103 protein-coding genes and 1 pseudogene (1 of these 104 cut by a window edge) are annotated in these 113,138 nt (G+C 66.1%); 53 read left to right on the top strand and 51 right to left on the bottom strand.

Annotated elements, in window-relative coordinates; all coding sequences use genetic code 11:
• Positions 1-151 precede the first annotated feature (151 nt).
• Positions 152-1,471: a serine hydroxymethyltransferase gene (gene glyA, locus ACXYMN_RS09105; protein WP_459013269.1), complete on the top strand. Its 1,320-nt coding sequence runs from the start codon at positions 152-154 to the stop codon at positions 1,469-1,471.
• A gap of 263 nt (positions 1,472-1,734) precedes the next feature.
• A complete protein-coding gene (locus tag ACXYMN_RS09110; protein ID WP_459013270.1) occupies positions 1,735-2,139 on the top strand; it encodes a (R)-mandelonitrile lyase in 405 nt (134 codons plus the stop codon).
• A 172-nt stretch (positions 2,140-2,311) separates the two neighbouring features.
• Here ACXYMN_RS09110 and ACXYMN_RS09115 read toward each other — a convergent pair whose 3' ends face one another.
• Positions 2,312-2,686 (bottom strand): hypothetical protein, encoded by a 375-nt coding sequence (locus ACXYMN_RS09115; RefSeq protein ID WP_459013271.1) that lies wholly within the window; start codon positions 2,684-2,686, stop codon positions 2,312-2,314.
• A gap of 76 nt (positions 2,687-2,762) precedes the next feature.
• Here ACXYMN_RS09115 and ACXYMN_RS09120 point away from each other — a divergent pair, with 76 nt between their 5' ends.
• Entirely contained in the window at positions 2,763-3,527 is a 765-nt protein-coding gene (locus tag ACXYMN_RS09120) for an alpha/beta fold hydrolase (RefSeq protein WP_459013398.1), read from the top strand.
• A 9-nt stretch (positions 3,528-3,536) separates the two neighbouring features.
• Here ACXYMN_RS09120 and ACXYMN_RS09125 read toward each other — a convergent pair whose 3' ends face one another.
• Positions 3,537-3,890: a hypothetical protein gene (locus ACXYMN_RS09125; RefSeq protein ID WP_459013272.1), complete on the bottom strand. Its 354-nt coding sequence runs from the start codon at positions 3,888-3,890 to the stop codon at positions 3,537-3,539.
• Between the two features lie 105 nt (positions 3,891-3,995).
• Positions 3,996-4,271, bottom strand: coding sequence for an acylphosphatase (locus ACXYMN_RS09130; protein WP_459013273.1), 276 nt, complete (start codon positions 4,269-4,271; stop codon positions 3,996-3,998).
• A 175-nt stretch (positions 4,272-4,446) separates the two neighbouring features.
• On the opposite strand from ACXYMN_RS09130, the gene lepA reads away from it, so the two are divergent.
• Both lepA and ACXYMN_RS09140 read left to right on the top strand, forming a co-directional pair.
• Entirely contained in the window at positions 4,447-6,249 is a 1,803-nt protein-coding gene (lepA, locus tag ACXYMN_RS09135; RefSeq protein WP_459013274.1) for a translation elongation factor 4, read from the top strand.
• Between the two features lie 151 nt (positions 6,250-6,400).
• Positions 6,401-6,730 (top strand): hypothetical protein, encoded by a 330-nt coding sequence (locus ACXYMN_RS09140; protein ID WP_459013275.1) that lies wholly within the window; start codon positions 6,401-6,403, stop codon positions 6,728-6,730.
• Between the two features lie 182 nt (positions 6,731-6,912).
• Here ACXYMN_RS09140 and ACXYMN_RS09145 read toward each other — a convergent pair whose 3' ends face one another.
• Positions 6,913-7,401: a low molecular weight protein-tyrosine-phosphatase gene (locus tag ACXYMN_RS09145; RefSeq protein ID WP_459013276.1), complete on the bottom strand. Its 489-nt coding sequence runs from the start codon at positions 7,399-7,401 to the stop codon at positions 6,913-6,915.
• A gap of 49 nt (positions 7,402-7,450) precedes the next feature.
• Between ACXYMN_RS09145 and ACXYMN_RS09150 the strand changes: the two genes are divergently transcribed.
• On the top strand, positions 7,451-8,149 hold the full coding sequence (locus ACXYMN_RS09150) for an NAD-dependent deacylase (protein ID WP_459013277.1): 699 nt from the start codon (positions 7,451-7,453) through the stop codon (positions 8,147-8,149).
• A 6-nt stretch (positions 8,150-8,155) separates the two neighbouring features.
• Here the strand turns inward: ACXYMN_RS09150 and ACXYMN_RS09155 are convergent, their stop codons facing one another.
• Both ACXYMN_RS09155 and ACXYMN_RS09160 read right to left on the bottom strand, forming a co-directional pair.
• The gene (locus ACXYMN_RS09155) at positions 8,156-8,668 is read right to left on the bottom strand and encodes a copper chaperone PCu(A)C (RefSeq protein ID WP_459013278.1); all 513 of its coding nucleotides are present in this window, start codon (positions 8,666-8,668) and stop codon (positions 8,156-8,158) included.
• Positions 8,669-8,707: 39 nt separating this feature from the next.
• Positions 8,708-9,046 carry a hypothetical protein gene (locus tag ACXYMN_RS09160; RefSeq protein WP_459013279.1) on the bottom strand — a complete coding sequence of 113 codons (339 nt, stop codon included), beginning with the start codon at positions 9,044-9,046 and terminating at the stop codon, positions 8,708-8,710.
• A 182-nt stretch (positions 9,047-9,228) separates the two neighbouring features.
• Here ACXYMN_RS09160 and ACXYMN_RS09165 point away from each other — a divergent pair, with 182 nt between their 5' ends.
• Positions 9,229-10,005: a DUF2189 domain-containing protein gene (locus ACXYMN_RS09165; protein ID WP_459013280.1), complete on the top strand. Its 777-nt coding sequence runs from the start codon at positions 9,229-9,231 to the stop codon at positions 10,003-10,005.
• Between the two features lie 111 nt (positions 10,006-10,116).
• Here ACXYMN_RS09165 and rpmB read toward each other — a convergent pair whose 3' ends face one another.
• From rpmB to ACXYMN_RS09200, 7 genes are all read right to left on the bottom strand, one after another.
• Positions 10,117-10,407, bottom strand: a complete 291-nt coding sequence (gene rpmB / locus ACXYMN_RS09170; RefSeq protein WP_459013281.1) for a 50S ribosomal protein L28 — start codon at positions 10,405-10,407, stop codon at positions 10,117-10,119.
• Positions 10,408-10,565: 158 nt separating this feature from the next.
• The gene (meaB, locus tag ACXYMN_RS09175) at positions 10,566-11,549 is read right to left on the bottom strand and encodes a methylmalonyl Co-A mutase-associated GTPase MeaB (protein WP_459013282.1); all 984 of its coding nucleotides are present in this window, start codon (positions 11,547-11,549) and stop codon (positions 10,566-10,568) included.
• 155 nt (positions 11,550-11,704) lie between these two features.
• A complete protein-coding gene (gene hrpB / locus ACXYMN_RS09180) occupies positions 11,705-14,140 on the bottom strand; it encodes an ATP-dependent helicase HrpB (RefSeq protein ID WP_459013283.1) in 2,436 nt (811 codons plus the stop codon).
• A 43-nt stretch (positions 14,141-14,183) separates the two neighbouring features.
• Entirely contained in the window at positions 14,184-15,110 is a 927-nt protein-coding gene (gene argF / locus ACXYMN_RS09185) for an ornithine carbamoyltransferase (protein ID WP_459013284.1), read from the bottom strand.
• 67 nt (positions 15,111-15,177) lie between these two features.
• A complete protein-coding gene (locus ACXYMN_RS09190; RefSeq protein ID WP_459013286.1) occupies positions 15,178-16,503 on the bottom strand; it encodes an acetylornithine transaminase in 1,326 nt (441 codons plus the stop codon).
• A 541-nt stretch (positions 16,504-17,044) separates the two neighbouring features.
• Positions 17,045-18,283, bottom strand: coding sequence for an L-rhamnose isomerase (locus ACXYMN_RS09195; protein WP_459013287.1), 1,239 nt, complete (start codon positions 18,281-18,283; stop codon positions 17,045-17,047).
• A 23-nt stretch (positions 18,284-18,306) separates the two neighbouring features.
• Entirely contained in the window at positions 18,307-20,409 is a 2,103-nt protein-coding gene (locus tag ACXYMN_RS09200) for a bifunctional rhamnulose-1-phosphate aldolase/short-chain dehydrogenase (protein ID WP_459013289.1), read from the bottom strand.
• A 189-nt stretch (positions 20,410-20,598) separates the two neighbouring features.
• Here ACXYMN_RS09200 and ACXYMN_RS09205 point away from each other — a divergent pair, with 189 nt between their 5' ends.
• The 7 genes from ACXYMN_RS09205 (at position 20,599) to ACXYMN_RS09235 (ending at position 27,716) form a co-directional block, all read left to right on the top strand.
• Positions 20,599-21,405: a DeoR/GlpR family DNA-binding transcription regulator gene (locus ACXYMN_RS09205; RefSeq protein WP_459013290.1), complete on the top strand. Its 807-nt coding sequence runs from the start codon at positions 20,599-20,601 to the stop codon at positions 21,403-21,405.
• A gap of 96 nt (positions 21,406-21,501) precedes the next feature.
• The gene (rhaS, locus tag ACXYMN_RS09210; RefSeq protein ID WP_459013400.1) at positions 21,502-22,446 is read left to right on the top strand and encodes a rhamnose ABC transporter substrate-binding protein; all 945 of its coding nucleotides are present in this window, start codon (positions 21,502-21,504) and stop codon (positions 22,444-22,446) included.
• Between the two features lie 91 nt (positions 22,447-22,537).
• Positions 22,538-24,064, top strand: a complete 1,527-nt coding sequence (locus ACXYMN_RS09215; RefSeq protein WP_459013291.1) for a sugar ABC transporter ATP-binding protein — start codon at positions 22,538-22,540, stop codon at positions 24,062-24,064.
• 7 nt (positions 24,065-24,071) lie between these two features.
• Positions 24,072-25,055: an ABC transporter permease gene (locus ACXYMN_RS09220; protein ID WP_459013401.1), complete on the top strand. Its 984-nt coding sequence runs from the start codon at positions 24,072-24,074 to the stop codon at positions 25,053-25,055.
• Positions 25,052-26,035 carry an ABC transporter permease gene (locus ACXYMN_RS09225; protein WP_459013292.1) on the top strand — a complete coding sequence of 328 codons (984 nt, stop codon included), beginning with the start codon at positions 25,052-25,054 and terminating at the stop codon, positions 26,033-26,035. The genes ACXYMN_RS09220 and ACXYMN_RS09225 overlap by 4 nt, the downstream gene beginning before the upstream one ends.
• Positions 26,035-26,349: an L-rhamnose mutarotase gene (gene rhaM, locus ACXYMN_RS09230; protein WP_459013402.1), complete on the top strand. Its 315-nt coding sequence runs from the start codon at positions 26,035-26,037 to the stop codon at positions 26,347-26,349. The genes ACXYMN_RS09225 and rhaM overlap by 1 nt, the downstream gene beginning before the upstream one ends.
• Positions 26,346-27,716 (top strand): FGGY-family carbohydrate kinase, encoded by a 1,371-nt coding sequence (locus ACXYMN_RS09235; protein ID WP_459013293.1) that lies wholly within the window; start codon positions 26,346-26,348, stop codon positions 27,714-27,716. Before rhaM ends, ACXYMN_RS09235 begins: the two co-directional genes overlap by 4 nt.
• Positions 27,717-27,725: 9 nt before the next feature.
• On the opposite strand, the gene ACXYMN_RS09240 is transcribed toward ACXYMN_RS09235, so the two are convergent.
• Positions 27,726-28,742 carry a LacI family DNA-binding transcriptional regulator gene (locus ACXYMN_RS09240; RefSeq protein ID WP_459013403.1) on the bottom strand — a complete coding sequence of 339 codons (1,017 nt, stop codon included), beginning with the start codon at positions 28,740-28,742 and terminating at the stop codon, positions 27,726-27,728.
• Positions 28,743-29,018: 276 nt separating this feature from the next.
• Here ACXYMN_RS09240 and ACXYMN_RS09245 point away from each other — a divergent pair, with 276 nt between their 5' ends.
• The 9 genes and pseudogenes from ACXYMN_RS09245 to fba all read left to right on the top strand — a co-directional run bounded on the left by ACXYMN_RS09245 (position 29,019) and on the right by fba (position 37,914).
• The gene (locus ACXYMN_RS09245; protein WP_459013294.1) at positions 29,019-30,050 is read left to right on the top strand and encodes a TRAP transporter substrate-binding protein; all 1,032 of its coding nucleotides are present in this window, start codon (positions 29,019-29,021) and stop codon (positions 30,048-30,050) included.
• Positions 30,051-30,154: 104 nt separating this feature from the next.
• Positions 30,155-30,697 (top strand): annotated as a pseudogene (locus ACXYMN_RS09250) (TRAP transporter small permease subunit); the annotation flags it as partial.
• 174 nt (positions 30,698-30,871) lie between these two features.
• Positions 30,872-32,149 (top strand): TRAP transporter large permease, encoded by a 1,278-nt coding sequence (locus ACXYMN_RS09255; RefSeq protein ID WP_459013404.1) that lies wholly within the window; start codon positions 30,872-30,874, stop codon positions 32,147-32,149.
• 2 nt (positions 32,150-32,151) lie between these two features.
• The gene (gene ltnD, locus ACXYMN_RS09260) at positions 32,152-33,060 is read left to right on the top strand and encodes an L-threonate dehydrogenase (RefSeq protein ID WP_459013295.1); all 909 of its coding nucleotides are present in this window, start codon (positions 32,152-32,154) and stop codon (positions 33,058-33,060) included.
• A complete protein-coding gene (gene otnK / locus ACXYMN_RS09265) occupies positions 33,057-34,325 on the top strand; it encodes a 3-oxo-tetronate kinase (RefSeq protein WP_459013296.1) in 1,269 nt (422 codons plus the stop codon). The genes ltnD and otnK overlap by 4 nt, the downstream gene beginning before the upstream one ends.
• A complete protein-coding gene (otnC, locus tag ACXYMN_RS09270; RefSeq protein ID WP_459013298.1) occupies positions 34,322-34,972 on the top strand; it encodes a 3-oxo-tetronate 4-phosphate decarboxylase in 651 nt (216 codons plus the stop codon). The genes otnK and otnC overlap by 4 nt, the downstream gene beginning before the upstream one ends.
• The gene (locus tag ACXYMN_RS09275) at positions 34,969-35,742 is read left to right on the top strand and encodes a hydroxypyruvate isomerase family protein (RefSeq protein ID WP_459013300.1); all 774 of its coding nucleotides are present in this window, start codon (positions 34,969-34,971) and stop codon (positions 35,740-35,742) included. Before otnC ends, ACXYMN_RS09275 begins: the two co-directional genes overlap by 4 nt.
• A 32-nt stretch (positions 35,743-35,774) precedes the next feature.
• Entirely contained in the window at positions 35,775-36,782 is a 1,008-nt protein-coding gene (locus tag ACXYMN_RS09280; RefSeq protein WP_459013301.1) for a class 1 fructose-bisphosphatase, read from the top strand.
• 64 nt (positions 36,783-36,846) lie between these two features.
• Positions 36,847-37,914, top strand: coding sequence for a class II fructose-bisphosphate aldolase (fba, locus tag ACXYMN_RS09285; protein ID WP_459013302.1), 1,068 nt, complete (start codon positions 36,847-36,849; stop codon positions 37,912-37,914).
• A gap of 289 nt (positions 37,915-38,203) precedes the next feature.
• On the opposite strand, the gene ACXYMN_RS09290 is transcribed toward fba, so the two are convergent.
• Positions 38,204-39,403 carry an ROK family transcriptional regulator gene (locus tag ACXYMN_RS09290; protein ID WP_459013303.1) on the bottom strand — a complete coding sequence of 400 codons (1,200 nt, stop codon included), beginning with the start codon at positions 39,401-39,403 and terminating at the stop codon, positions 38,204-38,206.
• A 185-nt stretch (positions 39,404-39,588) separates the two neighbouring features.
• On the opposite strand from ACXYMN_RS09290, the gene ACXYMN_RS09295 reads away from it, so the two are divergent.
• The 3 genes from ACXYMN_RS09295 to ACXYMN_RS09305 all read left to right on the top strand — a co-directional run bounded on the left by ACXYMN_RS09295 (position 39,589) and on the right by ACXYMN_RS09305 (position 42,543).
• On the top strand, positions 39,589-40,608 hold the full coding sequence (locus ACXYMN_RS09295) for a substrate-binding domain-containing protein (RefSeq protein ID WP_459013304.1): 1,020 nt from the start codon (positions 39,589-39,591) through the stop codon (positions 40,606-40,608).
• Positions 40,609-40,702: 94 nt separating this feature from the next.
• Positions 40,703-41,764, top strand: a complete 1,062-nt coding sequence (locus ACXYMN_RS09300; RefSeq protein ID WP_459013305.1) for an ABC transporter permease — start codon at positions 40,703-40,705, stop codon at positions 41,762-41,764.
• On the top strand, positions 41,764-42,543 hold the full coding sequence (locus tag ACXYMN_RS09305; RefSeq protein ID WP_459013306.1) for an ATP-binding cassette domain-containing protein: 780 nt from the start codon (positions 41,764-41,766) through the stop codon (positions 42,541-42,543). The genes ACXYMN_RS09300 and ACXYMN_RS09305 overlap by 1 nt, the downstream gene beginning before the upstream one ends.
• 470 nt (positions 42,544-43,013) lie before the next feature.
• Here the strand turns inward: ACXYMN_RS09305 and ACXYMN_RS09310 are convergent, their stop codons facing one another.
• The gene (locus ACXYMN_RS09310) at positions 43,014-44,174 is read right to left on the bottom strand and encodes an amidohydrolase (protein WP_459013307.1); all 1,161 of its coding nucleotides are present in this window, start codon (positions 44,172-44,174) and stop codon (positions 43,014-43,016) included.
• A 462-nt stretch (positions 44,175-44,636) separates the two neighbouring features.
• Between ACXYMN_RS09310 and ACXYMN_RS09315 the strand changes: the two genes are divergently transcribed.
• From ACXYMN_RS09315 to ACXYMN_RS09325, 3 genes are all read left to right on the top strand, one after another.
• Entirely contained in the window at positions 44,637-46,043 is a 1,407-nt protein-coding gene (locus ACXYMN_RS09315) for a Hint domain-containing protein (protein WP_459013308.1), read from the top strand.
• Between the two features lie 386 nt (positions 46,044-46,429).
• Positions 46,430-48,004 carry a 2-isopropylmalate synthase gene (locus ACXYMN_RS09320; protein WP_459013309.1) on the top strand — a complete coding sequence of 525 codons (1,575 nt, stop codon included), beginning with the start codon at positions 46,430-46,432 and terminating at the stop codon, positions 48,002-48,004.
• A gap of 108 nt (positions 48,005-48,112) precedes the next feature.
• A complete protein-coding gene (locus ACXYMN_RS09325; RefSeq protein ID WP_459013310.1) occupies positions 48,113-48,538 on the top strand; it encodes a c-type cytochrome in 426 nt (141 codons plus the stop codon).
• Positions 48,539-48,803: 265 nt separating this feature from the next.
• On the opposite strand, the gene ACXYMN_RS09330 is transcribed toward ACXYMN_RS09325, so the two are convergent.
• The 4 genes from ACXYMN_RS09330 to ACXYMN_RS09345 form a co-directional block, all read right to left on the bottom strand.
• Positions 48,804-49,220, bottom strand: a complete 417-nt coding sequence (locus tag ACXYMN_RS09330; RefSeq protein ID WP_459013311.1) for a VOC family protein — start codon at positions 49,218-49,220, stop codon at positions 48,804-48,806.
• 40 nt (positions 49,221-49,260) lie between these two features.
• Entirely contained in the window at positions 49,261-51,051 is a 1,791-nt protein-coding gene (gene ggt, locus ACXYMN_RS09335; protein ID WP_459013312.1) for a gamma-glutamyltransferase, read from the bottom strand.
• Positions 51,052-51,216: 165 nt separating this feature from the next.
• Positions 51,217-52,038, bottom strand: coding sequence for a hypothetical protein (locus tag ACXYMN_RS09340; protein WP_459013313.1), 822 nt, complete (start codon positions 52,036-52,038; stop codon positions 51,217-51,219).
• Positions 52,035-53,021 carry a 2-hydroxyacid dehydrogenase gene (locus ACXYMN_RS09345; protein WP_459013314.1) on the bottom strand — a complete coding sequence of 329 codons (987 nt, stop codon included), beginning with the start codon at positions 53,019-53,021 and terminating at the stop codon, positions 52,035-52,037. Before ACXYMN_RS09345 ends, ACXYMN_RS09340 begins: the two co-directional genes overlap by 4 nt.
• Before the next feature lie 101 nt (positions 53,022-53,122).
• Between ACXYMN_RS09345 and ACXYMN_RS09350 the strand changes: the two genes are divergently transcribed.
• Complete coding sequence (locus tag ACXYMN_RS09350) at positions 53,123-53,626, top strand: SH3 domain-containing protein (protein ID WP_459013315.1); 504 nt, start codon at positions 53,123-53,125, stop codon at positions 53,624-53,626.
• A 58-nt stretch (positions 53,627-53,684) separates the two neighbouring features.
• Here the strand turns inward: ACXYMN_RS09350 and ACXYMN_RS09355 are convergent, their stop codons facing one another.
• The 8 genes from ACXYMN_RS09355 to ACXYMN_RS09390 form a co-directional block, all read right to left on the bottom strand.
• Positions 53,685-54,749, bottom strand: coding sequence for a Hint domain-containing protein (locus ACXYMN_RS09355; protein ID WP_459013316.1), 1,065 nt, complete (start codon positions 54,747-54,749; stop codon positions 53,685-53,687).
• A 163-nt stretch (positions 54,750-54,912) separates the two neighbouring features.
• Complete coding sequence (locus tag ACXYMN_RS09360; RefSeq protein WP_459013318.1) at positions 54,913-55,857, bottom strand: lipid A-modifier LpxR family protein; 945 nt, start codon at positions 55,855-55,857, stop codon at positions 54,913-54,915.
• A 129-nt stretch (positions 55,858-55,986) separates the two neighbouring features.
• Complete coding sequence (locus ACXYMN_RS09365; RefSeq protein ID WP_459013319.1) at positions 55,987-56,349, bottom strand: Na+/H+ antiporter subunit G; 363 nt, start codon at positions 56,347-56,349, stop codon at positions 55,987-55,989.
• Entirely contained in the window at positions 56,346-56,633 is a 288-nt protein-coding gene (locus ACXYMN_RS09370) for a K+/H+ antiporter subunit F (protein WP_459013320.1), read from the bottom strand. Before ACXYMN_RS09370 ends, ACXYMN_RS09365 begins: the two co-directional genes overlap by 4 nt.
• Positions 56,630-57,154, bottom strand: a complete 525-nt coding sequence (locus ACXYMN_RS09375; RefSeq protein ID WP_459013321.1) for a Na+/H+ antiporter subunit E — start codon at positions 57,152-57,154, stop codon at positions 56,630-56,632. Before ACXYMN_RS09375 ends, ACXYMN_RS09370 begins: the two co-directional genes overlap by 4 nt.
• A 2-nt stretch (positions 57,155-57,156) precedes the next feature.
• The gene (locus tag ACXYMN_RS09380) at positions 57,157-58,860 is read right to left on the bottom strand and encodes a monovalent cation/H+ antiporter subunit D (protein WP_459013322.1); all 1,704 of its coding nucleotides are present in this window, start codon (positions 58,858-58,860) and stop codon (positions 57,157-57,159) included.
• Positions 58,857-59,228: a Na+/H+ antiporter subunit C gene (locus tag ACXYMN_RS09385; protein ID WP_459013323.1), complete on the bottom strand. Its 372-nt coding sequence runs from the start codon at positions 59,226-59,228 to the stop codon at positions 58,857-58,859. The genes ACXYMN_RS09380 and ACXYMN_RS09385 overlap by 4 nt, the downstream gene beginning before the upstream one ends.
• Before the next feature lies 1 nt (position 59,229).
• Entirely contained in the window at positions 59,230-62,094 is a 2,865-nt protein-coding gene (locus ACXYMN_RS09390; protein WP_459013324.1) for a monovalent cation/H+ antiporter subunit A, read from the bottom strand.
• 352 nt (positions 62,095-62,446) lie between these two features.
• Between ACXYMN_RS09390 and ACXYMN_RS09395 the strand changes: the two genes are divergently transcribed.
• Genes ACXYMN_RS09395 through ACXYMN_RS09405 form a run of 3 tightly spaced genes read left to right on the top strand, consistent with a single transcriptional unit; the run spans position 62,447 to position 64,698 of the window.
• Positions 62,447-63,379, top strand: coding sequence for a sulfurtransferase (locus ACXYMN_RS09395; RefSeq protein ID WP_459013325.1), 933 nt, complete (start codon positions 62,447-62,449; stop codon positions 63,377-63,379).
• A 3-nt stretch (positions 63,380-63,382) separates the two neighbouring features.
• Positions 63,383-64,516, top strand: coding sequence for a YeeE/YedE family protein (locus tag ACXYMN_RS09400; RefSeq protein WP_459013326.1), 1,134 nt, complete (start codon positions 63,383-63,385; stop codon positions 64,514-64,516).
• A complete protein-coding gene (locus tag ACXYMN_RS09405) occupies positions 64,513-64,698 on the top strand; it encodes a hypothetical protein (RefSeq protein WP_459013327.1) in 186 nt (61 codons plus the stop codon). Before ACXYMN_RS09400 ends, ACXYMN_RS09405 begins: the two co-directional genes overlap by 4 nt.
• Before the next feature lie 90 nt (positions 64,699-64,788).
• On the opposite strand, the gene ACXYMN_RS09410 is transcribed toward ACXYMN_RS09405, so the two are convergent.
• The 5 genes from ACXYMN_RS09410 to aroQ form a co-directional block, all read right to left on the bottom strand.
• Positions 64,789-65,214: a PaaI family thioesterase gene (locus ACXYMN_RS09410; RefSeq protein WP_459013328.1), complete on the bottom strand. Its 426-nt coding sequence runs from the start codon at positions 65,212-65,214 to the stop codon at positions 64,789-64,791.
• 3 nt (positions 65,215-65,217) lie between these two features.
• Entirely contained in the window at positions 65,218-66,348 is a 1,131-nt protein-coding gene (locus tag ACXYMN_RS09415) for an acyl-CoA dehydrogenase family protein (RefSeq protein ID WP_459013329.1), read from the bottom strand.
• A 75-nt stretch (positions 66,349-66,423) separates the two neighbouring features.
• Positions 66,424-67,620, bottom strand: coding sequence for an acyl-CoA dehydrogenase family protein (locus tag ACXYMN_RS09420; protein WP_459013330.1), 1,197 nt, complete (start codon positions 67,618-67,620; stop codon positions 66,424-66,426).
• A 134-nt stretch (positions 67,621-67,754) separates the two neighbouring features.
• Positions 67,755-69,851: an FAD-dependent oxidoreductase gene (locus ACXYMN_RS09425; protein ID WP_459013331.1), complete on the bottom strand. Its 2,097-nt coding sequence runs from the start codon at positions 69,849-69,851 to the stop codon at positions 67,755-67,757.
• Positions 69,852-70,101: 250 nt separating this feature from the next.
• Positions 70,102-70,542, bottom strand: a complete 441-nt coding sequence (gene aroQ / locus ACXYMN_RS09430; protein WP_459013333.1) for a type II 3-dehydroquinate dehydratase — start codon at positions 70,540-70,542, stop codon at positions 70,102-70,104.
• Positions 70,543-70,772: 230 nt separating this feature from the next.
• On the opposite strand from aroQ, the gene rpe reads away from it, so the two are divergent.
• The 3 genes from rpe to gph are packed head-to-tail and all read left to right on the top strand — an operon-like array spanning position 70,773 to position 72,640.
• Complete coding sequence (gene rpe, locus ACXYMN_RS09435; RefSeq protein ID WP_459013334.1) at positions 70,773-71,456, top strand: ribulose-phosphate 3-epimerase; 684 nt, start codon at positions 70,773-70,775, stop codon at positions 71,454-71,456.
• Positions 71,457-71,459: 3 nt separating this feature from the next.
• Positions 71,460-71,987 carry a thioredoxin family protein gene (locus ACXYMN_RS09440; protein WP_459013335.1) on the top strand — a complete coding sequence of 176 codons (528 nt, stop codon included), beginning with the start codon at positions 71,460-71,462 and terminating at the stop codon, positions 71,985-71,987.
• Complete coding sequence (gene gph / locus ACXYMN_RS09445) at positions 71,984-72,640, top strand: phosphoglycolate phosphatase (RefSeq protein WP_459013336.1); 657 nt, start codon at positions 71,984-71,986, stop codon at positions 72,638-72,640. The genes ACXYMN_RS09440 and gph overlap by 4 nt, the downstream gene beginning before the upstream one ends.
• 201 nt (positions 72,641-72,841) lie before the next feature.
• Here the strand turns inward: gph and ACXYMN_RS09450 are convergent, their stop codons facing one another.
• Entirely contained in the window at positions 72,842-74,062 is a 1,221-nt protein-coding gene (locus ACXYMN_RS09450; protein ID WP_459013337.1) for an acetyl-CoA C-acyltransferase, read from the bottom strand.
• A 265-nt stretch (positions 74,063-74,327) separates the two neighbouring features.
• Here ACXYMN_RS09450 and ACXYMN_RS09455 point away from each other — a divergent pair, with 265 nt between their 5' ends.
• Positions 74,328-76,478 (top strand): S8 family serine peptidase, encoded by a 2,151-nt coding sequence (locus ACXYMN_RS09455; RefSeq protein WP_459013338.1) that lies wholly within the window; start codon positions 74,328-74,330, stop codon positions 76,476-76,478.
• Here the strand turns inward: ACXYMN_RS09455 and ACXYMN_RS09460 are convergent.
• Positions 76,454-77,584, bottom strand: a complete 1,131-nt coding sequence (locus ACXYMN_RS09460) for a phosphatase PAP2 family protein (protein ID WP_459013339.1) — start codon at positions 77,582-77,584, stop codon at positions 76,454-76,456. The two genes, ACXYMN_RS09455 and ACXYMN_RS09460, sit on opposite strands and share 25 nt — an antisense overlap.
• Positions 77,585-77,734: 150 nt before the next feature.
• Between ACXYMN_RS09460 and ACXYMN_RS09465 the strand changes: the two genes are divergently transcribed.
• From ACXYMN_RS09465 to ACXYMN_RS09510, 10 genes are all read left to right on the top strand, one after another.
• Positions 77,735-79,411, top strand: coding sequence for a hypothetical protein (locus tag ACXYMN_RS09465; protein ID WP_459013340.1), 1,677 nt, complete (start codon positions 77,735-77,737; stop codon positions 79,409-79,411).
• 173 nt (positions 79,412-79,584) lie between these two features.
• Positions 79,585-80,448 (top strand): bifunctional allantoicase/(S)-ureidoglycine aminohydrolase, encoded by an 864-nt coding sequence (locus ACXYMN_RS09470; RefSeq protein ID WP_459013341.1) that lies wholly within the window; start codon positions 79,585-79,587, stop codon positions 80,446-80,448.
• A 332-nt stretch (positions 80,449-80,780) separates the two neighbouring features.
• Positions 80,781-81,971, top strand: coding sequence for an L-aspartate--glyoxylate aminotransferase BhcA (bhcA, locus tag ACXYMN_RS09475; protein ID WP_459013342.1), 1,191 nt, complete (start codon positions 80,781-80,783; stop codon positions 81,969-81,971).
• A gap of 14 nt (positions 81,972-81,985) precedes the next feature.
• Positions 81,986-82,939 carry a beta-hydroxyaspartate dehydratase BhcB gene (bhcB, locus tag ACXYMN_RS09480; protein WP_459013343.1) on the top strand — a complete coding sequence of 318 codons (954 nt, stop codon included), beginning with the start codon at positions 81,986-81,988 and terminating at the stop codon, positions 82,937-82,939.
• A gap of 16 nt (positions 82,940-82,955) precedes the next feature.
• Entirely contained in the window at positions 82,956-84,119 is a 1,164-nt protein-coding gene (bhcC, locus tag ACXYMN_RS09485) for a 3-hydroxy-D-aspartate aldolase BhcC (RefSeq protein WP_459013345.1), read from the top strand.
• A 157-nt stretch (positions 84,120-84,276) separates the two neighbouring features.
• A complete protein-coding gene (gene bhcD, locus ACXYMN_RS09490) occupies positions 84,277-85,242 on the top strand; it encodes an iminosuccinate reductase BhcD (RefSeq protein ID WP_459013346.1) in 966 nt (321 codons plus the stop codon).
• Positions 85,242-85,463 carry a hypothetical protein gene (locus tag ACXYMN_RS09495; protein WP_459013347.1) on the top strand — a complete coding sequence of 74 codons (222 nt, stop codon included), beginning with the start codon at positions 85,242-85,244 and terminating at the stop codon, positions 85,461-85,463. The genes bhcD and ACXYMN_RS09495 overlap by 1 nt, the downstream gene beginning before the upstream one ends.
• Positions 85,464-85,473: 10 nt before the next feature.
• Positions 85,474-85,986 (top strand): AmiS/UreI family transporter, encoded by a 513-nt coding sequence (locus ACXYMN_RS09500; RefSeq protein WP_459013348.1) that lies wholly within the window; start codon positions 85,474-85,476, stop codon positions 85,984-85,986.
• Positions 85,983-86,996, top strand: coding sequence for a type I glyceraldehyde-3-phosphate dehydrogenase (locus ACXYMN_RS09505; protein ID WP_459013349.1), 1,014 nt, complete (start codon positions 85,983-85,985; stop codon positions 86,994-86,996). The genes ACXYMN_RS09500 and ACXYMN_RS09505 overlap by 4 nt, the downstream gene beginning before the upstream one ends.
• Positions 86,996-89,275 carry an NADP-dependent malic enzyme gene (locus tag ACXYMN_RS09510; RefSeq protein WP_459013350.1) on the top strand — a complete coding sequence of 760 codons (2,280 nt, stop codon included), beginning with the start codon at positions 86,996-86,998 and terminating at the stop codon, positions 89,273-89,275. Before ACXYMN_RS09505 ends, ACXYMN_RS09510 begins: the two co-directional genes overlap by 1 nt.
• Positions 89,276-89,668: 393 nt before the next feature.
• Here ACXYMN_RS09510 and ACXYMN_RS09515 read toward each other — a convergent pair whose 3' ends face one another.
• From ACXYMN_RS09515 to puuE, 3 genes are read right to left on the bottom strand one after another with little or no spacing between them, the layout of a single operon-like run.
• The gene (locus ACXYMN_RS09515) at positions 89,669-91,105 is read right to left on the bottom strand and encodes a uracil-xanthine permease family protein (RefSeq protein WP_459013351.1); all 1,437 of its coding nucleotides are present in this window, start codon (positions 91,103-91,105) and stop codon (positions 89,669-89,671) included.
• Positions 91,106-91,158: 53 nt separating this feature from the next.
• Positions 91,159-91,644, bottom strand: a complete 486-nt coding sequence (locus ACXYMN_RS09520; protein WP_459013352.1) for an ureidoglycolate lyase — start codon at positions 91,642-91,644, stop codon at positions 91,159-91,161.
• The gene (gene puuE, locus ACXYMN_RS09525) at positions 91,641-93,053 is read right to left on the bottom strand and encodes an allantoinase PuuE (protein WP_459013353.1); all 1,413 of its coding nucleotides are present in this window, start codon (positions 93,051-93,053) and stop codon (positions 91,641-91,643) included. Before puuE ends, ACXYMN_RS09520 begins: the two co-directional genes overlap by 4 nt.
• Before the next feature lie 155 nt (positions 93,054-93,208).
• Between puuE and uraH the strand changes: the two genes are divergently transcribed.
• Positions 93,209-93,562, top strand: coding sequence for a hydroxyisourate hydrolase (uraH, locus tag ACXYMN_RS09530; protein ID WP_459013354.1), 354 nt, complete (start codon positions 93,209-93,211; stop codon positions 93,560-93,562).
• On the opposite strand, the gene ACXYMN_RS09535 is transcribed toward uraH, so the two are convergent.
• Entirely contained in the window at positions 93,559-94,479 is a 921-nt protein-coding gene (locus ACXYMN_RS09535; RefSeq protein ID WP_459013355.1) for a LysR family transcriptional regulator, read from the bottom strand. The two genes, uraH and ACXYMN_RS09535, sit on opposite strands and share 4 nt — an antisense overlap.
• Positions 94,480-94,577: 98 nt before the next feature.
• Here ACXYMN_RS09535 and ACXYMN_RS09540 point away from each other — a divergent pair, with 98 nt between their 5' ends.
• The 3 genes from ACXYMN_RS09540 (at position 94,578) to ACXYMN_RS09550 (ending at position 97,816) form a co-directional block, all read left to right on the top strand.
• Positions 94,578-95,813 carry a urate hydroxylase PuuD gene (locus ACXYMN_RS09540; protein WP_459013356.1) on the top strand — a complete coding sequence of 412 codons (1,236 nt, stop codon included), beginning with the start codon at positions 94,578-94,580 and terminating at the stop codon, positions 95,811-95,813.
• A gap of 24 nt (positions 95,814-95,837) precedes the next feature.
• On the top strand, positions 95,838-96,659 hold the full coding sequence (locus tag ACXYMN_RS09545; RefSeq protein ID WP_459013357.1) for an aspartate dehydrogenase: 822 nt from the start codon (positions 95,838-95,840) through the stop codon (positions 96,657-96,659).
• A gap of 98 nt (positions 96,660-96,757) precedes the next feature.
• Complete coding sequence (locus ACXYMN_RS09550) at positions 96,758-97,816, top strand: GlxA family transcriptional regulator (RefSeq protein ID WP_459013358.1); 1,059 nt, start codon at positions 96,758-96,760, stop codon at positions 97,814-97,816.
• Positions 97,817-97,901: 85 nt separating this feature from the next.
• Here ACXYMN_RS09550 and ACXYMN_RS09555 read toward each other — a convergent pair whose 3' ends face one another.
• The 12 genes from ACXYMN_RS09555 to ACXYMN_RS09610 form a co-directional block, all read right to left on the bottom strand.
• On the bottom strand, positions 97,902-99,104 hold the full coding sequence (locus tag ACXYMN_RS09555) for a M24 family metallopeptidase (RefSeq protein WP_459013359.1): 1,203 nt from the start codon (positions 99,102-99,104) through the stop codon (positions 97,902-97,904).
• A 280-nt stretch (positions 99,105-99,384) separates the two neighbouring features.
• Positions 99,385-101,055 carry a Na/Pi cotransporter family protein gene (locus tag ACXYMN_RS09560; RefSeq protein WP_459013360.1) on the bottom strand — a complete coding sequence of 557 codons (1,671 nt, stop codon included), beginning with the start codon at positions 101,053-101,055 and terminating at the stop codon, positions 99,385-99,387.
• A gap of 273 nt (positions 101,056-101,328) precedes the next feature.
• Positions 101,329-102,237: an FAD:protein FMN transferase gene (locus ACXYMN_RS09565; RefSeq protein WP_459013361.1), complete on the bottom strand. Its 909-nt coding sequence runs from the start codon at positions 102,235-102,237 to the stop codon at positions 101,329-101,331.
• Between the two features lie 4 nt (positions 102,238-102,241).
• Positions 102,242-102,820: a nitrous oxide reductase accessory protein NosL gene (locus tag ACXYMN_RS09570; RefSeq protein ID WP_459013362.1), complete on the bottom strand. Its 579-nt coding sequence runs from the start codon at positions 102,818-102,820 to the stop codon at positions 102,242-102,244.
• Positions 102,817-103,641, bottom strand: a complete 825-nt coding sequence (locus tag ACXYMN_RS09575; protein ID WP_459013363.1) for an ABC transporter permease — start codon at positions 103,639-103,641, stop codon at positions 102,817-102,819. The genes ACXYMN_RS09570 and ACXYMN_RS09575 overlap by 4 nt, the downstream gene beginning before the upstream one ends.
• Complete coding sequence (locus tag ACXYMN_RS09580) at positions 103,638-104,534, bottom strand: ABC transporter ATP-binding protein (RefSeq protein ID WP_459013364.1); 897 nt, start codon at positions 104,532-104,534, stop codon at positions 103,638-103,640. Before ACXYMN_RS09580 ends, ACXYMN_RS09575 begins: the two co-directional genes overlap by 4 nt.
• Positions 104,500-105,831 (bottom strand): nitrous oxide reductase family maturation protein NosD, encoded by a 1,332-nt coding sequence (locus ACXYMN_RS09585; protein ID WP_459013365.1) that lies wholly within the window; start codon positions 105,829-105,831, stop codon positions 104,500-104,502. Before ACXYMN_RS09585 ends, ACXYMN_RS09580 begins: the two co-directional genes overlap by 35 nt.
• Positions 105,832-105,834: 3 nt before the next feature.
• Positions 105,835-107,775 carry a TAT-dependent nitrous-oxide reductase gene (nosZ, locus tag ACXYMN_RS09590; protein ID WP_459013366.1) on the bottom strand — a complete coding sequence of 647 codons (1,941 nt, stop codon included), beginning with the start codon at positions 107,773-107,775 and terminating at the stop codon, positions 105,835-105,837.
• Between the two features lie 12 nt (positions 107,776-107,787).
• Complete coding sequence (locus tag ACXYMN_RS09595; RefSeq protein ID WP_459013367.1) at positions 107,788-109,992, bottom strand: 4Fe-4S binding protein; 2,205 nt, start codon at positions 109,990-109,992, stop codon at positions 107,788-107,790.
• The gene (locus ACXYMN_RS09600) at positions 109,989-110,465 is read right to left on the bottom strand and encodes a hypothetical protein (protein WP_459013368.1); all 477 of its coding nucleotides are present in this window, start codon (positions 110,463-110,465) and stop codon (positions 109,989-109,991) included. The genes ACXYMN_RS09595 and ACXYMN_RS09600 overlap by 4 nt, the downstream gene beginning before the upstream one ends.
• A gap of 258 nt (positions 110,466-110,723) precedes the next feature.
• Entirely contained in the window at positions 110,724-110,939 is a 216-nt protein-coding gene (locus ACXYMN_RS09605; protein WP_459013370.1) for a helix-turn-helix transcriptional regulator, read from the bottom strand.
• Positions 110,940-111,359, bottom strand: a complete 420-nt coding sequence (locus tag ACXYMN_RS09610) for a hypothetical protein (protein ID WP_459013371.1) — start codon at positions 111,357-111,359, stop codon at positions 110,940-110,942. It lies immediately after the preceding gene.
• Positions 111,360-111,410: 51 nt separating this feature from the next.
• On the opposite strand from ACXYMN_RS09610, the gene ACXYMN_RS09615 reads away from it, so the two are divergent.
• Together ACXYMN_RS09615 and ACXYMN_RS09620 are read left to right on the top strand one after the other, a co-directional pair.
• Positions 111,411-111,680, top strand: coding sequence for a hypothetical protein (locus ACXYMN_RS09615; RefSeq protein WP_459013372.1), 270 nt, complete (start codon positions 111,411-111,413; stop codon positions 111,678-111,680).
• A 434-nt stretch (positions 111,681-112,114) separates the two neighbouring features.
• Positions 112,115-113,138 carry the 5' portion of an SLC13 family permease gene (locus ACXYMN_RS09620; RefSeq protein WP_459013373.1) on the top strand. The gene runs 752 nt beyond the window's last position, so only the first 1,024 of its 1,776 coding nucleotides appear in the window; the start codon lies at positions 112,115-112,117; its stop codon lies off the right edge, out of view.

Consider the following 113,138-nt stretch of genomic DNA (forward strand, 5'->3'; position numbering starts at 1 on the left):
TCCGACGGCATATTGTCTCAAACAGCCGAATCCGGGCTTTGAGACGGCGAAAATCTTCTGTACATCGCAGCCCAGACGCAGACCTGCCGTGCGACCGCGGCATCCTGCCCGCCGCGCCCCCGCGGCCACATGACGTGAAAGGACCTGACCCATGAACGCGCCGCATCGTGACGACAAGACCGCGTCCCGGCCCGCCGCCGGCTTCTTCAGCGAAAGCCTCGCTGCCCGCGACCCCGACATCGCCGCCGCCATCACCGGCGAACTTGGCCGCCAGCGCAACGAGATCGAACTGATCGCCTCCGAAAACATCGTCTCGCGCGCCGTGATGGAAGCGCAGGGCTCGGTCATGACCAACAAATACGCCGAAGGCTACCCCGGACGGCGCTACTACGGCGGCTGCGACTGGGTCGACGTGGCCGAAAACCTGGCCATCGCGCGCGCCTGCGAACTCTTCGACTGCGGCTTCGCCAACGTCCAGCCGAACTCGGGCTCCCAGGCCAACCAGGGGGTCTTTACCGCCCTGCTGCAACCGGGCGACACCATCCTCGGCATGAGCCTCGACGCAGGCGGCCACCTGACCCATGGCGCGCGGCCCAACCAGTCGGGCAAATGGTTCAACGCGGTGCAATACGGCGTGCGTCAGCAGGACAACCTGCTGAATTACGACCAGGTCGACGCGCTGGCGAAAGAACACAAGCCCAGGCTGATCATCGCCGGCGGCTCGGCAATCCCGCGCCAGATCGACTTCGCCCGCATGCGCCGGATCGCCGACAGCGTCGGGGCCTGGCTGCTGGTCGACATGGCCCATTTCGCGGGCCTCGTGGCGGCGGGCGAACACCCCTCGCCCTTCCCGCATGCCCATGTCGCCACCACCACCACGCACAAGACCCTGCGCGGCCCGCGCGGCGGCATGATCCTGACCAATGACGAGGCACTGGCCAAAAAGATCAACTCCGCGATCTTCCCGGGCATCCAGGGTGGCCCGCTGATGCATGTGATCGCCGCCAAGGCGGTGGCCTTCGGCGAGGCGCTGCAGCCCGGCTTCAAGACCTACCAGCAGCAGGTCATCAAGAACGCCCAGGCGCTGTCGGACCAGCTCATCAAGGGCGGGCTCGACACCGTGACCCACGGCACCGACACCCATGTGGTGCTGGTCGACCTGCGCCCCAAGGGCGTAAAGGGCAACGCCACCGAAAAGGCCCTGGGCCGCGCCCATATCACCTGCAACAAGAACGGCGTGCCCTTCGACCCCGAAAAGCCCACGATCACCTCGGGCATCCGCCTCGGCAGCCCGGCGGGCACCACCCGCGGCTTCGGCGAGGCCGAGTTCCGCCAGATTGCCGACTGGATCATCGAGGTGGTCGACGGGCTCGCCGCCAATGGCGAGGACGGCAATGCCGAGGTCGAGACCCGCGTCAAGGCCGAGGTCGAAGCGCTCTGCGCCCGCTTCCCGATCTACCCCGACCTCTGACTGCCCCACAGTCGAAGGGCCACGGCCCACAGACACAGAGCCCACAGACACACAGACAGGCGGCGCTCGGGTGCCGCCTGCACCCCGCCGCCCCAAGGCATGCCGCCCGGCAACGCGCCGCCCCCGGCCCTTTCCATTTTCCAAATACGCAAATTCCCCAACCGCCACGCGGCGCGCCGGTCAGACGCGGCTCCGAACACCCGGCTTTACCCCGCGCCCCGATCTGCCATCCTTTACGTCCAGACGGATCAGGAGACACCAGGATGGATATCACCCGCGTCGGCACCCGCCCCTCGACGACACCCTCACCCGACTATTTCACCGGCGCCGTGCGCATGGATGTGATCGCCGCGCCACCCGAACCGGCCCGGCACCGCGCCCTGATGGTCACCTTCGAGCCCGGCGCGCGTACCAACTGGCACACCCACCCCTATGGCCAATCGCTGCTGATCATGCAGGGACTGTGCCTGGCCCAGTCGGATGGCGGCGCGGTGCAGGAACTGCGCCCCGGCGACACGGTCTTCTTCGCCCCCGGCGAACGCCACTGGCACGGCGCGGCCCCCGAGATCGGCATGATCCATCTCGCGCTCGGCGAAGCCCGCGACGGCCAGACCGCCGATTGGGCCGAACCGGTCTCGGACGCGGAGTACAACGGTCCGCGCGCCTGACCGGGTGCGGGCGGCACAGCGATCGGATCGGGGCCGCCCCCGGCGTCGCCCTCGTCCTGAAAATGGATCAGCCGGGCCATGCCGGACGGCACCGCCGCCGCCTCGGGCAACCGCGCCGCACCGCGACCTCCGCGCGCCCGCGTCAAGACGACCCGGGCGTCCCGCTAGTGGGTCAGATGAAGCCGCGCCAGCGCAGCACCACCAGTGCCAGCACGAACAGAACAATCAGGTTGAAGGCCAGCGCGCCCAGCCCCCCCAAAACCGCACCCCGGCGCCGATCGGCCACGTCCACCGAAGCCAGCCAGTCCTCGGCCCGGCGCGCCGCTGCGCGGATCGCGGGGGCGTCAAGCTGGCGCGCCAGCTTCGGGTTGCCCGCCATCGCCTGCGCCCGCGCCACCCGATCAAGGTCGCGGCGCACGCCCTTCGGCACCAGCCGACCGGCCTTGATCACGCGCCGATCCAGACGGCCGCGGCTGGCGCCGAACTTGTCGGACATCAGCGTCTCGAGCCGCGCGATCTGCTGGCCAAGTTTTGCATCCTGCATCATGCGGCGCACCCTAGCGGTCTCCGCGACCGGAGAAAAGACGCTGGCGATGGCCACGCGCGGACGGTATTCATCGGCCATGCTGAACACGATCCGCCACGGCGATCCCGCCCTGCCCCCGCTTGTCATCGTGCACGGCCTTTACGGCCAGGCCCGCAACTGGTCCCGAATCGCCCGCGATCTGTCCGACATCCGGCAGGTGATCGCCGTCGATCAGCGCAATCACGGCGCATCGCCCTGGGCCGACAGCCACGGCTACGACGACATGGCCGCCGATCTGGCGCATGTGATCGAGGACCTGGGCGGCCCCGCCGACGTGATCGGGCACTCGATGGGCGGCAAGGCCGCGATGATGCTGTCGCTGACCCGGCCCGACCTGGTGCGTCGCCTGGTGTCGGCCGACATGGCCCCCGTGGCCTACGATCACGATCACCAGTCCAGCTTCATCGATGCGATGCGACGGGTCGACCTGTCGGCGGTGGCCCGGCGCTCGGATGCCGCGGCGCAGCTTGCCGATCACGTCTCGGACCCGGTATTGCAGGGGTTTTTCACCCAGTCGCTCGACGTCGGGGAAAAGCGCTGGCTGCTCAATCTTGACGTGCTGAGCCGCGAGATGCCCAAGATCCTGGGCTGGCCCGGGCCGGACGGCACCTTCGAAGGCCCGACGCTGTTCCTGTCCGGTGCCGACAGCGACTACGTCACGCCCGACATGCGCAAGCCGATCCGCGGCATGTTTCCGCGTGCCCGCTTTGCCCGTATCGCCAATGCCGGCCATTGGCTGCACGCCGAGAAACCGGCCGAATTCGAAGCGACCGTGCGCGCCTTTCTGACCGCCGAAGCCTGAGCGCCGCCGTCACAGACCGCGACAGGACCGTTCGGCCCGGTCGACGAAAACCTCGTACCGGTCCCAGAACGCGTCATCGCGCGGTGTCTTGGAATACTTCACGTCATGCGCCTCTTGCGGATCGCGGAAGAAGCTGGCCGCGCGCCGCTGGTCGCCGCCCGACAGTGTGCCATCGGCGCTTGCCTGCACGCAGCCGCACAGCGTGCGACTTCGGGCCTTCCGGTCCGATGCCATGCACGCCGAATAGATCGGCCCCGTGGCGAAGCGGGTAACGTTGGATGAGGAAGACGACCCGCCGCCGCAACCGGCGAGGATCAGGCTGGCCACCAGGGCGCAGCCGAGTTTTCGTGTGCTGCCCGTCATGTCTCTGCTCGTTCTGCCGCCGGATTGAACCGACCTGTTGATTGCCGACATTAATGCCCGAAGGAGCCGCGCGTGTCCATTCACCGATCCGCGCCGCGCGGAATTTCAGCGGCGGATTTCGAACTCGCCCGGCAGCACCTCCTCCGCTGAGCGGATGTCGACGCCCGTCACCCGCGCCATCGGTGGGCCCCGGCGCAGCCGCGCGCACATCCGCCCGACCGCGTCCTCGGCGCCGCCCAGGACCGCCTCGACGGTTCCGTCAGGCCGGTTCCGGACCCAGCCGCGCAACTGCAACTCGGAAGCTGCGCGCTGCGTCCATGCCCGGAACCCCACGCCCTGCACGCGGCCCGTGACAATCGCGCGCACCCTGTGATCCGGCATGACCTGTCCTCCGTTTCTCGCCCCTGGCGGCATGCCATCGGGCGCGCCTTGATGCGACCCGGCGCATTCACGCGGGTCCGGACGCGACCGGGGCGCGGTCGGGGGCGCGGTCGGGGCGCATCAGCCACGCAACCCACCTTGACCGGACCGGCCCGCCGCGTCATATGCCACTCTCATGACACCCCTTTCACGCATCCGCAATTTTTCCATCGTCGCCCATATCGACCACGGGAAATCCACCCTGGCCGACAGGCTCATTCAGCTTACCGGAACGGTGGCCGAACGGGACATGAAAGAGCAGATGCTCGACGCCATGGATATCGAGCGCGAGCGCGGCATCACCATCAAGGCCAATACCGTCCGCATCGAGTACCCGGCCAAGGACGGCCAGACCTACGTCCTGAACCTGATCGACACCCCCGGGCATGTCGATTTTGCCTACGAGGTGTCGCGGTCCATGCAGGCGGTCGAAGGATCGCTGCTGGTGGTCGACGCCACGCAAGGCGTCGAGGCGCAGACCCTGGCCAACGTCTATACCGCGCTCGAGGCCGATCACGAGGTGGTGCCGGTCCTCAACAAGGTCGACCTGCCTGCCGCCGAACCGGACCGCGTGCGCGAACAGATCGAGGACGTGATCGGCATCGATGCTTCCGAGGCCTGCCTGATTTCCGCCAAGACCGGTGTCGGCATCCCCGATGTGCTCGAGGCCATCGTGACCCGCCTTCCGCCGCCGCGCGAGGGCGATGCCGACAGGCCGTTGAAGGCGATGCTGGTCGATTCGAAATACGATCCCTACCTTGGCGTCGTGGTCATCGTCCGCATCATCGACGGGGTGCTGAAAAAGGGTCAGCGCATCCGCATGATGAAGACCGGCGGCACCTATGACATCGATCGCCTCGGTGTCTACCGTCCCGCGATGACCGAAGTGAAAGAGCTTGGCCCCGGCGAAATCGGCTACTTCACTGCGCAGATCAAGCTGGTTCGCGACACCCGCGTGGGCGACACGATCACAACCGAAAAGAACGGCTGCGAAAAGGCCCTGCCCGGCTTCAAGCCGTCGGTGCCGGTGGTCTTCTGCGGCCTCTTCCCGGTCGATGCGAACGACTTCGAGGATATGCGGGACGCCATCGAGAAACTGGCGCTGAACGATGCCTCCTTTACCTATGAGATGGAAACCTCTGCCGCGTTGGGCTTCGGCTTCCGCTGTGGTTTTCTAGGTCTTCTGCACCTCGAGGTGATCCGCGACCGGCTGGAACGCGAATACAACATCGAGTTGATTACCACCGCGCCTTCGGTGATCTACCATTTGTTCCGCAAGGACGGCGAGCGGATCGAGTTGCACAATCCCGCCGATATGCCCGACATGACCTATGTCGATCACATCGAGGAGCCGCGGATCAAGGCGACGGTGATGGTGCCTGACGAATATCTCGGCGATGTGCTGAAGCTTTGCCAGGAACGGCGCGGCATCCAGCTTGACCTGACCTATGTCGGTGGGCGCGCGATGACGGTTTATGACCTCCCGCTGAATGAAGTGGTGTTCGACTTCTACGATCGCCTGAAATCGGTAACAAAAGGTTACGCCAGCTTCGATTACGAGATGCTCGGTTACCGCGAGGACAGCCTCGTGAAGATGTCGATTCTGGTGAACGACGAGCCGGTCGACGCGCTTGCCATGATGGTTCACCGCGACCGCGCCGAGATGCGGGGCCGCGCCATGTGCGAAAAGCTGAAAGAGCTGATCCCGCGCCACATGTTCAAGATCCCGATCCAGGCGGCCATCGGCGGCAAGGTCATCGCCCGCGAGACGCTGTCGGCCATGCGCAAGGACGTGACCGCGAAGTGCTACGGTGGCGACGCGACGCGGAAGAAAAAGCTGCTCGAAAAGCAGAAGGCCGGCAAGAAGAAGATGCGCCAATTCGGCAAGGTCGAGATCCCGCAAGAGGCGTTCATCTCGGCCCTGAAGATGGACAACTGAGCCCCATCGGCGGCACCCGGCCACCCGGACCTGCCAAGCCGGGGGGCAAGCCTGGCCCTGCACCGGGGCCTTTTTTTGCGCCCGGAGTGCGCGCATTGATCCGGGCGCAATCGCCAGACCGCTGTCACTCCTGTCGCGAAGGGCCGTGCCGATGCGCGCACTGATCCCGGTCCTTCTCCTCGCGGGCTGCGCGAACGAAGCGAACCATCTTGGCAATCCCCTGCTGTTGCCGGTCTCTGGCCTGTCCACCCTGGTCGAGAACGCGGCCTACGGGGCGCGGCGGGCGGATGTGAAGGCGGAGGTGGCAAGGCATGGCCCGGCGCTCTTGACCGACCCGGTAGCGCAGGCCGCGCTTTGGCGCGTGGCACCCGTCGCCCCGTCGGACCGTGCAAACGTCCTGCGGGATATCAACGATCTGCCCGACCCCGGCAGCGCGGCCTGGATCGAGGCTGCGACCGTTGCGATCATGGTCCGGCTGTAAGCGCGGTCCCGCCGGCAAGACACCAACACGGCCCGCCCGCAAGGCACTCACACGGCCCGCCTGCAAGGCGCAATCTGCCCGGGGCCGCTGCTTGCGTCACGCCCGGGCGGCCCTTGGCCAACCGCCGCAGGGGGCCAGACGGCGGGCCGCGTCCCCGCGCGCTGCGCCGGGCAAGGCTGGCCTCAGGGGGCGGATCCCGCCCCGCGGGCCGCGGCACCCGCATCGATCTGGTCCAGCAGCGCCTCGGCACAGCGTTCCACCAAATCGAGCGTGCCTTCGAAATCCCGCGTGTAATAGGGATCAGGCACAAAACCGTCATGATCATCGACCAAAGCATCGGTGAACAGCATCAGACGCGCCTTGCCATCCGGTAAACGCATGGCATCCAGTTGCGCGACATTGTCTGCATCCATCGCAACGATCAGGTCGAAGTCCCTGAAATCCTTAGGTGAAACCTGTCTCGCCCGCAGTGCGGACAAATCATAGCCACGCGCCTTCGCGGCGGATTGCATCGGCAGGTACGGCGGCTTGCCGATGTGCCACCCGGCCGTGCCCGCCGAATCGAGCACGAGGTCCAGACCCCGCTTTTCCGCTTTTGCGCGCACCACCCCTTCCGCCGACGGCGAACGGCAGATATTCCCGAGACAGACAAACAGTATGGAACGGATCATGACGCCCCCTAGTCTGCGTCCCAGAGTAGCCGAGAGGCCAGACGACACAATGACGAACCCCGACAAGATCGTGATCCTGACCGGCGCGGGCATCTCTGCCGAAAGCGGCCTGGGCACATTCCGCGACAAGGGCGGCATCTGGGAGAAACACCGGATCGAGGACGTCGCCGCCCCCGAAGCCTTCGCGCGCGATCCCGCCCGGGTGCACGATTTCTACAATCAGCGGCGCGTTCAGGCCGCCGGGGCCAGGCCGAACCCGGCCCATGACGCGCTGGCCCGGCTACAGGCGGACCATGACGGCGAGGTCATCATCGTGACGCAGAATGTCGACGATCTGCATGAAAAGGCCGGGGCCCGGGTGATCCACATGCATGGCACCTTGGCGGGGGCGCTTTGTGCCGCTTGCGGTCATCGCTGGCCGTCCCCGCCAAGGATGGCCGTGGGCGAACGGTGCCCGGCCTGCGATGCGCCCGCGGCCCGCCCCGACATCGTCTGGTTCGGTGAAATGCCCTACCGGATGGACGAGATCTTCGGCCATCTCGAAACCGCCGACATGTTCGTCGCCATCGGCACCTCGGGCCTAGTCTACCCCGCCGCGGGCTTCGTCGACGGGGCGCGCATGTCCGGCATCCGGACGCTCGAGATCAACCTCGACACGACCGGTGCCTCCGCGCTGTTCGACCAGACCCTGACCGGCCCGGCAAGCAAGGCCGTCCCCGCCTGGGTGGACGGCCTGCTGGCGCGGTAGTTGGGGTCAGTTCGACATCTTCATGGTGCCGTGACCGGACATCTGGCCACCCTTGCCCTGCATCCGCATGCCGCCATGCTCGGGCATGCGGATGCGGTCCACCGGCACCTCGAGCGCGACCGAGGTGCCATCCTCGAAGCCCAGCGTCACGGCAACCGTCTCGCCCTGCTCCAGCGTCTCGGTAAGCCCCAGGAACATGACGTGGTCGCCACCGCGTTGCAGCATGTGCGTCTCGCCCGGCGCGATCTCGATGCCGCCCTCGATCTCGCGCATCATCATCATGCCGTTCTCGTCCTCGATATGGGTGTGCAGCTCGATCCTCTCGGCAATCCCCGATTGCGCCGAGATCAGGCGCATCGGTGCGTCGCCGGTATTCTCGATCGCCATGAAGGCGGCACCGGTGACCGCCGTGGGGGCGGCGCTGCGGATATAGGCATCGCTGACCACGATCTCGGCGGTGGCGACAGATGCGGACAGGCTCAGCGCAAGCGCGCTGCCAAGCGTAAGTGTTCGAAACATCTGGGATCCTTTCCCGTTGATCTGACTTGCAAAAATGGATCAGATCAGGGTCGGGGGCCCCCGTGCCCGGGGCGTGCCGCGCCGCTGCCCGGCAAGGCGCCTGGTCTCGTCGGCATGCCGGACCCGCGCGTGGCGCAGCGCCACCACCATTTCCGACAGGTCCACCGCGGTATCGGCGAAGAACGCCACCACCGCATCGGGGCAAAGCTGGCTCTGCCGCACCGGCTTGCCATTGACGTCGAGCGTGATGGTCTGCCGCTCGAACCCGCCGCACAGCACGACCGTGCCCGCGACCGCCGGTGCCCCGCGCGCGATCGCCAGCTCCACGCTTGTCAGCGCGAGCAGGATGGCAAGAACGGGGGCTAGAACGGCACGCATTGTCATGGCTCGCTTGGTATCCGATGCACCGGTGAGGGCAAGGCGACAAAATGCGCCACCGGGCATCGCGCCAAATCCATCAAATCACGCATCCGCCGACCGGTTTTTGATACACCGCAAGGCAGGCGGGTGTTTTGTCGGTCAGTCTGATCCGGTCTTTTTCATGTGACGAGGTGCCCTGCATGACGAGTAAGACTGCCCGGATGTCCGCGCCGGTGCCCCGAAACGACGCGCTGCGCGTCAGTGAACTGATCGACATCCTGCGCCTGGGTTGGCGCGATTTCCGGCGCGCTCCGGTCTACGGGCTGTTCTTTTCCGGTGTTTACGTGCTGATCGGCCTTGCCCTGATGCAGATCGGCGCGGGCCTGTTCACATGGACCCTGACCCTGTCGCTCGGCTTTCCGCTGATCGCGCCGTTCCTGGCGGTCGGCCTCTACGAGGTCAGCCGCCGCCTCGAACGCGATGAGCCGCTGACCTTTCCCGCCATTCTCGGGGTGATCTGGCGCGAACGCACGCGGCAAATCCCCTGGGCAGGTGCGGTGATCGTGATCTATTTCCTGTTCTGGTCGTTCTTCGCCCACATGCTGTTCGCGCTGTTCATGGGGCCCTCGGCGATGACCGGGCCGCCGGACGACCTTGCCACCTATCTGTCGGGGCCGGGCCTGTCGCTGCTGCTGGTCGGGATGGGGTTCGGCGCGCTCTTCGCCTTCCTGTTGTTCAGCCTGACGGTGGTCAGCCTGCCGCTGCTGCTTGACCTTGAGGTCGATTTCGTCACCGGGATGCGGCTCAGCCTGAACCTCGTGCGCACCAATCTTTCGGTGATGCTGGTCTGGGCCATGACGATCTCGGGCCTGACCTTCCTGGCGCTGCTGCCCTACTTTCTCGGGCTTTTCATCGTGTTGCCGGTTCTGGGCCATGCCACCTGGCACCTCTACCGCCGCACCATCACCACAGCCTGACCGACATATGAAAACAGCCCCGGCCAATGGCTCGGGGCTGTCACGGTCTTCAGGTTTTCGACGGTTCGGTCACACCAACCCGGTCACGCCAACCCGGCAACGCCGTGTCGCTCACGCCTCGGCGGTCTGCGCCTTGGCGATCTCTTTCTTGACCTTGCGCGCGTTGGCGGACAGCTCGACGTCCTTCGCCTTGGCCAGGAACTTGTCCAGACCACCGCGGTGATCGACAGTGCGCAGCGCCGCCGCCGAGATGCGCATCTTGATGCCGCGCCCGAGGGTCTCGGACTGCAGCGTCACGTTGTTCAGGTTCGGCAGGTAACGGCGCCGGCTTCTGTTGTTTGCGTGGCTGACATTGTTGCCAACCATCGGGCCCTTACCGGTCAGTTCGCACACGCGCGACATGGGTTCATCCTCGTCAATGTCAGGGCGAAAGCACCGGATCCCCGATCGTTTCCGCCATATGTGAAAAGGGCGCCGCTATGGGCCGCGCCCGGAATCTCGTCGCGCTTCTCTAGGCAAGCGCGCCGATGGCGTCAAGTCCCGCCTGCACGCCCGACGCCCTAGCGCTGCAGATAGGTGGTCAGCAGCTCGTCCGCCGCCGCCGCCGCCGTCAGCGCGCCCGCCTCGACCTGACCGGCAAGCCGCGCCATCGCCCCCTTGACCGGCTCGCGCTTGAGCGTCGACAAGAGCGCCTCGCGCACCTCCGCCTCGAACCAGTAGCGCGCCTGATGCGCCCTCCGTCCAGCCCAGTGCCCGGTCTCGCGACGCCAGTCCGCCAGCGCGGTCATCTCGTCCCAGGCCGTCGCCAGCCCCTGCTCCTCGACCGCCGAAACCGTCAGCGCCTTGGGAAAGCCCTCGGGGTCCTGAGGCCGCTTGCGCAACAGCCGCAGCGCGCCCGCGTAATCCGCGCAGGTCCGCGTCGCCGTCGCCTTCAGCGCGCCATCCGCCTTGTTGACCAGGATGATATCGGCCATCTCCATGATGCCGCGCTTGACCCCCTGCAACTCGTCGCCGCCCGCGGGCGCCAGCAGCAGCACGAACAGATCCGAAAGCTCCGACACCACGGTCTCGGATTGTCCGACCCCGACCGTCTCGATCAGGATCACGTCGAACCCCGCCGCCTCGCAAAGCGCGATCGCCTCCCGGGTGCGCCGCGCCACACCGCCCAGATGCGACTGGCTGGGCGAGGGCCGGATGAAGGCGCCGGGGTCGCGCGCCAGACGTTCCATCCGCGTCTTGTCACCCAGAATCGACCCGCCCGACCGCGCCGAGGACGGATCGACCGCCAGCACCGCCACCCGCAACCCCTGCGCCGTCAGCATCATGCCGAACGCCTCGATGAAGGTGGATTTTCCCACCCCCGGAGTGCCCGACAGCCCGATCCGCATCGCCTCGCGCCCGTGGCCCGCATCCTTGAGCCGCTGCAACAGCGTCACCGCTTGCTTGCGATGATCCGCCCTGCCGCTCTCCACCAGCGTGATCGCCCGCGACAGGGCGCGCCGCTCGCCCGCCAGGACGCCTGTGCACAATGCCTCGATATCCATGCTGCCCCTCGCCTGTTCCGGCGTCAGGTCTGACGCCCGGCGGCCCGGTTGTCCAGCGCCCACTCCGGCGCAAGACCGCCGCCCACCGCGGCCCCCCAGGCCTCACGATCGGACCCGAAATACTCCGGGGAGCGCGAGGGGCAGGCCCCTCGCCCCTACCCCCTCCGCTTGGCCCGCAAGGTCGGATCGGCGGCGCGCGGGTCCTCCGGCCAGGGATGTTTCGGATAGCGCCCGCGCATGTCCTTGCGCACATCCGCGTAAGAGCTGTCCCAGAATCCCGGCAGGTCCATGGTGGTCTGCAACGGATGGCCGCCCGGCGACAACAGCGTCACCCGCAGCGGCTGGTTGCCGACCACCGGATGGCTGCGCTGTCCGAACATCTCCTGCAGGCGCAGCGCGATCTCCGGGGCGGCGCCGGAATAGTCGATCGGAATGCGGCGGCCCAGCGGCGTGGTGAAGACCCCCGGCACGCGGCGATCCAGCGCCTGGCGCTGCGCGTGATCCAGCCGCGCCTCGAGGGCGGGCAACAGATCGAAGCGCTTCCAGTCCTCGGCGCTGCGCACCCCCCCGAGATAGGGCAGCAGCCACGCCTCCAGCGTCCCGAGCAGCCCGGCCTCGTCCATCGCGGGCAGGTCCAGTCCGCTGGCCAGTCCGATCGCCCCCCGCGCCAGAAAGCGCGCCGCCCGGGCACTCGGCCGCAGGCCCAGCTCGCGCACCCCGTCCAGCATCGCCGCCGCCACCGCCGCCTCCGGCGCATCCGTCCAGACCCGGTCATCCAGCGCGATCTCGCCCAGCTGCTCCCGCCGCCGCGCCACCACGCGCCCGGTGCGCTTCGACCAGCTGCAGGTCTCGGTCCAGACGATGCGCCCGGCAAAGATCTCGCGCAGCTCGGCCTCCTCGATCCGCACCGCCTGGCGGATCCTTGCCTCGCGCGGATTGCCGTCAAGATCGGTGGCCACGATCAGCCGCGCCGCCGCCATCGGGTCGTCATCGGCCATGCAGGCACCCTTGCCGCCCGACAGCTGATAGCGCGCCGCATCGCCCTTGCGGCGCAGCCCGATCCGGTCGGGATAGGCCAGCGCCGCCATCTGCGCCGGGCCAAGATCGGTCTCGCCCTTCGCCGCGCGCGCCAGCCGACGCGCCTCCACGCGCACCCGCTCCAGCGTCGCGCGGTGCGGGGCAAGACCCCGCGCTTCGGCAAAACGCTTCGGGCTCTCCACCGCCTCCAGCCGCAGCATCAGATCGACCGGCGCGCCCCGCAGCGGGTCGCGCTCCGCGAGAAGCGCCGCCAGGGGCGCCGAGCCGCGCCCCGCCACAGCCAGCATATGCGCCAGCCTCGGATGCAACGGCATCGCCGCCATGGCGCGCCCATGTTCGGTCACCCGTCCCTTGCGATCCAGCGCACCCAGCGCCCGCAGCAGCTCCCGCGCTTCCGCATAGGCACCGGGATTGGGCCGGGTCAGAAACGGCAGATCCTCCGGCCCCGCCCCCCAGACCGCCAGTTCCAGCGCCAGACCCGCCAGGTCCGCCACCTCGATCTCGGCGGGGGCAAAGCCCGGCAAGGCCCCCTCCTCGCCCTTGGTCCAAAGCCGGTAGGACACCCCCGGGGCCACCCGCCCCGCGCGCCCCGCCCGCTGGGTCGCCTCCGCCTTCGACACCGGCTCCGTCACCAGCCGCGACATGCCAGAGCCGGGATCGAACCGCGCGCGCCGCGCCAGCCCCGCGTCGATTACGACGCGGATATCCTCGATGGTCAGCGACGTCTCGGCGATCGCGGTGGCCAGCACGATCTTGCGCCCCTCCGCCTCGGGCCGGATCGCCGCACGCTGCGCGGCAAAGTCCATCGCCCCGTAAAGCGGTCGCAGATGGCAGCCCTCGGGCAACCGGTCCCTCAACCCCGACTCCACGCGGCGGATCTCGCCCTCCCCGGGCAGAAACACCAGCACGCCGCCTTGGGTCTCGGACAGCGCCTGCAAGACGGTGTCGACCACCGCTGCCTCGCGCCGCCGGGCCCTGGGCAGGGGCGCATCCCGCCAGCGGGTCTCGACCGGAAAGCTGCGCCCCTCCGAGCTCACCACCGGCGCATCCATCAGCGCCGCCACCGGTTCCGCGTCCAGCGTCGCCGACATCGGCAACAGGATCAGGTCGTCGCGCAGCGCCTCCGCCACCTCGAGACACAGCGCCAGCCCCAGATCGGTGTTGAGCGAACGTTCGTGAAATTCGTCGAACAGCACCGCCCCGATGCCCGTCAGGCCCGGGTCCGATTGCAGGCGGCGGGTCAGGATGCCCTCGGTGACCACCTCGATCCGGGTGGCCGCGCTGACCTGCGCCTCGCCCCGGATCCGGTAGCCGACGGTGCGCCCCACCGGCTCGCCCAGGGTCGCGGCCATGCGCTCGGCGGCGGCGCGTGTCGCCAGGCGGCGCGGCTCGAGCACCAGGATGGTGCCGTCGGTCAGGCCCGCCTCGAGGATCGCCAGCGGCACGCGCGTGGTCTTGCCCGCCCCCGGCGGGGCCTGCAACACCGCGCGCCCGGCCTCGCGCAACGCCGCCAGCAACGCCGGGATTGCCGCGTCGATGGGCAGCCGCGTCATCGGTCCCGCAGCGGCAGGATTTTATCTAAAATCCTGCACCCGCTCACTGGCCCAGACACCAGCGCATGATGGCCTTCTGCGCGTGCAGCCGGTTCTCGGCCTCGTCCCAGATCACCGAATTCGGCCCGTCCATCACCTCCGAGGTCACTTCCTCCTCGCGATGCGCGGGCAGGCAATGCATGAACAGCGTGTCGGGTTTCGCGGCCTCCATCAGTCGCTGGTTGACCTGGTAGGGGCGCAGCATGTTGTGCCGCCGCTCGCGCGCGGATTGCGCGTCATGCATCGACACCCAGGTATCGGTGACGATCAGATCGGCCCCCTCGACCGCCCGCATCGGGTCGCGCTCGATGGTGATCTCCGCGCCCTTGTTGCGCGCCAGCCCGACGAACTCCATTTCCGGGTCCAGTTGCACCGGCCCGGTGAAGGTCAGGTTGAAGCCCAGCTGCCCCGCCGCGTGCAGCCAGGACGAACAGACGTTGTTGCCGTCACCGGACCAGACGACCTTCTTGCCCGCGATCGGGCCGCGATGCTCCTCGAAGGTCAGCACATCCGCCATGATCTGGCAGGGATGGGTACGGTCCGTCAGCCCGTTGATCACCGGCACGCTGGCGAATTCCGCCATCTCGGTCAGCACGCTTTCGTCGAAGGTGCGGATCATGATCAGATCGACAAAGCGCGACAGCACGCGGGCGGTGTCGGCGATGGTCTCGCCATGCCCGAGCTGCAGGTCGCCCCCCGACAGCACCATCGTCTCTCCGCCCATCTGGCGCACGCCGAGGTCGAAGGACACGCGTGTCCGGGTCGAGGGCTTCTCGAAGATCAGCGCCACCATGTGCCCGGCCAGCGGCTGCTCCGCGTCGGGCGTGGCCTTGGGGGCCCCTCCGCGCGCGGTCTTGATGCGCAGGGCGGCATCGAGCATCGACCGCAGATCGGCGGGGTCGGTGGTGTGGATATCGAGGAAATGCTTCATGGCGTCTTCTTTTCTCTGGCGGTGACGCGGGCGCAATCGGCCCTTCACCGAAATTCATGCGGACCGGTCAGGCCCCGACCGGTTCAAGCGATGCCGCCGCGCGATCGAGCCGGGCAATGGCCTCGCCGATCTCGTCCTCGGACAGCGTCAGCGGCGGCAGCAGGCGGACCACGTTATCCGCCGCGGGCACGGTCAGCACGCCCTCGGCGATCCCGGCCTTGACCAGATCGGCATTGGTCACCCGGCATTTCAGGCCCAGCATGAAGCCCGATCCGCGCACCTCCTCGAACACCTGCGGATGCGCCGCGACCAGCCCTTCCAGACGTTGCCGCAATAGCGCCGCGCGCCGGTTCACCCCGTCAAGAAAGGCCGGCTCCGACACGATCTCCATGACCTTGCAGCCCACCGCGCAGGCCAGCGGGTTGCCGCCATAGGTCGAGCCATGCGTGCCCGCCACCATGCCCGACGCCGCCGCTTCGGTGGCCAGCACCGCGCCCAGCGGGAAGCCGCCGCCGATGCCCTTGGCGATCATCATGATGTCGGGGGTCGCCCCGGACCACTCATGCGCGAACAGCTTGCCGGTGCGGCCCATGCCGCATTGCACCTCGTCATAGATCAACAGCGCGCCGGTCTCGTCGCAAAGCGCGCGCAGCCCCTTGAGGCAGTGATCGGGCACCGGACGGATGCCGCCCTCGCCCTGCACCGGCTCGATCAGCACCGCCGCGGTCCGGTCGGTCACCGCCGCTTTCAGCGCGTCGTGATCGCCGAACTCCAGATGCGTGAAGCCCGGCAGCAGCGGCCCGAACCCCTTGGTCATCTTCTCCGAACCCGCCGCCGCGATGCCGGCGGACGACCGCCCGTGGAACGACCCCGAAAAGGTGACGATTTCCGTGCGCTCGGGCCGGGCGTTGTCCGGCGTCCCCGCTGGGCTGCCCGCAGGCGAATCCTCTTGCGCTCCCGCTTCGCTGCTTGAGCGCGCATCCTTTTGCGCTACCGCTTCGCTGCTTGAGCGCGCATCCTCTTGCGCTACCGCTTCGCTGCTTGAGCGCGCCCGATCATACCAGTATTTCCGCGCCATCTTCACCGCCAGCTCGCAGCTTTCCGTGCCCGAATTGGTGAAGAACACCGTGTCCGCGAACGTCGCCGCCACCAGCGCATCGGCCAGCGCCTGCTGCTGCGGGATCTGGTAAAGGTTCGAGACGTGCCACAGGGTGTGCGCCTGCTCGGTCAGCGCCTCGACCAGCGCCGGATGCGCGTGCCCCAGCGCATTGACCGCGATCCCGGCGCCCAGGTCCAGAAACCGTCGGCCATCCGCCTCGATCAGCCAGCTGCCTTCGCCCTTCACGAACGAGAGCGGCGTGCGGTTATACGTCGGAAGGACGGACGGGATCATGGACGTCTCCTGGATACGAAAGGCACAGAGGTGCCAAGGGCACCGGGCCAAGTCAAGTTTTTGAACGGGAAATGATGGCTGGACAGACAGATAACCCGCAGCGCTGTCGCCGCGGTCGGTGCGGGGCCTAGAGGCCGCGTCGGAAGATGCCTGTCCCTGTCATGCGCAATCCAATAGCGCGCACCGCGAAAGTCGGCAAGAGGCAGACTGGGTGGATTCCGGTCGTCCGCCGCGCCAGCGATGAAACTGGGTCGTTTGAGGGGAAGCTTACGTTGCGATGGCATTGAACCCGGTTTTTTCTCAAAATCACCGGTTGACCGTGCCTATCGCGAAAGAGAAGTGCCGATTTCGCGTTCCGGGCGCTGGCAGATAATCTACCGCTGCAACACCCCGTCAAGGCGTAGCGAAAAAAGACGCCGTTCAGGCAGGCCGCAGCTGAGTTACTCGAACGAATGAGGCTGCAGTGGAGCCGATCCAAACGGACAAGGCTTGCCTATTAAATGGTGCCGCCGCCCCTCTTTTCGCAGGCGGCGGCTTTGTGTCAGCGCTCGGACACCGACGATTGATAAGCCTCAAGATCCGAGATCAGCGCCGTCCCGGTCGGGGCATCGTTGCGCATACAGAACTCGGCCCAGACCGCGCCGAAGGGCAGGTCCTTGAATTCTTCTGTCAGCATGAAACGCGTGGTGAAATCGAGTCCCTCTTCCGCCTTGCGCAATTCGTCGAGCGGCAGAAGCAAAGCGCGCAAAAGTGCCTTTTGCATGTTGCGGGTGCCGATCACCCAGGCGGCGGTACGCGAGATCGTGGCGTCGAAGAAATCCAGCCCGATATGGGTGCGCCCCAGCAGATCGGCCGTGACCAACTCGTTCGCCATTGCCTGGATGTCGTCGTTCAGCAGGATCACGTGATCGCTGTCCCAGCGCATCGGGCGGCTTACGTGCAAAAGAATTTCGTCGACCGACAACGCCACGGAGGACAGCTTGTCCGCGACGTTCTCGGTCGGGTGGAAATGGCCCATGTCGAGGCACAGGACCGTCCCCTTGCGGATCGCATATCCCATATAGAATTCGTGGCTGCCGATGGTGCAGGCCTCGACGCCGATGCCGAAGAGCTTGCTTTCCACCGCGTCGAGCATCTTCGACTTGTCCTGCTCCGGCGCGAGCATCTCGTCCAGCGAGGCCTCGAGCCTGCGCCGCGCCGCCATCCGGTCGATGGGGACGTCCTTGTAGCCGTCCGGCACCCAGATGTTGTTGACCGTCGGGCTGCCCAGTTCCGCACCCACCTGCGCGGCGATGTCGCGCGAGCGCTGCCCGTGCTCGATCCAGAAGTCCCGGATACCTTTGTCAGGATGAGACAGGGTCAGGTTGTCGTCGGCCTTTTCATGGGCAAAGAAGGTCGGATTGAAGTCCAGCCCGATGCCCTGCGCCTTCGCCCAGTCCACCCAGGGCGCAAAATGCTTGTATTCGATTTCGTCCCTGTCCGGCGTCTCGTCGGTATCCAGATACATCGCATGCAGGTTCAGCCGGTGCGATCCGGGGATCATCGAATAGGCAAACTCCAGATCGGCGCGCAATTCGTCCGGGGTGCGGGCGCGGCCCGGGTAATTGCCCGTCGCCTGGATGCCGCCGCCGGATGTTCCGGTCTTCCTCTCAAAACCCACCACGTCATCACCTTGCCAGCAGTGCGTGGAAATCGGGATGTCCTGCAGCCGGTCGATTGCGGCTTCGGTGTCGATCCCCCAACCGGCGAACTGCGCCTTGGCGCTGTCATAAGTGCTCATTGTCTGTCCTCCCGTGGCGCGGTTCAGCGCGTGAACGCCTGAACGTTGCCGGCATCCACATTGAGGATGTTGCCGGTGGATTTCGCCGAGAGGTCAGAGGCCAGGAAATAGGCGGCTTCCGCGATATCCTCGGGCAGCACCGAACGCTTCAGCATCGAGCGCTGGCGATACATCTCCTCGAGCCCCTCCTTGTCGGTGCCATATGTCCCGGCGCGCTGTTCCAGCCAGTCACCTTCCCAGATCTTCGATCCGCGCAGCACCGCGTCGGGGTTGACCACGTTGACCCGGATGCCGGCCTCCGCCCCTTCGAGCGCGAGGCAGCGGGCGAGGTGAATCTCGCTTGCCTTTGCGGTGCAGTAGGCGGCGGCATTGGGGCTGGCGGCGAGGCCGTTTTTTGACGCGACAAAGACCACCGCGCCGCCCATGTTCTGCACCCGCATCAGCTTGAAGGCTTCGCGCGAGACGAGGAAATAGCCGGTGGACAAGATGTCCATGTTCTTGTTCCAGAGCGCCAGCGAGGTCTCCTCGATCGGCGCCGAGGAAGCGATTCCGGCATTGGACACCAGGATGTCGACCCCGCCGAATTCCACAGCCACCTCGTCATAGGCCCGCGCCACGGCACTCTCGTCGGTAACATTCATGTTGACCGTGCGCACCACGTCGCGGCCATAGCGCCCCGTCAGGTTCTCCGAGGTCGCCGCCAGCGCCTCGTCGTTGATGTCGGCCAGCATGACGCAGGCGCCTTCGCGCAGATAGCGCTCCGCCGTGGCCGCGCCGATACCGCCTGCCCCGCCGGTCACCAGGGCCACCCGTCCGGCCAGCGATTTCGGCTTGGGCATGCGTTGCAGCTTGGCCTCTTCCAGAAGCCAGTATTCGATATCGAAGGCCTCCTGCTCGGGCAGGCCGGTGTATTCGCTGACCGAGGACGCCCCGCGCATCACGTTGATCGCATTGACGTAGAATTCACCGGATATCCGGGCCGTCGCCTTGTCCTTGGCAAAGGTGATCAGCCCGACGCCAGGAACAAGATAAACCACCGCATTGGGGTCGCGCAGCGCGGGGCTATCATCGTGCTTGCAGCGGTCGTAATAGGCTTTGTAATCCTCGCGGTAGGCTTCGATCTGCTTTGGCAGCCCTGTCAGCACCTCATCAAGATTGCCCTTGGCCGGGTCGAAGTTCACCACCAGCGGGCGGATTTTCGTGCGCAGAAAGTGGTCTGGGCAGGAAGTGCCCAGCGCCGCCAGTGGCTCCATGTTCTTTGCATTGACGAATTCAAGCACCGCATCGCTGTCGTTGAAATGGCCGACCATGTGCTGGTTGCCGGAAACGAACCCACGGATCGCGGGCATCAGGCGGGCCGCCACGGCGCGGCGCTCTGCCTCGGACAGGCTCTGGTATTTCGCGCCGCCAAATGGGGCGACGCCTTCGGTCCGCTCTGCAAGCCATTTCGTGGCAACGTTGATCACCTCGATCGTCTTGTCATAGCAAGCCTTGGCCGTGTCGCCCCAGGTGAAAAGCCCGTGGCTTTCCAGCACGACGCCATCGGCCTCGGGGTTTTCCTCGCAGAACTTGCCCAGCCACAGCCCCAATTCGTAACCCGGCTTTTTCCATGGCAGCCAGCCGATCTTGTCGCCAAAGATCTCTTGCGTCAGGTCTTTGGAATTCTTCGATGCGGCAATGGCGATGATCGCATCGGCGTGGACGTGATCAACGTGCTTGCGCGGCACATAGGCATGCAGAGGCGTGTCGATCGAGGCGGCGCGCGGGTTCAGCTTGTAGGTGCAATGCGGCAGGTAGCCCACCATCTCGTCTTCGAAGTCCACCCCGCGATAAAGCCCCTTCAACGCCTCCAACTTGTCCATGTAGAGCGTGGCGAAACCGTCCATGGTGATCGAGCCGATATCACCGCCCGAGCCCTTGACCCAAAGCACCTCGACCTCTTGGCCTGTGAGCGGGTCGACCTCCATGACCTTGGCCGACGTATTGCCACCGCCATAATTGGTCACCCGCTTGTCGGCACCCAGGATATTGGAGCGATAAAGCAGCAGCTCCGATTCGCTTTTCCCGGCGGCCTCAGCCTCGTTCCAGCGGTTCTCAAGAAGCTGCGTTTCAACGGTTTTCAGCATGGTGTCCTCCCATATGGCGCCGCGCGCCCTGCATGATGGCTTGGGTCAAACACTGCTGCCTTGCATCGCTCAAGTCAATCATTTTCGATCATCACCAATCATTCTGCGGCGCGGAATGATTGTTTGTGATTATTTATGATTGACAGAATGGGGGGATTCGCGGAATGTGAGCGACCAAGGGAGGACGACATGCACGAAACAGAACGCCACAGGATCATTCTTTCCGCCGTTCAGGATCGCCCGATGGTGACGGTGGCCGACATGTGCAACCTGACCGAAGCGTCCGAGGCCACGATCCGACGCGACATCGCCGCGCTGCATGTACAAAAGAAACTGCGCCGTGTCCGTGGCGGCGCCGAAGCGATCACCCCGCCGCAGTTCGTGGGCCTGGCCGGACGACCGTTTTCCGTGAACCAGACGATGCAAAGTCGCCAGAAACAGGCAATTGCCCGGGCGGCGGTCGATCTGTGCGAAGACGGAGACTCGATCATCATCAACGGTGGCACCACGACGTTCCAGATGGTGCATCCGCTGGCCTCGCGCCGCTGCCAGGTCTTCACCAACAGCTTTCCGATCGCCGAGCACCTGCTGAAGCATTCCAAGAACACCATCATGTTGTCCGGTGGCGCGATCTACCGCGAACAGAACATTATTCTGTCGCCCTTCGACAATGATGTGACGCGGAATTTCTATGCCAAGCGGATGTTCATGGGCGCTCAGGGGCTTGGACCCATCGGGCTGATGGAGGCAGACCCGCTGCTGATCCAGGCGGAACAGAAGCTGATCGGCCAGGCCGACGAGCTGGTGGTCCTGGTCGACAGCACGAAGTTCGACAACCGTTCCAGCCTGGTGCTTTGCCCGCTGGCCCGGATCGACACGGTGATCACCGACGAAGGCATCACCGATAAGGCCGCCGCCATGTTGGAGGCCGCCGACGTCAAGCTGATCGTCGCGCAATCGGGCGCGGCGCAGGAAGAGGATGAAGCGGCCTCGTAGACCCGCCTCAACATTCATGTTTTTTGGGAGGAGACCATCATGAAACGTCGTAATTTCACCAAACTCGCACTGGGCCTTGGCCTTGGCGCATCGCTCATGGGCACATCGGCCATGGCGCAGGACAACATGCGCATCGCGCTGGTGGTCAAGGCGCTTGGCATCGGCTTTTTTGAAGCCGCAAACAAGGGCGCGGAAGAGGCCGCTGCCGAGCTTGGGAATGTGGAGATCATCTACACCGGCCCGACCGATACCACCGCCGAAGGCCAGATCGAAGTGATCAACTCGCTGATCGCGCAGAACGTCGATGCGATTGCCGTGTCGTCCAATGACACCGACGCGCTGGTGCCGACGCTGAAGAAGGCCATGCAGCGAGGAATTACCGTGATCTCCTGGGATAGCGGCGTCGCCGAGGAAGGCCGTCAGGTCCACCTGAACCCTTCGTCGAACGCGCTGATCGGCAACATGATCATCAAGCTGGCGGCTGATCACCTGCCCGACGGCGGCCAGGTCGCGCTGCTCTCGGCCACCACAACCTCGACCAACCAGAACATCTGGATCGAGGAGATGACCAAGGTGATGGGCAACTATCCCGGCATCGAGGTGGTCTCGACCGTCTATGGCGACGATCTGGCCGACAAGTCCTATCGCGAGGCGCAGGGCCTCATGCAGTCCTACCCTGATCTGGATGCGATCATCGCGCCAACCTCGGTGGGCATCGTGGCTGCGGCGCAGGCGGTGGAAGACGCTGGCAAGATCGGTGAGGTCAACGTGACCGGACTCGGGCTGCCGTCCGAGATGGCGGGCGCCATCGAGAGCGGCGCATCCAAGAGCTTTGCCATCTGGAATCCGATCGACCTGGGCTATTCGGCGGCGATGATCGCGCATGCGCTGGCCTCGGGTGAGGCGACCGCCGAGCCGGGCGCCGAGATCTCCATCGGGCGCATGGGGACGATCACGCTGGACGAGACGAACTCCGCCGCGATGGCCGATCCCTTTGTCTACGACAGCTCGAACATCGACGAGTTCAAGTCGATTTTCTGATCATCGGACCGCTTTGTGCGGTCCGGCCAACTGGGGGGCTTTGCCCCCCGGACCCCCCAGGGGTATTCAAAAAAGAAGAAGGGCTGATCGCATGTTGATGCAGACCAAGGCCAAGACGCCCGATGCGGTGACGGAAACGCCGGTGCTGGCCCTTGACGGGATCACCAAGACCTTTCCGGGCGTCAAGGCGCTGGATGGCGTGTCGCTGCGGCTTTATCCCGGACAGGTTACCGCGCTGATCGGGGAAAACGGTGCGGGCAAGTCCACTGTGGTGAAGACCCTGACGGGGATTTATCAGCCAGACGGCGGGGATATCCTTGTCGATGGGGAACCGACGCGCTTTCCCACTGCGCAGGACGCGGCCAAGGCCGGGATCACCGCAATCCATCAGGAAACGGTGCTGTTTGATGAGCTTTCGGTCGCCGAGAACATCTTTCTGGGGCACGCGCCGCGCGGGCGGTTCGGGCTGATCGACTGGGCCGCGATGGAGTCCAAAGCGTCCGAGATTTTGCGCGGTATCGGGGCGGAGATCGATCCCTCCCACAAGCTGCGCGATCTCGGGATCGCCAACAAGCACCTCGTGGCGATTGCCCGGGCGCTCTCGATCGACGCGCGTGTGGTGATCATGGACGAGCCCACGGCGGCGCTGTCGCACAAGGAAATCCAGGAGCTTTACGAGCTGGTCGAGACGCTGAAGGCGCAAGGCAAGGCGATCCTCTTCATCAGCCACAAGTTCGACGAGATTTTCCGCATCGCCGACCGCTACACGGTGTTCCGCGACGGCCAGTTCATCGGCGATGGCAACATCGCCGATGTGACCGAGTCCGATCTGGTCAAGATGATGGTCGGGCGCGATGTCAGCCAGATCTTTCCGACCCGGACCAACCCCCCCGGCGACGAGGTTCTGCGTGTCGAGGGCATGAGCCATCCGACCGAGTTTGCCGATATCGGTTTTTCCCTGAAACGTGGTGAGATCCTCGGGTTCTACGGCCTGGTTGGCGCGGGCCGTTCGGAATTCATGCAGGCGCTGTTCGGCATCACCACGCCATCCGCCGGAAAGGTGACGATCGACGGCGCACAGGCCGAGATCCAATCGCCCGCAGATGCGGTGGACGCGGGCATCGTTTACGTGCCCGAGGACCGCGGCAAGCAGGGCGCGATCACCGCCCTGCCGATTTTCCAGAACGTCACGCTGCCGTCGCTGGGCCGCACCTCGCACAAGGGGTTTTTGCGGATGGCCGAGGAATTCCAGCTGGCGCGGGAGTATACGCAACGGCTCGATCTGCGGGCAGCCTCGCTGGATACCGCCGTCGGCAACCTGTCGGGCGGCAACCAGCAGAAGGTCGTCATTGCCAAGTGGCTGGCGACGCAGCCCAAGGTCATCATCCTCGACGAGCCGACCAAGGGCATCGACATCGGCTCCAAGGCCGCGGTGCATGAATTCATGGCGGAACTGGCCGCCGAGGGTCTGGCTGTCATCATGGTCAGTTCCGAGATTCCCGAGATCCTCGGCATGTCGGACCGCGTCATCGTGATGCGCGAAGGCCGCATGGTCGCGGAACTGGCCGGTGACGCTCTGACCCCCGAAACGCTTGTCCGCCACGCGGCGGGGATATGAGGACATGATGCTGCAACGATTGATAACCTCGCGCGAGGCGCTTTTGCTGGGCGCCATAGGCGTGCTTCTGGCGCTGATCGCCACCCGGTTTCCGGGCTTCGTGACACCCGCGAACCTGGCTGACGTGTTCAACGACACCTCGCCGCTGATCCTGTTGGCCATCGGCCAGATGATCGTGATCCTGACCAAGTGCATCGACCTCAGCGTCGCCGCCAACCTGGCGCTGACCGGCATGGCGGTGTCGATGATCAACCTCGCCTTTCCGGGACTGCCGGTAGCTCTGATCCTCGTGATCGCCATCGCGCTCGGCGCTTTGATGGGCATGTTCAACGGCATCCTCGTGTGGAAGCTCGACATCCCGCCGATTGTCGTGACGCTGGGCACGATGACCATCTTCCGCGGCATCATCTTCCTGATTTCCGACGGCAAATGGGTCAACAGCCATGAGATGAGCCCGGCCTTCAAGGCCTTCCCACGCTTCGAGTTTCTTGGCCTGCCGATGCTGAGCTGGACCGCGATTGTGGCGGTGATCGTCTTTTCCGTGGTCATGTCGCGGACCACGCTGGGCCGGGCGGCCTATGCGGTGGGCGGTAATCCCCATGCCGCTACCTATACCGGGATCGACGTGGGGCGGACGCAGTTCTGGGCCTTCACCATCTCGGGCGCTTTGGCGGGACTGACGGGCTACCTCTGGGTGTCGCGTTATGCGGTGGCCTATGTCGACATCGCCGGCGGGTTCGAGTTGGACGTCGTGGCGGCCTGCGTGATCGGCGGCATCTCCATCGCGGGCGGCATCGGCTCGGTTGGCGGGGCGCTTCTGGGCGCGCTGTTCCTCGGGGTCATCAAGAACGCCCTGCCGGTGATCAATGTCTCGCCCTTCTGGCAACTGGCGATCTCGGGCGGTGCGATCATCATCGCGGTGGCGGTCAATGCGCGGGCTTCGCGCACCAAGGGCCGGATCATCCTCAAATCAGCGGAGCACGCGGCATGACCGATACAACCCGTTTCATCCCCGACCGGCTGCAATCGCCGTTCCAGAAACGCCTGAAGAGCTGGGAGGCGCTGCTGCTGCTGGTGGCCATCGGTATATTCGTCGCCAACAGCTTTGCCTCGCCCTATTTCCTGAACGCCTGGAACCTCTCCGACGCGACTTTCAATTTTACCGAAAAAGCGATGATCGCCTTTGCCATGGCGCTGCTGATCATCTCGGGCGAGATTGACCTCAGCGTCGCCTCGATCATCGCACTTGCCTCGACCGCGATGGGTGCTGCGGTTCAGATGGGGGCGGGGACGCCGGTGCTGATCCTTGTGGGTCTCGGCACGGGCCTGCTCTGCGGTGCCTTCAACGGCGTGCTGGTGACGCGGCTGGGGCTGCCCTCTATCGTCGTGACCATCGGCACCATGAGCCTGTTTCGCGGCATTTCCTACATCGTGCTCGGAGATCAGGCCTTCCGCGGCTATCCCACCGATTTCGCGTTCTTCGGACAGGGCTATGTCTTCTGGGTGATCACCTTCGAGCTGGTGCTCTTTGCCATCATCGCAGTGATCTATGGCGTGATCCTGCACATGACCAACTTCGGCCGCGCGGTCTATGCCATCGGCAACAACCCCACGGGCGCGCTGTTCTCGGGCATTCGGGTGGCGCGGGTGAAATTCATCCTGTTTCTGCTGACCGGGTTGATGTCCGGGGTGGCGGCGATCTGCCTGACCTCGCGGTTGGGCTCGACCCGTCCCTCCATCGCAACGGGCTGGGAGCTGGAAGTGGTGACCATGGTGGTCCTCGGAGGGGTCAACATTCTTGGCGGCTCGGGTACCATTCCGGGCGTGGTGATCGCGGCCTTCGTGATGGGGCTTGTCACCTTCGGCCTGGGCCTTCTCAATGTACCAGGCATCGTGATGTCGATCGTGATCGGCGCGCTCCTGATCGGGGTGATCGCCCTGCCCCGGCTCTGGAAGATGTGGCGGGCATGATGGAAAAATACGCCTTCCGGATGCGGCTCAACCCGGGCTGCGAAGAGGAATACCGCAAGCGGCATGACGCGATCTGGCCGGAGCTGGTGGCGCTGCTGCAAGAGGCCGGGGTGTCGGATTACTCGATCCACCTCGACCGCGAAACGGGTCTTCTCTTCGCTGTGCTCTGGCGCACGGAGGATCACGGGATGGAGGCGCTGCCGGAACACCCGGTGATGCGCAGATGGTGGGCGCACATGGCCGACATCATGGAGACGCATCCCGACAATGAACCGGTGGCCGTGCCGCTGGAATGCGTCTTTCACATGCCATGAGCCACGTCGCCGTCATCGACATCGGCAAGACCAATGCCAAGCTTGCACTGGTCGACCTGTCCGACTTGTCGGAAATCGCCGTTATCACCCGCCCCAACCGGGTGCTCGACGGCCCGCCTTATCCGCATTTTGACGTCGAGGGGCATTGGGCCTTCCTGCTGGACGGGCTCGCCCGATTTCACGCCGACCACGGCATCGACGCGATCTCGATCACCACGCATGGCGCCTGTGCCGCGCTGCTGAAGGCGGATGGCGGTTTGGCCGCGCCGATACTGGATTACGAGTGCGACGGCCCGGACGAGACGTCCGCCGCCTATGAAGCCCTGCGCCCGCCGTTCGACGAAACCGGCTCGCCCCGCCTCGCGGGCGGGCTGAACATCGGCGCGCAGCTTTTCTGGCAGTTTGCCGCCGACCCCGGGCTGCGTGAGCGCACGAAAACCATCGTGACCTACCCGCAATACTGGGGGCACCGCCTGACCGGCGTCGCCGCGACGGACATGACCTCTCTGGGCTGTCACACTGACCTGTGGAACCCGTACGAAGGGCGGTTCTCGACCCTGGTCGACCGGCTGGAGATTGCCGACAAGATCGCCCCCGCCCGCCGCTCGGCCGACATCCTCGGACCGATCCTGCCCGAGATCGCGACACGCACCGGGTTGCTCCCTGACACGCCGGTTCACTGCGGTATCCATGACAGCAACGCCTCGCTGCTGCCGCACATCCTGTCGCAGACCGCGCCGTTCTCGGTGGTGTCCAGCGGCACCTGGACCATTGCAATGTCTATCGGCGGGCAATCCGTGCCCCTCGACCCGGACAAGGACGTCCTGATCAACGTCAACGCTCAAGGCGCGGCGGTCCCCTCCGCCCGCTTCATGGGGGGGCGCGAACACGATCTTGCCACGGGCGGCCCTTACCCAGAGGCAACGCAGACCGCCTTGGCCGAGGTGCTCGACAAAGGCATCATGCTGACCCCCGCTGTGGTGCCCGAGACCGGCCCCTACCGCGGCTGCACCTCTCGCTGGGTCGGCCCGGAACCCCGGACAGGGAGCGGGGAACGCGGGGTTGCGGTCGCCTTCTATCTTGCATTGGTGACCAGACGTTGCCTCGAACTCGTCGGACATCGCGGCTCGATCATCGTCGAGGGACCATTTGCAAGGAACCGCGTCTACCTGCAGATGCTCTCCGTCGCGACAGGCTGCGACGTAGCCCCGATGGTCAGCGCAACCGGCACGAGCCAGGGCGCAGCGCTGCTGGTCAGCGGCTCCGTGATCTCTCAGAACGCGGCTGGATCTTCATCAGTCCCCCAGAAGCCGGAAACCGATCGGTGGGCGGAGTATGCAAGCCAATGGGCCGAGATTTGTTGCTGACAAATCCGTTCATTCCGCAGTCACGGCCAAATCTCCGAGCGAGATGGTTGGGGTGAGAATGTGGATTTTGTCACTCTCGGTTTTGGTGCCCTCGACTGTCTCCAGAATGACCCTGGCGGCAGTCTCGCCGATCTCGCGGCGGGCGGTGCGGGACGTGGCGATCTTCCCGGGGAACCCATCAAGAAGGCCCAGCCCGTTGAACCCTGCCAGAGCGACCGTGCCCGGAACGTCGATGTCCGCGGCGATACAATGGCACAACCCGCCAAAGGCGAGGTCGTCGTTGGAGAAATGGATGCAATCGAGGTCCGGTTGACGGGCCAACAGGTCGGCCGTCATGCGGCGCCCGCAGGCGATGGCCGATAGCGTGGCCTCATCGCCCTCCAGCTGGGACCCGTCGATTGTGTCGATGAAATCGAGGCCCTGGTCGCGCAACGCGTCTTGGAAGCCTTGTTTCCGCTTGGCGGCCCTGAGGTCCTTGTCGAGGTTACGCCCGGCGTATCCGAACCGCCGTCGGCCCGTCGCAAGAAGGGCGGCCGCCATGTCGCGCCCGGCCCCGGTCTGCGAGAACCCGACACAGGCATCCACCGGGTCGCCATCGCAATCCATGATCTGGACGATGGGAATTCCGGCGTCGGCCAGCAAGCTCCGCGTATCGTCCGGCTGGTCCAGCCCGGCGACGATCAGCCCGGCGGGACGCCATGACAGCATGTTGCGGATGATGTCGTATTCGGCCTCGGGATCGTAGTCGGTCACTCCGAAAACCGGTTGCAGCGTAGACCCCTTCAGGGCGTCGGTCACGCCGGACATGACCTGCGGAAAGACAATGTTGGACAGGCTGGGAACGACCACTCCGATCAGGTCGGTGCGCTTGCTGGACAGCGACGCGGCGAGGTGATTCCCGTAGTAGCCGATCTCGCGTGCGGCACGCTTCACCTTCTCGATATTGGCATCTGACACGTCCTTGTCGCCCCGAAGCGCGCGAGAGGCCGTCATTTTGCTGACACCTGCAGCAGCCGCGACATCCACCAAAGTCTTTCTTGTTTTCATGCGCTTGCTGCCCCTTCGCGGGTCGTTCCAACCCCTGATCCGGGTCTCAATCCCCGATTTCTCGATCCCGAGATGCACAACTCGGCGTTGACACAGCATTGCAGGATGTGGCACTGGTATCAATACCGGTACCGATACCGGTATCCATACCGGTACTGATATCAGTTCTACCGAAACCGGTCGAAACCGCGAATTGGAAAGAATTCGCACCGGCCATCACCAGCACCTGATCCGGGTGTCCAAAGGGGGGAAACCATGAAGACCCAATTCCTGAAAACCACCGTTGCCGGCGTTGCGATTGCCGCGTCGCTTTTTGCCACCGGCGCCTTGGCGCAAGAGTACCAGTGGACGTTCCAGACCTCGGCGCAGGCTGGCGACAACTTCTTCCCGATCGAGGAAGCCTGGGCCGATCGCGTCAACGAGCTTTCCGACGGTCGCATCGAAATCACGGTCGTGCCGGTCGGCACCGTGGTTGCGCATAACGAAACGCTTGACGCGGTGGGCGCCGGTATCCTGCAGGGCCACATCACCGACCCGTCGTATTTTTCGGGCAAGGACCCGGCCTTTGCCATGCTGGGCAACCTTGTCGGCGCATGGTCGGCACCCGAGCAGATGTTCGACTACATGGAGAACGGCGGCGGCAAGGAGCTTTTCAACGAGCTGGTGAACCCCTACGGGCTGCAGTTCCTCGGTGCATCGGCGACCGGTGTCGAGGCATTCCTGTCGACCAAGCCGCTTCATGGCGTCGATGACCTCAAGGGCATCAAGATGCGCGCACCCGAAGGCATGGTGCAGGAGGTCTTTGCCGCCGCAGGTGCGTCGCCGGTGAACCTGCCTGGCTCCGAGGTCTATACCGCGCTTGAAAAGGGCGTGATCGACGCGGCCGACTATACCGTGTTCTCGACCAACCACGCCCAGGGCATGCATGAATTCGCCAAGTACCCGCTCTATCCCGGGTTCCACTCGATGCCGGTCATCGAGGTATCCCTGAACAAGGCGATCTACGACGAGCTTCCGGAAGACCTTCAGACCATCCTGAACGAGTCGGTCTCGGTTTTTGCTCGGGACATGATCACGCAGCTCGAAGCTCAGAACGAGGTCGCTGTGGCCGAAGCCCAAGCCGATCCGGATATCACCGTGATCGATTGGTCCGACGAGGAGCGCGCCAAGTTCCGCGGCATTGCCAAGTCGCAATGGGCCAACTGGGCAGAACGCTCTGAGATGGCAGGCAAGGCCTATGAGAGCGTCACCGCCTACCTGACCGAAAAGGGCCTTCTGATCGAGTGATTGCCGCCTGACGGCAAGACCGGAAGGGGCCGGCCTCGGCCCCTTCGTTTTACACCATCCAGCTCACGTTCCGGGAGGGGACCATGGCACAACATGACGCGGCGATGACCGAAGCCGAAATCGAAGCGCAGCTTGAGGCGCTCAAAAGGGCCCATGAGGAAGACAGCGCCGGTCCTCAGAACGCGCTGGATCGCGGCATTATCACGGTTGGCACCGCATTCAGTTTCCTGTTTGCCATCGCGACGGTGATCTCGCTTTACGAGATCGTCATGCGATATTTCTTCAACGCCCCGACGATCTGGGCGCACGAAACGGTGATCGCGCTGATTGCGGCCTGTTACCTCTACGGTGGCATGCAGTGTCTTGCTGCCGATAAGCATATTCGCATCGGGTTGATCTATTTCAACACCAGCGGCGGCACGCGAAGGCTGCTGGATGTCGTGAACGGTCTGCTTGCGCTCTTCTTTGCCGTGGCGATTGCCTATGCGGCATACACGATGGTCGAAAAATCCTGGTGGACCCCGCAGGGTGACATCCGGCTTGAGCGGTCCGGGTCGGCGTGGAACCCGATCACGCCTGCCATTATCAAGATGATGCTCCTGATTACCTCGATTGTGCTGGCGATCCAGTCCGTCGGCCATATCTGGACCGCCTGGAAAGGCACCGGCTTCCGTCAAAGCGCCGGAGAGGCGCCGAGCAAGTTTGCCCTTGCCGCTATCGGGATCGTCTTTGGCATCCTGGTCATCGGCGGCTACCTGCTGTTTTCCCAAGGACGGGACCTGGGTATTCAGTCAGGCTCGTTCCTGCTGGTGGGCTCGATCATGATCCTGATCCTGACCGGGATCCCGCTGGCCTTCGTGACCGGGCTGATTGCAATCCTGTTCACCATCGCCTGGTTCGGGCCGATGGGCGTTCCGCTGGTTTCCAGCCGGATCTATTCGTTCGTCAACGAATACGTGCTTGTCGCCATTCCGATGTTCGTGCTGATGGCTTCGCTGCTGGACCGGTCGGGCATGGCGCGCGATCTCTATGATGCGATGCGTCTGATCGCGGGCCGGATCAAGGGCGGTGTCGCGGTTCAGACGCTTGTCGCCGCGGTCTTCCTTGCGGCCATCTCCGGCATCATCGGCGGCGAAATCGTCCTGTTGGGCCTGATCGCGCTGCCGCAGATGCTGCGGCTTGGATACAACCGGGCACTGGCCATCGGCACGGTCTGCGCCGGCGGCTCGCTTGGGACGATGATCCCGCCGTCGATCGTGCTGATCGTCTACGGGCTGACCGCCAGTGTCTCGATTGGCGATTTGTTTCTCGCCACCGTGACACCCGGGCTCATGCTGGCGTCGTTCTACATCATCTATATCCTCGTGCGCTGCTACGCGAACCCCGAGATGGGGCCGCCGATCTCGGATGAGGAGCTGGACATTCCGATGTCCGAGAAACTGCGCAAGATGCGGGGCGTGATCCTGCCGGTCGGCGTGGCGGTAACGGTTCTCGGTTCGATTTACGGCGGCATCGCCTCGGTCACCGAAGCGGCGGCGATGGGCGTGGTCGGTGTGTTCCTGTCGGCAGCGATCCGGCGCGAAGTGACATGGGAGCTGATCCGCGACAGCCTGAAACAGACGCTCGAGACCTGTGGCATGATCATCTGGATCGGTCTTGGGGCGGCGGCTCTGGTGGGTGTCTACAACCTGATGGGCGGCAACCGTTTCATCGAAAGCACCATCCTCGACAGCGGTGCCTCGCCTATGGTCATCGTGCTGATCATGATGGGCATCCTCGTGGTGCTGGGCCTCTTCATGGACTGGATCGGGATCGCGCTTCTGACCATGCCGATCTTCGTGCCGATCATCATCAAGCTGGGCATGGACCCGGTCTGGTTCGGCATCCTCTTCGCCATGAACATGCAGGTCAGCTATCTCTCGCCGCCCTTCGGCCCGGCCGCCTTCTACCTGAAGTCGGTGGCACCCAAGGACATGAGCCTGTCCGAGATCTTCCGCGCGCTGATCCCCTTCATCTGCATCCAGGTCGTGGCACTGGCCATTGTCCTGATGTTCCCCGACGTTGCCCTGTGGTTGCCCGAATGGGTCAAAGGAGACTGAACATGACTATTGCAAGCAAGAACGTCGCCGTCATCGGCCTGGGCTCGATGGGATATGGAATGGCCGCATCGGCGCTGCGTGGCGGGCACAAGGTCTGGGGCGGAGACATCAACCCCGACCAGGTGGCACGGTTCCAGGCAGAGGGGGGGCAGAGCAGCGCTCTGACCGAAGCCGCCGGAGAGCTGGACGCGGTCGCCGTGGTCGTGCTGAACGCCGCCCAGACCGAAAGCGTTCTGTTCGGTGAGGATGGCGTCGTGGCGAAGCTGAAGCCCGGATCGGTCGTTCTGGCCTGTGCCACCGTGCCGCCGGCCTTTGCCCGTGACATGGCGGCGCGCTGCCTTGAGACCGGGGTTTACTATCTTGATGCGCCGATCTCTGGCGGGTCGGCCAAGGCCGCCAGCGGACAGCTGTCGATCATGGCTTCGGGCACGCCCGATGCCTTTGCCGCCGCCCGGCCGCTCTTGGACAGCATCGCCCAAACGGTGTTCGAGCTTGGCGACGAAGCCGGTGCCGGCAGCGCCATGAAGGCGGTCAACCAGCTCTTGGCCGGGGTGCATATCGCCACCATGGCCGAGGCGCTGACCTTCGGCATGACCCAGGGCGTCGCTCCGGATAAATTCGTCGAGGTGATCAGCAAGTGCGCAGGCACCAGCTGGATGCTGGAAAACCGCGCGCCGCATATCGTGGCTGGCGACTACACGCCGCTCAGCTCGGTCAATATCTGGCCGAAGGACCTCGGGATCGTGCTCGACATCGCCAAATCGGCGCAATTCAGTGCCCCGATCACCGCCGCGGCGATGCAGCAATTCCTCGCCGCCGCCGGGATGGGCCACGGCTGGGAAGACGATGCCGCCGTGGCCAAGGTTTATGCCCGCAACGCGGGCCTGACATTGCCGGGGGAAGAGAAATGACAACCGTTCTCGGCTGCATTGCCGATGATTTCACCGGCGCGACGGACCTTGCGGGTCTTTTGGCCCGCAGCGGCGTCCGCGTCTCTTTGCGCATCGGAGTGCCCTCCGAGTTCCCCGCCGATCCGGCCGCCTTCGAGGTGATTGCGCTGAAATCGCGCACCGCACCAGTGGCTGAGGCCGTGGCCGAGACCCGCGCCGCGCTGAAATGGTTGCAGGCGGCGGGGGCGCGGAGGTTCTTCTGGAAATACTGCTCCACCTTCGACTCGACGCCCGAAGGCAATATCGGCCCCGTCGCCGAGGCGCTGATGGCAGACCTCGGCACCGACCAGACGATCTATTGCCCGGCCTTCCCGGAAAATGGCCGCTCGATCTTCATGGGCAACCTTTTCGTCGGCCGCCAGCCGCTGGCGGAAAGCCCGATGAAGGACCACCCGCTGACCCCGATGCGCGACAGCAACCTGATGCGCCTGCTGGAGCCGCAGGTGACCCGGCCCGTGGGTCTGGCGGACCGGCTGACAGTGGCGCGGGGGCCGCAGGCGCTGCGGGCGGAACTGGACGCGCTGAGTGGGCAGGGCGTGGCGCATGTGGTGGTCGATGCCGTTGCCAACGAGGACCTCGAAGTGATCGCCAAGGCCTGCCGCGACATGCCCCTGATGACCGGCGGCAGTGCCGTCGCCATGCCGCTCCCGGCACTTTACCTGGCCGATGGCACGCTGTCGGCGGATGCGCCCAAGGCCAAGTCGCCGACGCTTGGCTCAGGCACCATCGTGTTGTCGGGCAGCTGCTCGGCCATGACCAACAAGCAGGTTGCAGACTACACCAGCCGTGGAGTCCCCGCCTTCCAACTCGACCCGCTGTCCCTGGCCGAGAACGGCCCGCAGAAGGCGCTCGACTGGCTGGCGCAGCAAGACCTGGAAAAGGCCCCGCTGATCTACGCGACGGCCAATCCCGACAGCGTGCGCGCCGCGCAGGAGAAGCTGGGCGTTGAGGGCGCGGGCGAGATCGTCGAGGCAACACTCTCGGCCTGCGCGGTCGCGGCGCGCGACAGGGGCGCACGGCGGGTAATCGTCGCGGGCGGCGAGACATCGGGGGCCGTCACCAAGGCACTTGGCGTCACCCAGCTCGACATCGGAGCCGAGATCGCGCCGGGCGTGCCCTGGACCTATTGCCACTCCGGCGGGCACCAGATCGCGCTCACCCTGAAATCCGGCAACTTCGGCACCGCGACCTTCTTTTCCGACGCCCAGGAAAGGCTGGCGTCATGAGCACCGAGGCCCGCCTGCGCGAGCAGATCTGCCTCCTGGCCCGGTCGATGTTCGACCGCGGCCTGACCGGCGGCAGCACAGGTAACATCTCGGCACGGACCGAGGATGGTGGCCTGCTGGTCAGCCCCTCCGGCACCAGCTTCGGGCGACTCGATCCCGCCCGGCTCAGCCGCTTCGATGCGGCAGGCAAACATGTCGCAGGTGATAGGCCGACCAAGGAAATGCCGTTGCATGCCGCCTTCTACGAAACCCGCAGCACGGCGGGCGCGGTGGTGCACCTGCATTCCTGCCACTCGGTCGCGCTGTCGATGATGCCGGACGTGGACGAGGACAACTTCCTCCCGCCGCTCACGCCCTATGGGATCATGAAGCTTGGCCGCGTCAAGCTCCTGCCTTTCTTCCTGCCGGGCGACCCGGCGATGGGCGACGCAGTGCGCGGTCTGGCGGGCAAACGCACAGCGGTGATGCTGGCCAATCATGGCCCCGTGGTCGCCGGCAAGGACATCGAGGCCGCCTGCAACGCCATCGAGGAACTCGAAGACACCGCGCGGCTGGCGATGCTGACGCGCGGAATGAACCCCCGCGCCCTGACGGAGACGCAAGTCCGGGCGCTGATCACCAAATTCGATGTGGAGTGGGACGCATGAAGTTTTCCGCAAACCTGGGTTTCTTGTGGAACGACAGGCCCTTGCCCGAGGCGATCCGCGCTGCCAAGGCCGCTGGTTTCGACGCTGTGGAATGCCACTGGCCTTACGACACCCCCGCCGAGGAGGTGCAGGCCGCCCTGAGCGAGACGGGCCTGCCGATGCTGGGCCTAAACACCCGGCGCGGCGACGTCGGCGCTGGTGACAATGGACTGTCGGCCGTTACCGGACGCGATGCCGAGGCGCGGGCCGCGATCGACGAGGCCATCGCCTATGCCGCTGCGATCGGTACACCCAACATTCACGTCATGGCGGGTTTCGCCACAGGGGACGAGGCCCGCCGGACCTTTGTCGCCAATCTGAAATACGCCTGCGAAGCCAGCGCCCCCCATGGGATTACCATCCTGATCGAGCCGCTGAACAAATACGACGCGCCGGGCTATTTCCTGACGACGACCGACCAGGCGCTGGCCATCATCGAGACGGTCGGCGCGCCGAACCTCAAGCTGATGTTCGACTACTACCATGTGCAACTGATGGAGGGCGATCTGACCCACAGGATCGAGGCGCTCCTGCCGCAGATCGGTCATATCCAGTTCGCCTCCGTGCCGGATCGCGGCCCTCCCGATCATGGCGAGATCAACTATGACCATGTGTTCGAGGTCGTCCGCAGCCTGGGCTACGACGCCCCGCTCGGCGCGGAATACAAACCCGGCGGCAATACCGACGCCACGCTCGGCTGGCTGAACTACCGGGCGGCCGAAAACCGGTAGCCCGCACACACCTTCGAGACAGGATATCTGCCATGAGCGCCCAACAGATCACCTTCCGCGAATTTCTGCTGTCGGAACGAAGCCAGCATCGGCTGGACAAGGACCTGATCTTCCTGTTGGAGGATATCGCGACCTCCTGCCGCGTCATCTCGCACCAGATCCGCGGCGGCGCCTTTGCCGGCCGGCTTGGCGCCACCGACGCAACGAACGTGCAGGGCGAGACCCAGAAGCAGCTCGACGTAATCGCCAACGAGGTCTTCGTCCGGCATTGTTCGAACTGCCACCGGGTCGCAGCCCTGGTCTCCGAAGAGGTCGACGAGGTCTACTGGCTGAAGGACAAGCCGCAGGCCGGCGACTACCTGGTCTATTTCGATCCGCTTGACGGCTCGTCGAACCTCGACGTCAATCTCTCGGTGGGCTCGATCTTCTCGATATCGCAGCTGCCCACGGCGATCGACGCCACTGATGACCGCTCGGTGCTGCGCGCCGGCTCCGAGCAGATCAGCGCCGGCTATTCCGTCTACGGCCCCTCGACCGCTCTGGTCGTGACCACGGGCAATGGTGTCAACGGGTTCACCCACCAGCAGGGCACCGGCGAATTCCGCCTGACCTACCCCGATATGGTGATCCCCGAAAGCACGGGTGAATTCGCAATCAATGCATCGCGCTACAGACACTGGGAGGCGCCGGTTCGGCGCTACTACGACGAATGCATCGCAGGCACCGAGGGCCCGCGTAGCAAGGCGTTCAACATGCGCTGGACGGCCTCGATGGTGGCCGAGGTGCACCGGATTCTGACCCGCGGCGGCGTTTTCCTCTATCCACGAGACGCCGGAAACGCCGATGCTGGCGGCAAGCTGCGGCTGATGTACGAGGCCAATCCGATGGCGCTGATCGTCGAACAGGCCGGCGGCGCCGCTTCGACCGGTATGGACCGCATCCTGGACCTGCAGCCCACATCGCACCATCAACGGGTGCCCGTGATCCTCGGCTCGCGGGAAGAAGTCGCTGTGCTGGACCTGTACCACCGCAACGCCTGACCGGCGCTCTTTCCAAAGCCAAATACCGTCGCTGGCGCGCGGCGCCACAATGGAGCCCCATGCAATGCCCCTGATATCCCTTCGCCAACTGCTCGATCACGCCGCCGAGAGCGGATACGGCCTGCCGGCCTTCAACGTCAACAATATGGAACAGATGCTGGCCATCATGAAGGCGGCAGACAAGGCAGACAGCCCGGTCATCATGCAGGCCAGCCGCGGCGCCCGGGAATTTGCCAACGACATCGTTCTCGGCCACCTCATCCGCGCGGCGATAGAGATGTACCCGCATCTGCCGATCTGCATGCACCAGGACCATGGCAATTCACCGCAAACCTGCCTGTCGGCCCTGATGAACGGGTTCTCTTCGGTGATGATGGACGGGTCCCTGAGCGAGGACGGCACAACACCGTCGGACTTCGAGTACAACGCCTCCGTCACGGCCAAGGTCAGCGAGATGGCCCACCTGGTCGGCGCGTCGATCGAGGGCGAGATCGGGCATCTTGGCTCTCTGGAAACCGGCAAAGGCGAGGCGGAAGATGGTCACGGGTTCGAGGGGGAACTGAGCCGGGACCAGCTGGTCACGGATGCCGATGAAGCCGCGGAATTCGTGCGACGCACCGAAGTCGACGCTCTGGCTGTGGCCATCGGAACCAGCCACGGCGCCTACAAGTTCACCCGCAAACCGGATGGCGATATCCTTGCCATGGACGCGCTCAAGAAGATCCATGCCAAACTGCCGGATACGCACCTGGTAATGCACGGGTCATCCTCTGTTCCGCAGGAGCTTCAGGATATCATCAACCAGTATGGCGGTGAAATCGCGCCGACCTGGGGCGTGCCCCTGGAAGAGATCGAACTGGGCATCAAGCACGGGGTGCGCAAGGTCAACATCGACACAGACCTGCGAATGGCTTTGACTGGCGCGATCCGAAAGGTGCTGGCAGAGGACAAGGGTCAGTTCGATCCGCGCAAATACCTGGCACCGGGCGTGGAGGCCATGTCGGCGGTCTGTTTCGACCGGTTTGAACGGTTCGGCTGCGCTGGAATGGCGTCAAAGATCTCGGCCATTCCGCTTTCGGACATGGCCAAACGATACCAATCCGGAAGCTTGAGGCCGTCTTTAGGTTGCTAAGGCCTGACGCTTCCGTCTTGGTAGCCATCGCATGCTTCTGGCGCGCGGCTGATGCAGCTCGCGCTGAGACCATTTAGAGCCTCCATTTTTGTATCAGTACATCAACTCCATCGGCTTACGCTGAATTGGGTTTTGCTTAAATCGAAGAGGATGCCGAACCGGTTCATCTTCCGGTCAAGCTGGGTTAGACGATGATCGCAGACCCCCCGCGGCATTCTGGAATCCCTATTCAGCGAGGCAGTTTCGGTGGCTGAGGCTATGCGCAAAATCGCCGTGTCGGCGAGGTCCCTTACATCGCCGACAGCCCGGCATTGGCGTCCAACAGAAACTGGGAAAATATCGGGCTGCTGGCGGCGCCGATTTCCCGGGCGCTGACGCCGATGCTGCCTGCTTCGATCTGCGGGACGATCAGGCCGCGGGTGTCCTGATTGACCAGATATCGCCGCACGCGTTTGACCAGTTCTTCGCGGACCTCGGGCGGAAAGGCGCCGTCGATCAGGATCGCTTCGAAATCGAAAACCGAACAAACCGACAGGGACGCCTTGGCCAGTTCCTGTGCCGTCTGGCCAATCCACGGATCGACGTAGCGGGCGAGCGTGCTCCAGTCCTGGGGTAGCCGCCAGAGAACATCGGGGTTCAGGCCGACTTCCATCAGCCGGGCCTCCAGCAGGTGCAGGGACGCCACATCTATCAATTGCTGGCTTTCCCCCAGCGGACCGGTCGCGCGCATCGACCCAAGCGCCCCGGCATTGCCCTGATTGCCGCCGAACACGGTGTGGTTCAACACGATGCCGCCGCCGATGAAGGAGCCGATAAAGAAATAGGCGTAGTCGCGGAACTCTTTGCCCCGGCCATAGAGGTGTTCGGCCTGGCAGGCGGCGGTGGCGTCGTTCAGCATGAAGACCGGCAGATCAGTAAACTGCGCGACCTGGTCTGCAAAATCGACGTCTTTCCAGGATTGGAATCTTTCGGCCGCGATGCCGGTCAGGATGTTCCATTTCCAAAGCTCGAACGGTGCGGCGATGCCGATACCACACACCCGGCTTCGCGCATCGGCGTCAAGCGTTTGCATGATATCGGAAAGGCCCCTTTCGAGGAAACCGAAGATGGTGTCCGGCAACGGGTAATCATAGGTCGTGTGGAATTGCGCGCGCACCGTTCCGCCAAGATCCAGCAACAACAGATCGGCGCTGCGACGTCCGACCTTGAGGCCGAGGGAAAGCACGCCGTCGGGGTTCAACTCCATCGGGACCGACGGCTTGCCAACCTTGCCGCGCGTGGGTTCGCCGCGCCGAAGGATGCCCTCTTTTTCCAGATTGCGCAGGATGGTCGAAATCGCCGGGGGCGACAGTCCCATGAGCCGTGCGAGGTCGACACCCGGCAGCCCGCCACGTCGTTGCAGAATGGACAGCAGCAGGCGCTCGTTGTGGTTGCGCACCCGGCTCTGGTTCACGCCGCCGCTCAGGCTTCTGATCGCTCTGGCATCCATGCCGTCGACAATATCCGCCCTGCCACCAGGCGCAATATTTTTATTAATAAAGTTAATTTATTTATTGACGTGGTGACAAGAATCGATGATTTACGAAGCAACCCGAGGCAACTACGCTGTCCGGGCCAGGATCGGCAGAGGAGGTCGATCCGGTTAAAACTCTGAGATTCCCTGGGAGGAACACCATGAAATATCTTCTGACCACGTCCGCGCTTGCCCTGACTGTCGTCGCCGGTGCCGCATCCGCCGCATCGCACAGTGCGTCCGCCTGCCTGATCACCAAGACCGACACCAACCCGTTCTTCGTGAAGATGCGTGAAGGCGCCGCTGCCAAGGCCGAAGAGCTTGGCATCGAGCTGAACACTTATGCCGGCAAGGTAGACGGCGACCACGAAACCCAAGTTGCAGCCATCGAGACCTGCATCGCCAATGGTGCCAAGGGCATCCTTCTGACCGCATCCGACACCAGTTCGATCGTTCCCGCAGTCCAACAGGCGCGTGACGCAGGCATCCTTGTCATCGCTCTGGATACGCCGCTGGACCCGGTCGACGCGGCAGACATGACCTTCGCCACCGACAACTTCCTGGCCGGTGAGCTGATCGGCCAGTGGGCTGCCGCAGCCCTTGGCGATGAGGCTGCAAATGCCAAGATTGCCATGCTCGACCTTGCGGTCAGCCAGCCGACCGTCGGCGTGTTGCGCGATCAGGGCTTTCTTCAGGGTTTTGGCATCGATCTCGGCGATCCGAACAAATGGGGTGACGAGACCGATCCGCGCATCGTCGGCCACGACGTGACCGCCGGCAACGAGGAAGGTGGCCGCCGGGCGATGGAAAACCTGCTCGCCTCCGATCCGATGATCAACGTGGTCTACACCATCAACGAACCTGCCGCCGCCGGTGCTTATGAAGCGCTCAAGGGCATCGGGCGCGAAAACGACGTTCTGATTGTGTCTGTCGATGGCGGCTGCCCCGGTGTGGCGAATGTCGCGGACGGCGTGATCGGCGCGACTTCGCAGCAATACCCGCTGCTGATGGCGTCGAAGGGGATCGAGGCGATCGCCGCATATGCCGCGGATGGCACCAAACCCCAGGCGACCGAAGGCAAGGACTTCTTTGATACCGGCGTGACCCTGATCACCGACAAGCCGGTCGATGGCGTCGAGAGCATCGATTCCGCCGAAGGCGCCAAGCTCTGCTGGGGGTGACACTCGACTGAAGCTTTGTTGACGCTTTGGGAAAGGCGGGCTCTGCCCCGCCTTTTCTCCAAGGGCTGCCTGCAACCGTAACTGGGAGGAAACAATGTCACAGCCAGACAACTACGAGACTGCCGCCACAGGGGCGAAGTCCGATGTCGCGTCTTTTGGCGACCAAAACAGGGGGCTTGTCGGAAAGTTTCATCACGCCCTGCACACGACCCCGGCGCTGGTGCCGCTGATCGTTCTGCTTGCCGCCATCGTGATCTTCGGCCTGCTTCTGGGCAGCAAGTTCTTTTCGCCCTTCGCGCTGACCCTGATCCTGCAGCAGGTCCAGATCGTGGGCATCGTCGCGGCAGCGCAGAGCCTTGTGATCCTGACCGCGGGCATTGACCTGAGCGTCGGCGCGATTGCGGTGATATCCTCGGTCATCATGGGCCAGTTCACCTTCCGCTACGGCATGCCGCCGTTTATCGCCGTGCTCTTTGGACTGGCTTTCGGCACCGCCATCGGCGCCTTCAACGGCTGGCTGATCGCCCGCATGAAACTGCCGCCGTTCATTGTCACCTTGGGCATGTGGCAGATCGTTCTGGCCGCCAACTTCCTCTATTCGGCCAATGAGACCATTCGCAGTCAGGACATCGCCGAAAACGCGCCGCTGCTGCAATTGATGGGCGCGAAGTTCCAGATCGGCGGCGCTGTATTTACCTTTGGCGTGGTGTTCATGCTGCTTCTCGTTCTGGTGCTGGCCTATGTGCTGCGCCACACCGCCTGGGGCCGTCACGTCTATGCGGTGGGTGATGATGCCGAAGCGGCTGAGCTCTCTGGTGTCGACGTCAAGAAGATGCTGATTTCGGTTTACGCTCTTGCTGGCCTGATCTGCGCCTTCGCGGGCTGGGCGCTGATTGGCCGGATCGGATCGGTCTCGCCCACGTCGGGCCAGTTGCTGAATATCGAAAGCATCACGGCTGTTGTGATCGGGGGCATCTCGCTCTTTGGTGGCCGCGGTTCGATCATGGGCACCTTCTTTGGCGCACTGATCGTCGGCGTGTTTACTCTGGGCCTGCGCCTTCTGGGTGCCGACGCGCAATGGACCTTCCTGTTGATTGGCGCACTCATCATCGCGGCTGTCGCCGTTGACCAGTGGATCAGAAAGGTAGCAGCATAATGTCGGACAATACTCCTGTCGTACAGGGACGCGGAATTGTGAAGCGTTATGGCCACGTGACCGCAATCGACCATTCGGACTTCGAATTGCGCCAGGGCGAAATCCTGGCCGTTATCGGCGACAACGGGGCAGGCAAATCCTCGATCGTCAAGGCGATCTGCGGTGCCACCATCCCAGACGAGGGCGAGATCCTGATCGAAGGCAAGCCGGTGCACTTCACCTCGCCCATCGACGCGCGCAACATGGGGATCGAGATCGTCTACCAGCAGCTCGCCATGTCCCCGGCGCTGTCGATTGCCGACAACATGTTCATGGGGCGCGAGATCCGCAAACCGGGCTTCATGGGCAAATACATGCGCCAGCTGGACCGACCGGCGATGGAAAAGTTCGCCCGCGACAAGCTGACCGAACTGGGCCTGATGACCGTGCAGTCGATCAACCAGGCGGTCGAGACCCTGTCGGGCGGTCAGCGTCAGGGCGTCGCGGTGGCCCGCGCTGCGGCCTTTGCCACGAAGTTTATCATCATGGATGAGCCGACAGCGGCGCTTGGGGTAAAGGAAAGCCGTCGAGTGCTCGAACTGATCCAGGATGTGCGCGCGCGCGGGATTCCGATCATCCTGATCAGCCACAACATGCCGCATGTGTTCGAGGTCGCCGACCGCATCCATATCCACCGTCTGGGCAAGCGGCTCTGCACCATCAATCCCAAGGACTACACCATGTCCGACGCGGTGGCCTTCATGACGGGTGCAAAAGAAGCGCCTGCCGAAGCGGCATGACCAGCGTTTAGCGACCACCCCGGTTCCTCCTGGATGCCATATCGGCGTCTCCCCGGGGTGGTCGCCGCCGCATAGTTGCGCTGGCCGGTTCACCGGCCAGTGGCAATTCCAACCTCACCGATTTCAATGACCGCATCGGCGACATGCGCTGCGTCGCGACAAGCGCTTTGGCGCACGCGCAAAATAGTGCTGCACCAGCAAAGGTGAAAATCCCATGGTCAGTGTTTTCCGCACACCGACGATCAATCTGTCGAAATGCTGCGCGAAGCACACGCGACCGGTTTGGTGAAGCCGCGCTGCGGCTTAGACATAAACCGCAGAGGTCCGCTCAGGGCCGGGAGCGCCTTGTTGCTTCGCCAAGTCGGTCACGCGACCTGCCGCAGCGCCGCATGACCGGTTTGAGGCGAATATGCATCCCATCTGCATCGCTGCGAATAGTTGTTCTTGGGAAGGCATTGCTTGCGATGCGCCTAACCGGTTCCCAACAAATCTCGGGCGATGCGTTCAAAGATCGCGCTTCCTATGGGGATCAAATCATCGGGGAAATCGTAGTCCGGATTGTGCAAGGCCGCATGATCTTCGCCGGTGCCCAAGCACAACATCGCGGATTTTGCGCCCCACCCGAATACGCCGAAATCCTCTGATGCACGCATCGGCACGCTCTCTTGCCCGTTAGGGACACCGATTGCTTCCATCGCCCTGGTCGCAACATGATAGGCGTCTGAGTCATTTACCGAAGCCGCGAAATGGTCGTGGACCTCGAACGCGACACCAAGCCCGCATATCTTTGCAACAGACCTGGCAAGGTTTCGCGCCGCGGCTTCAAGGCTTTCCATGCCTGCATCATCAGCCGTGCGCAGGGTGGCGAAAATCTCTGCTTCACCGGGGGCGATGCCAAAGGTTGGCTCCCCGATCTTTGCATGAGTGATTGTCACCAGACGAAATGCATCGTTGCGCGGACCGCCTTCGCCATGCCCCAGATCGTCCAGCGCAGGGATCAGTTTAGCGACTGCCAACGCGGGGGAGACACCGTCCTGCGGATCGGCGGCGTGGGCCGTTTTCCCGCAGAGCTTGATCTTCAGCCCCAGCGACGCACAGTTCATCAGCCCGACACGGGTCGAGACGAACCCGAACGGGCTTCCGGGCTTGTTGTGAATGGCAAAGGCCCAGTCCGGTTTAACCGCGTCAAACGCCGGATCAGCGACGACCGCCTTCGCACCGCTTCCGTCCTCTTCGGCGGGCTGAAACATCAGGATGACGCGCCCTTGTGCGACCGGCCTGCGCGAGATCAGACGGCCCAAGGCAAGCAGCATGGTCATGTGGCCATCATGACCGCAGACGTGGCTTTTGCCGGGGGTTTCCGAGGGCCACGCGATTGCGTCATTGCGTTCCTCGATAGGCAGGGCATCAAGTTCAGCGCGAAAGAGTACCGTCGGGCCGTCCTTTCCGCTGTCAAAGATCGCAGCTACGCCATGTCCGCCCAACCCTGTGAGGGTGTCCGTCGGAGACATTGGTTTCAACGCAGCCACAACAGTCTTTGCGGTTTCCGCTTCTTCGCCAGACACTTCCGGTCGCCGATGAAGAGCACGGCGAAATTCGGTCAATTCGATCAGGTCACTATTTGTCAGCATGTTTCGCACTGCTTTCGAATTTCTTGACCGATATCATGCCAAAACGAGTAATGGACCGATAGCCGCCCTCAGAAAACAACCTAATACGTAACCGATGGCTTTTGCAGCAATTGGCGCGGTCGCAGCGCGTGTTCACTTCGTCCGCGCTTCTGACCCTGTGCCGCCAAGCTATGTTGCTTGAGACCCCGGATGGCAGGTTCGGGGAAGCTGCACCGCAGAGAGGCGCAACCGTGCAAACGGCAGCTCAGGGCCGATCACCTGGCTTCGCCCGGCGCAGACGCCCCGCCACCCGCCGCCGGAAATGCCCCCCTTCCGGTCCGCACCGTTGACCGTGGCGATCCGCGCGCGGCTGATAAAACGCGCGTAAGATTTTCGACGCATCTTCAACGATCCCCGGGCGGCGTTAATCACCCGTTTGCCTCTGACCGATAGCGTCCCCGGCAAGCTTTTGGGGTGCGCATCATGGCGACGATGAATTCCGGAATGGGTGGGCCAGCGGGCTATGGCGAGAATGCGTTCTCGTCGACCCCCAAGTATTCCGGCGACAACGATGACGGCAATGTCGTCATCGACATCACCTCCGTTTTCAGCGACGGGATCAATTTCTTCGGCACCACCTACACCGAGATCTACATCGGTGTGAACGGCATCATCACGTTCGGCGGCTCGCATGACAACGACAACGATGACGGGTTTTCCGTCATCAACCTGCCTGCGCTTGTACCTTTCTACTCCGATCTCGATGTCGGTCAGGGCGGTGAGGTCTACTGGGATTTCGACACCGTAAACGGCAAGATCACCATCACCTGGGACGCGGTCGAACCCTATAACTACAGCGACGGCTCCATCAACGATGACGACGACGACGGTGCCGCGAACTCCTTTCAGGTGGTGCTCACCGATCTGGGCGGCGGCGATTTCCATGTCGAGTATATCTATGACGATATCCAGGATGCCTACGTTGGCGGCGATCATGCGATTGCCGGGTTCACCGACGGGGCGGGAACGGTTTTCGAACTTGAAGGCTCGGGCAACGATGCCTTCATGGAAAGCAATTATCCCACCAACGATTTCGACCATAACGACCCGCCGGGCACCTTCTCGTTCAAGGTCGAAAACGGTACGCCGGATCCCATGGCGCCGCCGCCTTGCTATGCCCCCGGCACCTTGATCGACACGCCGGACGGGCCCCGCCCGATCGAGGCCTTGGCGGTCGGCGATCTGGTGAACACGCTGGATCACGGCCCGCAACCCATTCGCTGGATACGCAGCGGCATCCATCCGCTGGCACGGGCCAAGCCGGACGCAAAGCCCGTATTGATCGCCGCCGGGGCGCTTGGGCGCGGGCGGCCCAGGCAGGACCTGATCGTATCGCCGCAACACCGGCTGCTGGTCGGCGGCGGCGGGCAGCTGGACGGCTGGTTCAGGACCGAGGCATTCGCCCCGGCCAAAGCCCTGACGTCAATGCCCGGCATTCGCCACATGAACGGCAAGCGATCCATCACCTGGGTGCACTTCGCCTGCGCGCGACACGAGGTGGTCACCGCCAATGGCTGCCTGTCGGAATCGCTGTTGCTCGGGCGCATGGTGACCGACGGGCTGACCCGCTCGGAACGCCGCGCGTTGACCGCCATCTATGGGCCCGCCGAAACGCCTGAGGCCGCTCTCAACGGGCCCGCGGCGCGGCAATGTCTCAGGGTGGGTGCGGTCCGGCGTCATCTGGCACAATGCAAGAAGGACAGGCTGCGGCGCACCGCAAAAGAGATCGGGGCCTGGGATCTGGACCTCGCGATGAACCAGCGCGACTCGGACCAGTTGCACCGGGCATCCCGGAAAGGACGCCCCCCCAACCTCAGACTGGTGTCCTGACGCATCCGGCGGATCGATCGTCGCAGCCGCGCTGCAACAGGAACCACGCTGCAACAGGACCCTCGGAAGGCCGGTCCGACGGGCCGGATCGCCACGTCGCAACCGCGCCACGACCCGCGCCCGCCCCCGGGACCGCCCCCTTCCAGCCGCACCCCATCCGCCCTGCACTTTCCCCCTTTCCTTCCCGTCCGCACCGCGTATAGTCCGGCCCCATGACAACGTCCGGCCATATTCCGACCCTGACGCGCCCCACCGGGCTGCGTCCGCTTGGCCTGCTGCTGCTGCTTACCCGCCTCTGAGCGTGCCCTTCGGCGCGACCGCTCAGAGGAGACCGGGACCCGCGCCGACCTTCCCCCAAGCAGACCAGCCAAACGCAAGAGACAGCCATGACCACCAACCACAAAGACCGCGTGTGGATCTTCGACACCACGCTTCGCGACGGCGAACAAAGCCCCGGCGCGACCATGACCCATTCCGAAAAGCTCGAGATCGCCGAGCTGCTCGACGACATGGGCGTCGACATCATCGAGGCGGGTTTTCCCATCGCCTCCGAGGGCGATTTCCGCGCCGTTTCCGAAATCGCCGAGCGGTCGAAGCGGTCGGTGATCTGCGGCCTCGCCCGGGCGCAGCTGCCCGATATCGACCGCTGCTGGGAGGCGGTGAAAAAGGCCGAACGCCCGCGCATCCACACCTTCATCGGCACCTCGCCGCTGCACCGCGCCATCCCCAACCTGTCGATGGACGAGATGGCCGACCGCATCCACGAGACGGTAACCCATGCCCGCAACCTTTGCGACAACGTGCAATGGTCGCCGATGGATGCCACCCGCACCGAATGGGACTACCTCGCGCGGGTGGTGGAGATCGCCATCAAGGCGGGCGCCACGACGATCAACATTCCCGACACGGTGGGCTATACCGCGCCGCGTGAAAGCGCCGACCTGATCCGCCGGCTGATCGCCGAGGTGCCCGGCGCGGACGACGTGATCTTCGCCACCCATTGTCACAACGATCTGGGCATGGCGACGGCCAACGCGCTGGCCGCGGTCGAGGGCGGCGCGCGGCAGATCGAATGCACCATCAACGGGCTGGGCGAACGCGCCGGCAACACCGCGCTCGAGGAAGTGGTGATGGCGCTCAAGACCCGCTCCGACATCATGCCCTACGAGACCGGCATCGACACCCGCAAGATCATGCACATCTCGCGCCGCGTCGCGACGGTGTCGGGCTTTCCGGTGCAGTTCAACAAGGCCATTGTCGGCAAGAACGCCTTCGCGCACGAATCGGGCATCCACCAGGACGGCATGCTCAAGAACGCCGAAACCTTCGAGATCATGCGCCCCGAGGATGTGGGCCTTGCCGCCACCAGCCTCGTCATGGGCAAGCATTCGGGCCGCGCGGCGCTGCGCGACAAGCTGCGGCAGCTTGGCGTCGAGGTCGGGGACAACCAGCTCAAGGACGTGTTCGTGCGGTTCAAGGAACTCGCCGACCGCAAGAAAGAGGTCTATGACGAGGATATCCTCGCCCTGGTCACCGCCACCGCGACCGACGGCCACCAGGACCGGCTCGGCATCGTGAACCTGTCGGTGCATTGTGGCACCGGGGGGCCGGCGGAAGCCACGATCGAAATGGAGATCGACGGCAAGGAAGTCTCGGCCACCTGCGAAGGCGATGGCCCGGTCGATGCGACCTTCAAGGCGGTGCGCGCGCTGCACCCCAACACCGCGCGGCTGCAACTCTATCAGGTCCACGCCGTGACCGAAGGCACCGACGCGCAGGCGACGGTATCGGTGCGGCTTGAGGAGGACGGCATGATCGCCACCGGCCAGTCCGCCGATACCGACACCGTCGTGGCCTCGGCCAAGGCCTATGTGAACGCGCTCAACCGGCTCCTCGTGCGCCGCGACAAGGCCGGCCCCGGCGCGGATTCGCGCGAGATCAGCTACAAGGACGTGGGCTGATGATGCTGGGGTGGTGACGTTGCGGTCGCCATCCCGCCCACACGAAATCGTCATGTCCGGCATCCACGTCTTGCCTTCCCGTGCAGGAAGGCTGGCAAGGCGTCGGGCATGAAAAAACCTGTCCTTCTGATCGGCGCGGTCGCGGTACTCGGCATCATCGCCTATGTCGTCTTCCAGCCCGCGCGTACCGACGCAACCGGCGCCCTGCCCGACGACGCGCTGGTGGCCGTCACCGTTCCCGAAACCCTCTCCGAGGTTGAAACGCTGGGCCAGACCGCCTTCGAGGCCCGCTGCGCGGCCTGTCACGGCACCAACGCCAGGGGGCGCGATGGCAAGGGGCCGCCGCTCGTGCACAAGATCTACGAGCCCTCGCATCACGGCGACGCCACCTTTCTGGGCGCGGTTGAGCAAGGGGTGCGGGGCCACCACTGGCCGTTCGGCAACATGCCCGCGCAAGCCGGGCTGACCCGGGCGGATGTCGGTGCGATCATCGCCTATGTGCGCCGCCTGCAACGCGAAAACGGCATCTTCTAGGACCGCCGTTGCCGCACTCGACCCGAGGCACCGGATTTAATCCGGTGCCTCGCGTGGCATCCGCGCGGGCTGTCCCGGCGCGGGGCCTGCGTGACCGTCTTGGCGCGCGTTTCGCCGGTCGCCTGCCACGCGGGACATGGTGTCTGTCGCCGGAACACCGTCCCTTCCCGACGGGTGCGCGGGCCCCGGGTCTGCGGGGGCAAGGCCAACTGATCCGCCCGGCCTGGCAATCCCGCCATTCCGCGCGTCGCCCGCACCATGTCTGTTACCCGTCTCGTCCGAGCTCGGTCGGATCGCTGGAAAACACCGCGATCTTGTTGCCTTGCGGGTCGCGCAGGTAGCCGACGTAGAAATCTGCCCCGTAGGATTCGCGAAATCCCGGGCGGCCTGCGTCAGACCCGCCCGCCGCCAGTGCTGCGGCGTGCAGCGCGCGCACCTGTTCCTGATTGCGCGCCTCGAAGGCGATCATCACACCGTTCCCGACCGAGGCGGGCCGCCCATCGAAGGGGGGCTTGACGTAGAAATCCGGCGGCGCGGCCGACTGGCCCGGTTGGTTGCGCAGCGCATAGTTCAGACCCTCGGGCCCCTCCCGCAACCCGTAGCCCAGGGCGGGCAGGATGGCGCAATAGAAGCGCCGCGCACGACCGATATCGTCGGCACCGACGGTGACATAGGCGATCATGCGGCGTGGTCCCGTTCCGTGCCCTGACCCAACAGCCGCGTCATTTCCCCAGCGCGATGCCTTCGCGGCGCGGGTCGGCACCGCCGGACAACCCGTCCGGGCCGATGGAAATCGCGTGGATGCCCGAGGTCAGATCGCGCAGGTTGACCTCATAGCCCATCGCCTCGAGCGCGGGTTGCAGATCGGTCATGGTGGTGCCTTCCTCAAGATCGAAGGTGCCGAAGCGGTTGACGCCATGCGGCATGGCAACCGCCTGCTGCACATCCATCCCCCAGTCGAGATGCGCCAGGATGGTCTGCGCCACGTAGCCGATGATGCGGCTGCCCCCGGGCGAACCCACGACGAGGATCGGCGCGCCGTCGCGCCGCACGATGGTCGGGGCCATGGAGGACCGCGGACGCTTGCCCGGTTCGACGCGATTGGCGATCGGCACGCCGTCCGCATGGCTGCGGAATGAGAAATCCGTCAGCTCGTTGTTGAGCAGGAAACCGTTGGTCAACAGCCGTGAGCCGAAGCCGTTCTCGATGGTGGTGGTCATCGACAGCGCGTTGCCCGCCGCATCGACGATGGAGATATGCGAGGTCGAGGGGAACTCGATGCTCGCGTCATCGGCCCAGAGCTGCGCGTGGTCCCATTCGGGCGCGCCGGGGGCCACCTCGGGCAGCGCGTCGTCGCCTGCCAGAAGCGCCGCGCGCCGGGCGAGATAGGCCGGATCGACCAGACCGTCGGTGGGCATCGGCACATAGTCGCTGTCGGCCATGTAGCGGCCCCGGTCGGCGAAGGCGAGGCGCGATGCGTCGCCGATCTGCCGCCATGTCTCGGCATCGTCCGGCGCGCCCACCGGAAGGGTGTCCAGCATCCCGAGGATCTGCCCGACGGTCAGCGCGCCCGACGAGGGCGGGCCCATGCCGCAGACCTCGGTGCCCCGGAACGGCGCGCAGACGGCGGGGCGTTCCTTGACCCGGTAGAGCGCCAGATCGAGCGTCTCCATCACCCCGGCATTGCCTTCGACCGCCTGCACGGTGGTCACGATATCCGCGGCGATGGGGCCGGTGTAGAAGGCATCCGGACCCTCGGCGGCGAGACGGCGCAGCACGGCGGCGTAGTCGGGGTTCATCAGCGTGTCGCCCGCCGCGATGGCGGTGCCGCCGGGCAGGAAATAGGCCGCCGTCGCCTCGAACCGCGCGAGGCGCTCGGCATCGCCTTCGACCAGTTGCGCAAGGCGCGGGCTGACCGGGAAGCCGCCTTCGGCAAGCGCGATGGCGCGGTCGAAGAGCCCGGACCAATCGGCGGTGCCCCAGCGGTCATGCGCCGCGTGCAGCAGCGCCGGGGTGCCCGGAACGCCCACCGAACGCCCGCCGACAACCGCGTCGAAAAATCCCAGCGGTTCGCCCGCGTCGTCCTGGAACAGTTGCGGCGTGGCGGCCAGCGGCGCGGTCTCGCGCCCGTCGAGGGTCGTGATCATACCCGTGGCCGCGTCGTGCCAGACCAGAAACGCGCCGCCGCCGAGGCCCGAGCTTTGCGGCTCGACCAGACCCAGCACGACCTGCGCCGCCACCATCGCATCCGCCGCGGAGCCGCCCGAAGCCAGCACGTCCGCCCCGGCGGCGACCGCGTGCGGGTTGGCGGCGGCAATCATCCAGTTCTGCGCGGAGACCGGCGCGCCCTGGGCCTTGGCGTCGAGGGCGGCGGCCACATCCTCCGAGATCGCGGCAAAGCCCGCAGGGTCGGTCGTCGTTGCGGCCTCGGTGGTGACGGCATCGGCGGCCTGTTGCGACAGCGCCATGGCAGGCAGGCAGAGCGTGACGAGGCAAACGGAAGATCGAAGCATGGGAAAATGTCCTTTGAAGAATCGCGTGCAACCCACGGTAGCACGGAAAACCACACCCGAAAGCGCTGTGAAACCTTTCGCATGCGAAAGAATTTACCGGATTTTAATGATAAATAACAGGTGGTTAACGGATATCGGGACCATGTCGCGCGGCCCGCCGGGCGGTCAGGGCAGGCTGCGCCGCATGATCCACAGCGCGAGGCCGACAATCGCCAGAGGCAGGATCAGCGTCTCGAGCAGGAGCAGCCCGATCACGGTCAGCGACGCCCGCAGGATGTCGTCGGCGCGGGCGAGAAAGTAACCCACGTTGTCGCGATACAGGTTCAGCGTGTCGACCAGATCGAACATGCCCGCTGTCGCCGACGAGAACAGCGAGGGCGCAGCTTCGGGCGCTGTCCCCTCGGCGGGGTTTTGCGAAATGCCGCGCGCGCGGTCGGCGATTTGCGACAACTCGGCCCGGGCAGCGGTCATCCGGGTGTCGGTCAGCCGTTCGGCCAGCGTGGCCCCGGACCAGAACAGCACCGGCAGGACAAAGGCCAGCGCCGTCGCGCCGACCACCGCGCGGTCGAGAACCCTGACCGGTCGCCGCAACAATCCCGGCAGGACAAGCCACGGCACCAGCACCGCCAGCAAAAGCCCCGCCCCCAGAGACGAGAGCGGCCCGAAGGTTGCCGACAGGGTGGCGGCGATCACGGACACCGCGAAGACGCTGGCCGCGACCCGTTCGACCGTGTCGTCGATGGGTTCGAGCACCTTGAGCGGCCGGGCATTGGCCGAGACCCCGAGCGCGCCGCCGACCTCGATCTCCTGGGCGACAGACAGCGTGGCATTGATCGCCCGGAGCGAGACATAGATCGCGCCCGCGGTAAGGGCGGCGCGGGTGGCGGCGCGTTCCGCCCCCTCGGCGGCGGGGTTGGCCATGAACAGCGTGACGACCGAAACCGCCGCCAGACACAGCGCGAGGACGGCGCGGCCCGCCCTGCTCACAGCATCGCGGGGATGACCTGATCCGGGGGCCGGTGGCCATCCGAGAAGGTCTTGACGTTGATGATGATCTTCTCGCCCATCTCGATGCGGCCCTCGCGGGTCGCCGAGCCCATATGGGGCAGCAGCGCCACGTTGGGCAGGTCGCGCAGTTCGGGGTTCACCCCGGTGCCGTGTTCGTAGACATCAAGCCCGGCCCCGGCCAGTTCGCCGGCGCGCAGCATCCGCACCAGCGCGTTCTCGTCGATGACCTCGCCGCGCGAGGTGTTGACGATCACCGCGTCCGGCTTCATCAGCTTCAGCCGCCGCGCGTTCATCAGGTGGAAGGTCGACGGCGTGTGCGGGCAGTTGATCGACAGGATATCCATCCGCGAGACCATCTGGTCGAGGCTGTCCCAATAGGTCGCGCCAAGCTCTGTCTCGATCTCTTCGCGCAACCGCTGGCGGTTGTGGTAGTGCACCTGCATGCCGAAGGCCTGGGCCCGCCGCGCCACCGCCTGACCGATCCGGCCCATGCCGAGGATGCCAAGCCGCCTGCCGCCCAGCCGGCTGCCGAGGAACGCCGAAGGGGCCCATCCGGCCCAGGCGCCAGATTGCAGCGCCGCCAGCCCCTCGGGGATGCGCCGCGTCACCGCCAGCATCAGCGCCATGGTCATGTCGGCGGTGTCGTCATCGACCACGCCGGGGGTATTCGAGACCAGAATGCCGCGTGACCGCGCCGTGGCGACGTCGATATGGTCGATCCCGGCGCCGTAGTTCGCGATCAGCTTCAGGTCCGGCCCGGCCTGGCCGATCAGCCCCGCATCGATGCGATCCGTGATCGTCGGGACCAGCACGTCGGCCTCTTGCATCGCGGTCGAAAGCTCGGCCCGGGTCATGGGGGTATCATCGGTCCGCAGGCGGGTATCGAACAGCTCGGTCAGGCGCGCTTCGACCGCGTCCGGCAATCGTCGCGTCACGACAACACTCAGACGTTTTGACGGCATTGCTGGCCTCCTCGATCTTTCCCGAATGGCGGATTGCGGGCAGAGTGTCGTAACTCAGGACGGGGCACAAGAACCCCGCCGAAAAATCGCGGGCAATCACAATGATCAAATCGTTTCGGGCAATTATCTGCGCTGTGGTCATGGCATCGGCGCCGGTTCTGGCAGCCGCCGCCGAAGAGCGCGGGCCGGTCACCAACCTGCCGCTGCCGCGCTTCGTGTCGATGAAGGCCGCCGAGGGCAACGTGCGGCGCGGACCGTCGCTGTCGCACCGCATCGACTGGGTCTATGTGCGCCGCGACATGCCGCTTGAGATCACGGCGGAATACGGCCATTGGCGGCGCGTGCGCGACCGCGATGGCGCGGGCGGCTGGGTGCATTACGCGCTGTTGTCCGGGGTCCGCACGGTCATCGTCGAGCGCGAGAAGCTGATGATCCGCGCGCGGCCGCAGCAGGATGCCGCCATCATGGCCGAACTGGGCCTGGGCGTCATCGCCAAGCTGGGGGCCTGCGAGGCGCAATGGTGCGAGATCGAGGCCGGTGGCCATTCCGGCTGGGCGCAGAAATCCGCGCTCTGGGGTGTCGCACCCCAGGAAATCCGGGAATAGACGGCAGCGCGCGCGGAAGGATCACGGGCACCGACGACTCTGCGTGGGGTTGCGGCGGTCAGGCGGCGTCGTGCAGCAGGATCGCGGCTTCCGAGGCGGTCAGGTTGCGGCGCGCGGTTGCGCCATAGGCCATCGGGTTGTTTTCCACATAGGGCACGAAAGAGCCAAGCCGCGCCCGGTCGGCGGGATCGAGCGTGCTGAGCTGGGTCTCGGCGGGGTGGAAGCTTTCGGATTCGACGCCGTTGGCGAACAGCACCTCGTGGCGCGGCAGCATCAGGTGGATGTAGGTCACCTCGGTGACCTTGGTGTCGACCAGGACGGATGTGCCGTTGACCAGGTCGGATGCCGCGACAAGCACTTCGTCGGTGTTGAACAGCGCCTGCGCCGCGCCGCCGCGAAACAGGATGCGGTGCTGTGGCGAGACCAGCAATTCGTCGTCCGGCCGCTCGACCCCGAAGGCTCCGCCGCGAATGCGGATCGGGCGCAGCTTCGGCAATGCGAACAGGCGCGCGCCGGTCATGCGGCGGCTGCCGATCCAGCAGATCTCCTGCAGGCCGTTGTCCTTGGTCTGGACCCGGTCGCCTTCGTTCAGGTCCTCGACGGCGACGGTGCCGTCGGCGACCCGGATGCGGGTGCCCTTGGTAAAGCAGATCACGCCCGAGCCCAGATGCGACTGCGGGTCCGCAGCGGTCAGATCCAGGGTGTGATGCACGATCCAGAGGTCGGTGTTTCTGGGCGGGATGTCGTCGACGAACATCAACAGCGGCGGGCTGTCCGGGCCCACTTCGACGACGGTGATGGTGAAGCTCTTGACGCCGTCGGTGACCACGAAGCTTTGGTCGGTGAGGGGGTGATCGACCTCGACGGTCGATGGATCCTTCACGCCGGTCAATGCCGCGCCCACAAGGCGGCGCACCATGCGCGCCGCGCGTTTGCGTAGAAATGCGTCGTCGTCCGCCCGATCGAGCAACAGCAATGAATTGGGTCCATCGACCCGAACCGCTTCACCTTGCCAGAACCATGCGGCCCCGACAGTCAGCGACGCAACTGGCGCTGCGCCCAACCCATCTACACCCGTTTGCGACCAAGAGATGACGAACGTGCCACGATAGCCCGTTCCCATACCCGTCTGCCTGCCTCTGTCTTTTTTTATTACGTTAAGTGTTAGCAGAAACCGGTTGATCGGAAAAGAAATACTGCGGGTCCATAAAGGTTAACAAGTGATGAACACCCCCACAGGTTGCACATACGCAACATAAAGTCGCCGCACGCCCGGCGCGCGTAACCTAAAAGTTGTACTTGATCCGGGCCGCGCCCAGGAACTGCCCTTCGGGCTGGCCCTCGAATTCCTCGCTGAGGTAGGTGACGCCGTATTGCACCCCCCAGCTTTCGCCCTGCCAGTTCAGCCCCGCGCGCAATCGCGTGCGGCTTTGTTCCAGCTTGGGTCCGCGATCGTCCGGCAGGTAGGCGCTGCTGGCGACCTGCGCCACGTCGGCGCCGAGATAGAGGCTGGTGCCCACGGGGTCTTTCGAGACGATCTGGTAGCGCGTGCCCGTGACCGGATCGCGGGCCAGCAACTCGCCGACGCCGAAGGCCCCGAAGGTCACGTCGACCCCCACCCGCGCGAGCGTCTCGACGCCCCAGCGCAGTTCCGTGAAGGGCCGGACCCGGCCGTTTTGCCCGAAGGACAGCGACCGGCCGGCCTCGGCGACGAGAGTGGGGTGGAAACCGTCCTCGATCTGCACGTCGGTGATGTCGTCGCTGGGGCGCGGAACGTTCAGCAGGTCGTGCAAGGCGTTCTGGAAATCGTCGAGATGGGTCTGCGGCCCTGTCATCACGAGATCCGCGCCGATGGCGATTTCGGTGCCGTGCCGGTTGAAATGCGTATGCGCCCCAAGCGACAGAGAGCCCGCGTAAAGCCGATCGGCGACGTTGAAGTCGCGCAGGTTCGCAGGTGCGATGATCTGCCCGTTGAAGCGCAGTTCGATCAGCGCGCCCGGTCGGTCCGGGGCCTGGCCGTCCCATCCGTAACCCCAGACGCGGCTCGACATGAAAGAGCCCGTCTGCCAGCGGTCTTTCAGCTCGCCCGCGGAATCGTTCACGATCAGGCGGCCATAGCCGATGCGGGTCCTGTCTTGTGCGGCGGCTTCCGGAGCCAGCAGCACAGAGGCGATCAGAACGCAAAGACCGGCCACGCAGGATGCGGCCCGGGACGGCAATTGAAATGTCATCGAACCTGCTCGCTCGGTTTGGTGGTCTCGTTTTTTGATATTGTTAGGCGAGTGGCCGTCCCGCGCCAAGCGCGGAAAACCCGGCGACGTCCGGGGTTGGCCGAATAGCCACAAATCCGGTGCAGGTTTTCAGCCCGTCTCGGACTCGGTCTTGGACAGCGTGGCCCAGACCTGACCTTCGGGCAGGTCGGGCGGCGTGTCGCAGCGTGTCCGGTGGATGTTCACCTTCGAAAGGAAATGCGCCGAGATCGGTGCCGTCACGAACAGGAAGGCCACGATCAGGATCTCGTGGACCGAATTCTGCCCGGTCGTGAAGGAATGCAGGATCGACGCCACGATCAAGGCCCCCACCCCCAGCGTTCCGGCCTTGGTCGGCGCGTGCAGGCGCTTCATCGGGTCGTCGAGCTTCAGCAGCCCGAAGGACCCGACAAGGGTGAAGACCGCCCCGATGAGCAGCGAGGCCGCGATGAGTATGTCGAGTAGAGCGGTCATTCGATGATGTCCCCCCGCAGAATGAAACGCGCATAGGCCACGGTCGAGACGAAGCCCAGCATGGCAAAGATCAACGCGCCCTCGAAATAGACCTCGGACCCTTCGGCGATACCCAAAAGCACGATCAGGCCGATGGCGTTGATCACCATCGTATCGAGCGCAAGGATGCGGTCGCCGGTGCCCGGACCGATGACAAGCCGCACCATCGCCATCACCTGGCTCAGCGCCACCGCGGCGATGGCGATGACGAGGGTCCAGTCGACGAGGCCACTGAGCGGGGTCATTCGAAAATCTCCTTCAGGCGGCGTTCGTACCGGTCCTTGATGTCGTCGCGCACCGCATCGGCGTCGGCGGCATCGAGCGCGTGCACCAGCAGGTAATGCCCGTCCGCCGACAGGTCCGCCGACACGGTGCCCGGCGTCAGCGTGATGGTGCCCGCGAGGATGGTGATCGCCTCGGGGGTGCGCAGATCGAGCGGGATGGTGACCCAGACCGACCGCATGTCGGCGTTGCGCTTGCTGAGCACGATCCAGGCGACGACGACATTGGCCACGATGATGTCCCAGACCACCAGCCCCATGTAGGACACCATGCGCCCGGCCTTGAAGGCGTGCGGAACGTTGGGCCAGTAGGGGTAGGTGAAGAACGGGATGAGAATGCCCAGGATCAGCCCCAGCACCATCGAGTTGATGGTGAAGGAATTGGCGATGATCAGCCAGACGATGACCAGCAGCACCGTCAGCAACGGGTGCGGAAACAGCCGCCGCAAGAGGCCGGGGCGGTCGCTGTCGTGTGATGTTGCCATGCTCAGTGCCCCTCCTCGGTGGGTGCGTGGTCGTCGGCGGCGCCGGTGTCCTGCGCGTCGGTTGTGTCGGCTTCGTCGCCATGCCCGTCGCCGCCATCGTCCTTGTGCTTCTTGTAGCCAAGGGCGTTGCCGCCGTCCTTGATCGTCTTGCCCTCGGTGCCGAGAACCAGCGCGATATAGGGCCCGGGGTTGAACAGCTGCGCCGAGGTGGCCCGGAAATACGCGGTCGCGGGACCGGCGAAGACCGTGTGCGCCACGATCAGCGTCACGAGCCCGCCGATGGCCACCAGCGGCAGCAGCGGCAGGCGTGCGGGATGGTAGGGTGGCTTGCTGTCGACGTTGTCCATCTCGGTCACCGGGTCGTCAAGTTCGGCCTCGATCTGGCGCGACTTCCAGAACACGATGCTGCCGGCCCGGGAAAACCCGACCACCGCGATCAGCGAAGAGCCGAGGATCGTCGCCCAGGCCCAGACCACCAGCGGGCTGTCATAGGCGGCATCGAGGATCAGCAGCTTGCCGAGAAAGCCCGAGAGCGGCGGCAGGCCGGTCATCGCGATGGCGGCGAGAAAGAACATCGCCGCGAGGATCGCATTGCCCGGAATGGGGGTCGATGCATAGAGCCGCAGCCCCGCCCCGCCGCGCACCGACAGCACCAGATCGGCGATCAGGAACAGCGCCGCCGTCGCCAGCGTCGAATGCACGATGTAGTAAAGCCCGGCGGTGATGCCCGCCTCGGTGAAGACCGAAATGGCGATGGTCACCATCCCCATCGACCCGATCACCGCGAAGGCGATCAGCCGGTCCATCCGCCACGCGCCCAGCACGCCGACCATGCCGATCACCAGGCCGATCATGCCCACCGGCATCAGCCACCAGCCGTGCAGCCCCGCCGTCAGCTCGAGGTCGGGCGGGAAGACCAGCGTGTAGATGCGCAGGATCGAATAGGCCCCGACCTTGGTCATGATCGCAAACAGCGCGGCGACCGGGCCCGGGGCCTCGGCATAGGACGAGGGCAGCCAGAAGTGCACCGGAGCGATCGCCGCCTTGATCGCGAAGACAATGATCAGCAGCACCGCGGCGACGCGGATGCCCGCGCTGTCGGTGGGCGCGATCTGCGCCACCCGGCCCGCCAGATCGGCCATGTTGAGCGTGCCGGTCTGGGCATAGATCGCCCCCAGCGCGAACAGGAACAGGGTCGAGCCCAGAAGGTTGTAAAGCACGTATTGCGTGCCCGCCTTGAGCCGCTTCGCGCCGCCGCCGTGGATCATCAGCCCGTAGGAGGCGATCAGCAGCACCTCGAAGAACACGAACAGGTTGAAGATGTCGCCGGTCAGGAACGCGCCGTTGATCCCCATCAGCTGGAACTGGAACAGCGCATGGAAGTGCCGTCCGCGTTTGTCCCAGTCGGTGCCGATGGCATAGAGGATGACGGCGATCGACAGGATGGAGGTCAGCACCAGCATGGTCGTGGCCAGCCGGTCGGCGACCAGCACGATCCCGAAAGGCGCCGCCCAGTCGCCCAGCTGATAGAGCGTCAGCGTGCCGTCCGACGCCTGCCAGAACAGCCCCAGGGCGACCAGCAGACCGACCGACGCCCCCCCGAGCGACATCGCCCGCTGGATGCCGATGTGGTAGCGCGCTGCCAGCAGGATGATGGCCGCGAGCATGGCGGGAATGATGACCGGGGCGATGATCCAATGGGTCATTTGGGGGCCTCCCCGTTGGCGTGCCGGGCCGCGATGTCGGCATCCGGCGGGCCGTCGTTCACCCGGTCGTCATTGCCGCTAAGGTAGGCGCCGAGGGCGATCATCACCACCACGGCGGTCATGCCGAAGGAAATCACGATGGCCGTCAGCACCAGCGCCTGGGGCAGCGGATCGGTGTAGCTTTCGACCCCGTCGCTCAGGATCGGCGCGCCGCCGATGACCAGCCGCCCGCTGGCGAAGAGAAAGATGTTGACCCCGTAGGTCAGAAGCGCGGTCCCGAGGATCACCGGGAAGGTCCGCAGCCGCATCACGAGGAACAGACCGGCGGCGGTCAGGATGCCGATGGCGCTTGCGACGAGCATTTCCATGTCAGGATCCCCCCTCGGGTTCGGGTTCGGGTTCGCGCGACGGGTCGATATCCATCGGGTATTCCGGATCGCGCGTTTCGGCCCGGCGGGCCAGCCGCGAGAAGCTTTCAAGCGACAGCATCACCGCGCCCACCACCGCGAGGAAGACGCCCACGTCGAACATCGCCGCCGAGGCGACCTCGAACGCCTCGAGGCCCGGCAGCTTGATGTAACCGAAGCTCGAGGTGAGGAATTCGCGCCCGGTGAACCACGCACCGATGCCGGTCAGCCCCGCCGCCAGCACGCCCGAGCCGATGATGCCGTGATAGGGATAGCGCTGGCGGTCCGACGCCCAGGCAAATCCCGACGCCATGTATTGCATCACCACCGCGACCGCCACGACAAGTCCGGCGATAAAGCCGCCGCCCGGTTCGTTATGGCCGCGCAGGAAGATATAGACCCCGACCATCAGCGCGATGGGCATCATCACCCGGGTGAGGACCACCATCATCAAGGGATGCCGGTCGCCCGCCAGTGGCTTGTCCGGCGTCCGGTTCAGCAGCCGCGCCCGCACCGGGCCGGAAAGCAGCGTCTCGGTCAGTGCGTAGATCACCAGCGCCGCGATCCCGAGCACGATGATCTCGCCGAAGGTATCAAAGCCCCGGAAGTCCACAAGAATGACGTTGACCACATTGGTGCCGCCGCCGCCGTAGTAGGAATTGGCCAGGTGGTATTTTGAGATCGAGGGTGCCACGAACTGGCCCTGCAGCAGGTGATAGCTGAGCAGACCCGCGCCGAGCCCGCCCAGCACCGCCACCGCACCGTCGAAGACCCGCTGCATCGCGGTGCTTTCGCGCGGCGTGTAGTCGGGCAGGAAGTTCAGCGCCAGCAGCATCAGGATGATCGTCACCACCTCGACCGAGATCTGCGTCATGGCAAGGTCGGGCGCCGAGAAATAGGCAAAGCCCACCGACACCATGGTGCCGACGATGCCCATGAGGATCAGCGCCAGAAGGCGGTTGTGATGGGTCAGCACCAGCGCCACGGTGGCCGCCACCAGCATCAGCCAGCCGGCCGTCGCCGCGAGGTTCGGCCAGGCCCCCATGGTGACCGGCGCGGAGGTGCTGCCGGTCATCCAGGCATGGCCCGCCGCGGCGATGATGGTCAGCGACAGGATCGCCGCGTAGCGCGTGAAGGCGCCGTCGTGATAGGCCCCGGTGACGCCGCGCGACAGCGACAGGGACGCGGCGATGACGGCGTCGAAGATGGTCTTGGCCTCGGGCCGTGGCGCGGCGTTCCAGGCCTTTTGCAGCGGCGCGTGCAGCGCCAGCAGGATCAGGCCGCCGGTCACCGCCACCGCCGACATGTAGAGCGGCGTCTTGAAGCCATGCCAGATCGCCAGGTGATAGCTGGGCACCTCGGCCACATTGCCCAGAACCGCCGCGGTGACGAACTTGACGAAGGGTTCGACCGCGAAGGGGGCCACGCCGATGGCGATGACCAGCGCCACCAGGAAGGCGGGCGGCAGCCACATGCCGGGATTGGGATCGTGCGGATGCGACGGGTAGTCGTCACGGGCCTTGCCGAGGAAGGTGTGCCCGATGAAGCGGAACGAATAGGCCGCCGAAAAGAGCGCGCCGAAGGTCGCCAGCGCGGGCACCAGCCAGACCGGGCCGAAAAGCTGCGTGTTCAGCGTTTCTTCCAGCATCATCTCTTTCGAGATGAAGCCGTTCATCAACGGAATGCCCGCCATCGACAGCGCCGCCACGATGGCGATGGTGGCGGTCACCGGCATCAGGTGGCGCAACCCGCCCAGGCGGCGGATGTCGCGGGTATGGGCCTCGTGGTCGACGATGCCCGCCGACATGAAGAGCGCCGCCTTGAAGGTCGCGTGGTTGAGGATGTGGAACACCGCCGTCAGCGCCCCGAAGGCGGTGCCGGTGCCCAGAAGCATGGTGATCAGCCCCAGATGCGACACCGTCGAGAAGGCCAGCAGCGCCTTGAGGTCATGCTTGAAAAGCGCGATCACCGCCCCGAGGCACATGGTGATCAGCCCCGCCCCGGTGACCAGGTAGAACCATTCCGGCGTGCCCGAGAGCGCCGGCCAGAGCCGCGCCATCAGGAAGATGCCGGCCTTCACCATGGTGGCCGAGTGCAGGTAGGCCGACACCGGCGTCGGCGCGGCCATGGCATGCGGCAGCCAGAAGTGGAACGGGAACTGCGCCGACTTGGTGAAACAGCCCAGAAGGATCAGGATCAGCGCGGGCGTGTAAAGCGGGCTGGCCTGGATCGCGTCGCGCGCCTGCAGGATATCGGAGATGCGGTAGCTGCCCGCGATGTCGCCCAGAATGAGCGCGCCACCGATCATCGCCAGACCGCCGAGCCCGGTCACGGTCAGCGCCATCCGCGCGCCCTGGCGACCTTCGGGCAGGTGTTTCCAATAGCCGATGAGAAGGTAGGACGACAGCGAGGTCAGTTCCCAGAACACCAGCAAAAGCAGGATGTTGTCGGACAGGACGATGCCCACCATCGCGCCCTGGAAGAGCAAGAGGTAGGTGAAGAACTCGCCCATATGGTCGTCGCGCGACAGGTAGTAGCGACCGTAGATGATGATCAGCGCCCCGATCCCGAGGATCAGGAGCGCGAAGAAGAAGCCCAGCGGATCGAGCCACAGATCGACGTTGAGGCCCAGGGTCGGCAGCCACGGCACGCTGGCCATGATCGTCTCGCCGCGCCAGATCTCGGGCAGGCGCGACAAAAGGCCGATCAGGGCGGTCAGCGTGACCGCAAGGGTGACACTCGCGCAGGCCTTGCGGCCGGCACCATACATGAGCCCCGGAAGCAATGCCCCCAGGAACGGTAGCGCAACGATGACAAAGAGCGACACGAGTTCTCCCCACTGGTCCCCTGCGACGTGTTCGACATGTTTGCGCAGTTTTTACCCGGGCCTCAACCCGAAGTCCGACGCGAATGCACCGAACCGCCCGCAATGCGTCAAATTTCCTCTCGAAATGGTGCGGCGGGGGAAAAAAGGAAGCGTGATAGGATGGCAATGCGGTCGCACGTCCATGAAAGTTGCCCGCGACCCGAAGCGAGGGACAGCGTTCCGGGCACGGGCGTGATGGCGGAACGGCCGGCCCCGGGTACGCAAGGGCGCAGGCGCGCTTTCGCCTTGTCTTGCGCGCGGCACTGGCGCAGATGGCGGCAACCCTGCCTGCCATCGGATTCTGGAGACGGACATGAAGTTTTTTGCAACTGTCGCGGCGCTTTGCCTGACCGCGGCCCCCGCCCTTGCCGCCATTGACGGACCGCTGATCGCCGCGCGCGCGCTGCAGGCCGAGCTGACCGATCCGGCGCTGCAGATCCTCGACATTCGCGGCGCCGACGACAAGGGCTATGCCGGGGGCCATATCGAGGGTGCGGTGAACGCGCCTTACGGGCTGTTCCGCGGCCCGTCCGAGAACCCCGGCCAGATGGTACCCGAAGCCCAGCTGACCGAGACGTTCCGCAGCCTCGGCCTTGTCGCCGACCAGCCGGTGGTGGTGACCTACCAGGGGTCCAGCGTGACCGATTTCGGGGCGGCGGCCCGGGTTTATTGGACGCTGAAATCCGCAGGCTTCGAGGAGATCGCCATCCTCAACGGTGGGCTGAATGCCTGGACCGAGGCGGGTCTGGCGCTGTCGACCGACGCGGTGACGCCCGCACCGTCCGACATCACCGTCAGCTGGGACGACACCTGGACCGCCAGCGTCGACGACGTGCAGGCCGCCATTGCCGGTGACAGCGATACGCTGCTGCTGGATGCGCGCCCGGAAAGCTTCTGGAACGGCGAGCAGTCGCACGCCGCCGCCGCGCGCCCGGGCACCCTGCCGCAGTCGCGGTTCTTCGTGCATGAAAGCTGGTTCGGCAATGGCCCCGCGATCATCGACGCCGCCGCCGCGCGCCGTCTGGCCGAGGAAAACGGCCTGACCGGCAGCGAAAATCTGATTTCGTTCTGCAACACCGGGCATTGGGCCGCGACCAACTGGTTCGCCCTGTCCGAACTGGCGGGCAACGACAACACCAGGCTTTACCCCGAAAGCATGGTCGGCTGGTCCAATGCGGGCCACGAGATGGCCAACGTGCCGGGCCCGTTCCGCTATCTCTGGATCCAGGTCAAGAACATCTTCTGAGCCATGACAGTTGCAGCTGAGACCGGGGGCGCGGCAGCCCCCACCGCGTCGGTCCTGACCCGGGCGGGGCTTGTGGCGGGCGCGCTGGCGCTGGCGCTTCTGGTGGCGGGCTACGCGGGCGGGCGCTACGGGCTCTTGCTGCTGATCGGGCTGGGCTTCGGCATCGTACTCGAGGGGTTCCGGTTCGGCTTTGCGGGGCCGTGGCGGGCGCTGATCACCCGGCGCGATCCGTCGGGAACGCTGGCGCAGCTGGTGTCCATCGGGCTGGTGGCGCTGGTGGCCTTTCCGATCCTCGACGGCGCGGGCGGCACCGTCATCGGGGCGCATGCGCCGGTGGGCTTTGCCATGGTCGCCGGGGCCTTTGTCTTCGGGGCCGCGATGCAGGTGGTGATGGGCTGCGGGTCGGGCACGCTGGTCAACGCGGGATCGGGCAACCCGGTCAGCCTGATGGCGCTGCCGTTCTTTGCCCTGGGCAGTTTCGCCGGGGCCTATCACCTGCTGTGGTGGACGTCGCTCGGGACGCTGCCGGTGGTGGTCTTCGAGGGTACGACGGGCCTTTTGATCACGCTGGGCGCGCTGGGTGCCGTGGCCGCCCTGCTGCTGGCGCTGGCCGCCCCCGGCACGCGGCGCATTCCGCGCAGGCTGTGGATCGCGGCGGCGCTGCTGGCGGGGCTGGCGATCCTCAACCTTGTCGTGGCGGGACAGCCCTGGGGCGTGGTCTACGGGCTTGGGCTGTGGGCCGCCAAGGGGGCCTCGGCGCTGGGCATGGACCTGTCGGGCTCGGGGTTCTGGGGCACGCCGGGCAACGTCGAGCGGGTGGCCGACAGCCTGCTGACCGATGTCACCTCGCTGACCAATCTGGGCATCATCGGCGGCGCGTTCCTGGTGGCGGTCTGGCGTTCGGGGCTGGGTCAGGGCCTGCCCGATCTGCCCGCGCGCGCCTGGGTCGCGACGATTATCGCGGGGTTCCTGCTGGGCTATGCGTCGCGGCTGGCCTTCGGCTGCAATGTGGGGGCGTTCTTTTCCGGCATCTCGACCGGGTCGCTGCATGGCTGGGCGTGGTTCGTGGCGGCCTTCGGCGGTGCCTTTGTGGGCGTCAGGCTGCGGCCACTGCTGGGGCTGGAGGGGCGCAGATGAGGACACGCAGACTGACCGCCGGGCTGACGCTGACGCTGGTCGCGGCGCTGATCCTGTTCGACGCGGCGCGGAGCGCGCCGCTCGACCGGTTCAAGGCGCCGCCGCTGATCGCGCTTGGCAGCGGTCAGGCGGCGGGCGGGGCGCATTGCGCGGCCCTGCCCCGCGAGGCCGCGCGGCGCTGAGCCCGGCAGGCGCGCGGCACCTCGTCCGCGCTGGCGCGCGTCCTCGGGACCGTGGCCGCCGGTGCCCGGACCGGGGCCGGTCGACGCGGCTCATGCGTCCCCGCCATGGGCCAGCTTTTCACGCGGGACGCGTTTGAAGACCCCTTGCGCGGTGGCGATCAGGGTGCCGTCCGCGCCGCGCAATTCGCCCGCCACGAACAGCAGCGACTTGCCGCCGCCGGTGACGGTGCCCGTCGCGGTGATGCGCTGGCCCACCAGCCCCGCCGCGACGAAGTTCACCGACATCGAGACGGTCAGGAAGGGCGCGCGGCCGGTGTCGTCCACGGTCAGGCTGCTGGTCGCCCCCATCGCGTTATCGAGCAGGAGCGCCGCGAAGCCGCCGTGCAGCACGCCGTGACGGTTGGCATGTTCCGCGCCCACATCGAGCATGCAGCGGGCCGACCCGTCGCCCTGCCCGACATCGGTGACATAGCCCAGAGTCCGCTGCGCGCCGGTCTCGTTCCGGATCACCGCCATCGGTCAGGCCGCGCCCAGGCGGATGAAGCGTTCGAGGTGGTAATCGCTGTCGCCGAAGCGGTGGTCGACCATGGTCAGCCGCTTGGCCAGGTGTCCCAGCGCGTATTCGGCGGTCATGCCGATGCCGCCGTGCATCTGGATCGATTCCTCGACCACCAGCCGCGCCGAGCGCCCGATCAGGTTCTTGGTGGCGCTGACATGGCGTTCGCGCGTGGCGCGGTCGGCAGTAAGATGGCCCGCGAGGTTGATGGTGGCCGAGCGCGCCTGCTCGATCTCGATCAGCACGTCGGCCGTGCGGTGCTGCAACGCCTGGAACTTGCCGATGGGTCTGCCGAACTGATGGCGCTGCTGCAGGTAGCCGACGGTCAGCGTGCGGATCGTTTCCATCAGGCCCAGAGCTTCGGCGGAGATCGCGGCGGTGGCGCGGGCGGCGGCCAGTTCGATGGCAGCAAACGCAGTGCCCGCATCCCCGATCAGCGCATCGGCGGGCAGGGCCACGTCGCTGAGGGTAAGCTCCGCCGCGCGCCCGCCGCCATTGAGCGCGTAGTCGCGCAGCGTCAGGCCCGGCGCATCCGCGGGCACCAGAAACAGCGAGATGCCGTCTTCGTCGGTGCTGTCGCCCGCGCTGCGGGCGCTGATCACGAAAGCCTCCGCGGCGGCGGCATGGGCGACCAGCGACTTCCGCCCCGAGAGCACCCAGCCCGCGCCGGACTGCGCGGCGGTGGTCTCGACGTGGGTCAGATCGTAGCGCGCGCGCGGTTCGGAATGGGCGAATGTCAGGATCGCGCCGCCGATGATGGCGTCGATCCCGGCCTTTTGCGCATCATTGCCCATGGCCGCGATCAGCCCGCCTGCGAGGATGCCCGTTTCGAGCAGCGGCTCGAACAGGCCCGCGCGGCCCAGCTCTTCGAAGACCACGGCGATATCGAAGCCCGCGCCGCCGAAGCCGCCATCGTCTTCGGAGAACAGCGCGCCGATCACGCCCATCTCGGTCAGGCCCTGCCAGAGCGCGTCGGAATGGCCGCTGTCGCTTTCGGTGGCGGCGGTCAGCGCGTCAGGGGTCACGTTTTCGCGCAGGTAGCGGCGCAGGCTGTCCTGCAGCATCTGGCGTTCTTCGGTGAGTTCGAAATTCATCGTTGTCTGTCCTCGCGGGTCGCCGGGGGAGGTACGGATCGGGGATCGGCGCCGCGGCAGTCGCGGCGCGCCGGATCACAGCTCCAGAATGGCCTTCGAGATGATCTGCCGCTGCACCTCGTTCGAGCCGCCGTAGATCGACAGCTTGCGGTTGTTGAAATAGGCCTGCGTGGCGGGCATCGCGTAATCGGGGCCGACGGGGTCGACATTTGCGCCCGCGTCCAGCGCCTCGGAGACGAAGGGCATCGCGTAGGGGCCGACGGCCTGGCGGGTGAGCGCGTTGATGTCCTGCCGGATCACGGTGCCCTTGATCTTGAGCATGGAGCTTTCGGCCCCAGGCGCCGTGCCCGCCGCCGCCGCCGCGATGGTGCGCAGGTTGGTGGTTGCCATCGCCATCAGGTCGATCTCGATCCGGGCCAGCCTGGCGGCAAAGAACGGGTTCTCGATCAGGGGCCTGCCGCCCGATTGTTCCAGCCCGGCGATGCGGCGCAGGTTGGCAAGCGCGGAGGTGGCGAACCCGACGCCGGCGATGTTGGTACGCTCGTGGGTCAGGAGGTACTTGGCATAGGTCCAGCCCCTGTTTTCCTCGCCCACGAGGTTTTCGGCGGGGACTTTCACATCCTCGAACCAGACCTCGTTCACCTCGGCCTCGCCGTCGATCAGCACGATGGGGCGCACGGTGACGCCGGGCGTGTCCATGTCGATCAACAGAAACGAGATGCCTTGCTGCGGTTTGCCCTCTTTCGAGGTGCGCACCAGGCAGAAGATCTTGTCGGCGTATTGCCCCAGAGTGGTCCATGTCTTTTGGCCGTTGACGATATAATGATCGCCCTCACGCACGGCACTGGTCTTGACCGAGGCCAGATCAGACCCGGCGCCGGGTTCGGAATAGCCTTGGCACCACCAGTCATCGCCGTTCAGGATACGCGGCAGGTAATGCGCCTGCTGCGCGTCGGAGCCGAATTTCATCAGCACCGGCCCCAGCATGTTGACGCCGAAGGGCACGATGCGGGGGGCATGGGCGCGGGTCGTTTCCTCTTCGAAGATGTGACGCTCGACCGCGTCCCAGCCGGTGCCGCCGTGCTTTTCGGGCCAGTTCACCCCCAGCCAGCCGCGCGCGTTCAGGATGGCGTGCCATTCCTCGTAATCGGCCTTGTCCAGACGCTTGCCGTCCCTGACCTTGCCCGAGAGGCGCTTGGGCAGCTTGTCGGCCAGAAAGGCGCGAACGTCGTCGCGGAAAGCCTTCTGGTCGTCGGTATAGGCGAGATCCATTGTCGTCTCTCCGTGTCTGGTTGCACTGCGGGGATGCCCCCGTCAGGAATTTCCGTTGCCGCCGACGCCGCCCCGATCGCCCCGGACACACGCGTGGCCGACCGGGCGGGCGGCATCGGTCACGGCGGGCCGCGTCAGGCGCGGTCGTTCAGGCTGGCGAAATCCCGGCCCTCCCGGACCAGACGTTGGAGCAGCCCGGAGGGTTGCCAGAAGAAGGCGTCGTCTTGCGCGTAGGCTTCGATATCGGCCAGCAGCGTTTTCAGACCAACATGGTCCGCCCAGTGCATCGGACCACCTCGGAAGCGCGGAAATCCATAGCCGTAAAGCAGCGTCACATCCACATCGAGCGGACGCAGCGCGATGCCTTCGTCGACCACGTTCGCGGCCTCGTTGACCAGGGCGGCCATGTAGCGGCGCTGGATCTCGTCGTCGGTGAAGTCGCGCGGGGTGACCCCCGCCGCCTGCCGCGCCTTGTCGATCAGCGCCTCGACCTCGGGGTCGGGCCTGCCGCCCCGGGTACCCTGATCGTAGAGGTAGTATCCGCGCTGCGTCTTCTGACCGTGCCATCCCAGATGATGCATCTCATCGGCCCATGTCGGCACCATGTCGCGCGGATCGCGGGTCGGTGCCTTGCGCTGCCGCGTCAGGAACCCGATGTCGAGCCCGGCCAGATCGCCCATCTCGTAGGGGCCCATCGGGAAGCCGAACGCCCGGATCGCGCGGTCGACCTGGTAGGGGCTGGCCCCGGCCAGCACCATGCGATCGGCGCTGGCGCGATACTTGGCCATGATCCGGTTGCCGATAAAACCGTCGCAGACGCCCGCGCGCACGGCGGTCTTGCCCAGACGTCTGGCCAGCGCGAAGGCGGTGGCGGTGACGTCGGGGGCGGTCTTGTCGGCGACCACCACCTCGAGAAGTTTCATCACATGCGCGGGCGAAAAGAAGTGCAGCCCGATCACGTCTCCGGGGCGCGCGGTCGATGCCGCGATCTCGTCGATATCGAGATAGGAGGTGTTGGTCGCGAGGATCGCGCCGGGCTTCATCACCCGGTCGAGTTCGGCAAAGACCGCCTTCTTGACGTCCATATCCTCGAACACCGCCTCGATGGCGAGGTCGGCCTGCGCCAGCGCATCATACCCGGTGGCGGTGCGGAAGGTGCCCGACAGGATCGCGTCGCGCTGGTCGGCGGAAAGCTTGCCGCGCTGCACCGCGCCGTCGAGGTTCCCGGTCACCGTGGCGGTGGCCTTGTCGGCGGCGGGTTGGTCGCGTTCGATCAGCGTCACATCGAAACCGCGCAGAAGGGCGGCCGTGGCGATGCCCGCGCCCATGGTGCCGCCGCCGATCACGCCCAGCGTCGCCACCTCGCGGGGGGGGACGCCGTCGATCTCGGGGAGTTTGGCGACCTTGCGTTCGATGAAGAAGGCATGGATCAGGCCCGCGCGCTGCGGTGTCTCCATCATCGCGCGGAAGATCCGGCGCTCTTCGGCGAGGCCGGGGGTAATCGCCAGCCGGGTGGCGGCCTCGACCGCGTCGATGGAGGCCAGGCGCGCCACCTCGCCGCCGGATTTCTTCGTCCAGAGCGCGCGCGCCGCCGACAGCGCATCGGCGTCATGGGCGGGGCACGGCATCTGGCCCACCGGACGCGGACCCGCGCCACCGGCCAGCAGGTCGCGCGCATAGGCCAGCCCCGCGGCGCGCGGATCGCCCGTCGCCAGCCGGTCGGCAAGGCCCAGCGCCACTGCCCGCTCGGCCGGGACGGTGCCGCCCGCCGGAATGATCTCGAGCGCGGCTTTCACCCCGATGAGACGCGGCGTGCGCTGGGTGCCGCCGGCCCCGGGAATGATGCCGAGGTTGACCTCGGGGAGACCCAGCCTGGCCCCCGCCATGGCGACGCGGTAGTGACAGCCCAGCGCCACCTCGAGCCCGCCGCCCAGCGCCGCGCCCTGGATGGCGCAGACCACCGGCTTTGGGCTGGCCTCGATATGGCTGACCACCTCTGGCAGGCCGGGATCGGCGGGCGGTTTGCCGAACTCGGAGATGTCCGCGCCGCCGAAGAACAGCTTGCCCGCGCCGAGGATCAGCGCCGCCCGCGCGCCGTCGTCGGCGGCAAAACGGTCCACCGCCTGCCACAGCCCGGCGCGCACCGCCTGGCCCAGCGCGTTCACCGGTGGATTGGCAACCGTGATGACGGCGATGCCGTCGTCCAGCTCGTAACTCACCTGATCGGCCATGAAGACACCTTTTTCTGACTGCCGCCTGTGCGGGGCGCATCGCGAAGGACCCGCGACGGGTGCGGCAATGCGGCCCCGATGGCATCCTTGCCGATGCCCCCGGAGATGGCAAAGAGGTAATGGCCCCCGGGCGGTGCGTGCAGACCGGTCAGGCCCCCTGCGCGGATGCCGCCGCTGCCATCGCCGCCACCACCTCGGCCACCCAGGCGGCTGCGCGGATGGCAGGGTCAAAGCGCCGCGGCGGCCCCTGTCAGACGGCTGTCAGGGTCGCGATGCGCCGGATCGCAAAGCGGTAGCCATCGGTGCCCGCACCCGCGATCACCGCGTCGGCGCGTGTCGAGACGTAGGAATGATGCCGGAAGCTTTCGCGCTTGTGGATGTTCGAGATATGCACCTCGATCACCGGCCCCTCGAAGGTGTTGAGCGCGTCGAGGATGGCGACGGAGGTGTGCGAATAGGCCCCGGGGTTGATCACGATACCGACCGCGTCGGCACGCGCCTCGTGGATCCAGTCGACGATCTGGCCTTCGTGGTTGGACTGCAACGCGCGCAGATCGAACCCGGCCTCGCCCGCCAGCGCGGCGCAGTCGCGGGCCACGTCGTCCAGCGTCTCGTGGCCGTAGATTTCAGGCTGCCGCTGCCCCAGAAGGTTGAGGTTCGGCCCGTTCAGAAGATAGATTTTCGGGCCCATGCCGGTCGCTCCTGTTGTTGCACCCTTTCCTTGTGCCGCGCGCCGGGCGGATCGGACAAGGGCGATGCGCGCGCGCGGGGCGCATTGTGGCGCAAAAGCCCGGACGCCGGAGCCATCAGGAGCGCGCCCCGCCCGAGGATCCCGGGGCCAGTGCGACCCCGAGGGTCTCGACGCCCCTGCCGCGCCGTGGCAGAAGCGCCCGAACCCGTAGCCTGCCAAGGAGCGCCGCCATGCCCTTCGACCGTTCGATCAAGATTGCCCCGTCGATCCTGTCCGCCGATTTCGCCGATTTCGGCCGCGAGATCCGCGCCATCGAGGATCAGGGGGCCGACTGGGTGCATGTCGATGTGATGGACGGCCATTTCGTGCCGAATCTGACCTTCGGCCCGGCGGCGGTGAAGGCCTTCCGGCGGCATGTGAAGACGGTGATGGACGTGCATCTGATGATCGCGCCGGTCGATCCCTATATCGACGCCTATGCCGAGGCCGGGGCCGACATCCTGACCGCGCACATCGAGGCCGGGCCGCATATTCACCGCACCCTGCAGGCGATCCGCGCGGCGGGTCTGAAGGCGGGCGTGGCGCTGAACCCCGGCACACCCGCCGAGGCGGTGGCGCATCTTCTGGACATCGCCGATCTGGTCTGCGTGATGACGGTGAACCCGGGCTTCGGCGGGCAGAGCTTTCTTGACATGACCGACAAGATCGCCCGCCTGCGGGCGATGATCGGCGACCGCGAGGTACATATCGAGGTGGATGGCGGCGTCGATCCGAAGACCGCGCCGCTTGTGGTCAAGGCCGGGGCCGACGCGCTGGTCGCGGGGTCTGCGGTGTTCCGGGGCGGATCGGTCGACACGCCCGATGTCTACGGCGCGAATATCCGCGCCATCCGCGATGCGGCACGGGCGGCCTGAGCCATGGCCGCGACCCCACCCGTCTGCGATGTCGACTGGTCGGCGCCGGATTTCACCCTGCCCGCGACCGACGGGCGGCGGCTTTCGCTGTCCGGGCTCAAGGGCGAGAACGGCACGCTGGTCATGTTCATCTGCAACCATTGCCCCTATGTGCTGCGCGTCCTAGACCGCATCATCGAAGACGCCCGCGCCTTGCAGGAACGCGGCATCGCGGTGGTCGCGATCTGCGCCAACGACGCCGAGGCCTACCCCGCCGACAGCTTCGACAACATGGTGAAGATGGCCGAGACGCATGCGTTGCCCTTTCCCTACCTGCACGATGCCGACCAGTCGGTCGCGCGCGCCTATAACGCGGCCTGCACGCCGGATTTCTTCGGCTTCAACGCAAAGCTCGGCCTGCAGTATCGCGGGCGTCTGGGCACGGACCGGCGCGAGCTTCGCGATGCCATGATCCAGATCGCCGAGACCGGTCGGGGCCCCGCCGATCAGGTCCCGTCGATGGGCTGCTCGATCAAGTGGAAACCTGCATGAGCGCGCGCATCGTCTTCGACCTCGACGGCACCTTGATCGACAGCGCGCCCGACATCTGCGCGGTGGGCAACTCGGTGCTTGACGACGAGGGCCTGCCCCGCCTGACGCTGGACGAGGCGATCACCTGCATCGGCAGCGGTGCTGCGGCCTTTGTCGCGGGGATGCGCGCCCTGCGCGGTATTCCCGACGCCGAACAGGCACGGCTGCTGGAGACGTTCATCGCGCGCTACGAAACCGGCAACGCGCTGACCGAGCTCTATCCCGGCGTGCGCGCGGCGCTCGGGTCGCTGGCCGCAGGGGGGCACCGGCTCGGGCTGTGCACCAACAAGCCGATCGGGCCGACCCATGCGGTGCTGCGGCACTTCGATCTGGACCAGACCTTCGGCGCGGTGATCGGCGGCGACAGCCTGGACACGCGCAAGCCCGACCCCGCGCCGTTGCTTGCGGCCCTTGCGGCGCTGGGCGACGGGCCGGCGCTGTATGTGGGCGACAGCGAGATCGACGCCGGGACCGCGGAGCGCGCGGGCGTGCCGTTCCTGCTGTACACCGAGGGCTATTGCCACGTGCCGCTGGACACCCTGACGCAACGGGCGCGGTTTTCGGATTTTGCCGACTTGCCGGGACTGGTGGCCGAGGTTCTCGACGGCGTCTGAGCGAAGCGCACCGTTCCGTGCCCGCCGCGACAAGCGCCTGACCGGGGGTGGCGCTGCAACGATTGAACGGCGCGCTTTATCCTGTCACGTCGCAGCACCGATCGAACCGCGTGAAAGCGGCACCATAGCGCCAGCCCGCCGGGCCGGGCAGGCGCTTGGCGCGGCGGTCTGCGGCCTTGTTCCGCGGCCAGTGCGCATGGTTCAGGCCGCGCCCTCCAGCTCAACGCCGATGGCCGTGGCCTCGCCGCCGCCGATGCAGATCGAGGCGACGCCGCGCCGCGCGCCCCGCGCCCGCATGGCCCCGAGCAGCGTCACCAGAATGCGCGCGCCCGAGGCCCCGATGGGATGACCCAGCGCCACCGCGCCGCCATGCACGTTCAGCTTTTCGCGCGGGATGTTCAGCTCCTTGGCCGAGGCCATGGCGACCACGGCGAACGCCTCGTTGATCTCGAACAGGTCGACATCGTCGACCGACCAGTCCAGCGCCTCGAAGAGCCGCCGCTTGGCGTGGATCGGCGCGGTGGTGAACCACCCCGGCGCACCGGCATAGGCCGCGTGCCCCATGATCCGCGCGATCGGGGTCAGGCCCAGCCGTTCGGCGTCGGAGGCACGGGCCAGCACCAGCGCCGCCGCCCCGTCGTTGATCGAGGAGGAGGACGCCGCGGTGATGGTGCCGTCCTTCTTGAAGGCCGGGCGCAGGTTGGGGATCTTGTCGGGGTTGATCGATTGCGGGCCCTCGTCGCGGGCCACCTCGACCGCGCCCTTGCGGGTCTTGACCGCGACCGGCGTCACCTCCCAGTCGAAGGCACCGCTGTCGGCGGCGGCTTTGGCGCGGGTGACGCTTTCGATGGCATAGGCGTCCTGATCGTCGCGGGTGAACTGGAACGCCTCGGCGCAGTCTTCGCCGAAGGTGCCCATCGACCGGCGGGTGCCGTCGGGGGCCACGTCATAGGCGTCTTCGAGCCCGTCGAACATCATGTGATCGAGCACGCGGGCATGGCCGATCCGCGCGCCGCCGCGCCCCTGCGGCAGCAGGTAAGGCGCGTTGGTCATGCTTTCCATGCCGCCCGCCACAGCGACGCCGATCGAGCCCGCGACCATCGCCTCATGCGCCTGGATCACCGCCTTCATGCCCGAACCGCAGACCTTGGAGACGGTGGTGCAGGGCACCGACACCGGCAGGCCCGCGCCCAGGGCCGCCTGCCGCGCCGGGGCCTGGCCCAGCCCGGCGGACAGCACGTTGCCCATCAGCACCTCGTCGACCGCGTCGGGCGCCAGCCCCGCCTGCGCCAGCGCCGCGCGGATCGCCACGGCGCCCAGTTCGGTGGCGGGCACCCCGGTGAATGCCCCCTGAAACGCCCCGAGCGGGGTGCGCGACGCGGCGCAGATCATGATCGGATCCCGAGCGGTGTTGGTGGGCATGGCATCTCTCCTGCTGCGTGGTTGCGGCCAACTGCGTGGTTGCGGCCAAGTCTGCCGCGTTGCGCGACCGTGTGCAAACGCCCCGCGACGCCGCGCCCGCCATTGGGGCGGGCAGTCCTGCACCCACGGCGTCAAAGGCGGCCAGGCAAGTCGTTAAAATAACGTTAATTCCATGTTTTACGCGCTTTCACGGATTACGAGTCGACAAAACCGTGGCACCTTTCCCATAGGTAAACTGAATCGGTCGAATGGCGGGGTGTGGGTGATGGCGACGGGCAAACGGAAAACGGCAAGCTGGAAAGACATCGGCGACACCACTGCACCCTTCGACGGTTACGCCCACTGGGAAGCAGCATCCGCCCGGCGCAACCCGCGCGCGGTGATGCTGTTCGCGGAATTGCGCCCCGGCAAGAAGGCCCCGACCCTGCGGGCGGCCATTGCGGCGCTCAGGTCGGAGCCGCGGGCCAAGCTTCAGAGTGCGGAATGTGACGCGCTGGCTACGGAACTGGCGGAGCTTGACCGCTCGGCCAGTGGCGCGTCGGGCAGCGACGGCGGTGACCTCTCCCCACCGCCGCCTGCCTTTCCGTGGCGCGTGACGGTGGCGTTCTTCTGGCTCGACGAGATCTCGAAGCTGCCCGACTATTGCCGCCTGCTGCATGTCGGCCCGCGCGTCGAGGCGCTGAGCGAAACCGATCCGCGCATGTTCGACCCGATCGACCGCGCCCCGACCGGAACCGCGCCCGGCGCGCCGGTCATGGCCTGCATCGACGACGGGATCGGCTATCTCAACGCGCGCTTCCGGGCCTCCGCGACCGAGACGCGCATCGCCAAGCTTTGGCTGCAGACGGAACCGCGCGCCGCCGCCCATGACCTGATCGAGCCGCTGCCGGACGTGCGCATCGGGCAGGTGCTGGCCAAGGCCGAGATTGACCGCGAACTGGCCAGCGGCGTGTCCGAGACCGCGCTTTACCGCGCCCGCAACGACGCCCTTCTGCCGCCCGATCTGCGCCGCAGCACCAACCATCACGCCAGCCACGGCACCCATGTGCTGGACCTTGCCGCCGGTGCGGACTGGGCCGACACCGACGCGCGGGACGACGGCGACAACGCCGACGCCTGCATCGCGGGCCTGCCGATCCTTGCGGTGCAACTGCCGCCCGCGGCCATCGCCGAGACGTCGGGGCGCAAGACCGAAGGCTATGTGGCCATCGGGCTGCGCTGGATCGTGACCGAGGCGTTGCGGCTGTCGCGCTGCGACGGGCGGCCCGTGATCGTCAACCTCAGCCTCGGGGCGCTGGCTGGACCGGGCGATCATACCGCCTTTCTGGCGCAGTGGATCGCGGCCGAGATCGACCGCTATGAACGGCTGTGCGGCGGCAGGCTGCAGGTTGTCGCCGCCTATGGCAATGCCCGGCTCGACCAGTTGGCCGCGCGCGCCGAGGTGACGACCGCTGCCCCCCTGAGCCTTGACTGGCGGGTGCAGCCCGACGACCGCACGGCCAGTTTCCTGGAGCTGCGCACCACCTGCGACGGCACCGGTCGGCGGCTTTGCCTGACCCCGCCCGACCCGCGCCTGCCGCCGCTCGAACTGGAGTGGTTGCGGCCCGGCGAGGGGCGGCTGCTGATGCTGGGTAGGGATATGCTGGCGGCGGTCTATGGCACCGAGACGGTGGATCTGACCGAGGATCCGGAGCAAGCGACGGCCCCTGCCCCCGAGACGCGCTATGACAGTCTGCTGATCGCGCTGGCCCCCACGCATCGCGTCGATGGCGGTGCGCCGGTGCCGGCGGGTTGCTGGAAGATCGCGGTGGCCAGCGACAGCGCCACGCCATCGCTGGTCACCGCCGAGGTGCAGCGCGATGACACGCCGCACGGCTTCCGGCCGCGCGGACGGCAATCCTATCTCGATGCGCCGGGCTGGGAATGGGACGCCGAACTGGGCAGCGCCAGTGCGCCCGCCGCCGGAAACCCGGTGTCGCGGCAGGGCACGGCGGTGGCCTTTGCCGGGGCCACCCATGCGCATCTGTGGTTCGTCGGGGCCGCCCGGCCCAGGACCGGCGCCCCCGGCACCGGCCAGCCGGAACGCTATTCCGCCGAGGGCATCGTCGACATGCTGGCGCGCGCCGGGCAGTCGCCGGGGCCGACGCTTGCGGCGCGCGGATCGGACGGCGCGATGCAGCAAGGCGCGCGCGCCGCGGGCGTGCTGACAGGGTCGGTCGCGCGGTTCTCGGGCACCAGCGTCGCGGCCCCCCGGGTGGCCCGCGCATTGGCGCAGCTTTGGTCACGCACCGGCGCGCCGGGCGATCCGGAGGCCGATCTGGCCGCCATCCTGGCCGCCACGCCGCCGCTGCCCGGTCCGGATTGCCGCACCGGACGCGGCGTGATGCTGGATTACCCCCATTCCCGCACGGCCTGAGCGCCGATTGCCCCGATCAGCGGGGCCGTCGGACTGCCCGGCCGGGTGGCGGCGTCGAGATTGGCGGGCAGAAGCGCCCGCAGCCAGTCGCGCCATGCCTCGATGGTGAAGCCGCCGTTCCAGGATTTGGCATCGTCGGTGAAGGGTGCGGCGGGGGCGAGATCACACGCGAAGGCGTCGCCGAAGACCGGCCCGGCCAGCGCCACCCCGAGGCTGAAGCCCAAAAGCCCGCCATAGGCGCTGTCGATGGGGAAATGCACGCCCGCCACGGTCCGGTTGTCGGCGATGCGGGCCGCCAGCGCGAAGGGCATCAGCACATTGTGGTCCGCCTCGCAGGCCGGGGTCTCGGCGGTCAGGATGTCGATCAACCCGCGCACGGCGTTGGCGTCGGGGGCGCGCCCCTTGAGCCAGAGCAGCGACAGCATCGTCGCGAAGGCAAACGCCTCGGTCGCGTGACCGCTGGGGCAAGAGCCATGCGCGGGCGTCTGGATCATCGGCTGCACCTTGGGCGAATAGGTCATCGGGCGCGGCACCCGTGCGGCGAACTTGATCGCCTGTTCGGGCTGGATGACAACATCATAGATCCGCGCCAGAAGCTCCATCGTCCAGCGCCGGGAATAGCCGTCGAGATGCAGCTGCGAGCCGAAAAAGCTGAGCATGTCGCCGGTCTGCAGGACAATTTCGCCCAGGCGGTCCGAGCGCAGGTCCATCGCCGCGCGCAGATGCGGCAACTGGTGCGTGCCAAGGTCCGCCGCAGACGGCGTGGGCAGCGTCAGGCTGACACCTCCGCCCGAGACGCGGGGCGCGTCGCCAGCCCCGGTGACGTCGAAAAAGCCGCTGAATTCCTGCGCGATGGTGGCGGCGCGGGCATCGGGTTGCAGCGCTTGCAACCGATCGAGGGGCGCGTCGGACGGGGCGGTCGGCACGGTGCCGGTGCCGTCCCAATAGCCCAGCAGCCCTTCGGCGGTGACGCCCAGCGCGGTGCTGGTCAGCGGCGCCGCGCCGCCGCCGGAATGGATACCGTGGATGCCGTGTATCCCGTGGATGCCATGGATGCCGTGGATGCCATGGATCCCGTGGATGCCGTGAATGCCCAATGTCGCCATGCCTACAATCTCACCTGTTAATTGATCCCGCCTCACCATGCCCAAAACCGCGCCGGTAACGAAGCGGCTTCGCGCGGCGCGGGCGCGTTTTGACGAAGAATTCACGCCGCAACCGGTTGCTTGCGGAACGCGGCAAAGGTGTTAGCCTGCGTGTCGGTCGCAATGTCACCAAGTCTGTGGCGTCCGGGCAATGAGGAAGGCTTCGTGCATATCCAGTTGATCGGCGAGTTCCGTGTCTGCGATGCGGAGGGCTGCGATTGCACGCCCTCGTCGGCGCGGGCGCGGGCGCTGCTGGCGATCCTGGCGCGCACCGAGGGCCGGACCCGCGCGCGGCGCTGGCTGGAAAAGTGCCTCTGGTCCGACCGGGCGGCGCGGCAGGCATCGGCCAGTCTGCGCAACGTGCTGTCGGAGATCCGCAAGGCGCTGGGCGACAAGGGCACGCATTTCATCACCGACCGGGACAACGTGCGCCTCGAGGCGGTCAGCACCGATCTCGATGCCTGCCCCGAGGACGCGCTGGCGGCACTGCGCACCGGGCGGGACCTGATGGAGAACGTGCAGGTGAGCGATCCGGTGTTTGCCGAATGGCTGGCCGATGCCCGGGCGCGCATCCTGCAGGACCTGGGCCAGCGCGACCGATCGGCGCTGCAGGGCCGTCTTGACCCCGCCGACCAGCCGCGGCGCAAGCTGGAGCTTCAGGTCAGGGCCTTCGGCGAACAGCAGGACGGCAACGGCGCGTTTGTCGGCGCGCTTCTGGGCGACACCATGGCCCGGCTGATCGCCGATTTCGGCTGTTTCAGCATCTACAAGGACACCGGCGACGGGACGGAAAAACCCGATCTTGTGCTGGGCGTGCGCACGCTGACGGCGGGCGACGACGTGCAGGTGCTGGCGGGGCTGACCGCGCGCGCGACCGGAGAGGTGATCTGGTCCGACAATGCCCGGCTCGACGTCACCGCGCCCGATCTGCTGGAACAGGGCGACGTGCCGCGCCTGGTCTATCATTCCGCCGCCCGGGTGCTGACCCAGGACCTGTCGCGGCAGGCGGATGCCAGCGTCGCGCTGAAGGTCGATGCCCGGGTCAACGCCGCCATCGCCGCGATGTTCACCTATGAAAGCGCCAAGCTGCGCCATGCGGAGCGCCTGCTGGCCGAGGCCTTCGCGCTGTTGCCGCTGCCGCGCATTGCCGCCTGGCGCAGCCTGCTCAGGCAGATCATGATCGTCGAGCGGACCGAACCCGACATCCAGACGCTGTACCGCGAGGCCAGCGAGTTCGCGCAGATGGCGCTGGTCGGCAATGACGGCAACGCGCTGGTCACGTCGCTGGTGGCGCAGCTGCTGGCCATGCTGGAGAACGACACCGGCGTCAGCGCGGCCCTGGCCGAGGACGCGGTGCGCATCAGCCCCTACAACGCCTTCAGCCATTCCGCCAAGGCCACGGTGGCCCTGCGCGCGGGCGAGGCCGCGACCGCCCTTCGGTCCAGTTGCCACGCCGCCAGCCTTGCCAGCCAGTCATCCTCTGCGCATTGGTTCGACACGCTGGCCGGGCTTTCGGCGATCACCGCGGGCGACATACCGCAGGCGGTCGCGCATCTGGAACGGGCTCATGCCCGCGCGCCGTGTTTCCGCGCCCCGATGCGGCACCTTCTGTGCCTTTATGCGGCGCAGGAGGCCCCGGACAGGGCCGCGACCATGGCGGGCAAGCTGCGCGCGGTCGAGCCCGACTTCGACATCATGCGCATTCGCGAGGACGAAAGTTACCCGGTGCTGACGCTGCGCCGCTCGAACCTGTTGCCACCGCGCCAACTGGCGCGCGATCTGGCGTGACACCCCCCGACTTGCCGGGGTGGGTGGGCCGCGCCGCGCTTCATTCAAAAATACCAAAAAAACATCGCTTATTATCAAATAGATCCAAAAGGTGCTGTTGTCCTTATGCGGATGGTATGACACCGGCCACGGACCCATATTTCACAGGACATTTTGAAACAGCAGGAGCCGTCATGGCCGCGAAGTATTATGCCCCGACAGGAGGCCATCCCGGCCAGGATCAGCTTCTGACCGACCGCGCCGTCTTTACCGATGCCTATGCGGTGATCCCGAAGGGCACGATGCGCGACATCGTCACCAGCTTCCTGCCGTTCTGGGACGACACCCGGCTTTGGGTCATCGCGCGTCCGCTGAGCGGGTTCGCCGAGACGTTTTCGCAATACATCATGGAAGTGGCCCCCGGTGGCGGGTCCGACCGGCCGGAACTTGACGCCGGGGCCGAGGGCGTCTTGTTCGTGGTCGAAGGCAGCGCCAGCCTGACGGTCGACGGGGCCGAGCATGTGCTGACAGAAGGCGGCTATGCCTACCTGCCCCCGGCCTCGGACTGGAGCCTGCACAATCGGTCCGACGCGATGCTGCGGTTTCACTGGATCCGCAAGGCCTACGAGGCGGTGCCGGGTCTCGATCATCCCGATGTGGTCATCGCAAACGACGCCGATGTCGCACCGTCGGTGATGCCCGGAACCGACGGCAAATGGGCCACGACGCGCTTTGTCGATCCGGCCGACCTGCGCCACGACATGCATGTAACCGTCGTCACCTTCGAGCCGGGCGCGGTCATTCCGTTTCTCGAAACCCACGTGATGGAGCACGGGCTTTACGTGCTCGAGGGCAAGGCCGCCTACCGGTTGAACACCGACTGGGTCGAGGTCGAGGCCGGCGACTTCATGTGGCTGCGCGCCTTCTGCCCGCAGGCCTGCTATGCCGGTGGGCCGGGACGGTTTCGCTACCTGCTCTACAAGGATGTGAACCGCCACATGAACCTGCGCCCTATGGCCGGGGCGCGGGGCGTGGCCCATCCGGCGACCGGCAGATAACCTTTCAGACCGGCGCACAAGCGGCGTCCGGGTGGTGTCCATCGCGGCCCGCCCGGGCGCTTTTTTCGGTCCTGTGCCCGCAGGAAGCCGTGGCGCGGCATCAACGGGAAGCAACCGGAAAAAGCGCCATTCGCTCGAAAAACGATAAAGTGCATCTTGTTTCGCGAAATTTTCGAAGAACCGCTTCAAGAAAATACAAAGCACTGAAAGTAAACGAAAATATAAGATAAACCGGCATTTTGAAAAACGATTTCAAAAAAGTATGCCGCGCGCCCAGGATGGCGTAAAACGGGATCAACGCGTCACAGTCGTAACGCTTAAAGGAGACGGACATGAGCTTTCAGAACCCAGTTTTCATCCCGGGCCCGACCAACATTCCCGAGAGCCTGCGCAAGGCCTGCGACATGCCGACGATCGATCACCGTTCGCCGCTGTTCGGGCAGATCCTGCACCCGGTCCGCGAACGTGTCCGCACGATCCTGAAAAGCGACACGGCAGAGGTCTTCATCTTCCCGTCCACCGGCACCGGCGGCTGGGAAACCGCGCTGACCAACTGCCTGAGCGCGGGCGATGGCGTGCTTTCGGCGCGCAACGGCATGTTCTCGCACCGCTGGATCGACATGTGCCAGCGCCACGGCCTGAACGTGACGATCGTCGAGACGCCCTGGGGCGAAGGCCTGCCCGCGGACCGCTATGAGGAAATCCTCACCGCCGACAAGACCCACGAGATCAAGGCCGTGCTCGCCACCCACAACGAGACCGCGACGGGCGTCAAGTCCGACATCGCCGCCGTGCGCCGCGCGCTGGACGCCGCCGGTCACCCGGCGCTGCTGTTCGTCGATGGCGTGTCGTCGATCGCGTCGATGGACTTCCGCTTTGACGAGTGGGGCGTCGATGTTGCCGTCACCGGGTCGCAAAAGGGCTTCATGCTGCCGGCCGGGCTGGCCATCGTCGGGTTCAGCCCGAAGGCGATGGAGGCCACCGGGACCGGCACCCTGCCGCGCACCTTCTTCGACGTGCACGACATGCAGAAAGGCTATGCCAACAGCGCCTACCCCTACACGCCCGCGGTCGGTCTGCTGAACGGTCTGAACACCGCCTGTGGCATGATCATGGACGAGGGGCTGGAAAACGTCTTTGCCCGCCATCACCGCATCGCCTCGGGTGTGCGCGCCGCCGTCGATGCCTGGGGTCTGAGCCTGTGCGCCGCGCGCCCGGAGCTCTACTCTGACACGGTCAGCGCGATCAGGACGCCCGAGGGGTTCAACGCAACCGACATCGTGACGCATGCCGCCAAGACCTATGGCGTCGCATTCGGCGTCGGCCTTGGCGAGGTTGCGGGCAAGGTGTTCCGCATCGGCCACCTGGGCAGCCTGACGGATGTGATGACGCTGAGCGGGATCGCCACGGCGGAAATGTGCATGGCCGATCTTGGCCTCGACATCAAGCTCGGCTCGGGTGTCGGCGCGGCGCAGGACTATTACAGGTCGCACACGGCATCCGCCGCGAAGATGGCCGCATGACGCAGGAGACGGCGATGGAGATCCCAACCTTTGACGACATGCTGGCCGCGCATGAGCGGATCAAGCCGCATATCCGGCGCACCCCGATCCGGGTGTCGGATTACCTCAACGAGGTGACCGGGGCGCAGCTGTTCTTCAAGTGCGAAAACTTTCAGGAGCCGGGCGCCTTCAAGGTGCGCGGTGCCTCGAACGCGGTGTTCGGGCTGAGCGACGACCAGGCGGCCAAGGGCGTGGCGACGCATTCGTCGGGCAACCACGCCTCGTGCCTGAGCTACGCGGCGATGCGGCGCGGCATTCCGTGCAACGTGGTGATGCCGCGCACCGCACCGCAGGCCAAGAAGGACACGGTGCGCCGTTACGGCGGCAAGATCACCGAATGCGACCCCTCGACCTCGTCGCGCGAAGCGACGTTTGCCGAGGTGCAGGCCAAGACCGGCGGCGATTTCGTGCACCCCTACAACGATCCGCGCGTCATCGCGGGCCAGGGCACGTGTTCGCGCGAGATGCTGGAACAGACCGACGGGGTGGATTACGTGATCGCCCCGATCGGCGGCGGCGGCATGATCTCGGGCACCTGCCTGACGGTGTCGCACATGGCCCCCGAGACGCGGATCATCGCCGCCGAGCCGGAACAGGCCGACGACGCCTATCGCAGCTTCAAGGCCGGCCATATCATCGCCGACGACGCGCCCAAGACCATCGCCGACGGGCTGCTGGTGCCGCTGAAGGATCTGACCTGGCATTTCGTGTCCAGCCACGTGCACGACATCCTGACCGTGTCCGAAACCGAGATCGTCGATGCGATGAAGCTGTGCTGGAAGCATCTGCGCATCGTGATGGAGCCGTCGAGCGCCGTGGCCATGGCCACGGTCCTGAAGAACCCCGACACGTTTCAAGGCAAGCGTGTCGGCATCATCGTCACCGGCGGCAATGTCGACCTCGACAAGCTGCCCTGGATGAACACCTAACCGGAGGGTCCACCCCATGAACGTATCAACAAGTTTCGAAGGTCTCGAAGTCGGTTTCGATGTGCCCGCGCTGCCCGGCATGGACGAAGCGGACATCCAGACGCCCTGCCTGATCCTCGATCTCGACGCGCTCGAGCGCAACGTCAAGAAGATGGGCGACTACGCCAAGGCGCATGGCATGCGGCACCGGGTGCACGGCAAGATGCACAAGTCGGTGGACGTGGCCCGGATGCAGATCGAACTGGGCGGCGCGGTCGGCGTCTGCTGCCAGAAAGTGTCCGAGGCCGAGGTCTTCGCCCGGGGCGGCATCAAGGATGTGCTGGTGTCGAACCAGGTGCGCGACGCGGCCAAGATCGACCGGCTGGCGCGGCTGCCCAAGCTGGGTGCGCGGACGCTCTGCTGTGTCGACCAGATCGAGAACGTGGCCGAGTTGTCGGCGGCGGCGCAGAAGCACGGCACCGAGATCGAGTGCCTGGTCGAGATCGACTGCGGCGCGGGCCGCTGCGGCGTCACCACCACCCCTGCCGTGGTCGAGATCGCCAAGGCGATCGACGCGGCACCGGGGCTGAGGTTCGCGGGCCTTCAGGCGTATCAGGGGGCGATGCAGCATCTCGACAGCTATGAGGACCGGCAGGAAAAGACCGACATCGCCATCGCCATGGTGCGCGACGCGGTCGATGCGCTGAAGGCCGTGGGGCTGGACTGCGACATCGTCGGCGGCGGCGGCACCGGGTCCTATTACTTCGAAAGCAATTCGGGCGTGTTCAACGAATTGCAGTGCGGGTCCTACGCGTTCATGGATGCCGATTACGGGCGTATCCTCGACAAGGACGGCAAGCGCATCGACCACGGCGAATGGGAGAACGCGCTGTTCATCCTGACCTCGGTGATGAGCCACGCCAAACCCGACAAGGCGATCGTCGACGCGGGCCTCAAGGCGCAATCGGTCGATAGCGGGTTGCCGTTCATCTACGGGCGCGACGACGTGGAATACGTGAAGTGCTCGGACGAGCATGGCGTAGTGTCGGACCCCGAGGGCAACCTTGCGGTCAACGAGAAGCTCAAGCTGGTGCCCGGTCACTGCGACCCGACCTGCAACGTGCACGACTGGTATGTCGGTGTGCGCGACGGCAAGGTCGAAACGCTCTGGCCCGTCTCGGCGCGCGGCAAGGCCTACTGATCCCCGGGGTCCCGGGTCCCGGACGCGATCCGGGACCTCGACGCCGTCAATGGAGCGCACGGGCGTTCCGGGCAGGACCCGGGACCGCGCTGCAGCCTGCACTATAGAGGCCCCGGATCAGGTCCGGGGCACGTTTCCCTGATTATGGAGCCCCGCCATGCTGATCGTCCCCGAGCGCGAGATTGCCGACCTGATGACCCGCGAAGCCGCGTTCGACGCGGTCGAAAAGGTCTTCGCCGCCATGGCCGCGGGCGATGCCTACAACTTCCCCGTGGTGCGCGAGGCCATCGGCCATGAAGACGCGCTTTACGGCTTCAAGGGCGGTTTCGACCGCGCCGGTCTGACGCTGGGCCTGAAGGCCGGGGGCTACTGGCCCAACAACCTCGAGAAGCGCGGGTTGATCAACCACCAGTCCACCGTGTTCCTGTTCGATCCCGATACCGGCCGTGCCAGCGCGATGGTTGGCGGCAATCTGTTGACCGCGCTGCGCACGGCGGCGGCCTCGTCTGTGTCGATCAAGCATCTGGCGCGCAAGGATGCGAAGGTCATCGGCATGATCGGCGCGGGCCATCAGGCCACCTTCCAGCTGCGCGCGGCGCTGGAACAGCGCGCCTTCGAGAAAGTGATCGGCTGGAACTATCACCCCGACATGCTGCCCAACATCGAGAAGGTCGCGACCGAGTTCGGTCTGCCCTTCGAGGCGGTGGAGCTTGCGGGCATGACCGAGGCGGATGTCATCGTCTCGATCACCTCGGCCTTCTCGGCGTCGCTGATGGCCGATCACGTCGCCCCCGGCACCCACATCGCCTGCATGGGCACCGACACCAAGGGCAAGCAGGAGGTCGAGGCGGCACTTCTGGCCCGCGCCTCGGTCTTTACCGACGAGGTGGCGCAATCGGTCAGCATCGGCGAGGCGCAACACGCCATCGCGGAAGGGCTGATCGCGGAGGCCGACATCGCCCAGCTTGGCGCGGTCATCAACGGCACCCACAAGGGGCGCACGTCGGACGACCAGATCACGCTGTTCGACGGCACCGGGGTCGGGCTTCAGGATCTTGCGGTGGCGGCCAGCGTGGTCGATCTGGCGGTCAGGAAGGGCGTCGCCATCGAGGTCGACTTCTGATGGCAACGCACCGCCCCCTTGCCGTCTGGATGACCCGAGGGGCGATACCGCAGGTCAGCCTGTATGGCAGCGTCATCACAGGGGCGACGCACCGGCGCGGCGCCGCCCGGGGCGGCCCGCTGCGCACCAACGCACCCGACAAACCGGCGCGGTGCCGCCCGGCACCCGGACTTGCCGACGTGGCGCGCCCGGTCGCGGCCCGCCACGACACCCGGGCCTAGGACGCACGCGATGTTCCTGCCGTTGTCGCTGCTGTTTGTCGGGGCCGTTCTGGTGCTCAACGGGGTGTGGATGACCGGCCGCATCCCGGACCGGGACATCATCGTCATCAACCTGGTGACGGCGGGTGTCACCGGCTTTGTCGCGGGCCTGGGCCTTGTTCAGGCGGACACCGTCACCGAGGTGCGGGCCGTCGCGCTGACGCTTCTGTTCAGCGTCACCTACCTGTGGGTGGCGGTCAACCGGATCACCGGCAGCGACGGGCGGGGCCTTGGGTGGTTCAGCCTTTTTGTCGCGATCTCGGTGCTGCCCGAGGCGGTGCAGGCCCTGACCGGCGCGCGCACCGGGATGCAGGTCTGGCTCGGGCTGAACTGGCTGGCCTGGTCCGGTCTCTGGTTGCTCTATTTCCTCACGCTTGCGATGAAGTGGGCGCTGCACCGGCAGACCGCCGTGGCAACGCTGACAGGCGGCGTCGTCACCGCGTGGCTGCCCGCGCTGATCCTTCTGAACGGGAGCCTGGAATGAGCCGCCCCATCCGCATCGTGATCAACGGCTTCGGGCGCATCGGGCGCACGGTGCTGCGTCAGATCCTGGCCGACCCGGCCAACGGCGACATCGAAGTGGTCGCGATCAACGACATCGCGGCGCTGGAAACCTGCGCCTACCTGTTCCGCTATGACAGCGTCTTCGGCGTCTTTCCGGGCACCGTGGCGGCGGGAGACGGCTGCCTTGAGGTGGGCGGGGCCCGGTATCCGTTCTGGTCCCATCCCGACCTGCGGGCGGTCGATCTGGGCGGCGTCGACGTGGTGCTGGAATGTACCGGGCGCGCCACCACCCGCGCGGTCGCGGAGGCCGGGCTGGACGCGGGCGCGGAGGCGGTGCTGATCTCGGGGCCGTCGGGGGCGGCCGATGCAACGGTCGTGCTGGGGGCCAACGAGGCCGATATCGGCGAGGCGCGGATCGTGTCGAACGCGTCCTGCACTACCAATGCCATCGCGCCGCTGTTGCAGGCGGTCGACGCGCGGTACGGGATCGCGCGCGCGCATGTCACGACGGTGCATTGCTACACCGGCAGCCAGCCTGTGGTCGATGTGCCGGGGCCGAACCTGGAACGCAGCCGCGCGGCGGCGGTCTCGATGGTGCCGACGACCACGAGCGCCACCGAGCAGGTGCTGAAGGTGCTGCCCGGGTTCCGGGACCGCCTCAGCGTTGCCGCCGTGCGGGTGCCGGTGATCTCGGTGTCGGCCATCGATGCGGTTCTGCAACTCGCGGAGCGCCCGGCGGGATCAGGGGCAGCGCTTGTGCGCAACGCCGTGGCCGGTTGCCCGATGATCGGGACGACCGAGGATGCCTGCGTCTCGACCGACATGCGCGCGCGCCCCGAATCGCTGATCGTGGCGCTGCCCGAGACGATGACCTGCGCGGACGGGCAGCTGCGCATCTTCGGCTGGTACGACAACGAATGGGGGTTTTCGGCCCGCATGATCGACATGACCCGGCGTCTCGCCGCGCGACACACCCAAGGGAGGCTGTGATGGTAATCGACACCAACAAGACCGACGCGGAACGTCAGGCGGCGCTGGATTACCACGAATTCCCGCGCCCCGGAAAGCTTGAGATCCGGCCCACCAAGCCGATGGCGACGGGGCGTGATCTGGCGCGGGCCTACAGCCCCGGCGTGGCCGAGGCCTGCACCGCCATCGCCGCCGATCCCGACGCCATCACGCGCTATACCGCCAAGCGCAACCTTGTCGCGGTGATCACCAACGGCACCGCGGTGCTGGGGCTGGGCAATATCGGGGCCGCCGCATCGAAGCCGGTGATGGAGGGCAAGGCCGTCCTGTTCAAGAAATTCGCGGGCATCGACTGTTTCGACATCGAGGTCGACGAGGCCGACCCCATGGAACTGGCCAAACTGGTCTGCCGGCTCGCGCCGACATTCGGCGCGGTCAACCTCGAAGATATCAAGGCACCGGATTGCTTTATCGTCGAGCGGCACTGCCGCGCCAACATGAACATCCCGGTCTTTCACGACGACCAGCACGGCACCGCCATCGTGGTCGCGGCGGCGGCGACGAACGCGCTGCGCATCGCCGGAAAGCGGCCCGAGGATATTCGCGTCGTGGGCCTCGGGGCCGGGGCGGCGGGCGTGGCCTGCCATACGATGCTGCACAAGATGGGGGTGCCGGTCGGGAACATCACCATCTTCGACAAGGACGGCGTGCTGCATCCCGGGCGCACCGACCTCTGCCCCGAGCAGATGTTCTTCGCCAATGCCGATGCCGGGGTCACCATCACCGAGGCGCTGACCGGGGCGGACATGTTCCTTGGCCTGTCTGGGCCCGGCCTGCTCAAGCCCGAGAGCGTGGCGAACATGGCCGACAACCCGATCATCTTCGCGCTGGCCAACCCTGTGCCCGAGATCATGCCCGACGTGGCGCGCGCCGCCTCTCCGGGGGCGATGATCGCCACCGGGCGGTCCGATTTCGCCAACCAGGTGAACAACGTGCTCTGCTTTCCGTTCATCTTCCGGGGGGCGCTGGATGTCGAGGCGCAGGACATCAACGATGCGATGAAGCTGGCCTGCGTCGATGCAATCGCGGGACTGGCGCGGCAGACGACCTCGGCCGAGGTGGGGCAGGCCTACAAGGACGAACGGCTGACCTTCGGGCCCGACTACCTTATTCCGCGCCCCTTCGATCCGCGCCTGCTGCCGACGATTGCGGTCGCCGTCGCGAAGGCCGCGATGGCCACGGGCGTCGCGAAACGCGACATCGATCTGGAGAAATACAAGGCCGATCTCGAAGCGCAGGTGTTCCGGTCCTCGCTGATCATGCGCGGCGCCTTTGCGGCGGCGCGGCAGACCAAGCGCCGCATCGTCTTTGCCGAGGGCGAGGACGACCGCGTGCTGCGCGCGGCGCAGGCGATGATCGAGGACACGGTGGACGCGCCGATCCTGGTGGGCCGCCCCGAGGTGATCCTGACCCGCATCGAACGCGCGGGCCTGTCGATCGTGCCCGGCCGCGACGTCGAGATCGTGAACCCCGAAAGCGACGACCGCTATCGCGACTACTGGCAAAGCTATCACGACGTCATGCAACGCAAGGGCGTCACGCCCGATCTGGCAAGGGCCGTGATGCGCACCAACACCACGGCGATTGCGTCGGTGATGGTGCATCGCGGCGATGCCGACAGCATGATCTGCGGCACCTTCGGGCAGTATCACTGGCATCTCAACTACGTGCGCCAGATGCTTGAGACCGACACGCTGACCCCGGTGGCGGCGCTGTCGCTGGTCATTCTGGACCAGGGGCCGCTGTTCGTCACCGATACCCATGTCAATGTGGAACAGACGCCCGAAACCCTGGCCGCGACCGTTGTCGCCGCCGCGCGCCACGTGCGGCGCTTCGGCATGGAGCCGCAGATCGCGCTGTGCTCGGGGTCTCAGTTCGGCAACACCGACTGCCGGTCCGGTCAGGTGATGCGCGCGGCGCTGAAGATCCTCGACGCCCGCCCCCGCGACTTTGCCTACGAGGGCGAGATGCACACCGATGCCGCGCTCGATCCGGAGCTGCGCGAACGGCTGCTGCCGAACAACCGCCTGAGCGGCAAGGCCAATGTGCTGGTCTATGCCAACACCGACGCGGCGGGTGCTGCGCGCAACCTGTTGAAAAGCGCGGCGGGCGGGCTTGAGGTCGGGCCGATCCTGATGGGCATGGGCAACCGCGCCCATATCGTCACGCCGGGCGTGACGCCCCGGGGCCTGCTCAATATCGCCGCACTCGCGGGCTCTGACGTGTCGAGCTACAGCTGACGGGCTGACAAGGGCGGGAACGGTCCGCGCTGTCCCGCGTCCCACGCGCCCCCAAGGGGGCCATGCCGCCCCGGTCGCGTGATCGGGGCGTTTTTTCGTTGGCCGCTTGTCGCCGGTGTTTGTGGCCGGTGCGCGCCGCAGGCTGTGGCATATGCGCGCCGGGTGGGGGGCATCCCCGTCGCTGCCCCTGCCGCTGCCCCTGCCCCGGCGCGTGCCCGGAACACCCGGGACGCACAGACCACCCGGGGGGGAAGTGCGCGGCGCGGGGAAACGCAGACGGGCGCGAGGGTTTCCCCCCGCGCCCGGTCCGGTTCATGCCGACCTGTCCGACCCCTGCCTTTTGCCAGGCGGTCCGGGATGCGGGGGCGTGCCCCGCAACCCGGCCCCCGGGGTCTAGACGTGGTTGTCGCGCTCGAGCGAGCCTGCCCCGTGACCGGCCATGCCGCCCGAGACTTCCTCGGTCGCCTCATCGGCGAGGTCCTCGGGCAGGATCAGGTTCAGCAGGATGGCCAGGAAGGCCGCGGGAAGAAGCCCCGAGGTCAGCAGGATCCGCGCCGTTTCCGGCAGGTGCTGTAGCGCGCCCGGTTCCAGTTGCAGGCCAAGCCCGAGGCTGAGCGCGATGGCGAAGATCACCATGTTGCGCCGGTTCCAGTGCACGTCGGACAGCATCGAGATACCCGCCGCCACGACCATGCCGAACATCACGATGACGCCGCCGCCCAGGACCTCGATGGGGATGGTACGGATGATGCCGCCGACCTTGGGGACCAATCCGCAGATGATCAGGAAGACCGCGCCGCAGGTCACGACGTGGCGGCTCATGACGCCGGTCATGGCGATCAGGCCGACATTCTGGCTGAACGAGGTGTTGGGGAAGCCGCCGAAGACGCCGGCGATCGCGGTGCCGAAACCGTCGGCAAAGGTCGCGCCGGTGATTTCCTTGCTGGTCGCCTCGCGGCCCGCGCCGCCCTTGGTGATCCCGGAGACGTCGCCCACCGTCTCGATGGCCGAGATGAAGGCCATGAGGCAAAAGCCGATGACCGCCGCGATGGAAAATTCGAAGCCGTACTTGAAGGGCTGCGGCAGCGCGAAGGCGGCGGACCGTTCCCACGAGGTTGCGATGTCGCCGAAGCTGAGCATACCGACGGCGATGGCGTAGACATAGCCGACGACCAGGCCGATCAGCACCGCCGAGATCGACAGCATGCCCTTGGTGAAGAACTTCAGGCCCAGGGTCACGAGGATCACCAGGATCGCCGCCGACCAGTTCAGCAGGCTGCCGTATTCCGGGGTTCCGATGGCCGGAACGCCGCCCGCCGCATACTGGATACCGACCTTGACCAGCGCGAGGCCGATCATCGTCACCACCAGACCGGTGACCAGCGGCGGCAGCGCAAAGCGCAGCTTGCCGACGAAGGTGCCGATGAAGGCGTGGAAGATGCCGCCGATGATGACGCCGCCGAACAGCGCCGCCAGCGCATCGACGCCCTTGCCCGCCACCAGCGGGATCATGATCGGCAGGAAGGCAAAGGACGTGCCCTGCACGATCGGCAGCGCCGCGCCGATGGGTCCGATGGTGATGGTCTGCAGGAGCGTGGCGATCCCGGCGAACAGCATCGACATCTGAATGAGGTACAGCAGTTCGGGAAAGTCGGGCGATCCCGAGCCGAAGCCGAACCCGGCGGCACCGGCGACGATGATCGCAGGCGTGACGTTGGACACGAACATCGCCAGCACGTGCTGGATGCCCAGCGGAATGCCCTTGGCGAGGCCCGGGAAGTAGTTCGGGTCGCGGAGTTGCTCCGGTGTCCCGATTGAGTGGTCAGCCATGGTGTCTCTCTCTCTTGGTGGATCTGGGGACCGGTGCGTTCCGGCCGATCTGGTCAGCGTTCGATGGTGTACGGCGTGTCAAACCAGTGCTCTTCGAGGTTCGGGCCATCGCCGATGCGGTCGACGACAGCGAAGAGCCCCGGCTCGGACAGCGGGCAGAGGACCCCGTGCCAGGTGCCGCGATGATAGTTCACGCCCTGCCCCGGCGCGGTGAGGAAGGCTTGCGGCGCGCCGGGCGTGCCGTTCGCGTCCGGGGCCACCACGACCACGAAGGGATCGAGGCTCATGGGCAGGAAGGCCTGGCTCCCGTCCGGGTGGCGTTCGACCATGTCGAGGACAATCGGCAAGGCGCGCGGCGTGGCCTTGAACAGGCTGATCCCGGCCTTGCCGCCGACGATGTCGACGTTCGCGCGGTCGTGATAGCGCCCGCAGAGGCCCTGGTTGATCAGCTTGTCCGGCGCGCCCGACACGTCCAGCACATCGCCGAAGGGCGCGAAGGCCTCGGCGGTCAGGGGTGCCAGGGTGAGGGTGCGGCTCATGCTGAAAACTTTTCGATCAGGCGCAGCTCGGCGATGCGTTCGACCTGGCGGCAGGCCTCGGCAAATTCGGTGTCGCGGTCGTTTTCGATGCGGCGCTGGAAGGCCGCGTCGATGGACGCCTTGGTGTTGTCGCGCACCGCGATGATGAAGGGAAAGCCGAACTTCGCGGTATAGGCGTCGTTGAGCCGGGTGAAGGCCGCGCGTTCGTCGTCGGTCAGCTGGTCGAGCCCGACCGAGGCCTGCTCGGCGGTGGAGTCCGCCGTCAGGCGCTTGGCCGCCGCCAGCTTGCCCGCGAGGTCCGGGTGCGCGGTGAGCACGCCGAGGCGCTGTTCGGGCGTGGCGCTGCGGAACACCCGGGCCAGGGCCTGGTGCACCCCCTGCGCGGTGTCATGGGTCGGCCCCAGTTCGAGGTCATAGGCACCCTCGGCGATCCAGGGGCTGTGTTCGAAGATGCCGCCAAACTCGGCCACGAACCGGTCGCGCGTCATCTCGGAGGGTCGTTCCATGCGCATCGGGGGATTCTCCTGGGTCCAGTGTTCGGCGATCTGCAGGCGGGTCGCGAACCACACACCGTCGCGGGATTTGAAATATTCGATCGCCCGGCGCAGCGCGGCGGCGCGCCCGGGGCGTCCGATCAGGCGGCAATGCAGGCCGATGGACAGCATCTTCGGCGCGCCATCTGCGCCTTCCTCGTAGAGCATGTCGAAGCTGTCCTTCAGGTAGGATTCGAACTGGTCGCCGGTGGTGAATCCTGCCTGAATGGCAAAGCGCATGTCATTGCAATCCATGGTATAAGGCACGATCAGCTGGTCATTTCCGTCAAATTGCATCCAGTAGGGCAGATCATCGGCGTAACTGTCCGCAATATAGGCAAACTGACCGGTTTCGGCGGCGAGCCGGATGGTGTTGTTGGAACAGCGCCCGGTATACCAGCCGCGCGGGGCAGAGCCCGTCACTTCGGTATGAAGCCGGATCGCTTCGGCGATCTGGGCCCGCTCGTCGTCGGCGGTCATGTCCTTGTGCTCGATCCATTTCAGGCCGTGGCTGGCGATCTCCCAGCCCGACGCCTTCATCGCGGCGACCTGTTCGGGGGCCCGTGCCAGCGCGGTGGCGACGCCATAGACCGTCACCGGCAGATCGCCGAGCAGGCGGTGCACACGCCAGAACCCGGCGCGCGCGCCGTATTCGTAGATCGATTCCATGTTCCAGTGGCGCTGTCCCGGCCAGGGCTGCGCGCCGGTGATCTCGGACAGGAAGGCCTCGGACGCGGCATCGCCGTGCAGGATATTGTTTTCGCCGCCTTCTTCGTAGTTCAGAACGATCTGGACGGCGATCTTCGCGCCGTTCGGCCAATTCGCCGCGGGCGGGTTTGCACCATATCCGGTCATGTCGCGCGGGTATCGAGTCACCAGGTTGCTCCTCTGAGAATTTGAACATCAATAAATCAGAATAATGAAATTTAATTTCAAAAAAATCACGAAAGAGCCTTCGGCCCGGCGTGCTTTTCCGATCCGCCCCCGCATTGTAGGTGATATCGCATGCGCATCACAAAGGAGCGGCGAACATGACAGGGTATCTGACAACGCACGTGCTCGACACGGCCCGGGGTTGCCCGGCCGAGGGACTGAGGATCGATCTGTTTCGCATCGAGGGCGACACCCGCACCCACCTGAAGTCGCTGGTGACCAATGACGACGGGCGCACGGACGAACAGATCCTGCCCGCCGACGCGTTCGCGACCGGTGTCTACGAGCTGGTGTTTCACGCCGGGGATTACCTGGACGCAATCGGCACGCCGCCCGAAGATCCGCGCTTTCTCGATGTGGTGCCGCTGCGTTTCGGCATGTCCGAGGCGTCGCATTACCATGTGCCGCTGCTGCTGTCGCCCTTCGGCTACGCCACCTATCGCGGCAGCTAGGGCCGGATCTTGCTGTCGCGGATGGTGTCGCCGATCCGCTCGATCACGAAATCCATGAACAGCCGCGTCTTGGGGTCCTGCCTGCGCCGATGGGTGAACAGGCAGGCCATCTGGATGGGCTCGGGCGGCGTCTGGGTCGCGACCGGCACGAGGCGGCCGGCTTTGATGTGGTCGCTGACCTCGAACACCGGCTTCATGGCGATGCCGCAGCCGGACAGGGCCCAGTCGGTCAGAATGTCGCCGTCATCGGATTCGTAGCGCCCCTCGACGCGGAATTTGCGCACGCCGTCCGGCGTCTTCAGGCGCCACTGGTATTCGGTGGCCCCGGGGAAGCGCAGGCTGAGGCATTCGTGCTGGCCCGACACCAGATCCTCGCCGGTGGCGGGGTTGCCATGGTCCCTGATGTAGTCGGGCGAGGCGCAGAGCACCCGTTCGACATCGGCGATCTTGCGGATCCGCAGGTTGCTGTCTTCGGGCTGGCCCAGAAAGAACGCCAGATCGAGCCCTTCGGTGGTCAGGTCGACCTTGCGGTCGGTCAGTCGCAGGCGGACCTTGACCTCGGGATATTCCGCCAGAAACCCCGGCACCTGCGGCGCGATCAGCCTGCGCCCCACCCCGAGCGGTGCCGCGACGAACAGCGCGCCCTTGGGGTTTTCGGTGATGTTGACAACCTGGGCCTCGGCGTTTTCGACGGATTCGAGCACCTCGCAGGCCCCGCCATAGAACGCCTTGCCCTGTTCCGTCGGCGTCAGGCTGCGCGTGGTGCGCTGGAACAGCCGCACGCTCAGGTGCTCTTCGAGTTGCGAGATGCGCGACGAGGTGACCGCCGGAGAGATGCGCAGGTCACGCCCGGCGGCGGACATGCTGCCCAATTCGTAGACGCGGACGAAGGTGCGGATGTTGTCCAGATACGACATTATCTCGAATTTTTTGATGCTGCTTGGCAATTTGACACGATACCTAAAGAATTGGCAATCGCCTAGGCTGGCTTCGACACTCATCTCTGGAGGCTTCCATGTACGACCTGGCAATCATGTGGGACTGGATCGCATTCGCGGTACGCTGGCTGCATGTCATCACGGCGATGGCCTGGATCGGCGCGTCGTTCTACTTCATCGCGCTCGATCTGATGCTGAAGCCCAATGACGCGCTGCCCGAAGGCGCCTATGGCGAGGAATGGGAAGTGCACGGCGGCGGCTTCTACCATACCGTGAAGTACCTGGTGGCCCCGGCGCGGATGCCCGAGCATCTGACCTGGCACAAGTGGCAAAGCTACACGACCTGGCTGTCGGGGGCGGCGCTGCTGATGATCATCTACTGGGTCGGCGGAGAGCTGTATCTGCTCGACCCGACCAAGGCGGATCTGTCGCTGTGGCAGGGCATCGTGATCTCGGGCGGATCGCTGACCATCGGCTGGCTGGCCTATGACGTGATGTGCAAGTCGAAGCTCAGCGATCATCCGACGGTGCTGATGCTGCTGCTGTTCGTCATCCTCGTGGTGATGTCCTGGGGCTATAACCAGATCTTCACCGGGCGCGCCGCGCTGCTGCATCTGGGGGCCTTTACCGCCACGATCATGACCGCGAACGTGTTCTTCCAGATCATGCCGAACCAGCGCATCGTGGTCGACGACCTCAAGGCCGGGCGGGTGCCGGATGCGAAATACGGCAAGATCGCCAAGGTGCGGTCGACGCATAACAACTACCTGACGCTGCCGGTGGTGTTCCTGATGCTCAGCAACCACTACCCGCTGGCCTTCGGCACGCAATATGCCTGGATCATCGCCAGCCTGATCTTCCTGACCGGCGTCACCATCCGGCATTACTTCAACACCATGCACAAGACCGGCAAGGGGCCGAACTGGACATGGCTGGTCACGGTGGTCCTGATGCTGGTGATCGCGTGGCTGTCGACCGTGCGGAGCGGCGACACCTACGAAGAGGCCGAGGCCCGCGAACTGACGGCCTATGAGCAGAAATTCGCATCCGCCGAGGGCTTTGCGGACGCCTATGACACGGTGGTCGGCAACTGCTCGATGTGCCACGCGAGAGAGCCCGTCTGGGGCACGATGAAATGGGCCCCGAAGGGCGTTTACCTCGAAACCCCGAGCGATGTGGCGCGCCACGCCGGACAGATCTATCTTCACGCAGGGGTCAGCCACGCGATGCCGCCGCCCAATGCGATCCAGATGGATGCGGAGTCCCGCGCCACCATCATCGCATGGGTGCGCGACGTGCGGTCGGGCGACTGAAAAAGGGCTGCGAAAGGCGGGCGGATGCGACTGGGCGTAATCGGATATGGCAGCATCGGGCGGGCGTTGATCGCCCGGTTGCCGCGCGAGGATGTGGCGCGGGTCACGGTGCTGGTGCGGCCCGCCGCGCTGGACGCGCTCAGGGATACACCGGACACATCGCACGCGCGACCCGATCTGCGCTTCGTCAAGACATGCGACGCGCTGCTGCGCGACCGCCCCGACCTGGTGATCGAATGCGCGGGGCACGCGGCGGTGTCCGACTTCGCCACCGACATCCTGGGCGATGGCACCGACCTGCTGGTGGCGTCGGTCGGGGCCTTTGCCGACGACGCGCTGCACGCTCGGGTGACGGCGGCGGCGCGGTCGGGAAACGCCCGGCTGATCCTGCCGAGCGGGGCCATCGGCGGGCTCGACCTGCTGGCGGTGCTGGCGGCCAGTGGCGACGTGCAGCTGCGCTATCGCGGCACCAAGCCGCCCGCCGCCTGGAAGGGATCGCCCGCCGAGGACGCGGTCGATCTGGACGCGCTGACGGAACCGGCGATATTCTTCGAGGGCAGCGGGCGCGAGGCCGCCCTGGCCTATCCCAAGAATGCCAATGTCGTGGCCGCGCTGGCGCTGGCCGGGGCCGGGTTCGACAGCATGACCGTCGCGCTGGTGGCCGACCCCGAAGCCGTGGCGAATACCCATGCCTTCGAGGTTGTGTCGCCGCTTTGCAGCTACCGGGTCGCGGTCGAGAATTCCGCCGCGCCCGACAACGCGCGCACCTCGATGACCACGGTGCTGAGCATCCTGCACGAGGTCGCGCAGGTGGCTCGCAACCTGTCACCCGAGGGGCGCGACTGAGGCGCCGGGGACCGCCCCCCATTGCACGCGGCGCGCATCGCTTGTCTGATGGCACGGCGCACCCGACCGCCAGCGCCATCCCGGGCGGAGCAGAGGACATGACCGGATCACATCCACCGCCCGGCGCGGCGTCGCAGCCCGCCACCGACCCGCCCGAGGACATCGTGCCCGAAGGCGCGTTCTACTTCCCGGTTGCCGAGGTGAAGGCCACAAGGGCGCTGGGTTTTCTGCTGCTGCCCGAATTCACGCTGCTGGCGTTTTCCTCGGCGCTCGACCCCTTGCGCATCGCCAACCAGCTGGCGCAGAAGCCGCTATACCGCTGGACCGTCTTTTCCGAGGATGGCGGCGCGGTCGCGTCGTCCTCGGGCGTCGATGTGGGGGCGCACAAGCCCATCGACGCGGTGCCCGCGAGCCTGCGCCTGCTGGTGTGTTCCGGCAATCGCGGGGCCGAGGTGGCGTCGGACCGGGTGATCGCGGTCTTGCGCCGCCATGCGCGCTTTGGCGGCACCCTTGGCGGCATCTGCACCGGGGCCGCGACGCTGGCGCGGGCCGGTCTGCTGAAGGACCGCAATTTCACCCTGCACTGGGAAAACCAGCCCGGCTTCATCGAGACCTTCCCGGATCTCACCCCGTCGCCGCAGCGCTTCGAGATCGACCGCGACCTCTGGACCTGCGGCGGCGGGGCGGCGGCCACCGAGATGATGCTGGCGATCATCGCGCAGGATTACGGGCAGGACTTCGCCATCGTCGTCTCGGACATGTGCCTGAACGGCGGCGACATGGAATCCCGCCCGGCGCAGCGGTCGTCGCTGGCGCGCGCGCTGAGCACGCGCAATCCCAAGCTGATCCAGGTGGTGCAGGCGATGCACCGCCATATCGAGGACCCGCTGACGCTGGATGCGCTGAACGCGGCGACGGGGCTGTCGCGGCGGCAGATCGAACGACAGTTCCGGCAATACCTGGGCGAGTCGCCGATGATCACCTATCGCAATATCCGGCTGGACCGGGGGCGCGCACTGTTCGTCGAGACGGACATGAGCGTGTCGCAGATCGCGGTGGCTTGCGGCTTTGCGTCGAGCAGCGTGTTTTCGCGCCGCTACCGGGAACGCTTCGGCGTCTCTCCGACCGAGCATCGTCGCCGCATCGCAAGGGGCTGAGGCGGTCCGGTCGGGCGCGCCGAGGTCGTGAGAGGCAGGCGCGGCATACGCCGCCCCCGCCCGGTGTTTTGAGCCCGATGCCGGGTCAGCCGACGACGTTGAACTCCGGCCCGTAGGGATAGCCGGTGATGTTCTCGTTGCCGTCCTCGGTGATGACCAGGATGTCGTGTTCGCGGTAGCCGCCGGCCCCGGGCGTGCCCTCAGGGATCGTCAGCATCGGCTCCATCGAGATGACCATCCCGGGCTCCAGCACCGTGTCGATGTCTTCGCGCAGCTCAAGCCCGGCCTCGCGGCCATAGTAATGCGACAGCACGCCGAAGGAATGCCCGTAGCCGAAGGTGCGGTACTGCAAGAGGTCCCTTTCGGCGAAGAAGTCGTTGATCCTGTGGGTGACATCGGCGCAGCTTGCCCCGGGATTGAGCAGGCTCATGCCGTATTCATGCGCCGCAACGTTGGCCTCCCACACTTTCAGGCTGGCGGGGTCGACATCCTGCACGAACAGCGTCCGCTCAAGCGCGGTGTAGTAGCCCGAGATCATCGGAAAGGTGTTCAGGCTGAGGATATCGCCGCGTTCGAGCGCGCGGGCGGTGACCGGGTTATGCGCGCCGTCGGTGTTGATGCCGGACTGAAACCAGACCCAGGTGTCGCGGTATTCGGCGTCGGGGTAGCGGCGGGCGATCTCATGCTCCATGGCGTCGCGCCCGGCCATGGCCACGTCGATTTCGCGCGTGCCCGGCGCGATCGCATCGCGGATGGCATAGCCGCCCACATCGGCGGTGGCGGCACCGGCGCGGATCAGGTCGATCTCGGCGGGGGATTTGTGCATCCGCTGGCGCATGGTGGCGGGGGCGATGTCGTGGCACGCGGCGGGCGTCAGGAATTCGTCCATCAGCGCCTTCTGCACCAGGGTCAGGTGATCGCCCTCGTAGCCGATGACCTTGCCGGGGCCGGTCACCGACAGGATCGCGCGCCAGTAGTTGTTCCGCTGCCAGTCGGTATAGGTGATGTTGTCGCCATGCGACCGCCGCCAGGGCTGCGCCGCGTCGATGCCGGCACTGATGGTCACGCTGTCGGTCGGCGTCACCGCCAGCGCGTAGGGCCGCCCGAAGGCGCAATAGAGAAAGCCCGAGTAGTAGGCGATGTTGTGCATCGAGGTGAAGACGCAGGCCGCGACCCCTTCGGCGGCCATGGTCCGGCGCAGCGTGGCCAGACGTGCCTCGTATTCGGCATCGGAAAACGGCAGGACCTTGTCGCCCTGGTGAAAACGGTAGAACTGTGGACGCTCCATCGACTGGATTCCCTCTCAAACGCGCGCGGCTGACGCGCCGCGAGGCCTCTGAGACCCCCGCTGCGCGCGAACCGCAAAGCAAGATCCCGGCGTTCAGGATGGCAAGCCGGGTGTGCATGAGATGCTGGCGACGCCATCGCCGACCCGGTGCCTTCAGATGGTCCGACAGGGTGCCATCTGGCAAGAGAAATCTTGCACGAGGGGCGGCAATGATGCGCGCGGTGCCGGGCCTGCCCCGTGGCCTGCCCAAGCGCGGGGCACCCCCCGCGACCGAAGCGGTCTAGCGGTCGGCATCCTTGTTCAGGCGGCTGGCCAGAAGATCGCCCGATTCGGACAGGATCGGATAGCCGATCATCGAGAAGGACGTGTTGACCTGCTTGAGCACGCGCAGGGTTTCCTGGTGAATGCTGCTGGTCTCGATGCTTTCGGCAAGGCCTTCGCGCAGGCGGCCCAGATGTTCGCGCTGCAACTGTTGCTCGACCACGCGGACCTTTTCCTTGGCCGCCACCAGTTCGCGCGCCGCATCGGGGTTCTGGGTCATCAGCACGTTCAGGCCAAGCTGCACGTTGGTCAGCACGCGGTCGTGGAAATCGCTGATCTCGCGTCCGCCCTGTTCCGAGAAAGACACCCCCTCGACGCTCAGCCGGTGCGCAAGCTCTGCCAGGTTGCGCGAAATGGCGTCGGAGGCCGCTTCGAGGTTGGAGGCGATGGTCGCCAGCTCGTTCGACCTGCGGCTTTGGTCGTCGCTCAACTCGTTGCGGTTGAGCCGCGCGAGGAACAGTTTCAGGGCCTGATGCCGGGCGCGGATCTTGCCGTGCTTGTCCTTGATCGCCGCGCCGGTCGGTGCGTCCCAACGCTGATAGAGCGGCCCGACGGCCCGCAACATCGACTCGATGACCTCGCCCATATGCAGGATCTCGCGCGCGGCGACGGTCAGCGCCTGATCGGGATCTTTCGGCATGGCGGTCTCGAGGATGCTGCGGGCGTCCAGATCGGGCGACTGGTCGGGCTGTTTGGGCAGCATGACCTCGGTCAGGCGCGCGATCGGCCCCAGAAGCGGCATCGCGATCAGCGCCAGCGCGAAGTTGAAGGCCAAATGCAGGTTGATGGTCTGTTGCGCCGCGCTGCCGCCAAGCCAGGCCAGCGGATCGTCGAGCCGCACCAGCACCAGAAGCGCCAGCGCCGCGCCGCCGCCGCGCAGCGCGAGGTTGGCCACCACCATCTGCCGCGCCGACACCGGTGCCGAAAGCGTCAGCACATAGGCGATGAAGGCGCCGCCCAGATTGGCGCCCAGCACCATCGCCACGGCCCCCGAGGCAGGCAGCAGCCCCTGCGCCACCAGCGTCACGAACAGCAGCACGGCGGCCACGCTGGAATGCACCGCCCAGGCAAAGACCGCGCCGATGGCAAAGGCGGTCATCGCGTCCGAGCCGAGATACCGCATCGCGGCGACGGTGCCGGGGCTGTCGATCAGCGGTTCGGCGGCACTGCGGATCATGTCGAGAGAGACGAAGATCAGCGCCAGTCCGATCAGGATGCGCCCGATCTGACGGAAGCGCCCGTTCTGGCTGCGCAGGAACAGCCCGACGCCGACGACCAGCAGCAGCGGGATCAGGAAGGTCTGCCGCACCAGCAGCAATTGCGCGACGATGGCGGACCCGACGTCCGCCCCCAGCAGGATCGCAAGGCCGACGAAGGTGGCGATGCTGCCCTTGGACACGAAATTCGACACCAGGATCGCCACGGCGGTCGAGCTTTGCAGCAGGATCGCCGCGCCGGTGCCGCTGAGTGCCGCGAGAAAGCGGCTTTTGGACGACCGCCGCAGCCATTGTCGCAACTGCACCGAGAAGGCCCGTTCAACCCCCGTGCGCACCAGCCGCACCGACCAGATCAGCAGCGATGCCGCCCCGGCGATGTGCAGGATGAACAGAAGGATGTTGGGCTGTTGCACGACTGGCTCTCTCAGGGACGGGCGACCGGGCAAGACGCCGGTCATTGCGGATATGGCCCGGAACAGGGGTCCGGACCGGGGTCCGGAGCGACGCGGCTGCGCGGATGCGGACACGCGGCCCCGATGACGCACCATATACCTGCCGGGCACGGTGTTGAAACCGGCCTTTGCATCGGGGTGGATCATGGCGCCCGTTGGGCGGCCTGCCGCGATGGGTGCGTCGGAGGCCCCCGGGGCGGGGACCGCCGGTCCGCGCGGCGGGTTGTGCGGCGGTCAGATTGCCGAGATGGCCTCGAGCCGAGCGTCCGCGAACCGGGCGAGGCAGGCGTCGATCTCGGCGCGCGTGGCACACAGGCAGGCCGCCGTCGACAGCGCATCGGCCAGCGCCGCGGACCCCGCCGAGACGGTGATTTCGCGCCAGCCCGCCTGCGTCGGCAGACCGCTGCGCGGATCGAGGATATGCCCGACCGTGGCGGCGGCATCGAAGGTTGTGCCCAGCGGGGCCGACGTCGCCAGCGCGCGGGCGGCAAGCGGCACCGCGCCACCCGCTGCCAGCTTGACCTGCCAGGCCCCGCCACCCGGGTGGCCGCCGAGCGCGCGGAATTCGCCGGTATCGATCAGGATATCGGTCAGGCCCTCGGCGCGCAGCATCCGGGCCAGCGCATCGGCAATGGCGCCCTGCGCGATGCCGTTCAGCGTCAGCGCCATGCCCGGCGGCATCGAGATTGCGCCCGCATCCAGCGTCACGCGCGACCAACCCGCCTGTGCCCGCGCCGCGGTCAGGCTGTCGGGATCGGGCAGGCTGCCGCGGGCCGACGCCTCGGCGTAGCGTGCCCAGAGGGTCTGGATCGTCGGATCGAAGCGGCCGTCGCTGGCGGCATGCACCGCGCCGACCATCGACAGGCATTCCAAAAGCTCGAAGGGCGGGGCGGACAGGTGCCCGGTGGCATTGAGCCGCGACAGCGCGCTGTGCGGGCGGTAAAGGCTGAAGATGTCCTCGAGGCGCGAGATTTCGGCGGCGACCCGCGTGCTGATCGCTGGCGCGTCGGGATGGGACAGGCGCAGCGTGGCTTGCGCGCCGAGCGCCCTACCCTGCCAGGTGTGCAAGGGGGCCGCCTGCCCCGCGCCCGGAAAGGCCAGGGCGGCGGCGCTGATGGCCAGGAAACGGCGGCGGTTTGTCATTGTCTCATTCTCCGGTTTTGCGTGCGAGGGCGCGCAGTCGGTTTTCGAAATCCGCATCCTCGGCGTCCCCGTCGGCATCCCCGTCGAGGGCGACGGGGGCCAGCACCGCGCTGTCGGGGATCTGGTCCAGCGTCATGACCTGCCCGCCATTGGCGGCGGCGAAATCGGCGGCGGCGGCGGGGGTCGAAAAGGGCACCAGTTCGGGCGCGCCCATGCCGCCCAGAACGCGCGCGCCGACCACATAGGTGGCGGTTGACGCGGCGATCCAGTTCGATCTGCCGGGGCTTTCCCATGTCGCGCCGGGGGCGGCCATGTCGCTGACCCAGACGGTCAGGATCTGGTGGCTCTGTTCGGGCATCCGCATATAGGCCACCACGTCGCGCACCTGGCTGAAAAACAGCGGCGCGCCCGGCAGCCCGGCCAGATGCGCCTGCGCCTTGGGCCCTTTGTGTTCAAGCAGGTCCATCTGGCAATAATGCCCGACGGCGGCCTCGGAGAGGGGCACGGCGCTGATATCCTGCGTCACCTCGGGCTTGCAGGCGGTCAGCGCCAGCAGCGCGATCAGAAGCGGAAGGGCTTTCATGGTTCGACCTTTCGGAACGCAAGTGCGGCCAGGACCAGCGACACCAGCGGCCAGACCAGAATGGAGGTCAGCGACTGCCAGAGCGGGATGGCATTGGCGGCCCCCGCGACGCCCGAGACCGCGGCGGTGGCCTGCGCGGCGGTCAGGTTGAACAGGCGGAACGCATCGGCGGGGTTGGCCAGAAGTGCCGCGGGAAAGACGCGGGTGGTGAAGGTGCCGCCGTCGTCGGCCACCACCGCCGCCAGCAGGCCCAGGTCATACAGCACCACAAGGCCCAGCCACAGGCCGATGGCGATGCCCGCAGCCCCCGACACGCGCCGCGCCAGCGACGACAGCGCATAGCCGATGCCCAGGAAGGTGGCCCCCAGCAGCGTCGAGGTCCAGGTCAGCCGCCACAGCGCGCCAAGCCCCGAGGCCGCCGCCGGATCGCTGGCGATGGTGACCGCCGCTGCCGCGCCGTAGCCCGCGACGATGGCGGCGATCAGAATGGCGGTATGGGCCAGAAGCTTGCCGACCAGGACCTCCCAGCGGGCGACCGGGTAAGTCAGCAGCAGCGGCAGGGTGCCACGCTCGACCTCGCCCGCCACCGCGTCGAAAGACATCAAGAGCGCCACCAGCGGCACCAGATAGACCGAGAGCGACGTCAGCGAGGCGACGACGACCGACAGCCGGTCCGCGCCCAGCGCACCGGTCGGGGCCGATCCGGCCGCCGCCAGCACCAGCGAGAAGACCACCATCAAGAGCACCGCGATCAGCACCCAGCGGTTGCGCCGGGCGATGTGCATTTCGGTGGTGGCGGTGGCGAGGATGCGGGCGATCATTGGCCGTCCCTCCGGCTGTAGTGACTGTAGATGTCTTCGAGGCTGGGCGGGATCACCTCGAGGTCGGCGACCTTGGCCTGGAGCGCCGAGATGCGCGCCAGCGTCGCCAGTTTTTCGTCCTGCGTGCAGGTCAGCGCGAGCCCGCCGGGGACCCGGATCGCCCCGGGCAGCGCCGCCATCAGGTCCGGTTCATAACCGTTGAGCGCGGTGACGTGCAGCGCCACCGGCAAGGCCGCCGCGCGCCGCAATTCGGGCAGCGTGCCCTCGGCCACCATGCGGCCTCCGGACAGGATCAGCAGCCGGTCGGTGCGGGCCTCGACCTCGGTCAGCGCATGGCTTGACAGCAGGATCGCGGCGCCCTCGGCGGCAAGCCGGTCGAGCAGTTCGTAGAAGTCGCGGCGCGACACGGGGTCGAGCCCGCTGGTCGGCTCGTCCAGCACCAGAAGCCGCGGATGGCCGATCAGCGCCTGCGCCAGTCCGACGCGCTGGCGCATGCCCTTGGAATAGGTGCCGATCCGGCGCCTCGCCGCCGCCCCCAGCCCGACCCGGTCCAGAAGCGCCAACGCCCCCGACGGGTCCTGATTGCGCAGGCGCATGTAGTAGCGGATCTGTTCGAGCCCGGTGAGGGCCGAATGAAAGGTCGCGTTTTCCGGCAGATAGGCGACCTGCGCGCGCGCCGCCGCCTGCCCCGGCGCCGCGCCGCAGACCGAGATATCGCCGCCGTCGGGCGCGATCAGCCCGAGGATGATCTTCATCAGCGTGGACTTGCCCGCGCCGTTATGGCCCAGCAGCGCCACGCGTTCGCCGGGTTCGACCGCGAGCGAGACATCGGACAGGGCGCGCGCCCCGTCATAGGTCTTAGTGAGATGCGAGATCGTCAACGTCGAGGTCATCGAGGTCACTTTCATTCCGTCGGGTGGCGGCCTCGGCCTCCAGCGCGGCGTATTCGGGGGGCACCGCGATCTGCGGCGCGCGCATCAGCGGCGCGCTGTCGACGACACCGCCGGGCAGCGTCGCGGGGAAGCTCGATTGTGCCCAGCGCACAAGCTGCACGGCGGGCGCGCCGGTCAGCAGGGCGGCGGCGGGTTGCGACCACAGGATGTGGTCCATCAGGTCGTTGGGGCGGAACGGGCTGTCGGCGATGCCGTCGCCGCCGAGGTCGAAGCCCGGATGGTCCGACCAGTAATTGCCGCGTCCGTCGAAGCTCCATTCGATATCGCGGGTGCCGACGTATTTCACCTGCGTCCGGTTGCCGATGAAGGCGTTGCCGGTCAGCACGTTGCGTTCGGACCCGGCGGTGAAGTGGATGCCGATCTCGCAGCCTTCGAAGCGGTTGTCGTAGATCAGGTTCTTGTGCGCGTTGTAGATGAAGGTGCAGCGTTCCGCCCCGCCGCGCACCAGGTTGCCCGACACGTCGGCGTTGTTGGCGTAGTTCAGCATGACGCCGTGGCTGCGGTCCGAGAGGCTCAGGTTGTCGCGGACCACCACCTTGTTCGAGAACATGATGGCGTAGCCCAGGTGGTTGCCGATGGACACATTGCCCGACACTTCGGAGTCGTTGGTGTACATGTAGTGCACGGCAAAGCGCAGGTCGCGGAACAGGTTGTCACGGTAGACGCCGGTGCGCGAGGTGTTCGAGAAGATGCCGTCGCGGCCCCAGCGCACGGCGTTGCCCTCGACCAGGGTGCCGGGGGAGTTCCAGACGTAGATGCCGTTGCCGCGGTCGTTCATCCGGCGCTGGCGGGTGCCCTCGATGGTATTGCCGCGGACCTGCGCGTCGCGTCCGCCATGGACATCGACGCCGTGCAGGTTGCCGAGGATGCGGTTGCCTTCGATCACCGCGCGGTCGGCTTTCTTGAGGATCTTGATCCCGGCATCGAGCGCCTGGCTGTCCAGCCCCGACCCGGTCACGGTCAGGCCGCGCACGGTCACGTCGGGCGCGTCGATGGTCACAACGGTGCCGCGGCCCGCCCCGTCGATGATGGCGTCTTCGGCACCGGTCAGGGTCAGCGCGCGGTCGATCACCACGGCGCCTTCGTGGCGACCCGAAGCAAGGATCAGCACATCGCCGGGGGTGGCCCCGGCGATGGCAGTGGCAAGCGTGCCCGACCCCGGCAGCACCGCGACCTCGGCTGCCCAGAGGGGCAGCGCGGTCAGCAGCGACAGCGCGAGGATCAGGGCACGCATCATGGCTCAGCTCGCTCTCGGTTCGACGAACATCCGGCCGCGCATCTCCATGTGGAGCGCGTGGCAGAACCACTGGCAGTAGTACCAGAAGACGCCGGGCTGTGCTGCCACGAAGGTGACCGACGCGGTGGCCTGCGGGCCGACCTCCATGGCGACGCCGTGGTTGCCCAGGGTGAAGCCGTGGGTCAGATCGTCGATGTCGTCAAGGTTGGTGACATAGACCGTCACCTCGTCGCCCTGCTGCACGGTGAAGCTTTCGAGCGAGAAGGCCGGTGCGTTGCTCGACATGTAGACCCGCACCTTGTTGCCGTCGCGGATGATCGTGTCCTGGTAGTCGTCGATGTCGACGCCATCCGCCTCGGCCTGTTTGCGGGCGTCGTCCCACATCGGGTCGTTGCGGTCCCAGACCGATTTCGGGCTCAGCTTCGACGGGTCGACGATGATCGAATCGTGCGGCTCCGCGAAGGTCGGACCGTCGTGGATCAGGGTCATGTTGTCGCCGTCGATGGCAAAGAGCTGCTCGTTCTCGGGCTTCAAGGGGCCGACGTTGAGGAACCGGTCCTTGGAGAACTTGTTCATCGTCAGGTAGTACTTGCCGCTGGCCTCGAGCGTTTCACCCATCACGGTCGAGTTGTGGCCGGGCTGGTAGTGCACGTCCTGCTTGGTGATGATCGGATCGACGTCTTCGCCATTGTAAAGCTGCACGGCCTTTTCGAGGTTCCATTTCACCACCTGGCTGTCGAGGAACAGCGTGGTGAAGCAGTTGCCCTGCCCGTCGAAACAGGTGTGAAGCGGCCCGAGGCCCAGTTCGGGCTCTGCCACCACGACGCTGCGCGGATCGGCACCGTCGTTGAACACCGCGTCGAGCTTGCGCACGTCGATCACCGACACCGTCGGCGACAGCTTGCCCGCGATGCACAGGTGAATCTTGTCGGGGGCCATGTTGCAGCCGTGCGGGTTGTTGGGGATCGGGATGTAGCGGGTGTACTTGTTGTCCTGGCCCTTGCGCCCGTCGAGAACCTTGACGCCGTTCAGTTCCTGGAAATCCCCGGCCTCGATGCCCTTCTCGATCTCGGCGATGTTGAAGACCACCACATGGTCCATGTCGGCCTCGGTCATGTCGGGCAGGGTCATGCCCATTTCCGAGTTGTACGAGGTCGCGAAGGCATACTTGCCCTCGTAGTCGGCGTCGGTGTTGTCGAGGTTGCCGGTGACCATCACCTGCCAGGCCACCGTCATCTCGTCGGCGTTCAGGGCGGTGTAGAAGTTCACGTACTTTTCCGGCTCGTCGAGGATCTGGCCGTCATTGACCATCGGCACCTCGTCTTCGCCGTTGCAGAAGACGTAGTTGGTGCGCGGCCATTTCTGCGGACGCAGACCGTGGATCGCCTTGGCGTTGGGGATCTCGATGATCTTGTCGCATTTCATCACGTCGCAGCGGACCCGCGCGACGCGGGTGTTGGCCTTGTCGTTCATGAACAGGTAGCGGCCGTCATAGGTGCCCTCGGTGAAGGACATGTGCGGGTGGTGCAGGTCGCCGTTGGGCGGAAACTCGAGCCCGTTGGCGTTCAGGTAATCCTTGGTCTTCTGGGTCAGGCCCTCGGTCAGGATCTTCTTCGACTCGTTGGTGATGCCCCAGCCGGTGGCCGAGCAGATGTTGAACACCGGCACGCGCATCAACTCGCGCATGGACGGGATGCCCAGGATGCGCATCTCGCCGCACTGGCCCGAGGACCAGAAGCCGTAGAATTCGTCAAGCTGGCCCGGGCCGACCTCGGCACCGGCGGCGGCCCGCGCGCTGGTGGTCGAGGCAAGGGTGGCCGCGCCGACGGCGGCGGTCCCGGTCAGAAGCGCACGGGTGCCGAACGCACCGGCGACAGCGGCGCCACCGGCGGTCGCCCCGAGCAGGCTTCGGCGTGAGATCGGCAGTTTGTTTCCCTCGGACATAACAATAACCTTTCAGGTTGCGGGTTGGGTTTTGGGTTGGTTCGGGTGCCCGGACAGATCGCGGGTCAGATCCGGGGCCGCGCCGACCTTGGCGCGCCGGCGGATCTTCTTGATGACGACCGGGCAGGTTGTTTCCGACTGGTAGAGCACCTGGCAGTGCAGACAGTTGATGCACTCGTTCGGGTTGATCTCGCCTGTCGGGTGGATCGCCTGCACCGGGCATTGATGGGCGCAGGTCTGACAGGGGTTGCCGCATTCGTGGTAGCGCTTGAGCCAGTCGAACATCCGCAGCCGCGCCGGGATCGCCAGCGCCGCCCCCAGCGGGCAGAGGTAGCGGCAGAAGAACCGTTCGACGAAAAGCCCGGCGATGAGCAGCGCCGCGGCATAGGCCACGAATGGCCAGGCGCGCAGGAAGTTAAGGATGATCGCGGTCTTGAACGGCTCGACCTCGGCCAGACGCTCGGCCTGCTCGATGCTGGTCAGCGACACGCCGAAGAGCCCCAGGAAGATCATGTACTTCAGGGGCCAGAGCCGTTCGTGCAGCCCCCAGGGCAGGGTCCATTGCGGGATGTGCAGCGCCCGGGCGACCCGGTTGAGCAATTCCTGCAACGCGCCGAACGGGCAGAGCCAGCCGCAATAGGCCCCGCGCCCCCAGAACAGCAGCGCCGCCGCCACCGAGAACCACAGGATGAAGGTCAGCGGATCGAGCAGGAAGGCCTGCCAGCTGAACCCCGACATCAGCGACCCGAAGAGCGCCATCAGATTGACCACCGAAAGCTGCGCATTGGCGTACCAGCCCAGATAGACCAGCGTCACGGTCAGAAAGCCGATGCGGAACCAGAAGAAGGCGCGTTCGTTGCGGGTCGCGAAGGTCTGGAAGAAGAAGACACCGGTCAGCAGCGTCAGCATGACGCCCAGCACCACGATCTCGACCGTCTTGCTGGCCCAGATGCGTTTCCACAAGGCCTGATGCGCCGAGATTTCCGATTGCGAGGTGACCGTTTCGACCGCGGCGGGCACGTCCGGGGCGGGCGGCGGCGCGACGGCGCGCTGGTACTTCTGCGGCAGCTGGTAGCCCAGATCGAAGGTGGTGAAGACCTTTTCGATGGCGCCCACCTCGCGCTGCACCAGAAGCTGGATGCGGAACGGCTGGGTCGGATCGAACTCGCTGCCCGCCGGGATCTTGAACAGATCCGCCTCGTTGAAGGCGGGCGCGCCGTCGGTGGCAACGGTGTTGATGCGCTTGTGCATCCGGTCGCGGAACCGCACCGACACGTCGTTCTGGATCAGCACGATCCGGTCGAAGATGCCGCCGCGCACATAGCCCGACCCCTTGAAGGAATAGAGCCCGCGTCCGAAGATCGCGATGGCATGGTCGCCCGGTTCGAGCCAATCCGCGAGGTTGCCCGCGACCGCATCGCCCAGCAGCACCTTGGCGATGGCGGGATGCGACACCAGCGCCGCCTGCATCTCGATGAAGGTGGTTTCGGGCGCTTCGGTCAGGGCGCGTTCGGCGGCGCGCGGATCGTCCATCGCGGCGAAGGCGGCGTTGACCTGCCCCACGTCCAGCGACAGGCGGCGCAGCGTGCCGTCGCCCTCAAGCGTCATCCAGTCGGTCGCGGCCTCGGTGTCGGGGTCGATCTCGTACCGGGGGCCGGTGCCCGGCTGCTCCACCGCCAGCCCGCCGAGGCCCAGTTGCCGCGCGACCTTCAGCCCCGCCCGGATGATCGAATCGTCGATCACCATGATCGTCACGGTCGCGCCCGAGATGATGTCGAGTTCGTGCGCGGTGCCGCCGGTTTCGGCTTCGGCCACGAGGTCGAGCCCGCGGTATCCGGCGACCAGGGCCTTTACCTTGGCGTCGGGAATGCCGATCAGCACGATGGGTTCGGAATGCTTGACCAGTTCCACGCCGATCACCTGGGCCGCGTCATCGACCGCCACCATGGTGTGGATGGGCTTGCCGGAATACCCGGTGGTCGACACGAAATCCGAGGTGACGAAGGCCCAGCCGATGCGGTCGCCGCCCCTGAGGATCTGCACGACGGGCAGGTCCGGGTGCATCGCCCCGAAGCCATCGGCCCCGTCGACCAGCGCACCGACCGCGATGTCGGGCAAAAGCTTGGACAGCATCGATTGCGCCGCCGCCGGATGCGCGCCAAGCAGCATCGCGGCCAACAGGGTCAGGGCTTGCAGAAGGGAACGGAGTGTCGTCATGCGATGGCGTCCTCGGAAAAAGATCGCCCGCCGCTGATGGTATCGTGGCTGGTCGCCGCGCCGGTGACGACTTGATCGGTCAGGATCAGGGCCGGAGCGGTCAGCATCGAGGCGGGCCGCAATGGCGGGCCGCGCGGCATCGGGCGGGAAAAACACGTGCGGATGATGGCGGTGTCGGGTGCCGCCCTGTGGGCCGGCGCGTCATGCAATACGCGCACCCTCTGCGCGTCGCGCGGCGGATCCAGCCGGGCCAGCGAAAGATGGCAGCACCGCGCGCAGTCCCGGCAGTCGTCGGCGGGCGCGACAGGGGTGCCATCGGCGTCGAATAGCACCGTCTGGACGACCCCGTCGGCACAGATCTCCATGGCAAAAAGGCCCGCGCCCGTCCCGGCACCCGCAGGCGTGAACGACCCGTAGGCGGCCAGAGAGACCGCCAGCAGGATCCGGGACAACAGGGCGAACGCGTGCATCATTCCGGCCGTCTACCAAGTCGGGGAGGTACAAACGTTGATACAGCGCAAAGACCGCCGCGATCAATGGTGCCCCGCCACCGGGACGGCGCGGGGAAGGCACGCGGGTCCGGCCGCGAACCGGGTTCTTTCCGGGGGTGTCCGCAAACCGCGTTGGTCAGCTTCGCGGGACAATCTGCCGTTCAATGCCTCGACCTGAATGCCTGCTTGAAACGAAAGACATGTCACCTGCGATGTGGGCTATCTGGCAACTTCCGTCGATCAGCCGTCCCAACCGAACACATCCTCAACGCCCAAGCCAAAATAGCGCGCGATTCGAAACGCGCTTTCCAGGCTTGGGGAATACTTTCCCAGTTCAATCGCAATCACCGTCTGCCGAGTTGTGCCGATAGCTTTCGCAAGTGCTGCCTGGCTTACCTGACCATTCGCTTCACGCAGTTCGCGCAGCCTGTTCGTGATGGGGGGGGTGTCGGCCACCTAGCTGATCCCGCGACGATGATAAAAGACTTCCGTCAACACCTTCACCAGTTCGGTCACGTACACCACGGCCAGGATTCCGTTCACGAACCCAATTGGCGTCATCGGCGAAAATGCAAACCAAGCCAGCAGGAGAAGGCCTGCGTAAAGCGTCACAACTCCTGATCTTTGGGCACGGAGCTCTATCCACTCCTCGCGTTCGTCGGGAATAGCCGCGCGTAGATCGTCGCGTCCGACTACTACAGCCGTAACGAACGATGCGACCACAAACAGTCCTAGGATCGATCCTATCCGTAGGAAGAATTCACCTTGGGTCACTGGCGCAGAGCCAAAAACGCCGAAGACGGTTCCGAAGTGCCATCCGAATGCCAGAAAGAGCGCGATGCTGAGATAGAGGGTCATCTTTTGATAAGGAGACATTCGAGCAATCCTTTGTTCAGAGCCTCACAAACTTAGTAAAAGATTTTTTACATGTCAAATATTTTTGACATATCGCAAACCAAGTCTGCTCCGCCAGATCGGACCTTCATGCGCGCCGCAGCATTCGTCATTTCGGGCTCCAAGCCGACCTCTGCGCGACGCCAAGTTCACGATGCGCGGACAGTCTTTACCGGGCGCATCCCCGCCAGCCTCACCTCCAGCCAGCGCATGCTGCCATTGAGGCTTTTCTGGGCCGGTCCACCGAAAGGCTTGATGAACTTTTTCCAGCGGGCATGGAGCGCGTTCACGTTTCGGGTGTGATCGCAGCCTGAGGCAACGCGGGTGCCGGCCGTGCCGCGGTCACGACGTGTTCGATGCCGCGCGCCGCTGCGGGATTTTTTGGCCGTTGGCGCCGTCCGAGCAGAGCATGGCATCGCTCGGCACCAGTGGCGTGATGACCCGCTCCTGCGTCACGCCTCTGCGGGTCGGCAGGCGGCGGAAGAGGTGCGCGCCGCCGCGGTCAGCGACGGTGGGAACGGGGATCCGCCACGTCGAGAGACCTCGCATCCCTTTCAGCCCCGGCGTGGTGACGCCAGCCCACCTGGAGCGGGGCGGTGTGACCTTCTTCGAAGGCGCGATAGGCCTTTCTGCGGAATAGCGAAGCGCACCGACACGGTTTGCGGACACCGCCTTTTTTTCATTCCGTCATCGCACTAGCGGCTGACAGTGGCGGCGGCGGTGCTAAGGTCACGCGCATGCCAAGTGACCAGATCCAGATCTTCATCCTGCTCGTCATCGTCGTGGTGATGCTTGTCTGGGGGCGGTTCCGCTATGATCTGGTGGCGTTTTCGGCGCTAATCATCGCAGCCGCGCTGGGACTGGTGCCGACAGAGGCGGTGTTTTCCGGCTTCGGGCATTCGGCGGTGGCGATCATCGCGCTGGTGCTGATCGTCAGCCGGGGTCTGTCGTCGTCGGGCGCGGTCGAGCTGATCGCGTCGCGGCTGATCGACCCCGAGCGGCCCTTGCCGCTGCATATCGCCATCATCGCGGCGGTCGGTGCGGGGCTGTCGGCGATCATCAACAACGTGGCCGCGCTGGCGCTGCTGATGCCCCTGGATATCGAGGCCGCGAAAAAGGCCAGACGTCCGCCCGGATCGAGCCTGATGCCGCTGTCCTTCGCCACCATCCTCGGCGGTATGATCACGCTGATCGGCACGCCCCCGAACATCGTGATCTCGGAATACCGCAATGGCGCGATGGGGGCGCCCTTCGGAATGTTCGACTTCGCCCCGGTGGGGCTGGCGGTGGCGGTCGTCGGCATCGCCTTCGTGTCGATGCTGGGCTGGCGTCTGCTGCCCGGGCGCGGATCATCGGCGGAAGAGGACGGCGACCTGCGGCAGGGGCGCTATGTGGCCGAGCTGCGCGTGGGCGAGCAGAGCTTCAAGACCGACATTCTGGTGCAGGACCTCAACCCCAAGGCCAACGAGTTCGATGTCCACCTTCTCGGGTTGATCCGCAACGGCAAGCGGCGGCCGGGTCTGGCCATGCGCGAGACCCTGCGCGCGGGCGACTTTCTGGTGGTCGAGGGCGAGCCGAAGGCCATCGAGGCGTTCATGGGGCAGTCCGGGCTTGAATTTGCGGGGTCGGAAAAGCACGAAGGCGGGGTCACCGCGCGCGGCCTGACGCTGACCGAGACCATCGTGCCCGACGGTGCCCGGATCCAGGGCCGGACGGCGCGCAGCCTGCAATTGCTGGCGCATCATTCGGTGACGCTTCTGG

This window comes from Roseivivax sp. CAU 1753, from assembly GCF_054482575.1.

Excerpts from the sequence above, each read along its gene's own strand:
- ACXYMN_RS09610 (WP_459013371.1), bottom strand. The coding sequence starts at position 111,359 with ATGTCTCCTTATCAAAAGATGACCCTCTATCTCAGCATCGCGCTCTTT.
- ACXYMN_RS09420 (WP_459013330.1), bottom strand. The coding sequence starts at position 67,620 with ATGGATCTCGCCTATACCGACGACCAGAAGGCTTTCCGCGACGACGTT.
- ACXYMN_RS09500 (WP_459013348.1), top strand. The coding sequence starts at position 85,474 with ATGTTCCTGCCGTTGTCGCTGCTGTTTGTCGGGGCCGTTCTGGTGCTC.
- ACXYMN_RS09140 (WP_459013275.1), top strand. The coding sequence starts at position 6,401 with ATGCGCGCACTGATCCCGGTCCTTCTCCTCGCGGGCTGCGCGAACGAA.
- ACXYMN_RS09580 (WP_459013364.1), bottom strand. The coding sequence starts at position 104,534 with ATGACCTCGACGTTGACGATCTCGCATCTCACTAAGACCTATGACGGG.
- ACXYMN_RS09300 (WP_459013305.1), top strand. The coding sequence starts at position 40,703 with ATGTCACAGCCAGACAACTACGAGACTGCCGCCACAGGGGCGAAGTCC.
- ACXYMN_RS09345 (WP_459013314.1), bottom strand. The coding sequence starts at position 53,021 with ATGCCGTCAAAACGTCTGAGTGTTGTCGTGACGCGACGATTGCCGGAC.
- ACXYMN_RS09125 (WP_459013272.1), bottom strand. The coding sequence starts at position 3,890 with ATGACGGGCAGCACACGAAAACTCGGCTGCGCCCTGGTGGCCAGCCTG.
- ACXYMN_RS09540 (WP_459013356.1), top strand. The coding sequence starts at position 94,578 with ATGTACGACCTGGCAATCATGTGGGACTGGATCGCATTCGCGGTACGC.
- bhcA (WP_459013342.1), top strand. The coding sequence starts at position 80,781 with ATGAGCTTTCAGAACCCAGTTTTCATCCCGGGCCCGACCAACATTCCC.
- argF (WP_459013284.1), bottom strand. The coding sequence starts at position 15,110 with ATGAAGCATTTCCTCGATATCCACACCACCGACCCCGCCGATCTGCGG.
- ACXYMN_RS09505 (WP_459013349.1), top strand. The coding sequence starts at position 85,983 with ATGAGCCGCCCCATCCGCATCGTGATCAACGGCTTCGGGCGCATCGGG.
- rpe (WP_459013334.1), top strand. The coding sequence starts at position 70,773 with ATGCCCTTCGACCGTTCGATCAAGATTGCCCCGTCGATCCTGTCCGCC.
- ACXYMN_RS09320 (WP_459013309.1), top strand. The coding sequence starts at position 46,430 with ATGACCACCAACCACAAAGACCGCGTGTGGATCTTCGACACCACGCTT.
- ACXYMN_RS09200 (WP_459013289.1), bottom strand. The coding sequence starts at position 20,409 with ATGCTGAAAACCGTTGAAACGCAGCTTCTTGAGAACCGCTGGAACGAG.
- otnK (WP_459013296.1), top strand. The coding sequence starts at position 33,057 with ATGACAACCGTTCTCGGCTGCATTGCCGATGATTTCACCGGCGCGACG.
- ACXYMN_RS09510 (WP_459013350.1), top strand. The coding sequence starts at position 86,996 with ATGGTAATCGACACCAACAAGACCGACGCGGAACGTCAGGCGGCGCTG.
- ltnD (WP_459013295.1), top strand. The coding sequence starts at position 32,152 with ATGACTATTGCAAGCAAGAACGTCGCCGTCATCGGCCTGGGCTCGATG.
- uraH (WP_459013354.1), top strand. The coding sequence starts at position 93,209 with ATGACAGGGTATCTGACAACGCACGTGCTCGACACGGCCCGGGGTTGC.
- ACXYMN_RS09275 (WP_459013300.1), top strand. The coding sequence starts at position 34,969 with ATGAAGTTTTCCGCAAACCTGGGTTTCTTGTGGAACGACAGGCCCTTG.
- ACXYMN_RS09520 (WP_459013352.1), bottom strand. The coding sequence starts at position 91,644 with ATGAGCCGCACCCTCACCCTGGCACCCCTGACCGCCGAGGCCTTCGCG.
- ACXYMN_RS09350 (WP_459013315.1), top strand. The coding sequence starts at position 53,123 with ATGATCAAATCGTTTCGGGCAATTATCTGCGCTGTGGTCATGGCATCG.
- ACXYMN_RS09315 (WP_459013308.1), top strand. The coding sequence starts at position 44,637 with ATGGCGACGATGAATTCCGGAATGGGTGGGCCAGCGGGCTATGGCGAG.
- rhaM (WP_459013402.1), top strand. The coding sequence starts at position 26,035 with ATGGAAAAATACGCCTTCCGGATGCGGCTCAACCCGGGCTGCGAAGAG.
- bhcD (WP_459013346.1), top strand. The coding sequence starts at position 84,277 with ATGCTGATCGTCCCCGAGCGCGAGATTGCCGACCTGATGACCCGCGAA.
- aroQ (WP_459013333.1), bottom strand. The coding sequence starts at position 70,542 with ATGGGCCCGAAAATCTATCTTCTGAACGGGCCGAACCTCAACCTTCTG.
- fba (WP_459013302.1), top strand. The coding sequence starts at position 36,847 with ATGCCCCTGATATCCCTTCGCCAACTGCTCGATCACGCCGCCGAGAGC.
- hrpB (WP_459013283.1), bottom strand. The coding sequence starts at position 14,140 with ATGACGCGGCTGCCCATCGACGCGGCAATCCCGGCGTTGCTGGCGGCG.
- ACXYMN_RS09110 (WP_459013270.1), top strand. The coding sequence starts at position 1,735 with ATGGATATCACCCGCGTCGGCACCCGCCCCTCGACGACACCCTCACCC.
- ACXYMN_RS09305 (WP_459013306.1), top strand. The coding sequence starts at position 41,764 with ATGTCGGACAATACTCCTGTCGTACAGGGACGCGGAATTGTGAAGCGT.
- ACXYMN_RS09370 (WP_459013320.1), bottom strand. The coding sequence starts at position 56,633 with ATGACCCCGCTCAGTGGCCTCGTCGACTGGACCCTCGTCATCGCCATC.
- ACXYMN_RS09410 (WP_459013328.1), bottom strand. The coding sequence starts at position 65,214 with ATGGCGGTGATCCGGAACGAGACCGGCGCGCAGCGGACTCTGGGCTAT.
- ACXYMN_RS09470 (WP_459013341.1), top strand. The coding sequence starts at position 79,585 with ATGGCCGCGAAGTATTATGCCCCGACAGGAGGCCATCCCGGCCAGGAT.
- ACXYMN_RS09130 (WP_459013273.1), bottom strand. The coding sequence starts at position 4,271 with ATGCCGGATCACAGGGTGCGCGCGATTGTCACGGGCCGCGTGCAGGGC.
- ACXYMN_RS09455 (WP_459013338.1), top strand. The coding sequence starts at position 74,328 with ATGGCGACGGGCAAACGGAAAACGGCAAGCTGGAAAGACATCGGCGAC.
- ACXYMN_RS09150 (WP_459013277.1), top strand. The coding sequence starts at position 7,451 with ATGACGAACCCCGACAAGATCGTGATCCTGACCGGCGCGGGCATCTCT.
- bhcB (WP_459013343.1), top strand. The coding sequence starts at position 81,986 with ATGGAGATCCCAACCTTTGACGACATGCTGGCCGCGCATGAGCGGATC.
- ACXYMN_RS09115 (WP_459013271.1), bottom strand. The coding sequence starts at position 2,686 with ATGATGCAGGATGCAAAACTTGGCCAGCAGATCGCGCGGCTCGAGACG.
- ACXYMN_RS09515 (WP_459013351.1), bottom strand. The coding sequence starts at position 91,105 with ATGGCTGACCACTCAATCGGGACACCGGAGCAACTCCGCGACCCGAAC.
- ACXYMN_RS09255 (WP_459013404.1), top strand. The coding sequence starts at position 30,872 with ATGATCCTGATCCTGACCGGGATCCCGCTGGCCTTCGTGACCGGGCTG.
- ACXYMN_RS09330 (WP_459013311.1), bottom strand. The coding sequence starts at position 49,220 with ATGATCGCCTATGTCACCGTCGGTGCCGACGATATCGGTCGTGCGCGG.
- ggt (WP_459013312.1), bottom strand. The coding sequence starts at position 51,051 with ATGCTTCGATCTTCCGTTTGCCTCGTCACGCTCTGCCTGCCTGCCATG.
- meaB (WP_459013282.1), bottom strand. The coding sequence starts at position 11,549 with ATGGATATCGAGGCATTGTGCACAGGCGTCCTGGCGGGCGAGCGGCGC.
- ACXYMN_RS09325 (WP_459013310.1), top strand. The coding sequence starts at position 48,113 with ATGAAAAAACCTGTCCTTCTGATCGGCGCGGTCGCGGTACTCGGCATC.
- ACXYMN_RS09155 (WP_459013278.1), bottom strand. The coding sequence starts at position 8,668 with ATGTTTCGAACACTTACGCTTGGCAGCGCGCTTGCGCTGAGCCTGTCC.
- ACXYMN_RS09190 (WP_459013286.1), bottom strand. The coding sequence starts at position 16,503 with ATGATCCCGTCCGTCCTTCCGACGTATAACCGCACGCCGCTCTCGTTC.
- ACXYMN_RS09600 (WP_459013368.1), bottom strand. The coding sequence starts at position 110,465 with ATGATGCACGCGTTCGCCCTGTTGTCCCGGATCCTGCTGGCGGTCTCT.
- ACXYMN_RS09570 (WP_459013362.1), bottom strand. The coding sequence starts at position 102,820 with ATGAAAGCCCTTCCGCTTCTGATCGCGCTGCTGGCGCTGACCGCCTGC.
- otnC (WP_459013298.1), top strand. The coding sequence starts at position 34,322 with ATGAGCACCGAGGCCCGCCTGCGCGAGCAGATCTGCCTCCTGGCCCGG.
- ACXYMN_RS09165 (WP_459013280.1), top strand. The coding sequence starts at position 9,229 with ATGACGAGTAAGACTGCCCGGATGTCCGCGCCGGTGCCCCGAAACGAC.
- ACXYMN_RS09355 (WP_459013316.1), bottom strand. The coding sequence starts at position 54,749 with ATGGGAACGGGCTATCGTGGCACGTTCGTCATCTCTTGGTCGCAAACG.
- ACXYMN_RS09555 (WP_459013359.1), bottom strand. The coding sequence starts at position 99,104 with ATGGAGCGTCCACAGTTCTACCGTTTTCACCAGGGCGACAAGGTCCTG.
- ACXYMN_RS09495 (WP_459013347.1), top strand. The coding sequence starts at position 85,242 with ATGGCAACGCACCGCCCCCTTGCCGTCTGGATGACCCGAGGGGCGATA.
- ACXYMN_RS09615 (WP_459013372.1), top strand. The coding sequence starts at position 111,411 with ATGTCAAATATTTTTGACATATCGCAAACCAAGTCTGCTCCGCCAGAT.
- ACXYMN_RS09405 (WP_459013327.1), top strand. The coding sequence starts at position 64,513 with ATGAGGACACGCAGACTGACCGCCGGGCTGACGCTGACGCTGGTCGCG.
- ACXYMN_RS09195 (WP_459013287.1), bottom strand. The coding sequence starts at position 18,283 with ATGAGCACTTATGACAGCGCCAAGGCGCAGTTCGCCGGTTGGGGGATC.
- ACXYMN_RS09365 (WP_459013319.1), bottom strand. The coding sequence starts at position 56,349 with ATGACCGCTCTACTCGACATACTCATCGCGGCCTCGCTGCTCATCGGG.
- gph (WP_459013336.1), top strand. The coding sequence starts at position 71,984 with ATGAGCGCGCGCATCGTCTTCGACCTCGACGGCACCTTGATCGACAGC.
- ACXYMN_RS09215 (WP_459013291.1), top strand. The coding sequence starts at position 22,538 with ATGTTGATGCAGACCAAGGCCAAGACGCCCGATGCGGTGACGGAAACG.
- ACXYMN_RS09415 (WP_459013329.1), bottom strand. The coding sequence starts at position 66,348 with ATGAATTTCGAACTCACCGAAGAACGCCAGATGCTGCAGGACAGCCTG.
- rhaS (WP_459013400.1), top strand. The coding sequence starts at position 21,502 with ATGGGCACATCGGCCATGGCGCAGGACAACATGCGCATCGCGCTGGTG.
- glyA (WP_459013269.1), top strand. The coding sequence starts at position 152 with ATGAACGCGCCGCATCGTGACGACAAGACCGCGTCCCGGCCCGCCGCC.
- ACXYMN_RS09360 (WP_459013318.1), bottom strand. The coding sequence starts at position 55,857 with ATGACATTTCAATTGCCGTCCCGGGCCGCATCCTGCGTGGCCGGTCTT.
- ACXYMN_RS09205 (WP_459013290.1), top strand. The coding sequence starts at position 20,599 with ATGCACGAAACAGAACGCCACAGGATCATTCTTTCCGCCGTTCAGGAT.
- ACXYMN_RS09575 (WP_459013363.1), bottom strand. The coding sequence starts at position 103,641 with ATGATCGCCCGCATCCTCGCCACCGCCACCACCGAAATGCACATCGCC.
- ACXYMN_RS09145 (WP_459013276.1), bottom strand. The coding sequence starts at position 7,401 with ATGATCCGTTCCATACTGTTTGTCTGTCTCGGGAATATCTGCCGTTCG.
- ACXYMN_RS09450 (WP_459013337.1), bottom strand. The coding sequence starts at position 74,062 with ATGCCCACCAACACCGCTCGGGATCCGATCATGATCTGCGCCGCGTCG.
- ACXYMN_RS09425 (WP_459013331.1), bottom strand. The coding sequence starts at position 69,851 with ATGGCCGATCAGGTGAGTTACGAGCTGGACGACGGCATCGCCGTCATC.
- ACXYMN_RS09120 (WP_459013398.1), top strand. The coding sequence starts at position 2,763 with ATGCTGAACACGATCCGCCACGGCGATCCCGCCCTGCCCCCGCTTGTC.
- ACXYMN_RS09220 (WP_459013401.1), top strand. The coding sequence starts at position 24,072 with ATGCTGCAACGATTGATAACCTCGCGCGAGGCGCTTTTGCTGGGCGCC.
- ACXYMN_RS09440 (WP_459013335.1), top strand. The coding sequence starts at position 71,460 with ATGGCCGCGACCCCACCCGTCTGCGATGTCGACTGGTCGGCGCCGGAT.
- ACXYMN_RS09595 (WP_459013367.1), bottom strand. The coding sequence starts at position 109,992 with ATGACGACACTCCGTTCCCTTCTGCAAGCCCTGACCCTGTTGGCCGCG.
- ACXYMN_RS09290 (WP_459013303.1), bottom strand. The coding sequence starts at position 39,403 with ATGGATGCCAGAGCGATCAGAAGCCTGAGCGGCGGCGTGAACCAGAGC.
- ACXYMN_RS09535 (WP_459013355.1), bottom strand. The coding sequence starts at position 94,479 with ATGTCGTATCTGGACAACATCCGCACCTTCGTCCGCGTCTACGAATTG.
- bhcC (WP_459013345.1), top strand. The coding sequence starts at position 82,956 with ATGAACGTATCAACAAGTTTCGAAGGTCTCGAAGTCGGTTTCGATGTG.
- ACXYMN_RS09545 (WP_459013357.1), top strand. The coding sequence starts at position 95,838 with ATGCGACTGGGCGTAATCGGATATGGCAGCATCGGGCGGGCGTTGATC.
- ACXYMN_RS09400 (WP_459013326.1), top strand. The coding sequence starts at position 63,383 with ATGACAGTTGCAGCTGAGACCGGGGGCGCGGCAGCCCCCACCGCGTCG.
- ACXYMN_RS09550 (WP_459013358.1), top strand. The coding sequence starts at position 96,758 with ATGACCGGATCACATCCACCGCCCGGCGCGGCGTCGCAGCCCGCCACC.
- ACXYMN_RS09235 (WP_459013293.1), top strand. The coding sequence starts at position 26,346 with ATGAGCCACGTCGCCGTCATCGACATCGGCAAGACCAATGCCAAGCTT.
- ACXYMN_RS09295 (WP_459013304.1), top strand. The coding sequence starts at position 39,589 with ATGAAATATCTTCTGACCACGTCCGCGCTTGCCCTGACTGTCGTCGCC.
- rpmB (WP_459013281.1), bottom strand. The coding sequence starts at position 10,407 with ATGTCGCGCGTGTGCGAACTGACCGGTAAGGGCCCGATGGTTGGCAAC.
- ACXYMN_RS09225 (WP_459013292.1), top strand. The coding sequence starts at position 25,052 with ATGACCGATACAACCCGTTTCATCCCCGACCGGCTGCAATCGCCGTTC.
- ACXYMN_RS09385 (WP_459013323.1), bottom strand. The coding sequence starts at position 59,228 with ATGGAAATGCTCGTCGCAAGCGCCATCGGCATCCTGACCGCCGCCGGT.
- ACXYMN_RS09460 (WP_459013339.1), bottom strand. The coding sequence starts at position 77,584 with ATGGCGACATTGGGCATTCACGGCATCCACGGGATCCATGGCATCCAC.
- ACXYMN_RS09585 (WP_459013365.1), bottom strand. The coding sequence starts at position 105,831 with ATGATGCGTGCCCTGATCCTCGCGCTGTCGCTGCTGACCGCGCTGCCC.
- ACXYMN_RS09380 (WP_459013322.1), bottom strand. The coding sequence starts at position 58,860 with ATGACCCATTGGATCATCGCCCCGGTCATCATTCCCGCCATGCTCGCG.
- ACXYMN_RS09310 (WP_459013307.1), bottom strand. The coding sequence starts at position 44,174 with ATGCTGACAAATAGTGACCTGATCGAATTGACCGAATTTCGCCGTGCT.
- ACXYMN_RS09375 (WP_459013321.1), bottom strand. The coding sequence starts at position 57,154 with ATGGCAACATCACACGACAGCGACCGCCCCGGCCTCTTGCGGCGGCTG.
- ACXYMN_RS09565 (WP_459013361.1), bottom strand. The coding sequence starts at position 102,237 with ATGACAAACCGCCGCCGTTTCCTGGCCATCAGCGCCGCCGCCCTGGCC.
- nosZ (WP_459013366.1), bottom strand. The coding sequence starts at position 107,775 with ATGTCCGAGGGAAACAAACTGCCGATCTCACGCCGAAGCCTGCTCGGG.
- ACXYMN_RS09280 (WP_459013301.1), top strand. The coding sequence starts at position 35,775 with ATGAGCGCCCAACAGATCACCTTCCGCGAATTTCTGCTGTCGGAACGA.
- lepA (WP_459013274.1), top strand. The coding sequence starts at position 4,447 with ATGACACCCCTTTCACGCATCCGCAATTTTTCCATCGTCGCCCATATC.
- ACXYMN_RS09160 (WP_459013279.1), bottom strand. The coding sequence starts at position 9,046 with ATGCGTGCCGTTCTAGCCCCCGTTCTTGCCATCCTGCTCGCGCTGACA.
- ACXYMN_RS09395 (WP_459013325.1), top strand. The coding sequence starts at position 62,447 with ATGAAGTTTTTTGCAACTGTCGCGGCGCTTTGCCTGACCGCGGCCCCC.
- ACXYMN_RS09245 (WP_459013294.1), top strand. The coding sequence starts at position 29,019 with ATGAAGACCCAATTCCTGAAAACCACCGTTGCCGGCGTTGCGATTGCC.